General features: G+C 56.9%; 106 protein-coding genes and 1 tRNA gene (1 of these 107 running past the window's edge). 46 read left to right on the top strand and 61 right to left on the bottom strand.

Annotated features, from left to right (window positions below; all coding sequences use genetic code 11):
- Positions 1-37 precede the first annotated feature (37 nt).
- Positions 38-646 (bottom strand): TetR family transcriptional regulator C-terminal domain-containing protein, encoded by a 609-nt coding sequence (locus tag GS632_RS04355; protein WP_171174593.1) that lies wholly within the window; start codon positions 644-646, stop codon positions 38-40.
- 171 nt (positions 647-817) lie between these two features.
- On the opposite strand from GS632_RS04355, the gene GS632_RS04350 reads away from it, so the two are divergent.
- From GS632_RS04350 to GS632_RS04305, 10 genes are all read left to right on the top strand, one after another.
- Positions 818-2068 (top strand): Zn-dependent hydrolase, encoded by a 1251-nt coding sequence (locus GS632_RS04350; protein ID WP_171237423.1) that lies wholly within the window; start codon positions 818-820, stop codon positions 2066-2068.
- Positions 2069-2160: 92 nt separating this feature from the next.
- Positions 2161-3615 (top strand): dihydropyrimidinase, encoded by a 1455-nt coding sequence (gene hydA / locus GS632_RS04345; protein ID WP_171174589.1) that lies wholly within the window; start codon positions 2161-2163, stop codon positions 3613-3615.
- Between the two features lie 55 nt (positions 3616-3670).
- Complete coding sequence (locus tag GS632_RS04340; protein ID WP_171237424.1) at positions 3671-4468, top strand: ABC transporter ATP-binding protein; 798 nt, start codon at positions 3671-3673, stop codon at positions 4466-4468.
- Positions 4458-4901, top strand: a complete 444-nt coding sequence (locus tag GS632_RS04335; protein WP_171234082.1) for a GNAT family N-acetyltransferase — start codon at positions 4458-4460, stop codon at positions 4899-4901. Before GS632_RS04340 ends, GS632_RS04335 begins: the two co-directional genes overlap by 11 nt.
- Entirely contained in the window at positions 4898-5815 is a 918-nt protein-coding gene (locus tag GS632_RS04330; protein WP_171237425.1) for an ABC transporter permease, read from the top strand. The genes GS632_RS04335 and GS632_RS04330 overlap by 4 nt, the downstream gene beginning before the upstream one ends.
- Complete coding sequence (locus GS632_RS04325) at positions 5812-6657, top strand: ABC transporter permease (protein ID WP_171174581.1); 846 nt, start codon at positions 5812-5814, stop codon at positions 6655-6657. The genes GS632_RS04330 and GS632_RS04325 overlap by 4 nt, the downstream gene beginning before the upstream one ends.
- A gap of 63 nt (positions 6658-6720) precedes the next feature.
- Entirely contained in the window at positions 6721-7716 is a 996-nt protein-coding gene (locus tag GS632_RS04320) for an ABC transporter substrate-binding protein (protein WP_171237426.1), read from the top strand.
- Between the two features lie 158 nt (positions 7717-7874).
- Positions 7875-8588 carry an ABC transporter permease gene (locus tag GS632_RS04315; protein WP_171237427.1) on the top strand — a complete coding sequence of 238 codons (714 nt, stop codon included), beginning with the start codon at positions 7875-7877 and terminating at the stop codon, positions 8586-8588.
- Positions 8581-9315, top strand: a complete 735-nt coding sequence (locus tag GS632_RS04310) for an ATP-binding cassette domain-containing protein (protein ID WP_171237428.1) — start codon at positions 8581-8583, stop codon at positions 9313-9315. The genes GS632_RS04315 and GS632_RS04310 overlap by 8 nt, the downstream gene beginning before the upstream one ends.
- A gap of 21 nt (positions 9316-9336) precedes the next feature.
- Positions 9337-10152 carry a substrate-binding domain-containing protein gene (locus tag GS632_RS04305; protein WP_171237429.1) on the top strand — a complete coding sequence of 272 codons (816 nt, stop codon included), beginning with the start codon at positions 9337-9339 and terminating at the stop codon, positions 10150-10152.
- 64 nt (positions 10153-10216) lie between these two features.
- On the opposite strand, the gene GS632_RS04300 is transcribed toward GS632_RS04305, so the two are convergent.
- The 10 genes from GS632_RS04300 to GS632_RS04260 all read right to left on the bottom strand — a co-directional run bounded on the left by GS632_RS04300 (position 10217) and on the right by GS632_RS04260 (position 19413).
- Positions 10217-11089, bottom strand: coding sequence for a helix-turn-helix transcriptional regulator (locus tag GS632_RS04300; protein WP_171237430.1), 873 nt, complete (start codon positions 11087-11089; stop codon positions 10217-10219).
- Positions 11090-11215, bottom strand: a complete 126-nt coding sequence (locus tag GS632_RS22245) for a hypothetical protein (RefSeq protein ID WP_256368496.1) — start codon at positions 11213-11215, stop codon at positions 11090-11092. It lies immediately after the preceding gene.
- Positions 11216-11228: 13 nt separating this feature from the next.
- Positions 11229-12491 (bottom strand): c-type cytochrome, encoded by a 1263-nt coding sequence (locus tag GS632_RS04295; protein WP_171237431.1) that lies wholly within the window; start codon positions 12489-12491, stop codon positions 11229-11231.
- A complete protein-coding gene (locus GS632_RS04290) occupies positions 12492-13700 on the bottom strand; it encodes a formate dehydrogenase subunit gamma (RefSeq protein ID WP_171234089.1) in 1209 nt (402 codons plus the stop codon). It lies immediately after the preceding gene.
- Between the two features lie 74 nt (positions 13701-13774).
- Positions 13775-14371, bottom strand: coding sequence for a formate dehydrogenase FDH3 subunit beta (gene fdh3B / locus GS632_RS04285; protein ID WP_039530246.1), 597 nt, complete (start codon positions 14369-14371; stop codon positions 13775-13777).
- A 16-nt stretch (positions 14372-14387) separates the two neighbouring features.
- Positions 14388-17282: a formate dehydrogenase subunit alpha gene (locus tag GS632_RS04280; RefSeq protein WP_171237432.1), complete on the bottom strand. Its 2895-nt coding sequence runs from the start codon at positions 17280-17282 to the stop codon at positions 14388-14390.
- A 133-nt stretch (positions 17283-17415) separates the two neighbouring features.
- The gene (locus tag GS632_RS04275) at positions 17416-17604 is read right to left on the bottom strand and encodes a twin-arginine translocation signal domain-containing protein (RefSeq protein WP_171237433.1); all 189 of its coding nucleotides are present in this window, start codon (positions 17602-17604) and stop codon (positions 17416-17418) included.
- A 58-nt stretch (positions 17605-17662) separates the two neighbouring features.
- Positions 17663-18274, bottom strand: coding sequence for a molecular chaperone (locus tag GS632_RS04270; RefSeq protein WP_171237434.1), 612 nt, complete (start codon positions 18272-18274; stop codon positions 17663-17665).
- A 3-nt stretch (positions 18275-18277) separates the two neighbouring features.
- A complete protein-coding gene (locus tag GS632_RS04265) occupies positions 18278-18862 on the bottom strand; it encodes a DUF3306 domain-containing protein (protein ID WP_171234091.1) in 585 nt (194 codons plus the stop codon).
- The gene (locus GS632_RS04260; protein ID WP_171237435.1) at positions 18859-19413 is read right to left on the bottom strand and encodes a DUF3305 domain-containing protein; all 555 of its coding nucleotides are present in this window, start codon (positions 19411-19413) and stop codon (positions 18859-18861) included. The genes GS632_RS04265 and GS632_RS04260 overlap by 4 nt, the downstream gene beginning before the upstream one ends.
- Positions 19414-19676: 263 nt before the next feature.
- Between GS632_RS04260 and GS632_RS04255 the strand changes: the two genes are divergently transcribed.
- Entirely contained in the window at positions 19677-21629 is a 1953-nt protein-coding gene (locus GS632_RS04255) for a 4Fe-4S binding protein (RefSeq protein ID WP_171721367.1), read from the top strand.
- On the opposite strand, the gene GS632_RS04250 is transcribed toward GS632_RS04255, so the two are convergent.
- Positions 21623-22351, bottom strand: a complete 729-nt coding sequence (locus GS632_RS04250) for a hypothetical protein (protein WP_171237437.1) — start codon at positions 22349-22351, stop codon at positions 21623-21625. The two genes, GS632_RS04255 and GS632_RS04250, sit on opposite strands and share 7 nt — an antisense overlap.
- Between GS632_RS04250 and GS632_RS04245 the strand changes: the two genes are divergently transcribed.
- From GS632_RS04245 to GS632_RS04230, 4 genes are read left to right on the top strand one after another with little or no spacing between them, the layout of a single operon-like run.
- Entirely contained in the window at positions 22350-22487 is a 138-nt protein-coding gene (locus GS632_RS04245) for a hypothetical protein (RefSeq protein WP_171174551.1), read from the top strand. The genes GS632_RS04250 and GS632_RS04245 overlap by 2 nt on opposite strands.
- The gene (locus tag GS632_RS04240) at positions 22484-23545 is read left to right on the top strand and encodes an Mrp/NBP35 family ATP-binding protein (protein WP_171174549.1); all 1062 of its coding nucleotides are present in this window, start codon (positions 22484-22486) and stop codon (positions 23543-23545) included. The genes GS632_RS04245 and GS632_RS04240 overlap by 4 nt, the downstream gene beginning before the upstream one ends.
- Positions 23542-24240, top strand: coding sequence for a biotin/lipoate--protein ligase family protein (locus GS632_RS04235; protein ID WP_171174547.1), 699 nt, complete (start codon positions 23542-23544; stop codon positions 24238-24240). Before GS632_RS04240 ends, GS632_RS04235 begins: the two co-directional genes overlap by 4 nt.
- Complete coding sequence (locus GS632_RS04230) at positions 24237-24716, top strand: DUF6505 family protein (protein WP_171237438.1); 480 nt, start codon at positions 24237-24239, stop codon at positions 24714-24716. Before GS632_RS04235 ends, GS632_RS04230 begins: the two co-directional genes overlap by 4 nt.
- Here GS632_RS04230 and GS632_RS04225 read toward each other — a convergent pair.
- The 8 genes from GS632_RS04225 to acs all read right to left on the bottom strand — a co-directional run bounded on the left by GS632_RS04225 (position 24713) and on the right by acs (position 34111).
- On the bottom strand, positions 24713-25213 hold the full coding sequence (locus GS632_RS04225) for a flavin reductase family protein (protein WP_171237439.1): 501 nt from the start codon (positions 25211-25213) through the stop codon (positions 24713-24715). The genes GS632_RS04230 and GS632_RS04225 overlap by 4 nt on opposite strands.
- Before the next feature lie 88 nt (positions 25214-25301).
- Positions 25302-26714: an exonuclease domain-containing protein gene (locus tag GS632_RS04220; RefSeq protein WP_171237440.1), complete on the bottom strand. Its 1413-nt coding sequence runs from the start codon at positions 26712-26714 to the stop codon at positions 25302-25304.
- Positions 26715-26716: 2 nt separating this feature from the next.
- Positions 26717-27235, bottom strand: coding sequence for a hypothetical protein (locus tag GS632_RS04215; RefSeq protein ID WP_171234094.1), 519 nt, complete (start codon positions 27233-27235; stop codon positions 26717-26719).
- 24 nt (positions 27236-27259) lie between these two features.
- Positions 27260-29083, bottom strand: coding sequence for a putative nucleotidyltransferase substrate binding domain-containing protein (locus tag GS632_RS04210; protein ID WP_171237441.1), 1824 nt, complete (start codon positions 29081-29083; stop codon positions 27260-27262).
- A 108-nt stretch (positions 29084-29191) separates the two neighbouring features.
- Complete coding sequence (locus GS632_RS04205) at positions 29192-30976, bottom strand: sodium:solute symporter family protein (RefSeq protein ID WP_171174535.1); 1785 nt, start codon at positions 30974-30976, stop codon at positions 29192-29194.
- 15 nt (positions 30977-30991) lie between these two features.
- Entirely contained in the window at positions 30992-31276 is a 285-nt protein-coding gene (locus GS632_RS04200; RefSeq protein WP_171174533.1) for a DUF4212 domain-containing protein, read from the bottom strand.
- 179 nt (positions 31277-31455) lie between these two features.
- Positions 31456-32139, bottom strand: coding sequence for an adenylate kinase (locus GS632_RS04195; RefSeq protein ID WP_171174531.1), 684 nt, complete (start codon positions 32137-32139; stop codon positions 31456-31458).
- A gap of 7 nt (positions 32140-32146) precedes the next feature.
- Entirely contained in the window at positions 32147-34111 is a 1965-nt protein-coding gene (gene acs / locus GS632_RS04190) for an acetate--CoA ligase (protein WP_171721368.1), read from the bottom strand.
- Positions 34112-34516: 405 nt separating this feature from the next.
- Here acs and dctP point away from each other — a divergent pair, with 405 nt between their 5' ends.
- From dctP to GS632_RS04175, 3 genes are all read left to right on the top strand, one after another.
- Positions 34517-35533 (top strand): TRAP transporter substrate-binding protein DctP, encoded by a 1017-nt coding sequence (dctP, locus tag GS632_RS04185; RefSeq protein ID WP_171174527.1) that lies wholly within the window; start codon positions 34517-34519, stop codon positions 35531-35533.
- 62 nt (positions 35534-35595) lie between these two features.
- Complete coding sequence (locus GS632_RS04180; protein ID WP_171174525.1) at positions 35596-36225, top strand: TRAP transporter small permease; 630 nt, start codon at positions 35596-35598, stop codon at positions 36223-36225.
- A gap of 3 nt (positions 36226-36228) precedes the next feature.
- Positions 36229-37632: a TRAP transporter large permease gene (locus tag GS632_RS04175; protein ID WP_171174523.1), complete on the top strand. Its 1404-nt coding sequence runs from the start codon at positions 36229-36231 to the stop codon at positions 37630-37632.
- A 138-nt stretch (positions 37633-37770) separates the two neighbouring features.
- On the opposite strand, the gene GS632_RS04170 is transcribed toward GS632_RS04175, so the two are convergent.
- Complete coding sequence (locus GS632_RS04170) at positions 37771-38814, bottom strand: ornithine cyclodeaminase (RefSeq protein WP_171237442.1); 1044 nt, start codon at positions 38812-38814, stop codon at positions 37771-37773.
- Complete coding sequence (gene rocF, locus GS632_RS04165) at positions 38814-39734, bottom strand: arginase (protein ID WP_171237443.1); 921 nt, start codon at positions 39732-39734, stop codon at positions 38814-38816. Before rocF ends, GS632_RS04170 begins: the two co-directional genes overlap by 1 nt.
- A gap of 86 nt (positions 39735-39820) precedes the next feature.
- Between rocF and GS632_RS04160 the strand changes: the two genes are divergently transcribed.
- Together GS632_RS04160 and mprF are read left to right on the top strand one after the other, a co-directional pair.
- Positions 39821-40249 carry an Lrp/AsnC family transcriptional regulator gene (locus GS632_RS04160; protein ID WP_171174517.1) on the top strand — a complete coding sequence of 143 codons (429 nt, stop codon included), beginning with the start codon at positions 39821-39823 and terminating at the stop codon, positions 40247-40249.
- Positions 40250-40349: 100 nt separating this feature from the next.
- Positions 40350-42959: a bifunctional lysylphosphatidylglycerol flippase/synthetase MprF gene (mprF, locus tag GS632_RS04155; RefSeq protein WP_171721369.1), complete on the top strand. Its 2610-nt coding sequence runs from the start codon at positions 40350-40352 to the stop codon at positions 42957-42959.
- Positions 42960-42961: 2 nt separating this feature from the next.
- On the opposite strand, the gene GS632_RS04150 is transcribed toward mprF, so the two are convergent.
- The 6 genes from GS632_RS04150 to GS632_RS04125 all read right to left on the bottom strand — a co-directional run bounded on the left by GS632_RS04150 (position 42962) and on the right by GS632_RS04125 (position 47696).
- Positions 42962-44512, bottom strand: coding sequence for an efflux transporter outer membrane subunit (locus GS632_RS04150; RefSeq protein WP_171237445.1), 1551 nt, complete (start codon positions 44510-44512; stop codon positions 42962-42964).
- 11 nt (positions 44513-44523) lie between these two features.
- On the bottom strand, positions 44524-45669 hold the full coding sequence (locus GS632_RS04145; protein ID WP_171237446.1) for an HlyD family secretion protein: 1146 nt from the start codon (positions 45667-45669) through the stop codon (positions 44524-44526).
- A 21-nt stretch (positions 45670-45690) separates the two neighbouring features.
- A complete protein-coding gene (locus GS632_RS04140) occupies positions 45691-46053 on the bottom strand; it encodes a DUF3302 domain-containing protein (RefSeq protein ID WP_171237447.1) in 363 nt (120 codons plus the stop codon).
- A gap of 31 nt (positions 46054-46084) precedes the next feature.
- The gene (locus GS632_RS04135; RefSeq protein WP_171237448.1) at positions 46085-46660 is read right to left on the bottom strand and encodes a disulfide bond formation protein B; all 576 of its coding nucleotides are present in this window, start codon (positions 46658-46660) and stop codon (positions 46085-46087) included.
- 10 nt (positions 46661-46670) lie between these two features.
- Positions 46671-46826, bottom strand: coding sequence for a DUF5993 family protein (locus GS632_RS04130; RefSeq protein ID WP_171174506.1), 156 nt, complete (start codon positions 46824-46826; stop codon positions 46671-46673).
- A gap of 105 nt (positions 46827-46931) precedes the next feature.
- Entirely contained in the window at positions 46932-47696 is a 765-nt protein-coding gene (locus GS632_RS04125; RefSeq protein ID WP_171174504.1) for a DeoR/GlpR family DNA-binding transcription regulator, read from the bottom strand.
- Between the two features lie 179 nt (positions 47697-47875).
- Between GS632_RS04125 and glpD the strand changes: the two genes are divergently transcribed.
- Positions 47876-49453 (top strand): glycerol-3-phosphate dehydrogenase, encoded by a 1578-nt coding sequence (glpD, locus tag GS632_RS04120; protein ID WP_171237449.1) that lies wholly within the window; start codon positions 47876-47878, stop codon positions 49451-49453.
- Positions 49454-49649: 196 nt separating this feature from the next.
- The gene (locus tag GS632_RS04115; RefSeq protein WP_171237450.1) at positions 49650-50195 is read left to right on the top strand and encodes a DUF2087 domain-containing protein; all 546 of its coding nucleotides are present in this window, start codon (positions 49650-49652) and stop codon (positions 50193-50195) included.
- Positions 50196-50231: 36 nt separating this feature from the next.
- Here the strand turns inward: GS632_RS04115 and GS632_RS04110 are convergent, their stop codons facing one another.
- The 3 genes from GS632_RS04110 to metG all read right to left on the bottom strand — a co-directional run bounded on the left by GS632_RS04110 (position 50232) and on the right by metG (position 56523).
- Complete coding sequence (locus tag GS632_RS04110; RefSeq protein WP_171237451.1) at positions 50232-53369, bottom strand: efflux RND transporter permease subunit; 3138 nt, start codon at positions 53367-53369, stop codon at positions 50232-50234.
- 3 nt (positions 53370-53372) lie between these two features.
- Complete coding sequence (locus GS632_RS04105; RefSeq protein ID WP_171174496.1) at positions 53373-54530, bottom strand: efflux RND transporter periplasmic adaptor subunit; 1158 nt, start codon at positions 54528-54530, stop codon at positions 53373-53375.
- Between the two features lie 247 nt (positions 54531-54777).
- Positions 54778-56523 (bottom strand): methionine--tRNA ligase, encoded by a 1746-nt coding sequence (gene metG, locus GS632_RS04100; protein ID WP_171237452.1) that lies wholly within the window; start codon positions 56521-56523, stop codon positions 54778-54780.
- 255 nt (positions 56524-56778) lie between these two features.
- On the opposite strand from metG, the gene GS632_RS04095 reads away from it, so the two are divergent.
- Positions 56779-57495: an OB-fold-containig protein gene (locus tag GS632_RS04095; protein ID WP_171237453.1), complete on the top strand. Its 717-nt coding sequence runs from the start codon at positions 56779-56781 to the stop codon at positions 57493-57495.
- Positions 57496-57529: 34 nt separating this feature from the next.
- Positions 57530-59203 carry a flotillin family protein gene (locus GS632_RS04090; protein WP_171721370.1) on the top strand — a complete coding sequence of 558 codons (1674 nt, stop codon included), beginning with the start codon at positions 57530-57532 and terminating at the stop codon, positions 59201-59203.
- Positions 59204-59248: 45 nt separating this feature from the next.
- Here the strand turns inward: GS632_RS04090 and GS632_RS04085 are convergent, their stop codons facing one another.
- From GS632_RS04085 to GS632_RS04050, 8 genes are all read right to left on the bottom strand, one after another.
- The gene (locus tag GS632_RS04085) at positions 59249-60469 is read right to left on the bottom strand and encodes an MFS transporter (RefSeq protein ID WP_171237455.1); all 1221 of its coding nucleotides are present in this window, start codon (positions 60467-60469) and stop codon (positions 59249-59251) included.
- Positions 60470-60548: 79 nt separating this feature from the next.
- Complete coding sequence (locus GS632_RS04080) at positions 60549-61145, bottom strand: YceI family protein (RefSeq protein WP_171237456.1); 597 nt, start codon at positions 61143-61145, stop codon at positions 60549-60551.
- Positions 61142-62356: a CynX/NimT family MFS transporter gene (locus GS632_RS04075; RefSeq protein WP_171237457.1), complete on the bottom strand. Its 1215-nt coding sequence runs from the start codon at positions 62354-62356 to the stop codon at positions 61142-61144. The genes GS632_RS04080 and GS632_RS04075 overlap by 4 nt, the downstream gene beginning before the upstream one ends.
- A 62-nt stretch (positions 62357-62418) precedes the next feature.
- Entirely contained in the window at positions 62419-63039 is a 621-nt protein-coding gene (locus tag GS632_RS04070) for an ImuA family protein (RefSeq protein WP_171237458.1), read from the bottom strand.
- A 59-nt stretch (positions 63040-63098) separates the two neighbouring features.
- Positions 63099-63680: a TIGR02281 family clan AA aspartic protease gene (locus tag GS632_RS04065; protein WP_171234118.1), complete on the bottom strand. Its 582-nt coding sequence runs from the start codon at positions 63678-63680 to the stop codon at positions 63099-63101.
- Between the two features lie 42 nt (positions 63681-63722).
- On the bottom strand, positions 63723-64340 hold the full coding sequence (locus tag GS632_RS04060; protein WP_171174478.1) for a MarC family protein: 618 nt from the start codon (positions 64338-64340) through the stop codon (positions 63723-63725).
- Position 64341: 1 nt separating this feature from the next.
- Positions 64342-64731 carry an ACT domain-containing protein gene (locus tag GS632_RS04055; protein WP_171237459.1) on the bottom strand — a complete coding sequence of 130 codons (390 nt, stop codon included), beginning with the start codon at positions 64729-64731 and terminating at the stop codon, positions 64342-64344.
- Positions 64728-66578, bottom strand: coding sequence for an ABC-F family ATP-binding cassette domain-containing protein (locus tag GS632_RS04050; RefSeq protein ID WP_171237460.1), 1851 nt, complete (start codon positions 66576-66578; stop codon positions 64728-64730). The genes GS632_RS04055 and GS632_RS04050 overlap by 4 nt, the downstream gene beginning before the upstream one ends.
- A 107-nt stretch (positions 66579-66685) precedes the next feature.
- Between GS632_RS04050 and GS632_RS04045 the strand changes: the two genes are divergently transcribed.
- Positions 66686-67888 carry a multidrug effflux MFS transporter gene (locus GS632_RS04045; RefSeq protein ID WP_171237461.1) on the top strand — a complete coding sequence of 401 codons (1203 nt, stop codon included), beginning with the start codon at positions 66686-66688 and terminating at the stop codon, positions 67886-67888.
- Between the two features lie 115 nt (positions 67889-68003).
- Positions 68004-68426: a nucleoside-diphosphate kinase gene (gene ndk / locus GS632_RS04040; protein ID WP_155143779.1), complete on the top strand. Its 423-nt coding sequence runs from the start codon at positions 68004-68006 to the stop codon at positions 68424-68426.
- Positions 68427-68480: 54 nt separating this feature from the next.
- On the opposite strand, the gene GS632_RS04035 is transcribed toward ndk, so the two are convergent.
- On the bottom strand, positions 68481-68828 hold the full coding sequence (locus tag GS632_RS04035; protein ID WP_171174470.1) for a TfoX/Sxy family protein: 348 nt from the start codon (positions 68826-68828) through the stop codon (positions 68481-68483).
- 167 nt (positions 68829-68995) lie between these two features.
- Between GS632_RS04035 and GS632_RS04030 the strand changes: the two genes are divergently transcribed.
- Genes GS632_RS04030 through GS632_RS04020 form a run of 3 tightly spaced genes read left to right on the top strand, consistent with a single transcriptional unit; the run spans position 68996 to position 71739 of the window.
- Entirely contained in the window at positions 68996-70516 is a 1521-nt protein-coding gene (locus GS632_RS04030; RefSeq protein WP_171237462.1) for a CHAD domain-containing protein, read from the top strand.
- 3 nt (positions 70517-70519) lie between these two features.
- On the top strand, positions 70520-71275 hold the full coding sequence (locus GS632_RS04025) for a ParA family protein (protein WP_171174466.1): 756 nt from the start codon (positions 70520-70522) through the stop codon (positions 71273-71275).
- Positions 71272-71739 (top strand): CYTH domain-containing protein, encoded by a 468-nt coding sequence (locus GS632_RS04020; RefSeq protein ID WP_171174464.1) that lies wholly within the window; start codon positions 71272-71274, stop codon positions 71737-71739. The genes GS632_RS04025 and GS632_RS04020 overlap by 4 nt, the downstream gene beginning before the upstream one ends.
- On the opposite strand, the gene GS632_RS04015 is transcribed toward GS632_RS04020, so the two are convergent.
- The 5 genes from GS632_RS04015 to GS632_RS03995 all read right to left on the bottom strand — a co-directional run bounded on the left by GS632_RS04015 (position 71736) and on the right by GS632_RS03995 (position 79191).
- A complete protein-coding gene (locus GS632_RS04015; RefSeq protein WP_171237463.1) occupies positions 71736-73106 on the bottom strand; it encodes an ATP-binding protein in 1371 nt (456 codons plus the stop codon). The genes GS632_RS04020 and GS632_RS04015 overlap by 4 nt on opposite strands.
- Positions 73099-73779: a response regulator transcription factor gene (locus GS632_RS04010; protein WP_171237464.1), complete on the bottom strand. Its 681-nt coding sequence runs from the start codon at positions 73777-73779 to the stop codon at positions 73099-73101. The genes GS632_RS04015 and GS632_RS04010 overlap by 8 nt, the downstream gene beginning before the upstream one ends.
- A 178-nt stretch (positions 73780-73957) precedes the next feature.
- A complete protein-coding gene (locus GS632_RS04005; RefSeq protein WP_171619176.1) occupies positions 73958-75394 on the bottom strand; it encodes a Do family serine endopeptidase in 1437 nt (478 codons plus the stop codon).
- A 745-nt stretch (positions 75395-76139) separates the two neighbouring features.
- Positions 76140-76742, bottom strand: a complete 603-nt coding sequence (locus GS632_RS04000) for an NTP transferase domain-containing protein (protein ID WP_171237466.1) — start codon at positions 76740-76742, stop codon at positions 76140-76142.
- Positions 76743-76773: 31 nt separating this feature from the next.
- Positions 76774-79191, bottom strand: coding sequence for an FAD-dependent oxidoreductase (locus tag GS632_RS03995; protein WP_171721372.1), 2418 nt, complete (start codon positions 79189-79191; stop codon positions 76774-76776).
- Positions 79192-79383: 192 nt separating this feature from the next.
- On the opposite strand from GS632_RS03995, the gene GS632_RS03990 reads away from it, so the two are divergent.
- The gene (locus tag GS632_RS03990) at positions 79384-80952 is read left to right on the top strand and encodes an ABC transporter substrate-binding protein (protein ID WP_171237468.1); all 1569 of its coding nucleotides are present in this window, start codon (positions 79384-79386) and stop codon (positions 80950-80952) included.
- Between the two features lie 52 nt (positions 80953-81004).
- Here GS632_RS03990 and GS632_RS03985 read toward each other — a convergent pair whose 3' ends face one another.
- The 4 genes from GS632_RS03985 to GS632_RS03970 all read right to left on the bottom strand — a co-directional run bounded on the left by GS632_RS03985 (position 81005) and on the right by GS632_RS03970 (position 84993).
- Positions 81005-82312, bottom strand: a complete 1308-nt coding sequence (locus tag GS632_RS03985) for an HlyC/CorC family transporter (protein WP_171174450.1) — start codon at positions 82310-82312, stop codon at positions 81005-81007.
- 62 nt (positions 82313-82374) lie between these two features.
- Positions 82375-83331, bottom strand: coding sequence for a site-specific tyrosine recombinase XerD (locus tag GS632_RS03980; protein WP_171174448.1), 957 nt, complete (start codon positions 83329-83331; stop codon positions 82375-82377).
- A gap of 2 nt (positions 83332-83333) precedes the next feature.
- A complete protein-coding gene (locus GS632_RS03975; protein WP_171721373.1) occupies positions 83334-84854 on the bottom strand; it encodes a hypothetical protein in 1521 nt (506 codons plus the stop codon).
- On the bottom strand, positions 84844-84993 hold the full coding sequence (locus GS632_RS03970) for a hypothetical protein (RefSeq protein WP_171174444.1): 150 nt from the start codon (positions 84991-84993) through the stop codon (positions 84844-84846). Before GS632_RS03970 ends, GS632_RS03975 begins: the two co-directional genes overlap by 11 nt.
- A 79-nt stretch (positions 84994-85072) precedes the next feature.
- Here GS632_RS03970 and GS632_RS03965 point away from each other — a divergent pair, with 79 nt between their 5' ends.
- Together GS632_RS03965 and aroB are read left to right on the top strand one after the other, a co-directional pair.
- Positions 85073-85660: a shikimate kinase gene (locus GS632_RS03965; RefSeq protein WP_171174443.1), complete on the top strand. Its 588-nt coding sequence runs from the start codon at positions 85073-85075 to the stop codon at positions 85658-85660.
- Positions 85660-86772 (top strand): 3-dehydroquinate synthase, encoded by a 1113-nt coding sequence (gene aroB, locus GS632_RS03960; protein ID WP_171174441.1) that lies wholly within the window; start codon positions 85660-85662, stop codon positions 86770-86772. Before GS632_RS03965 ends, aroB begins: the two co-directional genes overlap by 1 nt.
- Before the next feature lie 9 nt (positions 86773-86781).
- Here aroB and GS632_RS03955 read toward each other — a convergent pair whose 3' ends face one another.
- Together GS632_RS03955 and ssb are read right to left on the bottom strand one after the other, a co-directional pair.
- The gene (locus tag GS632_RS03955; RefSeq protein ID WP_171237470.1) at positions 86782-87852 is read right to left on the bottom strand and encodes a site-2 protease family protein; all 1071 of its coding nucleotides are present in this window, start codon (positions 87850-87852) and stop codon (positions 86782-86784) included.
- 18 nt (positions 87853-87870) lie between these two features.
- Complete coding sequence (ssb, locus tag GS632_RS03950) at positions 87871-88359, bottom strand: single-stranded DNA-binding protein (protein ID WP_171237471.1); 489 nt, start codon at positions 88357-88359, stop codon at positions 87871-87873.
- A 203-nt stretch (positions 88360-88562) separates the two neighbouring features.
- Here ssb and GS632_RS03945 point away from each other — a divergent pair, with 203 nt between their 5' ends.
- The 3 genes from GS632_RS03945 to GS632_RS03935 all read left to right on the top strand — a co-directional run bounded on the left by GS632_RS03945 (position 88563) and on the right by GS632_RS03935 (position 91317).
- Complete coding sequence (locus GS632_RS03945) at positions 88563-89141, top strand: lytic transglycosylase domain-containing protein (RefSeq protein WP_171174435.1); 579 nt, start codon at positions 88563-88565, stop codon at positions 89139-89141.
- 97 nt (positions 89142-89238) lie between these two features.
- On the top strand, positions 89239-90201 hold the full coding sequence (locus GS632_RS03940) for a LuxR C-terminal-related transcriptional regulator (protein ID WP_171721374.1): 963 nt from the start codon (positions 89239-89241) through the stop codon (positions 90199-90201).
- A 129-nt stretch (positions 90202-90330) separates the two neighbouring features.
- Entirely contained in the window at positions 90331-91317 is a 987-nt protein-coding gene (locus tag GS632_RS03935) for an MBL fold metallo-hydrolase (RefSeq protein ID WP_171174424.1), read from the top strand.
- A 118-nt stretch (positions 91318-91435) separates the two neighbouring features.
- On the opposite strand, the gene GS632_RS03930 is transcribed toward GS632_RS03935, so the two are convergent.
- The 5 genes from GS632_RS03930 to miaA form a co-directional block, all read right to left on the bottom strand.
- Positions 91436-93523, bottom strand: coding sequence for an ABC transporter ATP-binding protein (locus GS632_RS03930; RefSeq protein WP_171174422.1), 2088 nt, complete (start codon positions 93521-93523; stop codon positions 91436-91438).
- A 91-nt stretch (positions 93524-93614) separates the two neighbouring features.
- Positions 93615-95078 (bottom strand): ABC transporter permease, encoded by a 1464-nt coding sequence (locus tag GS632_RS03925; protein ID WP_171174420.1) that lies wholly within the window; start codon positions 95076-95078, stop codon positions 93615-93617.
- Between the two features lie 13 nt (positions 95079-95091).
- A complete protein-coding gene (locus GS632_RS03920) occupies positions 95092-96138 on the bottom strand; it encodes an ABC transporter permease (RefSeq protein WP_171174417.1) in 1047 nt (348 codons plus the stop codon).
- Positions 96139-96273: 135 nt separating this feature from the next.
- Positions 96274-97944: an ABC transporter substrate-binding protein gene (locus GS632_RS03915; RefSeq protein WP_171174416.1), complete on the bottom strand. Its 1671-nt coding sequence runs from the start codon at positions 97942-97944 to the stop codon at positions 96274-96276.
- 342 nt (positions 97945-98286) lie between these two features.
- Positions 98287-99180 (bottom strand): tRNA (adenosine(37)-N6)-dimethylallyltransferase MiaA, encoded by an 894-nt coding sequence (gene miaA / locus GS632_RS03910; protein WP_171619160.1) that lies wholly within the window; start codon positions 99178-99180, stop codon positions 98287-98289.
- 97 nt (positions 99181-99277) lie between these two features.
- Between miaA and pyrH the strand changes: the two genes are divergently transcribed.
- The 11 genes from pyrH to GS632_RS03855 all read left to right on the top strand — a co-directional run bounded on the left by pyrH (position 99278) and on the right by GS632_RS03855 (position 111349).
- Entirely contained in the window at positions 99278-100030 is a 753-nt protein-coding gene (pyrH, locus tag GS632_RS03905; protein WP_171174412.1) for a UMP kinase, read from the top strand.
- A 251-nt stretch (positions 100031-100281) separates the two neighbouring features.
- Positions 100282-101508, top strand: coding sequence for an aminotransferase class V-fold PLP-dependent enzyme (locus GS632_RS03900; RefSeq protein ID WP_171237475.1), 1227 nt, complete (start codon positions 100282-100284; stop codon positions 101506-101508).
- A 47-nt stretch (positions 101509-101555) separates the two neighbouring features.
- Positions 101556-102980 (top strand): deoxyribodipyrimidine photo-lyase, encoded by a 1425-nt coding sequence (locus GS632_RS03895; protein WP_171721375.1) that lies wholly within the window; start codon positions 101556-101558, stop codon positions 102978-102980.
- A gap of 69 nt (positions 102981-103049) precedes the next feature.
- The gene (locus tag GS632_RS03890; RefSeq protein ID WP_171174405.1) at positions 103050-104258 is read left to right on the top strand and encodes a cyclopropane-fatty-acyl-phospholipid synthase family protein; all 1209 of its coding nucleotides are present in this window, start codon (positions 103050-103052) and stop codon (positions 104256-104258) included.
- A gap of 15 nt (positions 104259-104273) precedes the next feature.
- On the top strand, positions 104274-104714 hold the full coding sequence (locus tag GS632_RS03885; protein WP_171174403.1) for a TrgA family protein: 441 nt from the start codon (positions 104274-104276) through the stop codon (positions 104712-104714).
- Between the two features lie 27 nt (positions 104715-104741).
- On the top strand, positions 104742-105857 hold the full coding sequence (locus tag GS632_RS03880; RefSeq protein ID WP_171721376.1) for an NUDIX domain-containing protein: 1116 nt from the start codon (positions 104742-104744) through the stop codon (positions 105855-105857).
- Between the two features lie 68 nt (positions 105858-105925).
- A complete protein-coding gene (locus GS632_RS03875) occupies positions 105926-106960 on the top strand; it encodes a cysteine synthase A (protein ID WP_171174399.1) in 1035 nt (344 codons plus the stop codon).
- Positions 106960-109383: a DUF3772 domain-containing protein gene (locus tag GS632_RS03870; RefSeq protein WP_171721377.1), complete on the top strand. Its 2424-nt coding sequence runs from the start codon at positions 106960-106962 to the stop codon at positions 109381-109383. Before GS632_RS03875 ends, GS632_RS03870 begins: the two co-directional genes overlap by 1 nt.
- 145 nt (positions 109384-109528) lie before the next feature.
- Positions 109529-109618: transfer RNA gene (locus GS632_RS03865), tRNA-Ser, on the top strand.
- A gap of 307 nt (positions 109619-109925) precedes the next feature.
- Positions 109926-110294 (top strand): group 1 truncated hemoglobin, encoded by a 369-nt coding sequence (locus GS632_RS03860; protein WP_171174395.1) that lies wholly within the window; start codon positions 109926-109928, stop codon positions 110292-110294.
- The gene (locus GS632_RS03855; protein ID WP_171721378.1) at positions 110291-111349 is read left to right on the top strand and encodes an adenylate/guanylate cyclase domain-containing protein; all 1059 of its coding nucleotides are present in this window, start codon (positions 110291-110293) and stop codon (positions 111347-111349) included. The genes GS632_RS03860 and GS632_RS03855 overlap by 4 nt, the downstream gene beginning before the upstream one ends.
- 6 nt (positions 111350-111355) lie before the next feature.
- On the opposite strand, the gene GS632_RS03850 is transcribed toward GS632_RS03855, so the two are convergent.
- The 5 genes from GS632_RS03850 to GS632_RS03830 all read right to left on the bottom strand — a co-directional run.
- A complete protein-coding gene (locus GS632_RS03850) occupies positions 111356-111970 on the bottom strand; it encodes a TetR/AcrR family transcriptional regulator (RefSeq protein ID WP_171174391.1) in 615 nt (204 codons plus the stop codon).
- A gap of 104 nt (positions 111971-112074) precedes the next feature.
- The gene (gene ppk2 / locus GS632_RS03845; protein WP_171234147.1) at positions 112075-112944 is read right to left on the bottom strand and encodes a polyphosphate kinase 2; all 870 of its coding nucleotides are present in this window, start codon (positions 112942-112944) and stop codon (positions 112075-112077) included.
- Positions 112945-112993: 49 nt separating this feature from the next.
- Positions 112994-113947, bottom strand: coding sequence for an alpha/beta fold hydrolase (locus GS632_RS03840; RefSeq protein ID WP_171174387.1), 954 nt, complete (start codon positions 113945-113947; stop codon positions 112994-112996).
- Complete coding sequence (gene metA, locus GS632_RS03835; RefSeq protein WP_171237479.1) at positions 113937-114854, bottom strand: homoserine O-succinyltransferase; 918 nt, start codon at positions 114852-114854, stop codon at positions 113937-113939. Before metA ends, GS632_RS03840 begins: the two co-directional genes overlap by 11 nt.
- A gap of 36 nt (positions 114855-114890) precedes the next feature.
- Positions 114891-115343 carry the 3' portion of an ATPase gene (locus GS632_RS03830; RefSeq protein WP_171234150.1) on the bottom strand. The gene runs 420 nt beyond the window's last position, so 453 of the gene's 873 nt are visible here — the last part of the coding sequence; its start codon lies beyond the right edge, outside the window — the gene reads right to left on this strand; the stop codon is at positions 114891-114893.

Here is a 115343-nt window from a genome sequence, read left to right as displayed (position 1 = left end):
AAAGATCATTACGGGGCCGCTCTTGCGGCCCCTTTTTTCAAGGGGTCAAAAGCTTTCGATACAGCGTGTCCACAAAAGGGTCCGCCCCTTCAAACGGATCCTCTTCCCCCAAGATCGCACGCACCTGAACTTCGAAATCTGCGTAGTGCTGGGTCAGCGCCCAAATCGAAAACATCAGGTGATAGGGGTGCACCCGCGCGATTTTGCCCTGATCCATCCAGCGCGTCAGGATCACGGTTTTTTCGTCAACCAGTTCCTTGAGATCCTTGGACAAAGCCTCGTGGATACGCGGCGCGCCCTGCACCAGTTCATTGGCAAAAAGGCGGCTTTCGCGTGGTAACTCCTGACTCATTTGCAGCTTGCGCCGAATATAGGCCAGGATTTCTTCCATCGGATCGCCATCCTCGTCCAGATCGTGCAAAGGGGCCAGCCAGGTTTCCAGAAGACCCGATAGCAGTTCAGTATGGATCGCCTCTTTCGAAGGGAAATAGTACAGCAGGTTTGGTTTGCTCAGTCCGGCTTCGGCGGCAATCTGATCCACGGTCGATCCGCGAAACCCGTGGGCTGAAAACACGTTCAGGGCGGCCTCGAGGATCGCAGCACGGTTCTTTTTCTGAATGCGAGTCGGTGCGCGGTCTTTCGGCATGTTTTCGGCGTGTCTCTTTTTTCGACTATAGGCGCGGAATTCAGTGAAAATTCAAGCTGTGCCGCGCAATTTCTTGACTGATCTCGAACCCGTGATAGCGTGAGTTTGACCAGATGGTCAAATCAAGACACCAAAAGCGAGCCAAATCGCAAGCAAACAGGGAAGATGAACATGGCAGCTCCGGCGCAGAATCTCAGGATCAATGGCGACAGGTTGTGGGACAGCCTGATGGAGATGGCCAAGATTGGCCCCGGTGTTGCCGGTGGCAACAACCGCCAAACCCTGACGGATGAGGACGCAGAAGGCCGTGCTTTGTTCCAGAAATGGTGCGAGGAAGCTGGTTGCTCCATGGGCTTGGACCAGATGGGCAACATGTTCGCCCACCGTCAAGGGGCGGACCCTGACGCGTTGCCGGTCTATGTCGGTTCGCATCTGGATACGCAGCCGACCGGCGGGAAGTATGACGGTGTCTTGGGTGTTCTGGGGGGGCTCGAGATCATCAGGACCCTCAACGATCTTGGGATCAAAACAAAGCATCCAATCGTGGCGACCAACTGGACCAATGAAGAAGGCACGCGATATGCGCCCGCCATGCTGTCTTCGGGCGTGTTTGCAGGAATGCACACGCAGGATTGGGCGTATGATCGCGAGGATGCCGAGGGCAAAAAGTTTGGGGATGAACTGAACCGCATTGGCTGGCGCGGCGATGAGGAAGTCGGCGCGCGAAAAATGCATGCGTTTTTTGAGCTGCATATCGAACAGGGCCCGATATTGGAGGCCGAGGGCAAGGATATTGGCGTTGTCACGCACGGGCAAGGGCTGAGCTGGACCCAAATCACCGTGACCGGCAAGGATGCCCATACCGGGTCAACCCCGATGCCGATGCGTAAGAACGCGGGCCTTGCGATGGCGCGTATTCTCGAGAAAGTGGACGAGATCGCGTGGTCTCATGCGCCGCACGCAGTGGGAGCGGCTGGTCATATCGATGTCCATCCGAACTCACGTAACGTGATCCCGGGAAAGGCAGTGTTCACGGTCGATTTCCGCTCGCCCGAATTGGATGTGATCACGGACATGGAGAACCGTCTGCGGGTGGCGGCCGAAGACATTGTGGAAGACATGGGCTTGCAGATCGAATTCGAAAAAGTTGGTGGATTCGATCCGGTGAAATTCGATGATAGTTGTGTGTCCGCCGTACGCAACGCGGCCGAGCGGTTGGGATATTCGCATACGGATATCATCTCGGGTGCGGGGCATGACGCCTGTTGGATCAACCGCGTGGCCCCGACCGCGATGATCATGTGCCCATGCGTGGACGGGTTAAGCCATAACGAGGCTGAAGAGATCAGCAAGGAATGGGCTTCGGCTGGGGCGGATGTTCTGTTGCACGCCGTCGTCGAGACGGCTGAAATCGTGGAATAGGGGGCTCTGCCCCCGTCGCCCGATGGGCGACTCCCCCGAGGTATTTTTAGCCAGATGAAGCAAGCGGCGCAGACCGCATCAGGGAGTTTGAAATGAGCACTGTTATCAAGAACGGAACCGTCGTCACTGCGGATTTGTCGTACAAAGCGGACGTGCTGGTCGAAGGTGGTGTGATCACTGAAATCGGAATGGATCTGAAGGGCGACAAGGAGTTGGACGCCACCGGCTGTTATGTGATGCCGGGTGGGATCGATCCTCATACTCACTTGGAGATGCCCTTTATGGGTACGTACTCCAGCGACGATTTCGAAAGCGGCACGCGTGCGGCTTTGGCTGGTGGCACGACAATGGTGGTGGATTTTGCTCTGCCCAACCCCGGTGAAAGTCTGCTGGATGCGTTGAAACGCTGGGACAACAAATCGACGCGGGCGAATTGTGATTATTCGTTCCACATGGCGGTCACCTGGTGGGGCGAGCAGGTGTTCAACGACATCAAGACTGTGATTGAGACGCGGGGCATCAATACGTTCAAGCATTTCATGGCCTATAAAGGCGCGCTGATGGTGAATGATGATGAGCTGTTTGCGTCGTTCAAGCGTCTGGCCGAATTGGGTGGAACCGCAATGGTTCATGCCGAAAACGGCGACGTTGTGGCCGAGTTGAGCGCCAAGCTGTTGGCTGAGGGCAATACAGGACCTGAAGCGCACGCCTATTCCCGTCCGCCGCAGGTTGAGGGTGAGGCCACCAATCGGGCCATCATGATTGCTGATATGGCCGGGGTTCCGCTTTATGTGGTGCATACTTCTTGCGAAGAGGCACATGAGGCTATTCGGCGCGCCAAGATGCAGGGCAAGCGGGTGTGGGGCGAGCCACTGATCCAACATCTGACCCTGGATGAGAGCGAGTATTTCCACCACGATTGGGAGCACGCCGCGCGGCGGGTCATGAGCCCTCCGTTCCGTAACAAACAACATCAGGACAGCCTGTGGAACGGTTTGCAATCTGGAACGCTGAGCGTTGTTGCGACGGACCATTGTGCGTTTACGACTGAGCAAAAACGTTATGGCGTAGGGGATTTCACCAAGATTCCGAACGGGACCGGAGGGTTGGAAGACCGAATGCCCATGCTGTGGACCTATGGTGTGAATACGGGACGACTGACGCCGAACGAATTTGTCGCTGTTACATCAACAAACATCGCCAAGATATTGAATTGCTACCCTAAAAAGGGTGCGGTTCTGGTCGGCGCTGATGCTGATCTGGTGGTTTGGGATCCAAACAAGGCCAAGGTGATTTCGGCTGAGACGCAGCAATCATCGATCGACTACAACGTCTTTGAGGGTAAGGAAGTGCGCGGGTTGCCGCGGTTCACGCTGACCCGTGGTGCGGTAGCGGTGCATGATGGAGAGATCAGGACTCAGGAAGGTCACGGGAAGTTTGTGGCGCGTGACGCCAACACCCATGTCCATAAGGCTCTGAGCACCTGGAAAGAGCTGACGGCACCACGGCCCGTTGAGCGGACGGGTATACCGGCCACCGGTGTTTGATCTGTTTGGGCCGCTTTGCAGGCGGCCCTGACACCACTCTTTTCAAGGCAAAGTAATGAACACTGAAAGCACGACCCAGCCCGTCATCCAGGCAAGGCAGCTGGACCTGACGTTCCAGACCAACGATGGGCCAGTTCACGCGCTCAAGGACGTGAACCTGACAATCGACAAGGGTGACTTTGTCAGTTTTATCGGGCCGTCCGGATGCGGCAAAACCACGTTTCTACGCTGTATCGCGGCATTGGAAACACCTACGGGTGGCACGCTGACTGTAAATGACATGACCCCCGATGAGGCGCGTCGGAAACGGGCTTATGGGTATGTGTTTCAGGCGGCGGGTTTGTATCCGTGGCGTACCATTTCCAAGAACATCAAGTTGCCGCTTGAGATCATGGGATATTCCGCCGCCGAACAGGATGAGAGGGTGAATAAAGTCCTGGAACTCGTTGATCTTGCTGGCTTTGGGGGGAAGTTTCCCTGGCAACTATCCGGTGGGATGCAGCAACGCGCAAGCATCGCGCGGGCCTTGGCATTCGATGCCGACATCCTGCTGATGGACGAGCCGTTCGGCGCGTTGGATGAGATTGTGCGCGATCACCTGAATGAACAGCTTTTGGCGCTGTGGGCGCGGACCGAGAAGACAATTGGCTTCGTGACACACTCGATCCCCGAGGCGGTGTATCTTAGTACCAAGATTGTGGTCATGAGCCCAAGACCGGGGCGGATCACGGATGTAATCGATAGCCCTTTACCCAGAGAACGGCCATTGGACATTCGTGACACGCCGGAATTCATCGAGGTCGCGCATCGCGTGAGGGATGGGCTGCGGGCGGGGCATTCCTATGACGACTGAACTGAACGCAGATAAGATCAGACGCGCCGTGCCAAGTGACGTCAAGTCCTGCGCCAAGGTCGTTCACGACTGGGCGACGCAAACAGATTGGATGCCCGAGGAATTGCCGGTGGAAGAACTGGCGAACCTGATCCGGGATGCATTCGAAAGTCGTGAGATCTGGGTCGCCGGTGATCCGGTCGATTGCTATATGTCGGTTGATCCCGAGCAGCAGAAGATTGGCGCGCTGTATTGCAGCCGAACGGGGCAAGGCATCGGCAAGCGGTTCATCGATATCGCCAAAGAGGGAAGAGGGTTTCTTTGGCTGACGACCCACAGGCCCAACACCGCGGCGCAGCGCTTTTATCGCCGCGAAGGGTTTGAAGTGACCGCAGAGGAGCCTCCGGTACCGCCAGACACTGTGCCCGTCTATCGCATGGAGTGGCACGCATGAAGCAGGTCGTTGCCATACTCACAGTTGTCGCTGCAATCGCCCTGATTTGGTACGCGGCTTGTGTTCCGATGAATATCAAAGGTGTTCTGAGTGAGCTTGAGCGTGGCGGGGCCGAGGTTCAGCCGCCCACTGCAAGCGCGCGCCGCGACTTGGGCGAGTTTGGGCTGGTGGTAAACAACACGTTTGCGATCTCCGCCGCGTGGGAACAGAAAAAACCCCGTTTGCCTTCGCCCCATCAGGTCGTGATTGAATTGTGGGAAACGACTGTCGAGAAGAAAATCACCTCGAAACGATCGTTGATCTATCATGGTTGGGTGACGCTCAGCGCGACGATGCTTGGCTTTGTGATCGGCACGGGGTTGGGCATCTTGCTGGCTGTGGGGATCGTTCATAGCCGCGTGATGGATTTGTCTGTCATGCCATGGGCCATTGTGAGCCAGACGATCCCCATTATTGCACTGGCACCAATGATCATTGTTGTCCTGTATTCGGTTGGCGTTCAGGGGATAATCCCCAAGGCCATCATATCGGCTTACCTTAGCTTTTTCCCGGTTGTCGTTGGTATGGTCAAAGGGCTGCGCAGCCCCGATGCGATGCAACTGGACCTGTTGCAAACCTATAATGCCAGCCGGTCGCAAGGCTTTTGGAAACTGCGCTTGCCTGCGTCGATGCCTTACCTTTTCACGTCGTTGAAAATCGGTATCGCGGCGTCTTTGGTCGGCGCAATCGTGGGGGAACTGCCGACAGGGGCCGTCGCCGGGCTGGGTGCTCGTTTGCTGGCTGGCAGTTACTATGGCCAGACGGTGCAGATTTGGTCGGCCTTGTTCGCGGCCGCCATTCTGGCTGCCTGTCTGGTTGGATTGCTCGGATTGGTTGAGCGGATGGTCCTGAAGCGGATGGGGATGGCGCAATGATGTTGGTTATCTTTGCTCTGCTGCTGTGGGCTTTTGGCTGGTGGTTGAACAGCCGCCTGGCCAGTGGACCTCAGGCGGACAGTCGGATCGTACGCTTTCTGGCGCCGGTGATTTTCGGGTTGACCGTCGTAGGTGCGTGGGAGCTGTTGGTGCGCGGACTAGAGGTTCCGTTGGTCATCCTGCCAGCACCTTCCGCCATCGCGCTGCGCTTTGCCGGTAGCCTTGACATTCTGTGGGCGGATTTTGTTCAGACAATTCTGAAAGGTGCGCTCAGCGGATATGTCATCGGCTGTGGATCGGCATTTCTTATGGCCATTGCTGTGGATCGGTGGGACTTCCTGCGCCTCGGTCTTTTGCCTGTGGGGAATTTCGTAGCAGCTCTACCCATCGTTGGAACGGCGCCGATCCTGGTCATGTGGTTCGGGTTTGATTGGCATTCCAAAGCGGCGGTGGTCGTTGTGATGGTGTTCTTTCCGATGCTGGTCAACACCGTGGCCGGGTTGCGTGAAGCCACGGCGATGCAGCGCGATCTGATGGAGACTTATGCCGCAACCTATTGGCAGAGTTTTGTGAAACTGCGTTTGCCTGCGGCGATGCCTTTCATTTTCAATGGGTTGAAGATTTCAACAACTTTGGCTTTGATCGGAGCCATTGTGGCAGAGTTCTTTGGCTCGCCAATCGTGGGGATGGGCTTTCGGATTTCTACCAGCGTAGGCCAGCTGTCGCTTGATATGGTCTGGGCCGAGATCGTGGTGGCAGCGCTTGCCGGCACCGCCTTTTATGGCCTCGTCGCAGGCATCGAGAAGGTCGTGACGTTTTGGCATCCGTCACAACGTGGATAAGAAAAGGAATAATTCAACAGACCTCGAAAACGGGGCAACCAAAAGCAACTAGGAGATAAAAAGATGAACAAGCTACTTAGCGGGGCGGTTGCCGCCTTCAGTTTGGCAGCCAGTACGGCGCTTGCGGCGGACGAAGTGACGTTGCAGTTGAAATGGGTCGGGCAGGCGCAATTTGCTGGCTACTTTGTAGCAGAAGCGAAAGGTTTCTACGACGAAGAAGGGCTTGATGTCACAATCAAACCGGGCGGTCCGGACATCGCACCGGAACAGGTTATTGCTGGAGGTGGTGCCGACGTCATCACCACTTGGATGGCCGCTGGTTTGGCTGCGCGTGAACGCGGTGTTCCGCTGGTAAACATTGCACAGCCGTTCAAAACCGGAGGGCTTCAGGTCAACTGCCTGAAGTCCACCGGCGTTGAAACGCCCGAGGATTTCCCCGGCCGCACCATGGGTGTTTGGTTCTTTGGCAATGAGTATCCCTTCTATGCTTGGATGGCGTCCTTGGGCATCGAAACGGATGGCGCGGACGAGAACGGGGTTACTGTTCTAAAACAGGCGTTTTCCGCAGATCCCCTGATTCAGGGGCAGGCGGATTGCATCTCCACCATGACGTACAACGAGTACCGCCAGATCCTTCAGGCCGGTATCACGCCCGAAGAGCTGGTGACTTTCAACTATCTTCAGATGGGTTTTGGGATGCTCGAGGACGGCCTGTATGTCATGGAAGAGAACCTGAGTGATCCTGAATTTGTCGACAAGATGGAACGGTTCGTTCGTGCCTCGATGAAGGGCTGGAAATATGCAGCTGAAAATCAGGAAGAGGCCGCTGAAATCGTGCTGGAATTCGATGAGACCGGCGCGCAGGAGCTGGACCATCAGGTTTACATGATGGGTGAGGTCGCAAAACTGATTGAAGGATCAGACGGTGCGCTGGATCCGGCTGACTACGAGCAGACAGTGAAAACACTGCTCTCGGCCGTTTCTGCAGAGAACCCGGCAATTACCAAGCAGCCCGAAGGTGCCTGGACGCACCAGATCACGGATGCAGCCTTGAACTGATCCAAGTTGTCAATCCGAACAATTTCAACGCGGTCCCGATTGGGGCCGCGTTTCATATTTCCTATGCCGGATTTGTGTCTGTACTCATTCGAAAAACAGAGTAGTATTTACCTGTAAATAAACGCATTTCGTACGAAATACAGGCATCACGGTAGAAAATGCAAGGATTTGCACCAGAATTCAACTCTGCAATTTCTCTGATCCTGCATGGGGACTCAGAGCTTTGGGCGATTGTGCTGTTGTCTCTGAAGGTTTCACTGTTTGCCGTGCTGATTTCCGCGCTGATTGGGATGCCTGTGGGGGCTGCTTTGGCCGTTGCCGGGTTTCCTGGAAGACGCATTTTGATCGTGCTGATGAATGCACTGATGGGGTTCCCGCCCGTGGTCGTGGGCCTGCTGGTCTATCTGATGCTGTCCCGTTCAGGCCCTTTGGGTGTACTGCAACTTTTGTACACGCCAACTGCGATGATTATCGCGCAAGTGGTGCTGGTCACGCCAATCGTCGCGGCATTGACGCGGCAGGTGATCGAGATGCTGGCCGAGGAGTATTCGGAACAGTTGCGATCCCTCGGCGTGTCCAGGCTGGCTTCGGTTCCGGTTTTGTTGTGGGACGCAAGGCTGGCCTTGGTTACGGCCTTGCTGGCAGGCTTCGGACGCGCCATCGCCGAGGTTGGCGCGGTGATCATTGTCGGGGGCAACATCAACCACGTGACGCGCGTGATGACCACAACCATCGCGTTGGAAACTTCAAAAGGAAACCTCGCATTGGCGTTGGCATTGGGGGCGATCCTGATCGGGATTGCTGTGGCGGTGAACGCAATGGTCAGCGCCGTAAGCTTGAAGGCCGAGCAAGAGGGGTTGCGCCATGCGTGATGGCATCTGCAACTTGGTGAGCCGCCTTGAGGTCAAAGATCTTCGGATTCGCAGCAAAGGCCGTTCGTTGCTGGATGTGCCGTCGCTGGTTCTGGATGGTCCCGGACCAACCCTCATCCTTGGTCCGAACGGCGCAGGCAAAAGCCTGCTGTTGCGTTGTTTGCATGGTCTGATCGCACCGGATCGTGGGCGCGTCGTCCAGGACGGACTTCCGCTGAGCACGGCACAAAAGGCGCGCCAGGCTATGGTGTTCCAGCAACCGGTTTTGTTGCGTCGTTCGGTCTCTGCAAATCTGGACTTTGTTCTAAAGCGTCAGAGTATGGGGCGCACAGACAGAAAAAAACGCATCGCCGAATTGCTGGTCGAAGGGGGGCTGGACGGCAAGGCGCGACAGCCGGCTCGCTCACTTTCCGGGGGTGAGGCGCAGCGGCTGGCAATCCTGCGCGCCCTGGCGACTGAGCCCGAAACTCTGTTTCTGGATGAACCGACCAGTGCCCTGGACCCGAGCGCCACACAAATGATCGAGCGGATGATCCGGCGCGCCTCGGCACGTGGGGTGCGGATCGTTATGGTGACACATGACATCGGACAGGCGCGACGTTTGGCTGCGGATATTGTCATGATGCAGGGCGGTCAAGTGGTAGAACATGGGCCCGCGAAACAGGTATTGGATGCCCCCGAAAGCGAAGCATCGCGTCGCTATCTGGCGGGTGGGTTGGTTACTTAATAAGAAAAGACGGAGAACATGATGTTCCGGGCATTTATTCGGGCAGCAGCAGTTGCACTTGGCCTATCGGCAGGGGGGGTTTCAGCAGAAACGCCGTTCATTGTTGTTCAATCCACGACATCGACGCAGAATTCTGGACTGTTGGAACACATATTGCCGTGGTTCGAGGCTGAGTCTGGCATAGATGTGCGCGTTGTCGCGGTTGGAACAGGTCAGGCCATTCGCAATGCAGTCAACGGGGACGGGGACGTTCTGCTGGTCCACGCCAAACCAGCCGAAGAGAAATTTGTCGCGGACGGCTGGGGCGTTGAGCGAAAAGACCTGATGTATAACGATTTTGTTCTGGTCGGCCCAAAATCTGACCCGGCCGGTATTCGTGGAGGCACCGATATACTGGTTGCTCTGACGGCCATTGCAGAGGCCGAAGCCCCTTTTGCATCGCGTGGCGATGACAGTGGGACGCATAAGGCCGAGCTGGGCCATTGGTCGTCTGCCGGGCTTGATCCAAAGGGTGCTTCCGGCACGTGGTATCGTGAAACCGGATCGGGTATGGGCGCGACCCTGAACGTGGCCGGGGGCATGGACGCCTATACACTTACAGACCGGGCCACGTGGCTGTCTTTTGGCAACAGAGGCAATCTAGAGGTGTTGGTCGAAGGCGATCCGCGCCTGTTTAATCAATACGGTGTGATCCTTGTGAACCCGGAAAAGCACCAACTTGTGCGGGCGGCATCCGGTCAACGCTTTATCGACTGGTTGACGGGGCCGGACGGGCAGGAGGCGATCGCGTCCTTCAGGCTGGAGGGACAGCAGGTGTTTTTCCCCAATGCCCAATAAGTTGGCCTGCAGCCAACATCTGCGGGGCGAGTATTTCTGAAAAGATGAAGCGGTTGGCGGAGGATCAGCCGCTGGCACCATTGTGATGGATCGTACCGAGGCCCGAAAGGTCATAACCGCCGAATTCGCGGGCCCGTTGTGTGAAATGATCCGAGCGTAGCAGCGACATCAGTTTTTGCATCGGCGGATCGAAAAACGATCTGCGCCAGATCGCCAGGTCAAGCCTTTCGGAATGGGTGGGGACAAAGCCGAGGTTGTACAGCCCGGCCAAGGCACCCAGTCCAAAGCCTGCTTCGGCCTTTTGATCGTGCAGGGCAATGGCCAGCTCTTCCTCGGTGCGTGCGCGGCCGGGAAAAATGTTAAAATCGTCGTAAGTTAGGTCATGTGCTTCAAGTTGCGCATTGAACAAGTGCTGGCTGGCTGCACTGTCTTGCCGCAGGATGATGCGTCGCGATTTGAGGTCCTGGAACGATCTGATGTCCAATGCGCCCGGTGCCAGTAACAAACCGCGTTCTCGACGGGCGACTTCATAGAGGATCACCGGGGCTTCGCCCAATGAGTCGCGCAGGGATTTGGTATTGAACCCTCCGTCCTCGTGGATGTGCAGCACAGCGGCCTGCGCGCTGCGCTCGCTCAATCGTGTCAATCCGTCGAAAGAGCCATCATAATACGTTGCCAGCCCCGATCCGCTTTCGCGCAATGCCCAGTCCAGAAGGGGATCATGGCTGCCAGCAACGATCGGGGGCAGGGGCGGTTCCGCCACTTGAGGCCCAGACCGTGACGCGTTGAGCCAGGCGATGATCTCGGCCCGTGGGAACAAAAGCTTGCCCATGGCGCGCACACAAGGCACCTCGCCGGATGAGGCAAGGTCATAGGCTTTACGCTCGCCAATGCGCAAAAGATCGGCCAGTTCGCGGGTGGTCAGGTATTGAGACATTCAGTCCAGGCGCACCGCAGAACCAGATGTGCTGTCCGCGGCGCTGAACCCGATCTGGTCCAACGTCGTCGGGGCTGCAACTGTAATCACGACCATCGCGACAACCGCGGCTAAAAAGGCTTTCATAGTCTCCTCCGGTTCAGTTCTGGTCGTCCGTCGCACGGCGCAGAAAAGCGATCAGGTCGTCCCGGTCCTGCTGTTCTGTAATCCGTTGCATCGGCATCTTCGACCCCGGAATGTAATGATCCGGCCCCTTATCGAAAAGGGCATTTATTGTTTGTTCATTCCAAACAATATCAGAGTCTTGCAGCGTATCCGAGTACAAATATCCCGGCAGCGATCCGGCGGGTCGCCCAAAGATACCGTGCAGTGTTGGACCCGCCCGACGTTCGCTTTCGGGTGTCAGGCTGTGGCAGATCGAGCATTTGCGGGCGAATTGACGTTCGCCATTCTCCATTTCGTCGGGATCTTTCAGAAAACTGGGCTCGGTCGAAGCCATTTGCTGTTGATCCGACAGCGCACCCACGGGCCAGCTGTACATCGCCGCGTCTATGCCCCCTGCATGGATGTTCTGGCCATCATCAGAGAATGACAGCGCCCAGACCGGTCCGCGCAGCGTTGCGCGGAAATCCTGCGTGATGCGCCATTCGGTCGTGTCGATCATCATGATATAGCCTTCGCCGTCACCGACCGCCAAAAGGCTTCGGTCCGGGCTGAGCGCAAGGGCCAGGATCGGGCGGCGGTCCAGAGTGAAGTCGCGTTCTTCACCGGTTGTCAGATCGAGGATGCGCGTCACCCCGTCCACCGCGCCATAGGCGATCCAGTTTTCCTGCGCGTTGAAAATCAATTCGTTGATGCCAAATCCGTGCTCAACCAGCCGGTCCGTTTCTTCGCCGGTTGCGACATCCCACACGCGTAAGGACCCATCGACGCCAGCGGAAAAAAGCTTTGATCCATCCGGTGAAAAAGTGACCGCATTCACGCCACTGCCCGTGGGGCCGAACAGGGCGGGGGCAGTGCCATCGACGGGCCATAATCCGATTGTTCCGTCCCAACTGGCCGTTGCGACATGCGTTTTTGAGGCAGCTACAGAAACGATCTTGCCTTTGTGTTGGCCGACGATCTCTCCGCCCGGCCAGCGGCGGAGGGTAAAATCGTCTCCGGCGGAATAAATTGCTGTACCGTTGAAGACGACCGCGTTGACGGCTGCTTCGTGACCTTCCAGCCATTCGGGTGTCTGGTCCGACCATAGCCCGACAGAATTGTCGAAACTGGCTGTTGCGATCCGTCCATCAGGGGCCGTTGCGATACCCATGATCGGCCCGCCATGACCTTTGAGCGTGAAGAACTCCGCCCATGCGGGCAGGGGGATCAACGCACAGGCAAGGATCAGCCAGCGCATCTATTCGGCGGGTGAGGCCGCTGCCTTGCCAGCCTCTTTTTCCTGCACCTCTTCCAGCCACAACGAGTGGTGTTCCCGCGCCCATTGCTCTTCGACTTCACCAGTACCCATTGCATCAAACGCGCCCTCCATCCCGACCGAGCCGAGGTAGATATGCGCGATGATGATGGCGATGAAGACATAAGCGACCATCACGTGCCAGACTTGGGCGTATTGCATCTCTTCCTGAGGCGACATTTGCACGGGCAGGTTCAGACCAAGCGCCTGTGGAATGCCGGTGGCATTGGCAACCGAGAAGGTCTTGGCGAACATCGGCAATTCAAACGGAAACAGCAGCGACAGGCCGGACAGGCTGATCGAGACTCCCAGCAGTATGCAGGCCCAGAAGATGATTTTTTGACCTGCGTTGAATTTCTTGGCGGGTGGGTGGCTGTTTTTGCTGAATAAACCCCCACCGGCAGCCAGCCATTTCAGGTCTGTGCGGTTGGGGATGTTATGGGCAATCCAATTCACCGTGATGATGATCAGCCCCAGCATGAAGGCCCATGCCAGATTGTTGTGAAGCCATTTGCAGCCTTGCGCGATGGTTGCGAAACCTTCCTTGCCGAAGATCGGAATCAGGAAGTCGCGGCCATAGAGTGTCAGCAGGCCGGTGATCGCAAGCACGATGAATGATCCTGCAAACAGCCAATGCCCGAAACGTTCAAAACTGGTGAAGCGCAGAACGGTACGGCCGGTCTTTTCTCCGTCGATGCGAATCTTGCCTCGGATCAGGAAAAACAGAACGATGATGGCCAGCATTCCAGCGATGATGTAACCGCCATATTCGCGTAACGGCCCTGTGCGGAATTCCCACCACCACATGCCGCCGTCTTGGATCAGCACACTGTCGGCAGGTCCGCGCGAGGACACGGTGACGTCCGCCGAGCCAAAGCGCAGCGCGCGGTATACATCACTGTCGGACGATACGCCGCTGGGTCCAAACTGGCCCAGAAGGCCTTCGACATTGCCTTGGCCAGTGTTTTCCGAGCGATAGGTGTTATCTACTTTTTCGCCGCGTTGACGCGCGAGAATATCCTCAAGCGTGGTCGCACCACCGGTCGAGGCGCGCTCATTCGTGGTGGCTGGTTCCCCAGCTTCGTTTGTTTGCGCAACGGTGGCCTGTGCCAGCCCAATGGTGAACAGCAATGCGATGAGTAAGCGGAACATCTGAACCTCGGTCAAAATCCCTGATCAGGCGACCCACGGATGCGGGTCGCCTGTTTGGTTCATCAAAGACGGTCCTAGCCGTCTTTCTGGTCGTAGGCGGTGCCCCAACCCCATGCGCCGGACCCGAAGCCACGGGCGACAACACGCTCGCGGTAGATGGCCGACACAACGTCGCCGTCACCAGCGAGCAGGGCCTTGGTGGAACACATTTCGGCGCAGATGGGCAGTTTGCCCTCGGCGATCCGGTTGCGACCATATTTGGCGAACTCTGCGGTCGAGTGCGTTTCCTCGGGACCACCAGCGCAGAAGGTACATTTGTCCATCTTTCCACGCGATCCGAAGTTGCCCGCCTGCGGGTATTGCGGCGCGCCGAACGGGCACGCGTAGAAGCAATAACCACAACCAATGCACAGGTCCTTGGAGTGTAGGACGACCCCTTCTTCATTCTGATAGAAGCAGTCGACCGGGCACACCGCCATGCAGGGCGCATCCGAGCAATGCATACAGGCCACCGAAATCGAGCGTTCGCCCGGGTCACCGTCATTGATCGTTACCACCCTGCGGCGGTTCACGCCCCACGGCACCTCGTGTTCGTTCTTACACGCGGTGACGCAGGCATTGCACTCGATGCAGCGTTCGGCGTCGCAGAGAAACTTTGCTCTTGCTGCCATGTTCTCTTCTCCTCCCTTACGCTGACCAGATTTTGCAAAGAGTCGCTTTGGTCTCTTGCATCTGGGTCACGGAATCATAGCCATAGGTCTGGGCGGTGTTGGTACTTTCACCCAGCACATAGGGATCGGCACCTTTCGGGTATTTCTCCCTCAGGTCCTCGCCCTGGAAATGGCCGCCAAAGTGGAACGGCATGAAGGCCACGCCGGCACCGACCCTGTTGGTCAGCATCGCCATCACCTTGACCTTGCCGCCTTCAGGACCTTCGACCCAGACCTGTGATCCGTCGCGAATACCAAGGTTGTTGGCATCGCGTGGATTGATCTCGACGAACATGTCCTGCTGAAGCTCGGCCAGCCACGGGTTCGACCGTGTTTCATCCCCGCCGCCTTCATATTCGACCAGACGACCTGACGTTAGGATTATCGGGTAATCCTTTGAAAAGTCGTTCTTCTGAATCGAAGCATAAAGGGTGGGCAGGCGATATGCGTGCCGGTCCTCGTAGGTCGGATAGTCCTCCACCAGGTCGCGCCGGTTCGTATAAAGCGGCTCGCGATGCAGTGGGATCGGATCCGGGAAGGTCCAGACAACCGCGCGGGCTTTGGCGTTCCCGAAGGGCGCACAGCCATGCTCGATCGCGACCCTCTGGATACCGCCGGACAGGTCGGTTTTCCAGTTGGTCTCTGGTCCCGCAACGGCGTCGATGGCTGCGCGTTCCTCGGCCGTCAGATCGCCATCCCAACCAAGGTCCATCAGCATCTGCATCGTGAACTCGGGATATCCATCCTGAATTTCCGATCCAACGCTATAGACCCCTTCGGCCAACAGGTTGTCGCCATCCCGCTCCACGCCAAAGCGCGCACGGAAGGTCAGGCCACCTTCGGCCACCGGTTTGGACATGTCATAGAGGTTTGGTGTCCCCGTATGACCCATCTCCGGTGTTCCCCAGCAGGGCCAGGGCAGACCGTAATATTCGCCGTCGTTGGGCCCACCAATGGCTTGCAGCGTGGTTCTGTCGAACGTGTGCTGGTTGGCCATATGGCTTTTCAAACGTTCTGGCGATTGACCGGTATATCCGATGGTCCAGAGGCCCGCGTTGAACTCACGCGTGATGCTTTCAACATTGGGGGTTTCCGGATCGTCCATCTCGATATTGCGGAACAACCGATCCGCCCAGCCAAACTTGTTGGCGAACTTGGCCATAATGACCTCGTCCGGCAGGCTTTCGAACAGCGGTTCAACCACCTTGTCGCGCCATTGTAGCGACCGGTTCGATGCCGTGACCGAGCCACGGGTTTCGAACTGCGTACAGGCGGGCAACAGGTAGACGCCATCGGTGCGGTCATGCAGCACGGCCGAGACGGTGGGATACGGGTCGATCACGACCAGCATGTCCAGCTTCTCCATCGCCGTCTTCATTTCCGTCATGCGGGTCTGCGAGTTGGGCGCGTGGCCCCACAGAACCATGGCGCGGACATTGTTGTCCTGATCCATGTTGGCCGGGTCTTCCAGAACACCGTCGATCCAGCGGGAGACCGGGATGCCGCGCTCGTTCTGAAGCGGTTTATCCTTGCCTTCCTTGTCCTTGATCGTGGCGAACTGGCCCGCCAGCCATTCGGGATCTTCACCCCAGACACGAGCCCAATGACCCCATGCACCCTTGGACAGGCCGTAATAGCCAGGCAGGGTGTGGGACAGAACACCAAGGTCCGTTGCGCCCTGCACGTTGTCATGACCACGGAAGATGTTGGTGCCACCCCCCGAAGTGCCCATGTTGCCCAAAGCAAGCTGGAGCACGCAGTAAGCGCGGGTGTTGTTGTTGCCGTTGGTGTGCTGCGTACCACCCATACACCAGATGACTGTGCCGGGGCGGTTGTTGACCATGGTCCGGGCAACGCGCTTGAGCTGCGAGCCGGGCACGCCGGTTACACGCTCGGTCTCTTCCGGGTTCCAGTTGGCGACCTCGGTGCGGATCTGGTCCATTCCCCAGACACGGGTGCGGATGAACTCTTTGTCCTCCCAGCCGTTGTCGAAGATGTGCCACAGAATGCCCCAGATCAGAGCAACGTCTGTGCCGGGACGGAACCGCACATATTCATCCGCATGCGCCGCGGTGCGCGTAAAGCGCGGGTCGCAGACGATCAGCGGTGCGTTATTCTGCTCTTTCGCGCGCAGAACATGAAGCAGCGAGACGGGATGCGCCTCGGCCGGGTTGCCGCCGATGATGAAGATGGCCCGTGAGTTGTGGATGTCATTGTACGAATTGGTCATGGCGCCGTAGCCCCATGTATTCGCAACACCCGCAACAGTGGTCGAGTGGCAGATACGGGCCTGATGGTCCACGTTGTTCGTGCCCCAGTAGGCGGCGAACTTGCGGAACAGATAGGCCTGTTCGTTATTGTGCTTGGCCGAGCCCAACCAGTACACGCTGTCCGGCCCGGATTCCTGGCGGATGTTCATCATGCCGTCGCCGATCTCGTTGATCGCCTCTTCCCAGCTGATGCGCTTCCACTCGCCGCCTTCCTTTTTCATCGGATACTTGAGGCGGCGTTCGCCATGGGCGTGCTCGCGGACCGAGGCCCCTTTGGCGCAATGCGCACCCAGGTTGAACGGGCTGTCCCAGCCGGGTTCTTGCCCGACCCAGACACCGTTCTGAACTTCGGCGACGACCGTACAGCCGACCGAGCAGTGGGTGCATACGGATTTGATGTTTTCAACGGCGGTGTTTGCCGCTGTTTGGGCGCTGGCAGGCGTCACGGTTCCACCCGTGGCGCTGATCGCGGCAAGGCCGCCGATCGTCAGGCCCGAGCCACGCAGGAATGCGCGGCGATCGACGGTTTTCTCGCCGACCTGGGACAGGATACTTGTCCGCTGGGGGCGTCTCGCAACCCCGTTGGTCTTTTTCCTAAGCATTTCTTTCCTCCCTTGCTGGCCATGAGGATCACGGCTGGCTTGGTAACTGCGAAACCGACGTCAGGGCCAATCGCAACCGTCAGTCGGGTAAGTGACATCGTCCGGCTGGTGCGCCGGGCGCAGTCGAGGCGGCTTAGAAGCGCGCGCTTTCCAGATAGGCGCGGGTATGCGCTGTATCTTGCATGCGGGTCTCGTCCGTCGGCAGCTCGGCTGCTTCGGCTTGACCGCTCAGGCTGACGGCGGCAACGGCAGCAGGCGCTGCGGTTCCGGCCAGTTTGAGGAAGTCGCGGCGCGTTGCGCCTTCTTCCTTGGTCTTGCTCATGGGCTTCTCCTCTCCCATTTGCGATTTAGCGCCAATTCAGACGCTGGCGAGTGGCGGGTTATGCCGCCGTCATTCGGAAGGCCTCGCGTTCGATTTCCATGAACACCCGACCGGCGGTGCCGACCGAGGCATAGAGAACCGACGCTTCGGCGGCTTCCAAATCCGAATAGAAATGCGCGGCCCAAGGGCCGATATGTTTGTTCCAGAACGCTTTTTGATCTTCCAGTGTGGCCGGTGATCCGAAGCGACCCACGATCATCCCGGCCATCATTTCCATAAGCGAGGCGATATTGTCTTCTGGTTCAAACACATTTTGCGCACGGGTGATCCCGCGTACAGCCATGTCATTGCGCAATTGCGCCAGAGGTTTTTCGTTCAGGAACCCGGTCAGATAAAAACTGGCGTAAGGCAGCAGCTCACCACGTCCCAAACCGATGAACAGAGCGTTGAACTCACGCTCGGCAGCGGCGGGCTTGGTGACCTTGGCAACACGCGCCATAGCCTGAATGGCTTGGCCCAGATCAGTGTCGTCTCCGCTCAGCCCCGACATCTGGTCCAGAAGCAACTGATCAGGCGGGCCGGCCAAAAGCAAACCCAGAAAATTGTAAAAATCCGCGCGCAGCCGGTCTTCGGCTGAAATGTCTAAAGTCTGCGCGTTATTTGCGGTCATGGGTTATCCTTCGAATTCAAATCTCATGCGGCGCGGGGACGGGGGCAGTTCGGCCTCTTCCTGCGTGTAAGCTTCGGCCAGATCCACTTCAGGTGTTGGTGCGGCGGCTTCTGGTTCTTCCATGGCGACCGCGGGTTCGGACATTGGTTCATCCTCCGAGGGAGTTTCCTCTTCGGTGTCGTCTTCACTTGCCGCCAAGGCCTCGACATGGGCCAGCATCCCTTTGCCCACCTGGTAGGCGGTCTGAAGGTTTTCGATCACACAAGCTGCGTCGGTATAGTCTTCGCCGTAGTCAACCAGACCGTCCACGTTGGCCAGAACCGGATTCAGTCGCCACAACCGGCGCAAGGCCCGGCGACGCAACCGATCAGGCACCGCCTTGGCCATGAACCCCGTGACATCGTCGCCCGCCTGTAATTGATCCGGGTCAGGCAGGTTTAACTCGGCCAGTATGTCGGCGTCAGTCTTTTCTTCCAGTTCGGCGTGTTGTGCGGCTATGACCTGTTCTTCTGCCGCTATGACCTCAGCCTCGGCTTCTGCCTGTACGGCGGCCTTGCGACGGGACCAGAAATCGCGCGCCTGGGTCATTGCACAAGCCTCCGAGGTGCGCGGTAGACATCCGAGGCCTGTCTGATCCGTGGGTCGCCCTTGCCGTCCTCGACCAAATCCGTGCGTTTCTTGTCGCGGCGGCGCTTGATGAAAACTTCGTCTTTATGGTGTTTGAGCGCGAAATCCCGCACCCAGGCAATCAGCCCTTCGGTCATGGGGATCTTCTCGACGATCTCTTCACCTGTGTCGGCATAGTCCTGCCCCTCAAAAGGCGAGGCCGTGATAAGCACCGCGTTCAAAGGGACGTCCCCCTTCAATTCATCCCGCAACACCAGATAAAGCGAGGGTTGTCCGTCTGACAGGTTGACCATGTAGGCTTCTGTCTCATCCGCCCAAAGGGTCAGGGGCAGGGTGGCTGCATGGTATTCAACCGCATCGCCTTCGCGACGCAATTCCTGCCAATCGGCAGGACCAGCACCCGGCAAAACGGCTATGGCACGCCAACTCCATCGGGCCCAACGTGTGATCCCGGGTGTCTTGCGCACGATGACGCCAACTGGCATTTCGATCTGGCTTGCGGCCTTGGCCACTGGCTCCTCCCCGAAAGGCTCTCCCCTGCCTTTGCATGAACACTATGGTACACATTGTGTCTTTGTGCCAAGCCTGTGTCCTTAGACTTTGGTCGTATGTTTTGGTCGCAACTGCGTGAACGGAGCCGAAAACGCGTTTGTTTCCTTCGATTTTCTGCGCGAATGAGGGGTAAATAACTGCGCACGGCAGGGGGTTGAAGTTGCCGGGATGTGCGTACAGCCTAAGGTTCATGGGATGGGGAGAGCATCCCGCGGGAGGGAAAATGGGCACCAAACTACTGCTATGCGACTGCGCAGGAACTCAGGAATTGGATCCCGACAGGATCGAAAGCGCCTGTGGTGTCAGTTGCTCTAAGGTGCATACAGCGCTTTGCACGACCCAACTGCAATCTGCTGCCGAACTGATGCAAGACGGAGATACCGTGATCGCCTGCCTGCAAGAGCAGGACGTGTTCCAGTCCCTTGCCGAAGATTTGGATATCGACGTGCCTGGCTTCTTCGACCTACGCGACCGTGCGGGTTGGTCTGAACAGGGTACGGATGCAACGCCTAAGATGGCTGCACTGGCGGCTGAGGCGCTGTTGCCGCAGCCCGTCACACCCAGCGTCGATGTTATCAGCGAAGGAACCTGTTTCATCGTTGGCCCCGGCGCGGTGGGTTTTGATCTGGCTGAGAAGTTGGCGGGAACTTTGGCCGTGACTGTTCTGGCTACGGATCAGGCAGAGCCGACCTCGCGCGCTTTCGATGTGATACGCGGACGGGTGAAGTCCCTGTCCGGGGCGCTGGGTGGGTTTTCACTGCGTCTGGACGCCGTGCAGCAGGTCGTGCCGGGCGGGCGTGGTGCCTTTGCCTGGACCGAGCCCAGGAACGGAGCACAATCTGCCTGCGACATTATTCTGGACCTGACAGGCGGCGCGCCGTTCGTCCAGGCCCCCAACAAGCGCGAAGGGTATCTGAGGGCTGATCCAAAAGACGTGGTGGCCGTTGAACGCCTGGCTTTTGACGCCATGCAGCTTATTGGTACCTTTGAAAAGCCTTTGTACGTGAGATTGGAAGAATCCTTGTGTGCGCATTCACGGGCGGAACAGGTGGGTTGTACAAACTGTCTGGATATCTGCCCGACCGGGGCGATAACACCAGCGGGTGAGCATGTGAGCATCGACCCGATGGTATGTGCCGGATGCGGTGCGTGTGCCGCACTGTGTCCGTCGACGGCGATCACTTACGAGGATCCGACCGTTTCGGCGCTGTTGTCCCGGATGCACGTCCTGGCGCGCACCTATCGACGAGCAGGAGGGGCCGCGCCCCGGCTTTTGATTCATAATACGCATGGGGCAGAGATGATCCGGTTGGCTGCGCGCTTTGGTCGTGGTTTGCCTTCGGATGTTATCCCGCTGGAACTAAATGTTATATCCGGTTTTGGCCACGCCGAGATGCTTGCCGCTTTGGCGCATGGTTTTGCCCGTGTGGATGTATTGCTGGCACCCACAACCGAACGGGATTCGCTGGACCACGAGATTGCTCTGGCGCGCGCGATCGCGGGCGCTGATGGGATTGGACTGATTGATGAAGCTGATCCGGACGCCATGTCTGATCTGCTCTATGGTCAAGACGTGCCGCAACCTTTGGCCGAACCGGTTCTTCCATTGGGGAACCGTCGACAGATCACACGCTTGGCCGCGCAGGCGCTAAATCCGCAGGCAGACGCTCCATTGCCACTGCCCGATAACGCGCCTTATGGTGCGGTTGCGGTGAACACGGACAGTTGCACCCTGTGCCTCAGCTGTGTGTCGCTGTGTCCGTCAGGGGCTTTGATCGACAATCCGGACAAGCCGCAGCTGAACTTTCAGCAGGATGCCTGCCTGCAATGCGGAATGTGCAAGACGATCTGCCCCGAAGAGGCGATCACTTTGGTTCCACAGCTTGATCTGAGCGATGCGGCCCTTTCCCAGCAGGTACTCAACGAAGAAGAACCTTTCGCTTGTGTTGAATGCGGTGCGTTGTTTGGGGTGAAATCCACTGTGGAGCGGATCATGGAAAAGCTATCGGGCACACACCCCATGTTTGCCAGTTCGGATCAGGCGCGGATGATCCAGATGTGCGACAATTGCCGGGTTAAGGTGCAGTTTCAGCAGCAGGACAATCCCTTCCAGTCAAAGCCTAAACCACGGGTCGTTACGACTGACGATTATTATTCAGATAGAAAAGATCATTGAAGCTGCAGCGGAGCCCCCAAATCTGCGGCTTTCATCCGCGAGACAAACGCGAGGATTGCATCGAGATCGTCCAGAGTCATCTCAACAGGATGAATCGGAGAAGGGCGTTCGGGGTCAAATGGCGGCGTCAGCCCGTCGATCTGTGTAAACGCAGGATGGGGGTTGAGAGCAAAGAAAGCCTCGAACCGTTCGGACCAGTCCGGCATCGCGCGCAGGACGGCAAACGATGGGGTCGAGCCCAGCCCGTTCATTCGGTTTTTGGGTCCGATCACATGGCATCGTCCGCAATGGGTCATCGACAGTTCTTCGCCAAGCACGGTATTACCGTCAACGGTTTCCTCCGACTCAGTGACCGTCAGATCGAAGCTGGCGGTAAAGGGCGCGCCTTGTGCTGGCGCAAAACTTTCAACGGTGCGCTTTCCAATATCCGAACGCAGCCAATCGCGAAAGCGGGCCTGCCGCTTATTGTCTTCGATGGTCAGATGGTAGATCACATCATCGCGGGCAAAGACCGGATCGCCGGGCGGAGCGGGATTCAGGACCATAACACCTGTGTCATCCGCAATAACGCGAATCCCGGTCTTGAGAGAGAAGCGAGGAAGAATATGTTGCAACAGACCCGAGTCTTTCACCTCGGCCGGGGCCGCAAGGCCAATCGCCTCCTGAGACAAGGAGGGGGTGGCAGAGAACGTCAGGCTCAGGCACAAGAGGACAAAGCGCATGGCTCAGCCTAACGGGGCAGGGCGCGGTGCGTCAAATAAACTGAAAGAGACGGAGACACATGCAATGAGCGGCGACCAGAATTTGGTGACACGCACGCCCCTGTCACACGGGCATATCGAAGGGGGCAAGGCATGAGTGTTCGTGACGCGGTTCTGGCGAACCTGAAAAAGATCACTGACCCGGTGTCTGGTCAAGATATTGTCAGCGCAGGTATCGTGCGTGCGCTGAATGTCGAAGGTGATACCGTACGATTTGTGCTTGAGATTGATCCAAAGCACGCGGAAAAGATGGAGCCCGTGCGAGCGACGGCCGAGAAAGCCGCGCAGATGGTCGCCGGTGTGGCCAATGTATCGGCGATGATGACCGCGCATTCCGACAAGGCTCCGCCGGATCTGAAACCGAAACCCAAACCGTCGCAAACCGGGCCGCAGGCCGTTCCGGGTGTTGATCGGATCATTGCTGTTGCTTCGGGTAAGGGCGGTGTCGGTAAGTCCACTGTCTCTGCAAACCTTGCCTGTGCGCTGGCCGCTGAAGGACGGCGCGTCGGTCTGCTGGATGCGGATGTTTACGGTCCGTCGCAGCCCCGGATGCTGGGTGTGTCCGGTCGCCCGGCCAGCCCCGATGGCAAAACCATTCTGCCTTTGCGCAATCACGGCGTGACCATGATGTCCATGGGGTTGATGACCAACGAAGGTCAGGCTGTTGTCTGGCGTGGACCCATGTTGATGGGCGCATTGCAACAGATGATGGGGCAGGTGCAGTGGGGCGCGTTGGACGTTCTGATCGTCGACCTTCCACCGGGAACGGGCGATGTGCAGCTGACGCTGAGCCAGAAGTTCCAGGTGGACGGTGCCATCGTGGTCTCAACCCCGCAGGACGTGGCTTTGATCGACGCCCGCAAGGGGATCGATATGTTCAATCAGCTCAAAACCCCGATCGTGGGCATGATCGAAAACATGTCGACCCATATCTGCTCCAACTGCGGGCACGAAGAACATGTGTTTGGTCATGGCGGTGTTGCGTCCGAGGCGGAATCTCTGGGTGTACCGCTGCTGGGTGAAATCCCACTGCATCTGGACATCCGCGTGGCCGCTGACGGAGGCGCGCCCATCGTGGTCAGCAAGCCCGATAGTCCACAGGCCGAGTCGTTCCGCAAGATCGCACGCGACCTGATCTCAAACGGTTTCGCATGAGCCAGCCGGTCTTTCCCCCTTTGTTGACGGGTCACCCGGTTCAGGGTGGGGAAGACCCGTTTGACAGGGCGCAGGCAATGGCCGCGCTGGGATGCGACGCGGGAACGGTCGTTTACAACATTCAGGCCGACCGTCTGCGCGTTGCCATCGTCTTTGCGCCTGAGGTGCCGTTGCAGGATGCGATGGCAATGCTGCCACTGTGTGCCGTAGGGTTTCAGAACGCGCTGGGCGCTCTGGCCCCGCCAGAGGTTGCTGTGCATTTGGGCTGGGACGGATTGATCTGCGTGAATGGCGCAAAATGCGGGAAGTTTCGGGTGACCTCTTCGGATGTGTCCGCTGATCAGGAGCCGGACTGGTTGATCGTAGGTTGGGAACTGGCGCTGCTGCAAACCAGCGAGGCCCCGGGTGAAACACCAGATGTCACCGCGCTTTACGACGAGGGATGTGCAGACGTATCCGCCACACAATTGGTAGAAAGCTGGTCGCGTCATACTTTGACCTGGCTGAACCGCTGGCAGGAAGATGGTAACGCGCCGCTGCACGCTGAATGGATGGGTTTGCTGCGCGGTGTAGGAGATCCGCTGGATCATGGCGGTGTTTTTTTGGGTACGGATGAACGGTTTGGAATGTTGATCCGGGACGGATCCGAAACGCACCTGCGTCCCCTGACCGAAGTGTTGGAGAACGGAAGATGAAACTGGCCCGAGCAATTCACTTCGACGAAAGCGACATGAACGTGTTTCATTCTCCGGCGCGCACCGGGGAATGGTGTGTGTCTGGCGGGTTCGAGTTCTCGAATTGGAGCGATGCAGATCTTGAAGGCAAGGCGCGTCAGGCCTTTGCGAATGGCTGGCTGGGTCTTGAAACCTTTGGCCGCGTGACATTTGTGGCCGTGACGCAGATCGAACCGGCAGAGAAAGATCAGATCGCCCGCAATCTGGCCGACCATTTTGTGCAGTTCTATGGTGCGCCTTCAGTTGAGGCTGCGCTTGGCGTGGCGCAGGCGGAAGTCGATCATATGTCAGAGCTGTGCGAAGATCATGCGCCCAACACGCTGTTGACCGTGGCCAGAGAACTGTCTGAAACTGGCGTGCACGAAGCCTATCGTGTGATCACGCCGCAGGATGCGCAGCTTGAGGCTTTGGCAGTTCATGGATCCTTGGAAGACTAGATCAGATCGACAAATCCGCCGAACTGGCCGCGTTTGAAAATCAGGCCCTTTCCTGTGCGGTACATTACCTGCTCCACTTGTCCCACAATGATCAGATGATCACCGGCATCATAACGGGCGTGCAGACGGCAATCGAACCGCGCCAAACATTGGGTCAATTGCGGGCGACCGGTTTCATCCTCAGTCCAATCTGCATGTGAGAAGTCTGTGCCGTCACGCGCAAAGAGCAGCGCCTGCTCTTGCTGATCCTGTGCCATCACATGAATCGAATAATGTCCACAGCTGCTGAAAGCACCGAAACGGTACGATTCCTTGGCCAGACACCACAACACCAGCGGTGGGTCCAATGAGACCGAGGCAAAGGAATTCACGGTGATCGCGCGCGGTCCACCTTCGGTTTGCGTGGTAATCACAGTGACACCGGTGCCAAAACACCCCAGGGCCTCGCGAAAGGCCGGGCTTTGTTCCGGGGTGGGTATGAAAGTCTTTTCGGTCATTGCGCGCGTATTCCTTGGCCGCGCATCAGGTGCCACGCGAGGCTCGGATTGTCCATGCAAAGCTGACTGCTGCTTGCAATTTAAGCTGTCAGTTCAGGTCTTCCAGCAAGCGCCCGTGTTTTCGTGTTTCGATTATGACTTCACCGAAGGTCGTCATGCCGCGTGCCTGCAGAATCGGCAGCATCTTGACCAGCGCTTCGGCCGTGGCGACCGCATCGCCCAGCGCAGTGTGGCGCAGGGCCTCGGGGATCGTGATTTCCAGCCGTTCACACAGCGCGTCCAGCGTGTGTGTGTCGCTGGCTCCGAACAGCACGGCAGACAGCAGAACGGTGTCGAGGATCGGGTGATCCCATTCGACCTCCATCCGGTTGGCGTGACGGCGCAGGAACGCCATATCGAAAGGTGCGTTATGCGCGACGATCACGGCATCGCGCGCAAACTGGTGAAACACACGCCCTGCCTCGGCAATGTCGGGCGCGCCCTGAACCATGCGATCACTGACCTTGTGCACTTTGGTCGAAGCAGGTGGTATCGGAATGCCGGGATCCACCAGCATGTCCAAATGTTCACCCTGAACGATCTTGCCGTTGAGCACGCGCACCGCGCCGATCTGAACGATTTCATCTTTATGAGGAAGCAGTCCGGTGGTCTCGGTGTCGAAGACGACGAAACACAGATCCGACAAGGTGCGATTTTCAAACGCGTCATCCCCTGGCGTGTCGAGCAGCTCAAAATCGTAAACCAGAGGCCGCGCCTCATCAGGGGACATTTGGGCGGCACTGTCTTCGAAGACCAGCATGTAGCCGGGCGCGTCGCCCAAGGGCTTCATCCGCGCAGAATAGGTTTGCCGGCCATCTACGCTGTTCAGCGTGCAATACACGTCTTTGCCGGTTTTTCCCATTTTGGCATAGGCATCCGTCAGGCCTGTGGCCTCGATGTACTCGAAAAGCGACGCGTTCAGTCGAGGATGTGCAATCTGGGCCAGAACCTCGGCGGCCTGACCATCATACAGCACAATCTGATGCTTTGGGCTGGCCAGCAACATAGCGACCGGTATCTCGGTCAGCAGGGCGGTGAGACGTTGTTTCTCTGCTGCTAAGTACGCAGTTTCCGATGCTACGGCTTCGGCGGTTCGCATGGCGTTTGACGCGAGTTGTTCCGCCAGACCTGCCGCTGCGGGGGCCAGATCCCCCAGATAGCGCGCAGCCTGCATGTCCAGATCCGTACTGACCCCGGCATGCGCTCGGGCCCGTAATTGGGCCGACAGGCGTTCAATTGGCTTGGCAATATTGTCGTCAAACAGCAGCCAGACACCTGCGATCAAAGCCAGCAGCCCAAACGCGATTAGGATTTCTGCAAAAATGAAGTCACCCAAAAGGTCGGGATTTCCTGCGCGGGCATAGGAAATCCACAGCGCAACTGCGCTGATCGCAATCCCGCCGAATGCCAGCAAGCAGAAGAACAAAAAAATCCTGAGCCTAAGGCTCAAATTGGTGAGCATGATCAGACCCCGCAGGTGGTCTCGATGATTGGATCGTTGGCCTCGGCTGAAATCCAGTCCGCGTTAATCAACCGACCGTCATCAGCGAATTCAGCACCGTCTGCTAGATTGGCGCGGCTATTTTCAACACAGTTGACAGCTACCGGCACTTTTGAAACTGGAGCCCAGCGGCCAAAAAAGTATAGGTCGACAAGTCTTTGATCTGGAACATTTTCATTGCTGCGAACCGATATCGTGTCAATGGCGGCAAAACGATCGACGAAGGGCACCGCGTATGTCCAGGGGCGATAGAAAGCACGGCTTTCGACCTCTTGCACGATGGCCATTTCATCCGGCAGTTGATCGCGTGTGCGGTCATACCAGGAATACTCGCTGGCAATGGTCATGCCGATCATGCCCAGACCCGCCGCAACCGGAGTGGTCCATTTCGGCAAGCGCCCACCGGTCAGCTTGTTCAGCACAAGCACGACGCCCGCAAACGCGAAGCCCGCAAAGATAGTGCCGATCAATTCCAGAAACATGTGGTCTCTCCGTTCTAGGGGGTCTTAGCCCAGCATACCCTTGCCGTGGCCAACCGCCGATTGCATTGTTTTTACCACAACAAATGCATCGCGTAGATGACTTCGCTCAAAGTCCGAAAGATCGGACGGCGGCAGATAATTGTCGGGTTTTTCACCTGATTTAACCAGCCGAACCTGATGCTCCAGGCGGGTTTCAGCGATCAGGTCGTAAGCGTCCAGAAGATCCCGAGCCCCAGACGGGCTGAGGACACCGCTGGCCTCGGCCGCTTTCAGGCGGGCACGGGTGTTGGCTTCGGTCAGCTCGCCCTGCAACGTGTATATCCGGGCCAGATCTACGACGGGCACAACACCATTGTGCTTGAGGTCCAGCGTATTGCGGTGTTCGCCCGAGCGAATGGTGGCGAACCCGCGCAGCAGGCCAAGCGGGGGCGTGTGTTTCAGCGAGTTCGAAATCATATGCGCCACAAAGATCGAGTTCGCTCTGGCCGCTGCCAGTGTGTCGGCCTGAAGGTCGGCAAACAGCTCAAACGCGCCGCCGATAGGGCGCAGATCGAACATAACCGAGGCCAGCATCTGCGCCTCTGGGTTTGGCTTGGCGATCCATCCTTTGAAATAATCGCGCCAGACGCGCACCGGCTGACACCAGCGCGGATTGGTCGCCATCATGTCGCCGGGGCAGTAGAAGTACCCGCAAATGTCCAACCCGTCCGAGACGAATTTCGCCAGCTTGGTAAAATAGGCCATGTCTGCATCGGTCACATTGTCATCCAGCATCAGGCAATTGTCCTGATCCGATACACCGGTTTGTTCCTGCCGACCTTGCGATCCGCAAGCCAGCCACAGATACGGAACCGGGGGCGGGCCCAGTTCAATTTCGGCGAGCGCTAATAGGCGCCGCGTGGCTGTATCCGCGATATCGGTGATCAGTCGGGTGACAATTTCGTGCCGGTTCCCGCCGGCAACTAGCTGCACAAGAAGCTGCGGGATCTCTTCGGTCACGCGTGCCATTTCTTCGGCCGTGTCAGCCTGCGCAATGCGGCGCACCAGCTCGGCCGAGTTCACGGCCTGATAATGGGTCAGATCGGTCTGCGTCACGATCCCGACCAGCCGACCGCCTTCGGAAATCGGGATATGGCCAATGCCGCGCTCCATCATGATGTGCAGCACATCCGACCCGATATCGCTGGGCGACAGGGTCACAGGATTTGGTGTCATGATTTCAGAAATGTGCGTGGAGGCGGGCAGGCCGTCTGCAACGTATTTGCCCGAGATGTCCCGCAGGGTCGCAATGCCCTGCAAGCTTTCAGCGTCCGTGATGCAGAGCGACGAAATATGTTTGTCGCGCATGATCCGCGCGGCGTCCTGAACCGACGTGTCAGCGGGGCAGGTGGCCGGATTATGTGCCATCAGCACGTCGATCGAACTGGTGGCCAGGCTCTGCGGACCACTGCGGTCGCCTCGTGTGCGGTCAAAGAACTTCGCCACAACATCGTGGTTATCGATCAAACTCCGGACCAGATCAGGTGGCAGAACCATTAGAACTGACGGCGTATGCGTGCGGGCTTTGGTGGCGGCTTTGCCGTCTTTCAGCAGGCCCCTTTCGCCAAAGGAATTGCGCAGACCCAGATGAGAGACGATGGCACCGTTCTCATCGGTAATTTCGACCTGTCCTTCATAGATCACGAACACCCCGGGCAACTTGTGGCCCAGCTCATAGACCGAGGCGTCTTCCTCAACTTCCCAGACCTCGATCTGTTTGACGATCTGATCCAGGGCGTCGGAAGGCAACGCGTCATAGGGATGAACGGATTTCAGAAACCGGGCAATTTCGTCATGGGACAGGGGCATGTGTTGTCTCCGGTGTTCTGGTTAAAAAATCCCGCCCAGTGATGTGCTGGGCGGGAACAGTGGATCGAAAGACGCGGTCGAAGGCAAGAACCAACGACCGCATCAAGCTCATTTGTTCTGAGCTGCGCCCGCACCACGGGGAATGCGTACGCTTTCGACCAGATCCTTGATCTCCTGCGGAGTCTCTTTGGTCGCGCCTGCAACAACGTAGGCAACCGCAAAGTTGATCATCGCACCGATTGCGCCGAACGAGGTCGACTTGATCGGACCCAGCAGCGGGTCAGCATCGGTGAACGAGTTGGTACCCGGAATGAACAACCAGCCCTTGTGCAGGAAGATGTAGACCAGGGTCACAACCAGACCAGCCAGCATACCCGCAACCGCGCCGGTGTTGTTGATGCGGGTCGAGAAGATCCCCATCATCAGCGCCGGGAAGATCGAGGCTGCCGCCAGACCAAAGGCCAGGGCCACTGTTTGCGCCGCAAATCCGGGTGGGTTCAGACCCAGGTAGGTTGCGACAACGATGGCAACGGCCATTGCGATACGAGCAGCCAGCAATTCACCCTTTTCAGAGATTTGCGGGTTGATCGCACCTTTGACAAGGTCGTGGGACACCGCTGACGAGATCGCCAGCAACAGGCCCGCAGCGGTTGACAGAGCAGCCGCAAGACCACCGGCAGCGACCAGACCGATCACCCAACCCGGCAGGTTGGCGATTTCGGGGTTGGCCAGAACCAGGATGTCACGGTTGAACTTGGTCAGCTCGTTACCGACCCAGCCGTTTTCTTCCGCAATGGAAGCCATGGCTTCGGACTTGTCATTGTAGTACTGGATTTTGCCGTCACCGTTCTTGTCTTCCCAATCCAGAAGACCGGTTTTCTGCCAGGTTTTCATCCAGTCATAGCGCGGATCGGTGTCGATTTCCTCGACCGAGACAGCGCCACCTTCGATGCCACCATTGGGCCACATCATGTCGGTGATGTTCAGACGTGCCATTGCGCCAACCGCAGGGGCGGTCAGGTACAGCAGCGCGATGAAGACAAGAGTCCAGCCAGCCGACCAACGTGCGTCAGATACTTTCGGCACGGTGAAGAAGCGCATGATCACGTGCGGCAGACCGGCGGTACCGATCATCAGCGACAGCGTGAACAGAACCATGTTCAGCGTGTTCGAATGGTGGGCGGTGTACTCGTTGAAGCCCAGCTCGGTCACGATTGCATCCAGCTTGGTCAGCAGGGGCTCACCGCTTGCGGTGTCACCAAACAGACCCAGAGCAGGGATCGGCGTGCCGGTCAGCTGCAGCGAGATGAAGATCGCCGGGATGGTGTAGGCTGTGATCAGCACGCAGTACTGAGCAACCTGGGTGTATGTCACACCTTTCATCCCGCCAAACACCGCGTAGGCAAAGACCACACAAGCACCGATCAGCAGACCGGACGTGTTCGACACCTCAAGGAAGCGGCCAAAGGCCACGCCCACACCGGTCATCTGACCGATCACGTAGGTCACCGAGGCAACGATCAGACAGATCACCGCAACAACGCGTGCGGTCTGGCTGTAGAAACGGTCGCCGATGAATTCCGAGACGGTGTATTTGCCGAACTTACGCAGGTAAGGCGCAAGCAGCAGAGCCAGCAGCACGTAGCCACCGGTCCAACCCATCAGGAAGGTCGAGTTGTCATAGCCGGTAAAGGCAATCAGGCCTGCCATCGAGATGAACGAGGCCGCAGACATCCAGTCTGCCGCTGTCGCCATACCGTTGGTGACCGGGTGAACGCCGCGACCGGCGGCGTAGAACTCCGATGTGGAACCCGCGCGGGCCCAGATCGCGATGCCGATGTATAGCGCGAATGATGCGCCAACAAACAGCAGGTTGATGGTAAACTGATCCATAATCCCCGCTCTCCCTTATTCTTCGTCTACGCCGAATTCGGCGTCCAGCTTGTTCATGCGCCAGGCGTAGTTGAAGATCAGCACCAGAAAGACCAGGATCGATCCCTGCTGTGCGAACCAAAAGCCCAGATCGGTTCCGCCAACGGCGATCCCCGACAGCAATGGACGCAGCAGAATGCCGAATCCAAACGACACCAGCGCCCAGATTGCGAGGCTGATGTAAATGAGGCGCAGGTTGGCTTGCCAATAGCCCTTATCGGCTTCGGACGCCTGCGCGGAGTTTGTTGAATGATCCGCCATCGCGGGTTCCTCCTTCGCTTCCTCGTTGGGCGGCCCGTGCCCAATTCCTCCAGTGACGCGGACCGCTTCTCGATTGTACCAAACGCCCCGTGACGTCCGGCAAAACTTCTCTGTTCCGCCAAGGCGGTTCATTGAAGTATTCTTTTAAGGATCAAGGCCTTGCGGCCGATCTCCTCCCCTTACTTCATCGCGCCGCTGACGATTTCCTCCAGGTCGCGGGCGATGTCTTCAATCTTGCCCATGGCGTTGGTGCGTTGCAGCACGCCATGGCCTTTGTAATAGGTGATCAATGGCGCGGTCTGTGCGTGATAAGCTGCCAACCGCGACGCCACGGTTTCGGCATTATCATCCGCACGGCGCTTGAATTCAGTGTGACCACACTTGTCGCATGTGCCGTCTTCGACAGGCTTTTTGAACGTGTCGTGATAGCCTTCGCCACAGCCGGCGCAGGTGTAGCGACCCGAGATGCGGATCACCATTTCGGCGTCTTCGACCTCAAGGCTGATCGCAGCGTTGATCTTCTGATTGTTCGACGCAAGCAGTCCGTCCAGCGCTTCGGCCTGAACCGTAGTGCGGGGGAAGCCGTCCAGAATGACGCCCTTGGCGCAATCTGGCTGGGCCATACGGTCGCGTAGGATGGCGATGACGATGTCGTCACTGACCAGGTCGCCCGCTTCCATGACGGCTTTGGCGGCAAGACCTGCTTCTGTACCAGCCGCGACAGCCTCGCGCAGCAAGTCGCCTGTGCTGAGTTGAACCAGCCCGAATTTCTCTTCCAACATACGGGCCTGTGTGCCCTTCCCGGCGCCCGGAGGGCCGAGAAGGATCAGAACGGCGGGAGTGGTGATCGTGGCAGCGTCCATCACGTCCTCACTTATTCGCACGGTTTTCGATCAGATCTTCGACAACCGACGGGTCGGCCAGTGTCGACGTGTCACCCAGGCTGCCAAAGTCGTTCTCGGCAATCTTGCGCAGGATACGGCGCATGATTTTGCCCGAACGTGTTTTGGGCAGGCCAGGGGCCCACTGGATCACATCCGGCGAGGCAATCGGGCCGATTTCCGTGCGGACCCAGGTGCGCAGCTCTTTCAACAGCTCATCCGAAGGCTCGCGGTCATTCATCAAGGTGACGTAGCAATAGATGCCTTGCCCTTTGATTTCATGGGGATAGCCGACCACGGCAGCCTCAGCGACTGCGGCATGAGCGACCAGCGCGCTTTCGACCTCGGCCGTGCCCATGCGGTGACCGGACACGTTGATCACGTCATCGACGCGGCCGGTGATCCAATAGTCACCATCTTCGTCACGGCGGCAGCCGTCACCGGTGAAGTAGTAGCCTTTATAGTCCGAGAAATAGGTCTTCTCGAACCGCTCATGATCGCCCCAGACGGTGCGCATCTGACCGGGCCAGCTGTCTTTGATACACAGAACACCCTCGACGCCGTTGCCCTCGATCTCGACACCCGACTGAGGGTCCAGAACGACAGGCTGGATGCCAAAGAACGGCTTCATCGCGGAACCGGGCTTCATCGCATGTGCACCGGGCAGGGGGGTCATCAGGTGACCGCCGGTTTCCGTCTGCCACCAAGTGTCCACGATGGGGCATTTGCCCTTGCCAACGACGTCGTTGTACCAGTTCCAGGCTTCGGGGTTGATCGGCTCACCCACTGTGCCCAGCGTGCGCAGATCGCTCAGGTCGCATTTCTCGACAAACTCGTTGCCATGTCCCATCAGCGCACGGATCGCGGTTGGCGCGGTGTAGAACTGATTGACTTTGTGCTTTTCACAGACCTGCCAAAAGCGCGAAGCATCTGGGAAGGTCGGAACGCCTTCGAACATCAACGTGGTCGCGCCATTGGCCAGCGGGCCGTAGACGATATAGCTGTGGCCGGTGACCCAACCCACGTCCGCCGTGCACCAGTACACGTCGCCTTCGTGGTAATCGAAGGTGATCTCATGCGTCATCGAGGCATAAACCAGATAGCCGCCAGTGGTGTGCACAACGCCCTTGGGCTGTCCGGTTGAACCGGATGTATAAAGAATGAACAGCGGATCTTCGGCGTTCATCTCGGCGGGCGCGCAGTAGTCGTCCGCCTCAAGCGCCATTTCGTTGTAGTCAAAGTCGCGCCCGTCGATCCAGGTGGTCTGACCACCGGTGCGCTTGACCACCAGACATTTCACACTGTCTTTGCAGTGCAGCAAGGCCGCATCCGCGTTGGACTTCAGCGGTGTCTTGCGACCGCCACGTGGCGCTTCATCCGCTGTGATCACAACCTTGGCGTCGCAGCCATTGATCCGAGCTGCCAGCGCGTCGGGCGAAAAGCCAGCGAAAACAATCGAGTGAATGGCGCCGATCCGTGCGCAGGCTAGCATTGCATAAGCGGCCTCGGGGATCATCGGCAGGTAGATGACAACACGGTCGCCTTTGCGCACGCCCAGCGATTCCAGGATGTTGGCCATCCGGCAGGTACGGCGGTGCAGTTCGGCGTAGGAGATATGCTGCGCCGGATCATTTGGATCGTCCGGCTCCCAGATGATGGCTGTTTGGTCGCCACGTGTCTTTAGATGGCGGTCCAGGCAGTTGGCCGAAACGTTTAGCGTGCCATCAGCGTACCAGTTGATCTTGACCGAGCCGAAGTCGTAGTTGACGTCCTTTACCTGTGAGAAGGGCTTGATCCAATCGACGCGCTTGCCTTGCTCACCCCAAAACGTGTCGGGGTCAGAGATTGAGGCGGCGTACATGTCAGCGTATTTCGCAGCATCGACATGTGCACGAGCAACAGTGTCTGCGGATGGCGGATAGGTCTTGGCATCTGCCTGGGCAGCGGTGGTCATCTTTGAGGCTCCTCCCTCTGGACTGGATTACGTTGGGTCGTTTTTGCCCGATTGTTCAGCAAAGTCGATCCCGTTCCTCCCCGGTCAAAGTATTACCGGGTTCAGAAAATAAATAAATAAATTGCCGTAATCTTTGGATTTGTTTGTAAAGAAATTTCGGCGCGTTGCTTATTTTTGTAAAAAATTACGGTCTAAATTGAATAAATTACTATTTAACAGAGACATAAATGTAACGATTACTCCTGGTGGTTTCGCGCGTTTCTACGGTCGGCAAACTTGGCCAGGTGTTCCTTGTGGTCTCGGATCTAGGAACACATGCGACCCTGAGGGTTGGCACATCCGAATGTTGGCGCTAGCTTCGTTGCAAGCGCTTCGGGAAGAGGCGCACCAAAGGGAGACAAAATCATGAAAAATATGTTGAGCGGTGCTGCCGTCGCCGCCTTGAGCTTTGCGTTTGTCAGCGAGGCTGCCGCGACCGAGTGGAATGCATCCGTCTGGGGCAAGCGCCGCGCATTTACGGAACATGTCGAAAAGCTTTCCGAGCTTGTCAGCGAAAAGACAAATGGAGAGTTCACGATCAATGTCAGCTATGGTGGCCTGTCCAAGCCACGCGAAAACCTGGATGGTATCGAAATCGGGGCCTTTGAAATGGCTCAGTTTTGCGCTGGCTATCACCGCGACAAGAACCGGGCGATCACCGTTCTGGAACTGCCGTTCCTCGGTGTAAACAATCTTGAAGAAGAGGTTGCTGTAAGCCACGCTGTATATGATCACCCGGCGGTCAAAGATGAGATGGCGCAGTGGAATGCCCGTATCATCATGACCTCGCCCATGCCGCAGTATAATATCGTGGGTACGGGCGAACCCCGCGACCAATTGGCTAAGTTCGACGGAATGCGTGTCCGTGCAACGGGCGGTTTGGGCCAAGCGTTCGAGGCTGTGGGTGGTGTGCCAACTTCAGTCCCGGCAACCGAAGCTTATAATGCAATGGAATCGGGTGTTGTGGATACAGTGGCCTTCGCCCAGCATGCACACTTGTCTTTCGGCACGATCAACGAGGCTGATTGGTGGACGGCCAACCTGAACCCTGGCACGGTGAACTGTCCCGTGGTTGTGAATATCGACGCCTATGAAGCACTGCCTGCCGAGCATCGCGAAGCGCTGGACAGCTCAATTGACGAGGCGATTGATCACTACCTGGCGAACTATGGCGGTCTGCTCGAACAGTGGGACAGTGTCCTCGAAGAAAAGGGTGTGCAGAAGGTGATGATCGACGACGCCGTGATCGAGGAATTCCGCACCAAAGCCGCAGATCCGATCCGAGAGAAATGGATTGCAGACATGACGGAACAGGGGCTGCCGGCGCAAGACCTGTATGATCTGGTTCAAACCACTTTGAAGCAGCAGCGCGGCGGTAACTGATCTTTTAGACCGGGTGCCCCGTCGGGTGCCCGGTTCACTTTCAAGAACAAGGAACCACCGGAATGGCAGGACAGGCCACGGTGCTGGAAGACGGTAGCCGTCTAAGCCAGCTGGACCGGCATTTGTTAAAGCTTGAACGCTTTCTTGCATTGATCAGCGGCATAGCGGTTTTCGGATTGATGGTTCTGGCCGTCGTGTCGGTCAGCGGGCGCAACGCGTTCAACGCGCCGTTGCCCGGTTATGTCGACTGGATCGAACAGGCGATGCCACTGATTGCTTTCCTGGGCATCTCTTTTGTGCAGCGCGACGGCGGGCATATCCGCATGGATATCGTCATCTCGCGGCTTCACGGCCGGGCCTTGTGGCTGTTCGAGCTGATCTCGGTCCTTCTGATCTTGGTGTTGATGCTGGCACTTGTGTGGGGCAGTTGGTCCCATTTCGACCGGTCCTTCGACTTTGGTGCGCCGCTCTGGAGCAGAGACAGTTCCATCGACATCGGTATTCCCTTGTGGCCGGCCAAGCTGTTAGCGCCCGTGGCGTTTTCAGTGTTGTGCGCGCGGCTGGTGCTTCAGGTGTGGGGCTATGGGCGTGCATTTGTGCTGGGGCTCGAGACCCCTGTGGCGGTTCCGCTTCTTCAGGATGCTGCGGCCCAAGCGGCGGCTGAGGCCGAACAGTTCGAAGGGCAGGACTAGAACATGGACACGATTGATATTGGCCTATGGGTCACAGGCGGTCTGCTGGTTCTGGTCGTTGCCGGCATGCGAGTGGCTTTCGCAGCAGGGCTGGCGGGATTGGTTGGGCTGGTCTGGATATTCTGGGCCAAGTTTGGCTATGACCCGGACCGGTTGGGCAAAGCCTTGACGGTTGCGGTCAAGACCGCGGGGCAGGTTCCGCATTCTAAGGTTGCAGCTCATACGCTCAGCCTGATCCCGACCTTTATCCTGATTGGCTATCTGGCCTACTATGCGGGCCTGACGCGCGCATTATTCGAAGCCGCCAAACGCTGGGTGGCCTGGGTTCCGGGTGGGCTCGCCGTGTCCACAATTTTCGCCACCGCCGGTTTTGCTGCCGTATCCGGGGCATCGGTTGCCACATCTGCCGTCTTTGCTCGCATTGCTATCCCTGAGATGTTGAAGGTGGGGTATAACAAACGCTTTGCAGCGGGTGTTGTCGCTGCGGGTGGAACACTGGCCTCGCTTATCCCACCCTCGGCCATTCTGGTGATCTACGCCATCATCGTCGAGCAGGATGTCGGCAAGCTGCTGCTGGCCGGATTCATACCGGGTGCGTTCTCTGCAATCATCTATGGCCTGCTGATTGTCGGGATTGCAGTGATCTTCAAAACCGTCGGTCCACCTGTTACTGGCTTCACCTGGAAAGAGCGTTTTTCCGCTTTACCAGGCGCCATTCCGATTGTGGCCGTGATCCTGATCATCATTTGCTTTGTCTACAACCCGTTCGGAGACAAAGCCTGGGGCACCCCTACGGAAGGCGGCGCAATCGGGGCCTTCATTGTGTTCTGTTTCGCCCTGTTTCATGGAATGCGCTGGAAGGAATTCAAATCCGCGCTTTTGGAAACGGCCAAGCTGACGGCCATGATCTTCTCGATCATCTGGGGCGTTCTGATCTATGTGCGGTTTCTTGGCTTCGCAGACCTTCCTGGTGCGTTTTCCGACTGGATTACCGGGCTTGAGATGTCCCCGATGATGATCCTGATCTGCATCCTTCTGGCCTATGCGGTGCTGGGCATGTTCATGGATGCAATCGGGATGCTGTTGCTGACATTGCCCGTCGTCTATCCAGCGGTCATGGCGCTGAACGGAGGTGAAACTGTGAGCGCAGCCGACAGCGCCTTTGGCATGTCCGGCCCGATGTGCGCCATCTGGTTTGGTATTTTGGTGGTCAAGATGGCCGAGTTCTGCCTGATCACGCCGCCCATTGGGCTGAACTGCTTTGTCGTGGCCGGGGTGCGCCCGGACCTGAGCGTTCAGGATGTGTTTAAAGGCGTGACGCCGTTTTTCATCGCCGATGCGATGACCATCGCATTGCTTGTGGCATTCCCGGGGATTGTTCTCTACCTGCCGTCGCTTGCGGGTTAGCAGGGGAGCGAGGCTCTGCCTCGCGCTCCGAGGTATTTTTGGGCCAGATGAAGCAAGGGATCCGATCTTCATCTGGCCGAAAATACCTCGGGGGAGGCGCGCGCAGCGCGGCGGGGGCAGAGCCCCCATGACTGCGTTTTACCCGGCTCGCATCAGCATTCCGAACAGATCGCGCGGATCATCCGGATCGGCCAGCATGTCCAAAGGCTCAAAGAAACCTGTGCCTTCAATCGCTTGTTTCACATAGCGCAGGGCCGAGAAATCTTCGATCGCGAAACCTACGCTGTCGAACAACGTAATCTGGCGATCATCTACGCGCCCTTTGGCGGTACCGTTGATGACCTGCCACATCTCGGTCACCGGATGATCCTCGTCCAGCGCCTGAATTTCTCCTTCGATACGGGTCTGTTCCGGGTATTCAACGAAAATGTCCGAGCGGAGCAGGATATCGCGGTGCAGTTCTGTTTTGCCCGGACAGTCGCCACCGATGGCATTGATGTGAACACCGGGGCCAACCATGTTGTCGGTCAGGATGGTTGCGTATTTTTTGTCTGCCGTGCAGGTGGTGACGATCTGGGCACCTTCGATGGCCTCCTCTGGCGTCGTGCAGGGAACAACAGTCAAACCCTTGCCCCACAGGTTTTTCGAACATTTTGCGGTTGCGTTAGGGTCAGTGTCGTAGAGCCGGACTGTACTGATGCCGCACATTGCCTTAAATGCCAGACACTGGAATTCAGACTGCGCGCCGTTGCCGATCATTGCCATGGTGGTTGCGTTTGTCGGGGCAAGATAGCGCCCGACCAGTGCCGAGGTTGCCGCTGTGCGCAGTGCGGTCAGCAGCGTCATTTCGGTCAGCAGTGTTGGATAGCCGGTATAAACATCCGCCAACAGACCAAAGGCCGTGACCGTTTGCAAACCTTCTGAAGTATTTTTGGGATGGCCGTTCACGTATTTGAAGCCGTAGGCCTCACCATCCGAGGTTGGCATCAGCTCGATCACACCATGCGGTGAATGCGCCGGAATGCGTGGGGTTTTGTCGAAGCTCTCCCAACGTTTGAAATCGGCTTCGATCTGTGCGGCGATCTGCGTGATCATCTGCTCGACGCCGATGTGATGAACCAATCGCATCATGTTGTCGACGGATACAAACGGCACGAGGGCCTTGTCAGAAGGTTGGGTCATCAGAAACTCCGGGTGGGGCGGTCAAAGATGCGGCGGCCCATAAGTGAGGCGGCCAGATCGACCATCAGTTTGGCGGTGCGACCGCGTTCATCCAGAAACGGGTTCAATTCGACTAGGTCCAGCGAACTGACCAGCCCGCTCTCATGTAGTAGCTCCATCACCAGATGGGCTTCGCGTTCGGTCGCTCCGCCTGGAACCGTTGTACCTACGGCTGGAGCTATAGCGGGATCGAGGAAGTCGACATCCAGCGACACGTGCAGCAGAGCGTTTTCTGCGCGCACACGGTCCAGAAAGGCCATCAAAGGGGCCTTGATCCCGTGTTCGTCGATGCTGCGCATGTCGGCCAACATCGCGTGATTCTGCTCCAACGCCAGCCGCTCAGCCGGATCGACGGAGCGTAGGCCGATCATGCCGACGCGATCTGTTGGGACCACCGCAGGCAAATGCGGGAAAGCGTCAAAACCCGGTCTTCCAGTAAAATATGCCACGGGCGTTCCGTGCAGGTTGCCGCTGCCTGTGCTGTTCGGTGTGTGAAAGTCGCTATGCGCGTCCAACCACAACACAAACAAAGGCCGATCCACCTGATCTGCGTAGGCTGCCATACCCGCGACAGTGCCCATGGACAGTGCGTGATCACCGCCCATAAAGATGGGCACGCCCCGACCAGCGGCCGCTTGTGCAGCTTGGCTGAGAGCCCGAGTCCAGCCGACACATTCCGGCAGGGCAAAAAGATGCGGGTGTTCGGGCATGCCAGTTTCTTCGGGGGTCACGTCGCCCTGGTCCTGAACAGAATGGCCAAGATCGGTCAAAGCTTCTTGCAGCCCGGCCACACGATAGGCGTCCGGACCCATCCGGCATCCCTGACGACGTTTTCCAGCGTCCATTGGCGCGCCGATGAGAATTATTTTTTTCATGTCCATGTGTCCATTTAGGCTGGCAGAGTGTCTTGCGTGAAGGCAGCAAATTGCTCAAAATGGGTCGAGAAAATCCTTAATGGGAAAAAGATATGGACGATTTGGATAATAGACTGCTCAATGCGTTGCAACGTGATGCGCGTGCCAGTCTGTCCGAGCTTTCGGAAACGCTGGGTGTAACGCGCACCACGGTGCGCAGTCGGTTGCAGCGCCTGAAACAATCCGGAGAAATCGTCGGTTTCACTGTCCTGACTCGCAGGGATCTGGCGCAAAGCCCGGTACGCGGTTTGATGATGCTTGAGATTGAAGGGCGCGGGACAGAACGCGTCATGGCGCGGATAGCAGCCTTGCGGCAGGTGACAGCAATACATTCGACCAATGGCAGCTGGGATCTGATCGCAGAAATCAGTACCGAAACCTTGGCCGAGCTGGATGAGGTCCTGTTTCAAATCCGCCGCTTTGACGGTATCACGCGATCCGAGACGAATTTGCTGCTGTCCACGCGCAAGGGGCGGCTCTAGCACTTTGAGATGAAAACAATTTGTGTCAGAGTTTTAGGGCAGATGATGTCTGAATATTCAGCAGACTGTCTGGCGCGGCAAACAGGCAGGGACGTGCAGGATGACCACTTCGCAGAAATCTGACGAACCTCTGGCTGTGCATTGGGCGGAACGTATGACGGCGATGCTGGAAAAGCCTTGGCTGCGCATCGCAATACCCGTTGTGATCACCGCAATCGCCCTGACTGTTTTGCACGATCTGTCGGCGCATGTGAAATGGTCGGATGTGCAGACCGATATCGCTGGAACGTCATGGAAGCTGATGCTATTCGCGCTTTGCTGGACGGCGTTCAGCTTTCTTTCTCTGTCGCTCTATGATGTTTTTGCGGTGCAAAGCGTGGCAGAGGGCAAAGTGCCCTTGCCTGTGGCTGGAATGGCAGGGGCAAGTGGTTACGCCGTATCAAATTGCCTTGGCTTTTCCTACATCACCGGTACTGCGATCCGGTACCGGATTTATGCGTCGCTGGGGCTGGATCTGGGACGTGTGGCCGGAGTAATCGCGACCTCTTGGGTGGCGTTCTGGATGGGGCTGGTGTTGATACTGGGCCTGCTGTTGACCCTGCATCCTGACGGCATATCCAAGGTGGTGCCGGTCAGCCCGACGGTGGAAACAGCCATCGGGCTGTCGCTGCTGGGGGCATTGGTCGTCCTGTTTATTTGGCTGTCGCGCGGGGGCAGGCGGTTGTCCTTCGCAGGCGTTGGTTTCGATTTGCCGGGTGGAAAGCTTGCCAGCCTTCTGACGCTGGCCGCGATCGGCGATCTGTTTGGCGCGTCCATGGTGCTCTATGTTCTGATGCCGGACGATCTGGGGGTTGGCTATCCGTACTTCTTCACAATCTATATCGCGGCCATTGCTGTGGGCATCCTCAGCCACGCTCCGGGCGGGATTGGCGTGTTCGAGGCTACGCTGATCGCGGGGCTGGATGCATCGGGGCGGTCGGATGTTATTGCCGCGCTGCTGCTCTATCGTGTGGTTTACACGTTTGTCCCGTTTGTTGTTGCGAGCCTGTCAATTGCGGTAGCGTCGGCGCTGACGCAACGCCAAAGGATAAGTGGGGCCGCGACCTGGGTATACCGGGCCATCCGCCCCATGGTGCCCATTGTTGCCGCCGGAGTCGCAGCGGCGGCCGGGGTGATCCTGCTGGTGTCAGGGGCGCTGCCTGCCGGTTCACAGAACCTTGGTGTTTTGAAAGACGTTTTGCCGCTGTCCTTTGTCGAAGCCTCGCATCTGGTAGGAAGCGCCATCGGAGTTCTGCTTTTGCTGGTGTCACGCGGATTGTTCCGCAAGCTCTACCGCGCTTGGATAGTTGCGATGTTGCTGATGGTGGCAGGATTCTTTGCCTCGCTTGCCAAGGGCTTAGACATGCACGAAGCGGTGTCGATGTTGGGAACGATAGGCGTTTTGGCCTTGTTCCGTGGCGCGTTTTACCGGGTCAGTGGGGCATCAATTTTCCGCCTGAACATCCCATGGCTGATCAGTGTCGTGGTGCTGCTTGCCGTGATCTTCTGGATCGGGCTGTTCGCGTATTCCCATGTGGAATACCAAAACGCTTTGTGGTGGGAGTTTGCATGGAATGGCGACGCCTCTCGCTTTTTACGCTCGAGCCTCGTTGTTGCCGTGATCGTTGGCGTGGTCGCTGTGAACTCATTGTTTGGGCGTGAGATCCCGACACCGCAACGCACCGAAATTCCCGAGGTCGTCGAGCGTCTGGTGATGGAGAGTGATGATACTGAATCCCAGATCTCGTTGACCGGTGACAAGCAATTCCTGATCTCACCGGATGAAACGGCCTTCATCGCTTACGCCGATACCGGCAACGCGGTCATCTCAAAAGGCGAACCGGTGGGGGATGAGGCCGCTGGCCGCCAATTGATCTGGCAGCTTCGGGAAATGGCGGACCGTGAAGGAAAGCTGTGCGCGTTCTATAGTGTCTCGACCAAATACCTGCCGACCTTTTTGGATTTGGGCCTGTCGATCCTGAAAATTGGTGAGGTCGCGCGGGTGCCGCTGCAAGATTTCTCGCTGGACGGAAAGTCGCGCAAACGGTTCCGGCAGGCCAAGAACAGGGCCGAGCGGGAAGGCTATGTGTTCGAGATTATCCCAAAGGAAAACCTGGTACCTGTCTTGCCAGAATTGCGCGAGATTTCAGACCATTGGCTCAAGCAAAAGGCCGGCGCCGAAAAAGGATTTGCGCTTGGGGGCTTTGACGATCAGTACCTGTCTTATTTCGACCACGCGGTATTGCGCGATGGAAACACAGGCAAGATCAAGGCGTTCGCCAACCTATTCCAAGGCGGCAACAAATCCGAACTGTCGCTGGACCTGATGCGGTATGAGCCGGACAGCCCCAGCTTTGTGATGGATGCGCTGTTTGCCGAGATGATGGTTTGGGGTGCAGAGCAGGGTTTTCACTGGTTCTCGCTGGGGGCTGCGCCGTTTTCAGGCATAGAAAACCGGCAACATGCCTCGCTCTGGAACCGGATCGGAGGGTTCGTTTATGAGCACGGCGAACAGTTTTATCATTTCGAAGGCTTGCGCAGCTTCAAGCAGAAGTTCGACCCGGAATGGAGCCCGAATTATCTGGCCAGCCCCGGCGGGTTGGCCGCGCCGCGTATCCTTTATGAGGTCAATATCCTGATCTCAGGCGGGCTGCGCGGTCTGACAAAGTAGGTTCAGTTCAGGCTGGCACCGGTTGGGGTTTTCTGCAGCAGATCCCCCCAGTCGGTACGATAGGCCATTTCGGCCAAGACGGTCTCGGGCAGAAACTCCTGATTTTGACGGATCTGCCAACCGCCGCCTAAACCTTTGTAAACCGCGACCAGATTGCTGGACACTTGCTGACGCGCTTCGATTAGATTGGCTTGTGAGCGTAGCAGCGCGGTTTGCGTGTTCAGAATGCGCGAATAGCTGGCAATGCCGTCCGTGTACTGGCTGACTGCAATCTCAGCCGCCTTGCGCGAAGCGTCGACGCTTTGCTGATAGAACCCAACCTGTTTGCGTGCCTGCGCATAAGCGACCATTGCGCTTTCAACCTCGGAATACGCAGTCAGCACGGTGTTCTGGTAATTGGCGATCAGCGCCTGATAGGCGGCATCCTGCGCGCGGACATTGTTCTTGATGCGGCCATAGTTCAGCACGTTCCAGACCACACCAGCGCTGGCCAGACCGGTGGTGCTGTTGCCACTGAACAGGTCGCGCCCGCCCGAAGCCTGTAGGCCAATCGAGCCGGACAGCACGAATTGCGGATACAGATCCGCCATCGCGATGCCCACCTGCGCCGATTGCGTTGCTGCGGCCAGCTCCGCGGCCCGCACATCCGGGCGGCGGCGCAGCAGTTCGGCGGGTACACCCACAGCCACATTTGTCCGCGCGGACGGGATGCGGCCCGAGTTCCCCAACAAACTGGTCATCCGGGACGGCGTGACACCCAGCAGCACGGCCAGGGCATTCTTGGTTTGTTGCAGGTCACTTTCCAGCTCGGGCACCAAAGCTTTGGTGTTGTTGAGAAGGGCGGTAGACTCCTGCACGTCCAACTCGGTGGTGACACCGTTGTTGAAACGCAATTGGGTCAGGTCCGCAGAATCTTGCTGCAACTTGATGTTTTCGCGGGCGATTGCCAAAGATTCCTGTAACGCGCGGATATCGACGTACAAAGCAGCCACATCCCCGGTCAGTGTCACCAACGCGTCGTCGTAATTGGCCACCTGAAGTGCCAGATTAGACCGCGCGGCCTGCACCCCGCGCCGCTGTGCGCCCCAGACGTCCAGCTCCCACTGGGCATCGAAGCCGACTTGCGAGGTCGAGAATTCGGTATCCAGCGGAATGATGCGGTTGATATCGGCAATGGGTCCAAGATTGTCGCTGATCTGCCGTCGCTGCAACGACCCGCCAATGGCCTGGGATTGCGGGTAAAGCTCACCAAATGCGATGCCCAACTGTGCACGGGCCTGCAACACACGTGCACCCGCAACCTGAAGGGTCAGGTTTTGCGCATAAGCTTCTGCAATCAGCTTGTTGAGGGTGGGGTCATTGAACGTCTCCCACCATTTCACCACGGGTGCGCTGCGCGATGTCAGGCCGCTTTGGCCGGTGCTGGGGGCGTTCACCTCGATCCATTGCTTCACGACCGGAGAGTTCGGGCGCACGAAATCCGGCCCCACTGGTGCACAAGCCACCAGAGTAGCAGCGCAAAGGGCAGTTCCCAGAAACCGGCGGAGTGTCATAGCGCGCTTCCTCAGATATCCAGCGGTCGGATGAAGTTGGCGAAGGAATAGAGGCGGATGTTGATGCGCCTCAGGAACTCAAAGCTTTTGCCCATACCGGTATAGATCGCTACGGCCGCATGGCCACCAGCGGGGAAAGTGTGGCCTTCAGGCAAGTCGACCGTGATCTGTACGGCAATCCGACCGGGCAGTTTGGGCAGTTCAAAACCCGGCAGGCGGCCCGACGGGATGAGTTGCCCTTGCCGGGTGGCCCACCAGATCGCCTCGACCTTGCCCGTCAGGATTTCACCGGGATAGAGGTCCAGCGCTACTTCAACCTCTTGTCCTGGTTCGACAAATTTCAGGTTCTGTTGACGGAAGGTGGCAAGGATATAGGGGTTGTCTTCGGTCACGAAGCTCGCGATTGCGCCCAATCGGACGTCGCCGACAACCAGACCGGGACGTGCCTGCTGTGACACGATCATCCCGTTTTCAGGCGCATAGATGGTGGTGTTTTCCAGAAAGTACTCGGCCTCGGCCAATTGGGCCTGAGCCTGAAGAATACCCGTGTTCACGCCGTCAATCTGCGATTCCACAGCCAGTTGTGCCTTTTCCAGATTGGCCTGCGCTTGTTTGACGGCAGCCAGATCTTCGGTCACCTGCTCGTTCCAACGGTCCAGATCGTCTTGCCGCGCTCCGCCAGCGGGCACCAGGTTCTCATAGCGGGCTTGTTGGGTCTGCGCATAGGCTAGTTGCGCGTTTGCGCGTTCTACAGCTTCGGTCGACGCGACCACATCCTGTTCCAGGATTTTGGCATTCTGCTCGGCCGCGACCAGTTGGGCCTTTGCATTGTCCACCGCCAGAGAAAACACCGTGTCATCAAAGCGATAAAGCGGATCGCCTTTTGTGACTTGAGTGTTCGGCTCGACCAGTACCTCGGTCAATATTGTTGGCTGCGTCAGTTTGGGCACGATCTGTATGGTCGAACGCACCACGTGGCTGTCTGCCGAGAAGGGCTGAAAAAACCGAAGCGCCACCAGAAAGATCAGCAGCAGATGCGCGCCCACCCAGAACGAGACGATGCCCCAGGCAATATTGAATTTCAAAAGTTCCAGCTTGAAGAAGATGAGCCAGACAAAAATGATGTAAAAAAGCGTGATGCCGAGGGCAACGAACATAGGTATTTCTTTCCTTCGGCCTTAGCTTTTCTGCGTGTTGTCTGTGTCCAGACGATCCTGATACTCAGGTCTGACCTTGCCGCCCAGACGTTTGATTTCGTCGCGAATGGCGTCTTTCTCTTCATCCGGGCCCCGGCGAATGTCCACCGTAACGCCATCATGGAACGCCCACATAAAGGCGTGAACCCAAGGAACCACGGCCAAAAACCCCATCCATCCCATGATCTTGACGGCTTCGGCATGCGGATGATTGCGCTTGATCGCGATCCGTCCCGGAAGCCCCATGAGAAACAGAAACACACCCATCACCGCTGCAAGAAGCAGGATCAGCGCAACAAATGTCAGATAGTCGTAATAGCCTAACGGCTGCCCCAATAGTCCCATGCTCGTGCCTCCTCTTCGGGCGAAGGTTGTCTTATCCTCCGTTGTCCGCGTCCAGTTCGTCAATCAATTTGTAGCTTGTAGGCGGGTCAGCGCAGATGCCGGGGCCGCATTCCAGAAGGGTTGACCCGGCATTCAGCACAGCCAGCGCCAGCATGACGAAAAAGGCAGTTTTGGCCAGTTTGTTGCCTCCAAATTTCGGCTCTGCAGACGCGTCGTGGTCGTACTGACGCTCAAACAACAGCATGACTGCCGTGCCCAGCAAGACGAGGAAGAAGGCGATTGCTGCCCATGTGTAATAGTGAAGCCCCAGAACCGGTGATCCGTAATGGCCTGTTCCGGGTACGATATGCAGCAGGATCTGACGGATCGAAACCGAGACCCCATACAGCGCAGCGATCAGAACAATCGCATAATGGTGGGGTCTTGCGCCGTATAGCAGGTTCAGGCCAAGCCCAACCCCCACGGCCACAAAACCGACCCGCTGCAACAGGCAAAGCGGGCAGGGCAGTTCATAGAGCGCAAATTGGTAAACATATGCCAGAACCAGAACGAGGCTGACAGCAAGCATTCCGATCGCATTGAGGGTTCGGGACAGTTCAGGTGTCATAACGGTCCCTTTACAGTTGAATGGTCAATTGGCTGGTGGCGTGGAATTTCAACCAATAGATGCTGAGCGCCAACGTGGCGAAAAACAGCAAACCCCCGGTCTTCGTCAGGTTGAAATAGTTGAGCCCCATTGTGACGGTAAACAGCAGAAACAATAACGCAATCATGGCCCGGTCCTTCCTTCCCGTGCACATTGTAATTACAGTGAATAGTGTCAGGCCGATCGGCATCTGACAAGCTGCGCAATTCACCCAAACGTTGAAGCGTGAAAGCTACTGCGCGCAGAGAACGACCTCTGTTTGCCATTCCCGACAGTGTTGCGGCAGATCACCCGGCAGATGAACGTCTGTGTAAATCCTGTCGATTTCGGACATCGATGTGATCCGCGCAGGGGCTGAACGTTGAAACTTTGAATGATCTGCCACCAGAAAGGTACGCCGGGCTTGTGCGATGATCGTTTGGCTGACCTGAACCTCTTGGAAGTCGAAATCCAACAGATCTCCGTCTCGATCCAGTGCCGAGCATCCGATGACGGCCAGGTCAAACTTGAACTGCTGTATCGTCGAAACAGTCAGATTGCCGATCAGCCCGCCATCCGAACGTCGCAAGACGCCGCCCGCCACGACGATCTCGCAGTCGGGGTTTTCAATCAGGATGTTGGCGACGTTCATGTTGTTGGTCACGACCATCAGATTCTTATGGCTCAGCAATTGCCGTGCTACGGCCTCGGTTGAGGTGCCGATATTCATGAAGATTGAGGCACCATCCGGAATATCAGAGGCGCAGGTCTGCGCGATGCGGGTTTTGGCATCCGCATTCAGCGCGCGCCGGTCGTCATAACCGATATTGGACACGCCCGAGCGTAGAACCGCGCCGCCATGAACCCGGTCAAGTTTCCCGGCATCCGCAAGTTCCGTCAGGTCGCGCCGGATCGTCTGTACGGTGACGCCAAACCGCTCGGCCAACCCTTCGACCGTGACGCGCCCTTCAATGCTGGCGATGTCCAGAATGTCGGATTGGCGGAACGAAAGAGACATGGGGCAGATCCAAAGCAATGCGCTCTTTCGTTTTTGTTCTTTTCTAGGGAATTGGCAAGAAGGGCTGTGAAAATTTCATATCAGCGTTGCAAAAAGAAAATAAACGAACATAAACATTGACCATACGAATGGTATTCTGGCTAATACGCCTGATCAGGCCTTGCGAGGAATCAAGGGATATGCAGCCGACGGATAATCAGATCACAGACCTTTTCATCATTGGTGGCGGCATTAATGGCTGTGGCATCGCACGGGACGCTGCTGGGCGGGGCCTGTCCGTTATGCTTGCGGAAATGAACGATCTGGCGTCTGCTACGTCTTCTGCTTCGACTAAGCTGTTTCATGGCGGGCTGCGATATCTGGAGTTTTTTGAAATCCGGCTTGTTCGCGAGGCACTGATCGAACGTGAAACCCTGCTGCGGGCCATGCCTCATATCAGCTGGCCGATGCGCTTTGTATTGCCTTACCACGCGGATATGCGGTTCGATTCCGAGACACCGACATCGCGATTGCTTAGCACAGTTATGCCGTGGATGCGCGGGCGGCGTCCGGCTTGGCTGATCCGGTTGGGGTTGTTCCTCTACGATAATCTGGGCGGGCGCAAAATTCTGCCCGGAACCACGTCGCTGAACTTGCGCACGGCCGCAGAAGGAACCCCTCTACAGGATAGATTCGAAACGGCTTATGAGTATTCCGATTGTTGGATCGAGGATTCCCGCCTGGTGGTTCTGAATGCACGCGACGCTGAGGCGCGTGGTGCGCAGATCATGGTGCGGACCGAGGTGATTTCGGCCGAGCGGGTGGACGATCTGTGGAGGGTAACTGTTCGGGATCGTGACAGCGATCAGACCCGTGTAATTCAGGCCAAAATGCTGATCAACGCCGGTGGCCCGTGGGTCGGCGACATCATACAGACGAAGATCCGCGTGAACTCGCGCGAGGGCGTCAGGCTGGTACGTGGCAGCCATATCGTGACGCCCAGGCTGTACGATCACGACAAGTGCTATTTCTTTCAGGGTGAAGATGGCCGTATTATTTTTGCCATTCCTTATGAACAGGACTTCACCCTGATTGGCACAACCGATCAGGATCATCCGGATCCGTCCACCGCGCCGGTATGTACCGAGGCCGAGCAGGAGTATCTATGCGCCTTCGCTTCGAAATACTTCCAACGCGCCGTGACCCGCGACGATATTGTCTGGACCTATTCCGGCGTGCGCCCGCTGTATGACGATGGGGCCAGCAGCGCGACAGCAGCGACGCGCGACTACACGCTGAAAGTTGACGCTCAGGGTGGGGCACCGGTCCTGAACGTATTTGGCGGTAAGATCACCACCTATCGCAGGCTCGCAGAAAGCGCGTTGGAAAAGGTGGCTGAGTTCTTTCCGGACCTGCCCAAACCCTGGACTGCCGGAGTTGCCTTGCCCGGCGGCGACTTTCCGGTGGATGCCGTAGATGCCCTGAAAAGCAAACTTCTGGCGGAGTATCCTTTTCTGAACGCAGCATGGGCAGCTCGGTTGATCCGCGCCTATGGGACCGAGGCGCCCGCAGTTATTGCTGGCGCTAAACTAGCGTCTGACCTGGGTGAAGATTTTGGCGCAACCCTGACCGCGCAAGAGGTTACTTGGTTGATGGACAAGGAATATGCGCGCACCGCCGAAGACGTCGTCTGGCGACGCAACAAGCTGGGGCTTCGGCTTAACGACGAACAGATCGCGCGGATCGATGGTTGGATGGCCGAGCGCCGCGCCGCGTAACAGGGGCGCATGCCCCTTGGCGATCGACCGCTGTTATGCTAGCCATCGGGCACGGTCGGCAGACACCGAGGCGCCGCTGCTCTGTTTCAGAGCGCTAAACCTGCCTTTAGGATAGGATTGACATCGCAACACTCAGGGCGTTGCTTCGTCAGGTCAGCGGCCAACGAATGCGCAGAACGCCCGATATGGATGTGTGATGAGCAAGACACCAGTCCCTTTGCATGTGGATGATCTAACCCCGTTTGTTCGTACCCTGGCCATCCAGTTGGGAGGGGCCAGCCCTTCGCACTTAAAACTGATGAACATGGTGGCACGCGCAGCCGGTTATCAGAATGTGCAACATATGCGAGCCGACAGCGCCGCCAGTCGCCGATTACAGGCGCGCTCGGACCCACCACCACCCAATGCGCGAGCAGTGGAACGCGCACTGCGTTTGTTCGATTCAAACGGCAGGTTGCAGCTTTGGCCTTCGAAACGTTCGGTGCAAAACCTTGCACTCTGGGCTGTTTGGGCCGCTTTACCCTCAGGTGCATCCTTGCATGAGGCCGAGGTTAACGCGTGCCTCAACGCTGAACATTCCTTTTACGATCCGGCCACCTTGCGGCGCACGATGATTTCTTGCGGGCTGCTTACACGGCGCAGGGATGGATCAGAATATCGCAGAATCGAGCAGGAACCTCCAGCCGATGCGAAACAGGTGATCCACGAGGTTACCAGCCGTCGTCGCGCAAGATCACCCTAAGAAAAAACCCCGCCGTTGAGGCGGGGTTTTTGAGGATCAGGTGGCAGTCTCGGTCGGGCCGGGATCGTTTTTGCTGCCCTTCAGCCATTCCCTCATGCTTTGCATGAGGGCATACAGCACCGGAACCACGATCACACCAATCAGCGTCGCCGCCAACATGCCGCCGAACACCGCCACGCCAATCGCTTTCTGGCTTGCAGCACCGGCTCCGTTCGCCGCCAAGAGGGGCACAACACCCAAGAGGAAGGACAGGGCGGTCATCATCACGGCGCGGAACCGCTGATGCGCAGCCTCGGTTGCGGCCTCTTTGATTGACAGGCCATTGGCGCGTTGCTCCATTGCAAACTCAACGATCAGAATACCGTTTTTTGAGGCCAGCCCAACAAGCATAATCATGCCGATTTGCGTATAAAGGTTGATGTCACTGCCGACGATAGCGACAGCCGCGACCGCCCCAAATAGGGCCACGACCACAGATAGCAGGATCGAAACCGGCAATGTCCAACTTTCGTACTGCCCCACCAGGAACAGGTATCCGAACAGGATTGCGAGACCCAGGATAATGATCACCAGACTGCCTGAGGCCAGCTGTTGCTGCGCCGTACCGGTCCATTCGAACGTGTAACCAGGGGGCAGGGCGGTGGCCGATTCCTCAGTCATCACTGTGATAGCGTCACCACTGGAAAGGCCTGGTGCGGGCACTGCCGTCACTGTGGCCGAGCGAAACAGGTTATGTCGCTTCAACAGAACCGGCCCCAACACGTTTTCAACGTCAATCAGTGTGCCCAACGGAACCATATCGCCCTTTTGCGAGCGGACATAAAGGTTCGCAATATCATCGACATTGTCCCTATAGGTCCCATCAGCCTGTATCATGACGCGATAGACGCGTCCGAACAGGTTGAAGTCGTTGACATAATACGATCCAAGCTGTGCCTGCATCGTCTGGAATACCTCGGCGACGGACACATCCAGCGTTTTGGCTTTTTCACGATCCAGATCCACGAATAGCTGTGGAACGTTGGCCCTGAAGGTGGTGTAAGCCTGCCCAATCTCGGGCCGCTGGTTCGCAGCATAGACAAAGGACCCCACGGCTGAGGCCAGATCCTGAGGCGAGCCGCCGCCAGTTTGCTGTACCTCCATCTCGACACCAGCCGACATGCCCAAGCCTTGAATAGGCGGTGGGTTGAAGGCCACGATCGAGGCCGCGGATTCGGCATTGGAGATGGCAAGGACCTTGGCCAGGATCGCATCGGCGCTTAGGTCTTCCTCTTGCCGTTCGCTCCAGTTGTCGAGGTTCACGAAGATCGCAGCGCCATTGGTGATCGTGCCGTTCAGCAGCGAAAAGCCATTGACCAGAACCGTGCTGGCCACACCTGGGATTTCGCGCAATTGATCGTCAAGGCGTGCAGTCACGGCCTCGGTCCGTTCTAGCGTGGCGGCGTCGGGCAGTTGGACATCAACAAAGAGATAGCCGTTATCCTCAAGCGGAATGAACCCGGCTGAGGTGTTCGACATGATCGTCCCTGTACCCATGCCAAGTCCAACCACGATGGCCAGCGCAATGGCAGGAAAAACCAGCAGTTTGCGCACAATGGCGACATAGCCGTTGCGCATTGTGCCGATAAAACCTTCGAAGACAGCCAGCAGCCCCTTGGGCGGGCCCGAGCGCGCACGCAAAACCAGCCCACAGAGTGCAGGGGACAAAGTCAGGGCGTTGATGGACGAAATCACAACCGCGGTCGAAATAGTGACAGCAAACTGTGAATACAATCGTCCCGAAATGCCAGGCATGAAAGTTACCGGTACAAACACGGCCAGCAACACCAGTGTGGTTGCAATGACTGGACCGGTGATTTGGCCCATCGCTTTACGCGTTGCCTCGGCAGGGGGCAGACCTTCGTCTGCGATGATGCGCTCTACGTTCTCGACCACGACAATGGCGTCATCCACCACGATTCCAATGGCCAGAACCAGCGCAAACAGAGAGATCGTGTTCAACGACATGCCGAAGGCCAAAAGGAATGCAAAGGTCCCGATCAAAGACACCGGGATTGCGACGGCCGGGATAATCGTGGCGCGCCAACTGCCCAGGAACACAAACACAACCGAAATCACCAGAATAAAGGTCAGGATCAAGGTCGAGACCACGTCACTCAGCGATGCCTCGACAAAATCGGTGGTGTTGAAGGGCACGTCATATTCCACGTCCGTCGGGAAGGAGCGGGACAGGCGTTCCAGTTCTGCTTCCACGCGCTCGGACACGGCCAGCGCATTCGCGCCGGGTGCCTGATAGATACCGATCACAGTAGCTGGAACGGCCTGGAAATAGCCCGAGGCCGAATAGAACTGCGCGCCAAGTTCAGTTCGGGCGATGTCTTTCACGCGCACGATCGCGCCATCTTCACCTGTGCGGATTACGATATCGCTGAACTCTTCGGCGGATGTGAGGCGACCCTTGGACTTGATCGTGTATTGAAACGTCTGCCCTTCGGGCACCGGAGGGGCGCCGATCGAACCCGCCGATACTTCTATGTTCTGTTCGCGGATCGCATTGATCACGTCGCCCGGCGTGATGGACAGAGCGGCCATCTTGTCCGGGTCCATCCAGATCCGCATGGCGTATTCCAGGTTGGTCAGAACGTCCGCCTTACCAACGCCCTGCACACGCGCCAGCGCGTCTCGCAGATTGATCGAGGCGTAGTTGGACAGGAACACGCTGTCATAGGTGCCATCGGGCGACGTCAACGTGACCAGCATTAGCATGTTGGTCGATGATTTCTGTGTGACCACACCCGACGATGTCACTTCGGCTGGCAGCGAAGACATTGCCTGCGCCACCCGGTTTTGCACGTTGACCGATGCGATGTCGGGGTCGGTGCCGACCTCGAAGGTGACATCCAGCGAATAGGATCCGTTATCAGACGATCTGGACGTCATATAGATCATGTCGTCCACACCGTTGACCTGTGCCTCAATGGGCGCGGCGACAGTGTTTTCCACGGTTTCCGCATTTGCACCGGTGTAAGTGGTAGAGACGTTGACCACGGGCGGAGTGATATCCGGGAACTGCGCCACCGGAAGAACCAAATAGCCAATGCCGCCCATGATGGTCAGCACAAGCGAGATGACAAGCGCCAGCTTGGGCCGGCTAATGAACAGGGCTGAGAACATCAGTTATTCTCCTGGCTGTTCAGAGGCAACGACCGCGTCAACAGCCACGCCGGGGCGAACGCGTTGAAGGCCCTCAACAATCACACTTTCACCTTCGCGCAGGCCTTCTTTTACAATGATGGCCGTGCCAACAGCGTCGCCGGTGGTGATGTAGCGTTGCTCAACCATCTGCTTGTCGTTGACCACCAGAACGAACTCGCCGCGCTGATCACGCTGCAAGGCGGCCTGAGGCACCAGAACTTGCAAGGTTGGCTCCAGCGCTTCGATTTGTACGGTCACGAAGGCGCCGTCCAGGATCAGACGGGCGGCATTGTCGAATTGCGCCCGGACCCTGATTGCGCCTGTCAAAGGGTCGATGCGGTTATCGACAAAGACAATTTTTCCGGTTTCATCCAACTCGCTTCCATTTGGCAGGATCACGTGAACATTGGGGCTTTGCGGGCTTTCCGCCAAAGAGGCCGAGTTTTCGCCATAAGATTCCAGAACCGTCGTGAATACTTTTTCATTGAGGGAAAAATTCACGTAAATTGGTGTTTCGCTAACGATATTGACCAATGGAGGGTTGGTTGGACCGACCACGTCACCAACGCTGGTCGTGATGCTGCCGATACGTCCATCAAACGGCGCATGGATCTGCGTATAACTCAGGTCAAGCTCGGCTTGTTGGATCGCGGCATTCGCTGCCTTGACCTCTGCTTCTGCAACCAACTCGTTGGCGCGCGCGATGTCGCGTTCCGACTCTGGTGTGGCATCGCGTTTGTAAAGTTCTTCCTTGCGCGCAAGATCGACTTTGGCGAGTTCCAGATTGGCCTCGGCCCGGTTCAAATCGGCCTTGCGAGCTTCAAGCGTCGCTTCATACAGGTCGGGTTCGATGGTGAAGAGCAGGTCTCCCTCTTTGACTGTAGCGCCATCTTCGACTTCCCTGCTGTTGAGAAACCCGTTCACTCGGGCCACGATGTCGACCTTGTTGATTGCCTGAGCACGCCCGATGAACGAGGCTTCATCCGTGATTTCTTGGGTATAGGCTGCCGCAATTGAGACTTTGGGGGGTGCGCCTTCCTCTTGTGCGACAACCGGATACGCCAATCCGAGAGACAACAGCAGGGACGCTGTGGCCAGAGGCCTGCTGATCCGGTTGGATGAGAAACGTGTTGGGAACATGGCGAAAGCCTCGTGCGTGACAGAAACAAATGATGCCGGGCCCGCCGTATTGGAGGCCCGAGTCGGAAGAACTTCGCATCAGGATGACTTTTTTGACATGGTTTCTCAAGCGTGATGACGCCTGAACCTGTTGGCACTGGTGCGAAAAATTACTTCGCTTTGACCATGTTAGGTGTTCACTTTGATCATGCCCAAAAGCAAAACAGGGGCCACGCGGGCCCCCGAATACTGTCAGCATGCAACAAGATTAGTTGCGTGTGCCAGCGAATTTTTCCTGCCAGTCTTCACGCTGCTCATCCAAGATTTTGGCGAACAGTACATCGGGCACAGTAAACGCGCGACCCGCAGGCAGCGCGTCCAATGCGGCGGCCAAGTCATCGGGCCATCCCGTGTCCAGCGTGTTCATCGCGCTGAGCATTCGGGCCGAGGTATCGGGAATGAACGGCGCGCTGAGAACAGCATAAAGGCGGATCAGGTTCAGCCCCAGACGCACCTGAGCCGCAGCTTGTTCCGGATCTTCCTTGAAGGTTGACCATGGGGCAGCGGCCTGAAGATACTCATTGCCCGCAACCCAGATCGCCCGCAATTCCTGCGCGGATTTGCGAACCTCCATTGTTTCCATGTGGTCCTCATAGGCGCGGACGCGGCGGGTCAACTCGTCGATCAGAGCGTTTTCGCGTTCGCCAAATCTGCCGCCTTCCGGCACTGCTTCGCCAAACTTCGAGCGGCAGAACTTGGTGATGCGGCTGACAAAGTTACCCAAAACATCAGCAAGGTCCTTGTTCACCGATTGCTGGAAGTTTTCCCACGTAAACTCACTGTCGCTGCTTTCAGGCGCATGGCTCAGCAGCCACCAGCGCCAATAGTCGGCGGGCAGGATCTCAAGCGCCTGATCCATGAACACGCCGCGCCCCTGGCTGGTCGAGAACTGGCCACCATCATAGTTCAGGTAGTTGAAAGACTTGATGTAATCGACCAGCTTCCAGCGCTCGGATGATCCGGTGACTTCGTTATGCGCGTTTGTGCCCAATATAGTGGCCGGGAAAGACAAGGTGTGGAAGGGGACATTGTCCTTGCCCATGAACTGCACATAACGCACGTCTTCTGCGCCTTTGTCGGTGCGCCACCAGCGCTCCCAATCGGCATCGGTTCTACCGCTGGCATCCGCCCATTCCTTGGCACAGGCGATGTATTCGATGGGGGCGTCGAACCAGACATAGAAGACCTTGCCTTCCATGCCGGGCCAGTCCTGGTCACCCTTTTTGACCGGAACGCCCCAGTCCAGATCGCGGGTGATGCCACGATCTTGAAGACCGTCGCCATCATGCAGCCATTTCTTGGCAATTGATGTGGTCAGGACCGGCCAATCGGTCTTGCTGTCGATCCACGCATCCAGTTGATCCTTCATCGCCGACTGGCGCAGATACAGATGCTTGGTCTCGCGCACCTCAAGATCGGTCGAGCCACTTATCGCGCTGCGTGGCTCAATCAGGTCGGTCGGGTCCAACTGCTTGGTGCAGTTCTCGCACTGATCGCCGCGTGCGCGGTCGTACCCGCAATTGGGGCAGGTACCTTCGATGTAGCGGTCGGGCAGAAACCGACCATCCGCGTTGGAATAGACCTGTTTCTCGCTGACCTCACGGATCAGGCCGGCGTCGTCCAGCTTGCCTGCAAAATGCTGGGTCAGGCGCTTGTTCTGTTCACTGGACGAGCGGCCAAAGTGATCGAAGCTGAGGCCGAACCGGTTGGCGATATCGGCCTGAACCGCGTACATGTCAGCGCAGTATTCGGCCACGGGCTTACCGGCTTTGGCAGCCGCCAGTTCCGCGGGCGTGCCGTGTTCATCCGTGGCACACAGGAACATGACCTCATTCCCCCGGCCACGCTGGTAGCGTGCGTACAGGTCGGCTGGCAGTTGCGAGCCGATCAGGTTGCCGAGGTGCTTGATCCCGTTGATGTAAGGGATCGCCGAGGTGATGAGAATCCGAGCCATTTTGCGTGTCCACGTAACTGTCTGCGCGCTCGTCTACCTTATGTAACCCGCCAGCAAAAGGCCGGGTTTTGCGTGGATGTCCTGAAATGCCACGATCCAGTCAAAAAACGCTTTATCAATTGAGTAGCGATTGCAGTTAAACAGGTGTCTACACTACCCATAGGTTGAAAATAGAATCACGATCTCTTGTATTTTTATTATGACTACTCATATTGAGTGTATACAAAAGTATACAAAAACGAGGGCATATTCCTAATGTTCGACTTCCTGCTTGAGGGTGCATTCGTGCCCTTTACCATGGCGCTTGCGCTGCTGTTTGGCCTGCTGGCCCTGGAGCTGATTGCTCTGGTGCTGGGTGGAAGCCTGCTGGCAGGTGAGGGCGAGGTCGATCTGGATGCTGTGGATGTTCCGGATCTGGCTGTTGCAGACTTCGATCTCGACATAGATGCTGACATTGATCTGGGCGAATTCGAACTGGCCGAGATTGAGACGGACGTGCCTGATGCCGCCGCTGCCGGGCCGATGGCATGGTTGGGGATTGGCAAAGTGCCATTCATGATTTGGCTTGTGGTCCTGCTGGCGGGTTTTGGTCTGTCGGGCATCGGCCTGCAATTGGCGCTGCGTGATTTGTTGGGCTTTGATCTGCCAAGCTGGATGGCTGCGATCCCGGCAGCTGCATTCGGTCTGTGGTTTGCGCGCGGCTTTGGTACCGTGTTCGCCCGCCTGTTGCCGAAGACCGAGACTGAGGCGATGTCCGAAAGGATGCTGGCCCGCCGTCGCGGCGTGATCTCGCAAGGGACGGCGTCTCGCGGACGCGCGGCAGAGGTGAGGGTGATGGACCGGTTCGGAAACACCCATCACCTGCGCGCCGAGCCGCTGCAAGACAAAGACATCCTTGAGCAAGGCACTGACGTTCTGGTGCTGCGCGACAGACGGCGGGACCGGTTCGTTCTGGTCGGCTTGTCGGACTAACCAAATTATCAACTCTTAAATCGGAGGATTTTGCATGGAAGTTTCATTCCTGGCGATTACGGTCGTCACCATTCTGGCCGTCCTGCTATTCATCGGCTTTGTACTTGGCCGCCTTTATAAACGCGCGACCCGCGAAGTGAGCCTGGTGAAAACCGGGGCGGGCGGTAAAAAAGTTATCATGGACGGCGGTGTGGTCATCGTGCCGCTGTTGCACGAGGTCAGCCCCGTCAACATGAAGACCCTCCGCCTTGAAGTGCAACGCAGCGGCGAGGCTGCACTGATCACTCAGGACAGGATGCGCGTGGACGTGGGTGTCGAATTCTACGTCTCGGTCATGGCGACGGAAGAGGGAATCGCGCGCGCCGCGCAGACGCTGGGCTCACGCACGTTTGACGTCGAACAACTGCGCGAGATGATCGAAGGTAAACTGATCGACGGTTTGCGCGCCGTGGCCGCGCAGATGACCATGGACGGGCTGCACGAAAACCGCGCTGACTTTGTGCAAGAGGTGCAGAACGCAGTGTCCGAAGACCTGTTGAAGAACGGCCTGTCGCTGGAATCCGTGTCGCTGACTGCGCTTGACCAGACGCCGTTCGAAGCACTGGACGAGAATAACGCCTTTAACGCTGTGGGTATGCGCAAACTGGCCGAGGTGATTGCAGCCTCGAAAAAAGAGCGCGCGCAGATTGATGCGGATGCCGAGGTTGAAGTACGCCGGGCCGCGATGGAGGCCGAGCGTCAGAAACTGCTGATCGAGCAGGACGAGGCACAGGCGCGGATCGAGCAGACTCAGAAGGTTGAAACCCTGCGCGTGGCGCAAGAGGCCGAGATTGCGGCGCGGACCGAAGATTCGGTGCGCGAAACCGAACGTGCCCGGATCGCCCGTGAAGAAGCCATCCGCGGGGCCGAGATCGAGCGCGAGCGCAAGATCCGCGATGCTGAGATTGCGAAAGAACGTGAGATCGAAGTGGCCGAGCAGGAGCGTCAGATCATCATCGCGCAGAAATCCGAAGAGGAAAGCCGTGCGCGTGCATCTGCTGACCTTGCCCGGGCCGAGGCGACAAAGGCGACCGAGGCCGTCGTGACCGCCCGCGAAGTGGCCGAGGCTGAGCGCCAGAAGCAGATCGTATTGATCGAAGCCACGCGCGAAGCCGAACGTCAGGCGACCGCGATCCGTCTGGCCGCGCAGGCCGAGAAAGAAGCCGCCGCAGACCGTGCCGAAGCGCGTCGTGAAGAAGCACAGGCCGAAGCGGATGCGCTGAACATTCGTGCCGAGGCGAAGAAAAACGACATGCTGGCCGAAGCAGAAGGTAAGCGTGCGATTGTTGAAGCCGACAACGCTCTTTCTGCTGCGCAGATCCGCATGAAGGTCGATATGGCCAGGATTGAAACCATGCCGTCGATCATCTCGGAAATGGTGAAACCGGCCGAGAAGATCGACTCGATCAAAATCCATCAGGTTGGTGGGATCGGTGCCGGTGCTTCAGGCGGTGGCGCGGCCAACAGCGACAAGCCGGTGGTCAATCAAGCGCTGGATTCGATCATGGGCATGGCTGTGCAGATGCCCGCACTCAAGAAGCTGGGCGAGGAGCTGGGTCTGTCGATGGAAAACGGTGTCGGCGGAGTAGTGAACGGCGCGCTAGAGGCGACGCCGGAACCCGCAGAAGTGGTCGATGTTGTCGAGGAAGAAACGCTGCCGACTCAATAATATGCGAACAAACAACAAAAGGGCCGGGGATTTCCCGGCCCTTTATTATTCTTCCCGAGAGCGTTTCAGAAGGCGCCCGACGGTAAAGGATGTGCGCGGAGCGTAAACATAGTTCGTCCGCTCTTCTGGCGTTGGGCGAGAGCGCATCCGCGCAAGACCAAAGATGATCAATCCCAGATGTCCGACGGCCACAAATGCAAACAAAGCGCCGGGGCCGAACTGTTCGATCAGTGTCGAGGAAATATAGGGCGATGCAATAGCGCCCAAAGCGTACCAGAACATCAATGCAGCGGACAGCTCGACCCGTTCTTCACTGGTGGCAAAGTCATTCGCGTGGGCCGAAGACAGCGAAAAGATCGGAAAGGTCGTCAGACCAAAGAACCCGGCGGCCAGCATCACCCCAACCGTCCCAGCGCCGCTGGCGGCCATCGTGATCCCGCAGCTCAGTACAGCAGCGGCCGACAGCCAGATCAGAACCCAGCGTCGGTCATACTTGTCAGCCAGCCAGCCTAACGGGTATTGCGCCAGGGCTCCGCCCAAAACAAACGAAGCAAGGAAGAAAGCAATCTGGTCAATGCCCAGACCAACCTCTTGCCCGTAGACCGGGCCAACCATTCGGAAGGACGCAGAGCTGAGCGCTGAAACGATCACACCCGCGACGGCCAGAGGGGAACAGGCCCAAGCCAGCTTGGGCCGCAAGCGCTGTGTGTTGGGTGTTGGCGGCTGGTTCGCTCGGGTCAGCGTCAGCGGCAGCAGCGAGGCACAGCACAGGATCGCCAACAGGTTATAAGACACGTAAGATGCTGGCGGCAGAACCGCGATGATCATCTGTGCGCCAAGCGAGGCGCCCAGGTCAACAAGCCGGTAGGTGCCCATCGCCCGTCCGCGTGTTTCATTCGTGACCTTTGCGTTCAGCCAAGCCTCGATCACAGTGTAGCAGCCTGCGATACATGTTCCTGATGCGATCCTGAGGATGGCCCAGATATAGGGATCGTTGGTTAGGGTGTGGCCGATCAGCCCCATCGCGCCCAATGCAGTACAGACGGCGAAGGCGCGGGAATGTCCGACACTGCCCATCAGTCGTGGGGCCCACCAACACCCTACGAAAAAGCCGATAAAATGAGCCGATCCCAGCAGACCGATCTGTTCGGTCGTGAATTCCAGGGTGATGCCGGATATGGCGTCAAGCGGGCCAACCCCGCCTGTCGACAGTTGCAATAGAATGGCTGAAAGGAAAAGGGCGGCAAAGGAAATAATGGTACGCATAGTGATCTCAGATTGGCGTCATTGCCGCACAATGCGCGCACCTATTCGACTTTATCGAGTCGTTTTTGCGCTTTGTGGATCAACTTGCACGACTGATCTCGGCGTGGATGTTCAGACCGACATTGTCCCGAACAAGATCGGGATAACCCGACGCGCCAAAATCATGCCTGTTCAAGGCCCCCGTCAGACCGATAGACAGGTTTGTCAGGTCGTCAACCGTAGTGCCTGCCTTGCGATAGAGATTGGCGTTCAGCGTGATGGGGCGCGTTACACCGCGGACGGTCAAATCGCCGGTTATGCGGGCCCCGTCCGAGATACGCCCTTGCGCGCCAAGCTCAATTTTTGTTGAGACAAAACGGATCGTCGGGTGCTGTTTGGCGTCCAGTACGCTGGGGCTAAGCATGGGCATTCGGGCAAAGGGCAACCGAGTTCTGGCCTTGCTGACATCCAGCACTACGGTGACCTGGCTGTTTTGTAGTTGGCGCGTATCGACTTGGACGTTGGCGAAGCGTATCGGCATGGATCCCGTCTGCATCACGCCTGAAAGGTTGAAACTGAAGCCAACCCTGGTGTCCGTTGTCGACAGAACATAGGGGCTAAGTGCGGCAAGCGACGGTCGGGCGAAGGGCAGGGATGCAAGCCCGGCAAGGACAGTACGGCGGTTTACAAACGTCATGCCATGACCCTTTCCCGTCTGGGGCGGGATCGCTTGAGAAGCATCAGAACGATCGCGATGTTCAGGCCGTTCCAGAGAATACCGTTCACGAATGCCAGTTGGTAGCTTCCGGTGAGGTCGTAAATCCAGCCCGACATCCAGCCGCCAAGGGCCATGCCAAGAATGGTCATCATCAAAACAAATCCGACCCGCGCGCCTGCCTCTTGCGGAGGCATGTACTCGCGGACAACCAAGGCATAGCTGGGCACGATGCCGCCCTGGGCCAGCCCGAACATCAGGCTGATAAAATAAAGCGAGACCATCCCGTCATAGGGCAGGAACAAGAACAGCGCGATGCATTGCAGGACTGAGCCAATCAAAAGGGTCATGACCCCACCAAGGTGATCGGCCAGAAGGCCCGAGACCAAGCGGCTTACGACACCACCCAACAACATTAGTGACAGCATCTCGGCGCCCACCGCGGGGCCATATCCCAACCCGACGCAGTAAGAGACGATATGGACCTGCGGCATGGACATAGCTACGCAACAGCCAATGCCAGCCAAGCCAAGAATATATTGCAGTGTGCGAGGTGATACACCTGCACTGCGTGCGTTGATCTGGGCAGAGGCTTCGGCCGTACTGTGTGCCTCGACCGGGACCCGGCGGCGTAGGAGTAGGGACAGTGGGATAACGACGAGCAGTGTTAGAACGGCTAATGTCACATAGACCTGTTGCCATCCATCGCGCGCCAGAATGCCCGACAGCATGGTGGGCCAGATAGCTCCGGACAGGTAGTTTCCGCTGGCCACCAACGCAACGGCAATACCGCGTCGTTTCATGAACCAATGCGATATATCGGCGATCAGTGGGCCAAATCCAATTGACGTGCCTAACCCAAGCAGAAGATGCGCGGCAGACAGCAGCATGATATTTGGTGCCAGCGTTGCCAGCACATAGCTTAGGGCACTCAAGATGGCTGCGCCGATCAGGGCCATGGTTACACCCAGCCGGTCTACCAACTGACCCAACCACATATTGCCCAGGGCAAAACCGATCATCGTAAGCGTGTAGGGCATCGAAGCTTCTGCGCGACCAGCGCCGAATTCAACCTCGACTGCGGGCATGACCACGATCACCGCCCACATCCCCACATTCGCCACTGTTGCAATGGCGAGTGTGATCAGAAGGCGAAGCCAGGAATAGCGGCTGTCGTGGATCGGGTGGCTCATGCGGTGACGCTAGGGTGCGGTAGGTGTTTTGACCAGTCACATCTTGCGTGAGCTATTTGTGTTCACGTCACAGCGTCTTCTGTTTCGGTGCGCTTCAGGTGTAAACCGGCGCGGGCCGCAGTCATGGTGGCCTGCCATGTGACCGGGGGCAGGGCGCGGGCCCGGCGGCGGGTCAGGGTCCAGCACCGGGCTTCGCCCTGATGGGCGGCAGCCATGTGCCAGCGTGTCTCGACCCCTTGCGCGCCACCGTCACCGGGTGTCAGCAGCAGGCCAAGCGGAGCCCGCCCCATCGTGCCGCCCTGTTCGGCGGCCAGATGCATCCGGCGCACCGGTGTCAGAACCGGCGCGCCCGGCAGGTCGCCGATGATCAACGGGATCGCCCCGCTGCGCAGCGCCTCTTCCATGCACCACAACAGATCTTCGGCGCGGGTGGGGTGGACAAAGATGAACCGGGCCGGATCGGCAAAGGGCATCATCCCGTCCGGGTTCAGCTGGCCGGGCTCCCACGCGGGAGAGATCCACAGTACGGGCCCCTGCGCCTGGCCAGCCAGCCACATAGCAAAGCTGCGCCGGGCGGGGCCGCATGCCTCGTGCACGCGGCCCAGTTGCAGGGTGATCTGATTATGCAGGTTCAATCCCGGAGCAGCACGCGCGGGTTTGTGATCGAGAAGCTGGGCAGACATGCGTGCAGATTAGCATGTTCTTATTTTGTTCTCAATGATCGAATGCAGCCCTGAAGAGGTCAGCGTGACAGGATCATGCGCCCGTCTGCGAACTGGATGTTCGAAAACCGATGCAGGTAATCCATCCCCAGCAGGGATTTGTGCAGCTCACCCTCATTGACCCAGGCCGAAACGTTTTGATCGGTGATGGGGCCAACCGTCAGGGTTTCCAGCCGGATCGGAGCGGTGCGCACCTCGCCATTGGCAGTCAGGGCGCGCCCGAAATAATTCAGTTGATCAGGATCGATACCTGCACGTTCCGCATCCTGCGCGCTCAGAACAATCTGGCTGGCACCGGTGTCGACAAGAAAGTTGATCGGCTCACCATTCACCAAAACGGGTAGGTAATAATGGCCATCATAGGCGCGGGGCACCTCAATCGTCTCGCCCGAAACGGTCATCTGCGGGGCGGGGCCAACCGAGGACCGGATATCCTCCCACAGGCCGATGACGGCAATGACTCCGACAAAGATGAACACCCAGGCCATTACCTGCTGCAACGTCTTGTTCAGGGACTGGCGGTTTTGCGAGACGAACCAGAAAGCAACCGCCAGGCCAAGCACGACCAGATAGACCAGTTGTCCTATGTTGACGTCTTCCATTCGGGTATCCCCACTTCGGTCAGTACTACGGTATATGGGGGTTTATGCGGCAAAACCAAAGGCTTTGAGGCCATCCAGAATGAACTGTACCGAAAGCGCCGCCAGCAACATCCCCAACAGCCGGGTCAGAACGTTCAGCCCGGTCTTGCCCAGAACGCGCGCCACTGCGCCGGATGTCAGATACATCACGAATACCATCGCCAGAACGACCAGCATGACGCCAATAACAACGGCAAGACCCTGAATGCCGGGCTGCTGGCCCGCAAGCAGGATCATCGTTGCAATCGAGCCGGGGCCAGCGATCAGCGGAATGCCCAGTGGGAAGACTGATGGGTCCGGGTGCTCCTCTTCTTCGGCGCTGCTTTCACGGCGTTTGGTGCGGCGCTCAAACAGCATGTCGAGCGCGGTCAGGAACAGCAGAACGCCCCCCGCAACGCGAAACGCCTCCATCGAGATGCCGACAAATCCTAGAAGAGCTTCACCGAAAGCGGCAAACAAAGCCAGAATGAAGCCTGCCGTCAGGCACGCCCGGATCGCAATGGATCGGCGCGTGTGCCAATCCATCCCCTGAGTCAACGCCACAAAGATCGGTGTTTGTGCAGGCGGGTCCAGGACAACGAAGAGCGTTGTGAACGCAGTAATTAAGAATGCACTGTCCATTTTAGTTGCTGCTCCGTTGCAGTGCCTGCAGGATTTTCAGGGCGTCTTTCGACAGGTTTGATGGCACATAGACATGATCGTGGTGATACCCAGCGACCATGTTTGCGGGAATGCCAGCCTGAGCCAGCGCGTCGGATACGGCTGCGGTCAAACCGACACCTTCCAGCGAAGAGTGAACCTGCAATGTGATGCAACGCATTGCGACGGCATCCTGCGGCGCCTGTGCGGTTGGCACGATGAGAGACAACCCCTCAGCCTCGACACAGCTCGCACGCGTGCCTTCTGGCCAGGTTTCGTTTTCTGACCAGACAACAAAGGCAAACTCACCAGGCTGCAAAACAGGATGCATACCGGCAATCATAGCGTTGGTATCCTTGATCGGTGTTGTCATGCTGTTTCTGCCTGTTCCAGCCGTTCTGCCGCAGCAACCCATAGTGCTTCGGCCTTTTGCATCGCCTCGGTCACTTCCGCGAATTTGCGGTTCCAGGTTTCCAGATCGTTGATCCTGTCGTCTTCATACAAAGCCGGGTCCGACAGTTTGGCCGAAAGCTTGTCATGCATATCCGTCAGCTTCTCGATCCGATCCTCGCATTTGCGCAAATCGGCCCGTAAGGCCAGCATAGCCTCGCGCGAGGGGCGTTTGGACTTGCTGACTTGCGGCTTTTCTTTGACCGGTTTGTCCCGCGCCAACAACAAAGATCGGTACGCTTCAAGGTCGCCGTCGAAGGGTTTGACTGTCCCGTCCGAGACCAACCAAAGCCGGTCCGCGACAAGGCTTAGAAGGTGCATGTCGTGGCTGACTAACACGACTGCACCGGAATAGGCGGTCAGTGCTTCGACCAGAGCCTCGCGGCTTTCGATATCGAGGTGGTTGGTCGGTTCATCCAGGATCAGCATATGCGGCGCATCAATCGTGGCGATCAGCAGCGAAAGGCGTGCTTTTTGGCCACCGGACAGACGACCAACCTCGGTTTCGGCCTGATCCGCGTTCAGTCCAAATCCAGCCAGCCGAGAGCGCCACTTGCCCGGCGCTTCGTCAGGACGCAGACGGCGCAGGTGGTCCAATGGCGTTTCGTCCACATAAAGCTCATCCACTTGATGCTGTGCGAAATAGCCGATGCGCAGCTTGTTGGAACGGCTCATCTTGCCCGCCATCAGGGGCAGGCGGTCAGACAAAAGCTTGGACAAGGTTGATTTGCCCTGACCGTTCTTGCCCAACAGGGCAATCCGGTCATCCTGGTCAATCCGCAGGTTCAGGCGGCGCAGAACCTCAGTCTCGCCATAGCCTGTCGCACCGCCCTCGATCTGGATGATCGGCGGCGACAGTTCTTCGGGTTCGGGGAAGGAAAACGCGCGCAGGGCGGCCTCTTGCGGGGTCGAGACAAGTTGAATGCGCTCGATCATCTTCAGGCGGGATTGGGCCTGAACGGCCTTGGACGCCTTATAGCGGAAGCGATCTACAAAGCTTTGCAAATGCGCGATGCGTGCCTTCGCCTTGGCGTTCTCGGATTCCGCCTGCGCCAGACGTTCGGCGCGTCGTTCGGCGAACTTGTCATAAGGCACCGCGTAATAAGTCAGCTTGCGGTCCTCGAGATGCAGGATCGAGCCGACAGCACGGTTCAACAACCCTCGGTCGTGGCTGATGATGATCACCGTGTGCGGATATTTGGCCAAATAGCTTTCCAGCCACAGAGCACCTTCAAGGTCCAGATAGTTGGTCGGTTCGTCCAGCAACAGCAGATCGGGCTGCGAAAACAACACCGCCGCCAAAGCGACACGCATCCGCCAGCCGCCCGAGAAATCGGAACACGGGCGCAACTGGTCTTCGTCGTCAAAACCCAACCCCTTGAGGATTGAGGCTGCGCGCGCCTCGGCGGACCAAGCGTCGATATCGGCAAGGCGGGTCTGGATCTCGGCAATGCGGGCCGGGTCATCCGCCGTCTCAGCCTCGGCCATCAGGGTGCTGCGTTCTGTATCAGCGGCAAGAACCGTGTTGATCAACGAGACGCCAGACGAGGGCACCTCTTGCGCCACACCACCAATCCGAGCGCGTTTGGGGACCAAGATATTGCCGGACTCCAGCGCCAGTTCCCCCCGGATCAGGCGGAACAGAGTGGTCTTGCCGGTACCATTCCGGCCCACAAGGCCAACCTTGTGCCCGTCTGGTATGGTCGCGCTTGCGCCGTCAAATAAAGGGCGGCCTTCAACGGCATAGGTGATGTCTTCGATCCGTAGCATGGGCCGCTCTTAGCAGAGGCGTGATGCCGCCGCCAGCGGCTTGGCATGTTCAAGCCTCATTCAATGTGTTAGCGCTGTGTCGTTTGCTTTTCTGATCGGTTTTTCCAATGCGCGCGGCCCAAACGCCCCCTCATCTGATCACGCTGATCTTTGCCACTGCGTTGTCGGTGCTGTCGCTGAACTTGTTCCTGCCGTCGCTGGCCCACATGAGCGAAGATTTCGGCGTGGATTACGGCCTGATGAACCTGTCAGTTGCCGGGTATCTGGCGGTTTCAGCCGTGCTGCAACTGATCATGGGGCCGCTGTCTGATCGCTTCGGGCGCAGACCGATACTGTTGATGTGCATGACCTTCTTCGTCATCGCCTCAATCGGATGCACACTGGCCCAGTCGATCTGGGTGTTCCTGGGGTTCCGTCTTTTGCAGGCCGCAGTGGTGGCCGGGTCGGTTCTGTCCAGCGCATCAATCAGAGACCAGTATCCGCCGAACGAGGCGGCCAGCAAACTGGGTTATGTGACGATGGCCATGGCTTTGGCGCCGATGCTTGGGCCGATGCTGGGCGGCGGGCTGGATGTGCTTTTTGGTTGGCGCTCGGGGTTTGTGCTTTACACGTTGCTGGGTGCAGGGGTGCTGGTTCTGCTGTGGTTTGACATGGGCGAAACCAACACGAACCGTTCTTCTACCTTTACTGCCCAACTGCGCGAATATCCGGATCTGTTTCGCGCCCGCAGGTTTTGGGGTTACGCCTTGTGTGCGTCGTTTTCGATTGGTGGATTCTATAGCTTTATCACTGGCGCGCCTCTGGTCGCGGCTGCCTGGTTCGATCTAAGCCCGGCGATGTTGGGTCTTGGGATTGGCATCATAACCGGTGGGTACATGGTCGGGAACTTCGTCACCGGTCGGATAGCGGCGCGGACACGCCTGACCACGATGATCCTGATCGGCCGGGTTGTGGCTTCGACCGGGCCATTCCTTGGATTACTTCTGTTTCTCACTGGCCTGGGGTCAGTCTGGGTGTTCTTCGGATCGGCCATCTGCGTTGGATTCGGCAATGGCCTGACCAATGCAAATGCCACTGCAGGGATCATGTCCGTGCGCCCTAAGTTGGCGGGCAGCGCAGCCGGGCTGTCTGGGGCAATGATCGTGGCGCTTGGGGCTATCCTGACCTCGGTGACGGGTGCATTTGTCAGCCCTGAAAACGGGCCCTTTCTGGTTCTGGGCATGATGTGGGCGTGCAGCTTTGCCGGGTTGTTGGCCGTAGTTTATGTTCGTCGTCTGGATTGGATCGACCCGCTGCCTGACACATTCTGAACCCCAAAGCGGCGAACGGGCCATCATAACACTTTTCATAAGCCAAAGACCGTGATACGCGGCGCGCGATGGATTTCGGCGCGGGCCCCGCGCCACATTGTAAGGAGAGGCCGATATGGCACTGGAACGCACATTCTCGATCATCAAACCCGATGCAACCCGCCGCAACCTGACTGGCAAAATCAATGCCAAGTTCGAAGAGGCCGGCCTGCGCATCGTCGCGCAAAAGCGCATCCACATGACCAAAGAGCAAGCTGGCAAGTTCTACGAAGTGCACGCCGAGCGTCCGTTCTATGACGAACTGTGCGAGTTCATGTCGTCGGCTCCGGTCGTTGTTCAGGTTCTGGAAGGCGAAGGCGCCATTGCAAAGAACCGCGAAGTCATGGGCGCAACCAACCCCGCAGACGCAGCCGCTGGCACCATCCGCGCCGAGTTCGCGGAATCGGTTGGCGAAAACTCGGTCCACGGTTCGGACGCTCCGGAAACCGCAGCGGTTGAGATCGCGTACTTCTTCTCGGGCATCGAACTTGTTGGCTAAGCCAACGCTTCTGCCAAATCATTGGGCCGCTCCAACTGGGGCGGCCTTTTTTGTTCAGATTTGCTTTAGATCTTGTGGTGCAACGCGCACGCCAATGGCATCCAGATCGGCGATCATCTTATTTTCCGGCGCGGCACTGTTGCCTGACTTTATGGCGTCAAAGCGTTGACGCAGGGCCTTCTTTTCTTCACCCTTGCAATCGTTCCACGGACGGCCCTGCAAGCCCATCACCAGCACGTAGTAACCGATGAAGTGGGCCTTAGTGCCTGCTTTGAGCAGGCGGGCATAGGCTTCATCCGGCCCGAGATCACGCAATTCTTCAGCCGAGTGAATACCCGCACGGGCGCAGGCTTGTTCGAAAGCCGGGCCAAGGTTTCGGATCGATGAAACAGGGTCGCTCATTCGTTCGTTTTACGTTTATCCCTGACCCCTGTCACCCGGGGATTACGCATTGTCAAAGCGGAATGTCTTGAAGTTTTTCCAAGCTTGAGATTGCATAAGGCTATGCTATCGCGGAGGGTCGAGTGTCAGAACACAAAAAGACCAGAGGTGGATCAACCGCAAGGAGGATGCCCGGGGCGTCTGAAGACCTGTTTTTTCTGCCCTCTGTGATGGACACGTCCGCTGTTGAAGCCGCCTTGCCGGGGTTCTCTGTTGTTGTTGAACAGGACAGCGAGGCCAAACCTTTTTCATTGCTGGATTGCCATGATCAATCTTTGCGGGCCAAGGGTTGGATGCTGATCGAAATCGGTGATGCGTTGCAATTGCTGCAAAAGGAACAGCGCCCATTGTTCCAGAACTGCTCAGGCAAGGGGCGGTTCATTCAGGATCTGCCGAGCGGTGAAGTGCAGGCGGCGTTGCGTGATTTTCCAAAGCTCAGAGCCCTCATGCAGATTGGGGCCGGTAAGTTAGAAGAAAAAAACTTTGTTGTGCTGGATGAATTGCAAAAGACCCAGGTCAGAGGGGTGATCTGGTCAATGACTTCAACCTCGGGGCAGGCCACGCTTGTCCGGCTTCAGAGGTTGCGCGGGTACGAACGGACATATCAAAAGGTCAGTACAGCCTTTGCCGATCTGCCAGACTGCGCGAAGGATGTTGAAGCGCTGTATGCCGGGTTGTTTCCTGGCATGGAGACCTATCGCGCCAAGCCCGATATCCAATTGGGAAGAGCGGAACCGTCCATCGAAGTTGCAGCAGATATTATTCACACATATCTGATGGTTGCCCGGCAAAACGAAAGCGGTATGGTTGCCGATATTGATACAGAGTTTTTGCACGATTACCGTGTCTCGCTACGTAAGATCCGGTCTGTGATCAGCCTGTTCAAAGGCGTCTTTTCCGAAGATCAAACCGTCGAGCTTAAGCGGGTGTTTTCCGACCTCATGGCACCGACCGGGCGCATGCGTGATCTGGATGTGTATCTTTTGGAAAAAGATATGTATTTCAATCTCATACCAGAGCATCTTCATTTTGGTTTGCAAGCGATGTTCGACCGGTTCCAGTCAGAGCGCGGGCAAGAATTGTCGCGCTTGTCTCGCAGATTGCGCAGCAAAGCCTATGCCACCTCGATGAAGCATTTGATCGAAACGTTCGACGGCATCGGTCAACTGCAACCCGGGCCAAATGCGGATCGGGGCGCGTACGACTATGCCTGCGCGCTGATCTGGAAACGCTATCGCAAGGTATGCAAAATCGCACGCGGCATCACCGATGACACCCCGGACGAAACGGTTCATAACCTGCGCATCGACTGTAAGAAACTGCGCTATCTGATGGAATTCTTTGCACCTCTCTTTGACGCAAAGGGATTTAAATTGATCCTCAAGCCTTTGAAAAAGCTTCAGGATAATCTGGGTCTTTTTAATGACTATTCCGTCCAGCAAGAGGCTTTGCTGACCTTTGTCTCTCAGCAAAGCAACACGCAGGGCCGTGTGGACGCCCAGGTTGGCCTGGCCGTTGGTGGATTGATTGCCGTGCTGGATCAGCGCCAAAAATCCGAACGCAGCCGTGTGATCGCCAGTTTCCAACACTTTGACAGCCCCGAAACCCGAAATCTGTTCCGCAGTTTGTTTCACGACAAAGAGGAGTGAGGAATGAAGATCATTGCCTGTTACAGCAACAAGGGCGGTGTCGGCAAAACCGCGACCTCGGTGAACCTGGCTCATGCATATGCACAGGCAGGCAAGCAGGTTTTGCTGTGTGATCTAGACCCTCAGGGCGCGTCGGGTTTTTATTTTCGCGTGAAGCCGTCCAAAAAGTTGACGGACGCGCGGTTTTTCGAGGACGTGGAACGGTTTACCAAAGCGATCCGGGCCAGCGATTTCGAAGGATTGGACGTGTTGCCCGCAAATCTGACCTTCCGCGATTTCGATGTTTTCTTGTCCCGAATGCGCAACAAGCGCTCACGCTTGAAAAAGGCGCTGGTGTCCGCCGGCAGCGATTATGACGTGGTCCTTCTGGATTGTCCGCCGAACTTTTCCACCCTGTCTGAAAACATCTTCAAGGCGGCAGATGAAATCGTTGTTCCCGTCATCCCCACGACTCTGTCCGAGCGAACGTTTGATCAATTGGTACGCTTTTTCGACGAACACAAGCTGCGCAAGAAGAAGTTGCGTGCGTTCTTTTCGATGGTGCAGAAACGAAAGGTTTTACATCAGGAGACAATGGCCTCGATGCGCAAGCTATATCCTAAACGGTTTTTGCAAACGGCGGTTCCATTTGCTGCGGATATTGAAAAGATGGGTCAGCATCGAGCGCCCGTCAGCACCTATGCCGGGCGCAGTGCAGCCTGTGTGGCCTATCGGGCGCTGTTCGACGAACTGGAAAACGGAGTGGTTTCAACCCAATGAGCAAAGAAATCGAGCGCAAGTTTCTGGTGGCAGCCGCGCCGGACCTGAGCAACGCGCAGAAATCCGTTGTGCGACAGGGTTACTTGACCGCGCCTGACGACTCGACTGAGTTGCGGTTGAGGCAGAAGGACGATGCGTTTTTCCTGACACTGAAAGGCGGCGGTGGTCTGGTCCGTGTTGAGCGCGAGGCACAAATCACAGCGGAACAGTTTGAAACCTTCTGGCCCGAAACAGAAGGCCGCCGTGTCGAGAAAGAGCGTTACACCGGGCGTTTGCCGGATGGGCTCATGTTCGAGCTGGATATTTTTTCCGGTGATCTGGCGCCGTTACGCCTGGTTGAGGTCGAATTCGACTCGGAGGATGATGCCGAAGCTTTTGTACCACCTGATTGGTTCGGGGCGGATGTAACAGAAGACAAACGCTTTAAGAACAAGACGATGGCAACAAACGGTATCCCGATTTAGGGATTCTGCGCCAGATAGATCGTCGCCTTCAGCCCAGGATCACAATTTTGGGCTGCAAACCTTCCGCCATGCATATGCGAAATCGCTGCGACCAATGCGAGACCCAGCCCGGCGTTTCGCTCCGTACGCGCAGGGTCAAGCGTTACGAAAGGCAGTTGCAGGCGATCCAGTTCTTCAGGTGGGACGCCCGGGCCTTGGTCGCGCACGTGCAGACATGCAAAACCGTTTTCGGTATCCAGCGAAATCGTGATGGTCGACTCCGCAGGCGCATATCGCATCGCGTTTTCAAGCAGGTTGGACAGGGCCTGTGACAATAGAGGGCGGTGCCCTTCGATTGGGGGGGCTGAGCCAGTCACCTCGAGTGTTATGCCCTGATCGGCAGCCACCGGGTCGTAAAGTTCGACAACATCGCCGACGAGGTGCTGCAAGTCGATGGTTTCAAACTGTTCGCGCCCAAGCCCGGCTTCGGCGCGCGAAATCTCGGTCAGCTGTGCCAGCACGCGCAGCACGTGGTCAATTTCTGCCGTAGCGCGGGCGACATCGACTTCTCGGTCCAGATCGGTTTTTCCCGGCTCTGACAGGGCTTCGACACGCTGGCGCAGGCGCGAGAGCGGAGATCGCAGGTCATGCGCTATGGAATTCGACGTGGTGCGCAGGTTGCTGATTAATTCCTCAATCCGATCCAGCATGTTGTTCAAAGTGCGCGAGACCTGGTCGAATTCGTCGCCGGTTCCGCGCAGGGGCATTCTTTTGGATAGATCGCCTGATACGATGTTTTCTGCTGTGCTAGCTATGTCCGAGAGGCGTGCAAAGACCAGGCGTGTAAACAGCCAGCCGGTAATCACGCTCAGTACAAAGGCAATCCCCAGCGCCAGTGCAACGGATCGGAACAAGACGCGGTCAAACTGCTGACGCGTGGCGGCGTCGCGCCCAACCAGAAGACGCTCTCCGCCGGGCAGGCGGATCGATGCAGCAGACACCGGGACAAGCTGGTCATTGTCGGCGCGGCGAAGCTCCAGATCGACCCAACCACTGCCTGCTGCAACATTGACAGGCCAGGATTTCAGGTTGCCCACCAGCTTGACCCCAAGCCGGTCGGTCAACAGGTAAAGCGCGTCGCGTTCAGAGGCGCTTGGCAGGCGACGTTCGATTGCGGTGATCAGCCCAAGCAGACCTCGCCGTTCATATTCATCCGCCAACCCGGTCAGCTCGGCCGAGACGACCGAGCGTGTCTCGGCTTCAATGCTTCGGTTTGCGGTGACGTACACCACGGCCAGTACCGACGCAGTCAGAAAGGTGCTGAGAAACATGCTGGTCGCGACCAGCCGTGTTCTGGAATTGTTTAGGGAAAGCCGAAGGTTATCCATCGGACATCATGTAACCCGCGCCGCGAACGGTTTCAATCAGGGGGGCATCGCCGCCTTCATCCAACTGCCGCCGCAGCTTTGAGATATGGACGTCGACAACATTTGTGTTTGGATCGAAGTGATAATCCCAAACGCCTTCAAGCAGCATGGTGCGCGACACCACACGGTTCTTACGGCGCAGAAAATATTCGAGGATCTGGAACTCGCGCGGGGTGAGGGTGATCTCGTGCCCGGCGCGAGTAACCTTGCGGGTCAACAGATCCATCTCAAGGTCTTTGCAGGTGAGTGTCGGTGTTTCTTCGGATTCCTGAGGACGACGCAGCAGAGCCTCGATGCGGGCGTGCAACTCCTGAAAGGAAAACGGTTTGACCAGGTAATCGTCTGCGCCCGAGCGCAGGCCCTTGACCCGTTCATCCACCGCGCTCATGGCTGTCAGCATCAGGACGGGTGTTTTCAAACCGGCTGCCCGCAGTGACTTGATCAAGGACAGCCCATCCAAGCCCGGCAGCATCCGGTCCAGTACAATGGCGTCAAACCCGCCATCTGTGGCGTGATACAACCCTTCGCGCCCATCTGCGGCGGTTTCGACCACATAGCCTTCTTCGCCGAACCCTTTGGCGATGAAGTCCCTGGTGTCAGCGTCATCTTCCACGATCAACAGGCGGCGGCTCATGGTCTGGCTCCTTTCTATCGGGATTTAAACACAATATTCAGGTGATGCACATGGAATTCGGGGGATCTTGCCGGGTGCTGGGCACGCACCCGGCAAGCCCGGCAGACAGTGGACAATTCTGATCTGCCGGGTGAGGCGCGCCGAAAATCCCCATCAAGCGGCGCGCCCGGTTTCCTGATCAGGCGAGTTCGACTGCGACGAAGATCTGACTACCGCCGCGATTGATCAGCACCAGAGCCGGATCGGTCTTTTCGCTGTCCAGCGCCGCCTTCAAAGCATCGGGTGTGAACGTCTCTTGGTTACCCAGTTTGACGATCACGTCACCACGCTGCAGACCGGCCTTTGCGGCGGGGCTATCGGGTTTCAGATCCGTGACGACAACACCGTCGACAGTCTCGGGAATGCCCGTCTCGGCACGGACCGTTTCAGTCAGCGGGGCTACAGTGACACCCAGTGTCGTACCTGCAACCTCAGCCTCGACCGGTGTATCAGGTTGGGCAGACGCCGCCTGATGCTGACCGACTGTCAGAGTCAGCGTTTCCTGCTTACCATCACGCAAAACCGTCAGAGTGCTGTCCGTGCCAACTTTGGTCGTGCCGACGAGAATGGGCAGGTCACTGCTTGAGTCTACGGCTTCATCGTTGAACGTCAGGATCACATCGCCTTGCTTCAGAACACCATCCGCCGGGCTGTCGGAAACAACATCGGACACCAGCGCGCCAGAGGAGGCATCGATACCCAAAGCGGCAGCAAGTTGTGGGCTGACGTTTTGGATCGAAACGCCCAACCAGCCACGGCTGACCTGGCCATCGTCACGCAGGTCGGCTGCGATATGCTGGACGATATTCGAAGTCACGGCAAAGCCCAATCCAACGGATCCACCGCTGGGCGAATAAATGGCTGAATTCACGCCAATAACTTCGCCTTCCATATTGAACAGGGGGCCGCCCGAGTTGCCCTTGTTGATCGCAGCATCGGTTTGAATGAACTCTGCATAGGGGCCTTCAGAGATGTTGCGACCTTTTGCCGAGACGATGCCGGTGGTCACTGTGGAGCTGAGGCCAAAGGGATTGCCGATGGCCACGACGTCTTCGCCGACACGGATGACATCGCTGTCGCCCAGTTCAACGGCCTGAAGCGCGGTGTCCGGGTCGATTTTCAAAACGGCGATGTCGGTCAGCGGGTCGGTGCCGACCACCTCGGCTTCATAGCTGCGATCATCACTCAGCCGAACGGTAACGGTAGAGGCGTTGTCTACGACATGATGATTGGTGACGATATATCCCGCCTCATCCAGCACAAAGCCCGAGCCCAAGCCCTGTGCCGGACCGCGCTGGGGTGCATTGAAACCTTCGGGCGCACCAAATCGCTTGAAGAACTCGCCAAACGGGTGCCCGTCAAAGTCGAAGTTTTGCCCAGGCGCTGCGCTAGGTACATTGTCCTGCTCCGCGATGATGGTCACCACCGAAGGGGAAACGGTTTCAACCAGATCAGCCAGTGCCTCGTCCGCCACGGACGGAATGGCTGTTGTCGCCAACAGCGCGGCCCCTAGGGCGCTGATGCCCATCCAGTTGGAGGTTCGGGGAAGTAAAAGCGATGATTTGCGGATGCTCATTTCTGTCTCCTGTATGTGTCGCGCAGATTCGACTGCGCGTTAAAGCAAGAGATGCAGCACCAGGATTGGTCTTTCCTGAGGGATACGTGAAGAAATCTTAATTTCGCCACAAAGGCGATGTTCTGTGACGGTCGACGTCAGACTGGATTCGTCGAAATTGACGGGTCGGAGTCGTGCGAATCGGAGGATTGTTGCTGAAATCGACGTCAAACTCTCAAAACCGTTGAATTATTTTTGTTTTGTTGACAATGATTGGTCAGCAGGATGGGGAAAATAGCTGCTCCCTCAATGGTTGTGTGTTTGAAGGCTGCTGGTCGGCCTTGACACCAAAAATGTAACGTGTGCGAGGTGAAATCGCGAATAAGTTTGCGCATAATCTCGAATCGTTATCTTGTGCATAAATTTGAAATCGCCCTAGGGTTGATCGTCGTAAATGGCGTTGTTGCCCAAAAACCATTCAGAGTTGAGCCAAGTTAACCATTCCCTCCAATTTTACATTGTTTTGAACGATCAGATCAGTGAGGATGAACATGCCCAAGCGAGGGGGAGCCAAAAGCGCTAGGGGGCGCTGCTGGTTCACTCGATCACCGAGAGTTTTAGCGGCGTGTTAACGAGGGGGTCTTGTTTAGGTTTGGCGGCTATTTAGTCAGCGTGCTTTGACGGCGCACTGGCCGGACTTTTGGGATTGAGAAAAGTGGTAGTCCTGTTTTGGGCAACGGCCCGGTCTTAACAGACCGGGCCGAGTTTATTCCGGGGCACGGTTTTTTTTCCAAACGTCCCAGTCTTGGGGTGTATCCAAGTCCAGCAACGCATTTCGGTCGGGCAGGCGGTGCAGGTACACTTTTTGTGCATGTGCCTGGACCACCTTTTGCGCGCCTTCATCGCCCCGTAGGCCCGAGAGTTGATCAAAGAGCGATTGGTCAAAGACGACTGGATGGCCCGGCTTGCCATTTGCAGTGGCCCCACGCCAGATGAGGTTTTCCGGGTGGGCATCGCGTGCCTGTAAAACCGCGCGCAGATCGACCTGAGTCAGGTTAGGCAGATCTGCGAGCAATACCATGACAGCTTCTGCACCCGGCGGAACATGTCGCATCGCCGCCCGTAAGCTTGCATTCATTCCCTCTGCGGCTTCAGCGACCGGCACCGGAAGAACGTCCAAACCCTTTAGCGCCTCATATCGAGGATGCGGTTTTGGGGGCAGGGCGACTAATACGGGACCTACAGCTCGCGCCGTGCGTGCGGATCGCTTCAGCAGCGGGGTGTCGTCGATTGGTTGCATCAACTTGTCCACGCCGCCCATGCGGCTGGATTGACCGGCGGCCAGCAGTATGATGGGAACATTTGTCATGCAACCACCATGCCGCTGGTTAAACGCAGTGTCATCCCCTCATGCGTGCCCCGTCCGGATCGAACAAGGGCGTCGAGATCACCCGGGCCTTACGCATCTGCCCCAGGATTTCGATTTCGACCTCAAGCCCGTCTGACACACGCTCAGAAGGCAAGAACCCCATCGCAATGGATTTCTGCGCGAAGTGAGAAAAGCCACCCGACGTGCAGAAGCCAACCACCGAACCGTCCAGCCAGATCGGCTCATAGGCGTTGACGTCTGCATCTTGTGCATCGACTTCAAACGCAACCAATGTGCGGGCGCTTCCGTCCGCGCGGTCTGCCTCGGCGGCGGCGCGGCCGATAAAGTCGCTGTTCTTGCGGAAGGAGATGAAGCGGTCCAACCCGGTTTCCGCAGCGGTGTAATCAGGCGAGAACTCTCGCATCCACGAGCCAAAAAACTTGTCCAACCTCAGGCTCATCATCGCGCGCATCCCAAAGGGAACCATGCCATGTGTTTGCCCGGCTTCCCACAATGCCCACCAGAGTTGACGCTGGGCTATCGGATCGCAGTAAATCTCGTACCCGAGATCGCCGGTATAGCTGATACGTTGAACGATACAATCGGTCATGCCAACGGTCATACGGCGGACATCGAGGAACTGGAAATCACTCAGATCGTCACGCGTGCAGACGGCCAGCACCTGTGTTGCCTTGGGGCCTGCGATCTGAAACCCGTTCAAGCGGTCGCTGATGTTCTCGATGGATACGCCTTCCTGCACATTTTGTAAGAACCAGCGCATGTGGAACGCTTGGCTGCCGTATGAGGCCGTAAGTCGAAACTCGTTTTCGCTCAGACACGACACGGTGAAATCGCCGATCAATTTGCCTTTGGGCGAGAGCATCGGTGTCAGGGACAGGCGGCCGGGTTTTGGCATACGTCCAGCCATGATCCGGTCCAGCCAATCCCGCGCCGCTGGTCCGGTGATCCGGTATTTGCCAAAGTTGTGGACTTCGTTGATACCAACATTCTCGCGCACGGCACGCACTTCGCGACCTGTCGCATCGAACGCGTCGGACCGTCGGAACGATGGGGTCTCGAACCCCGGCTCCTCTCCTTGGGCAAAGTAGTTGGCGACTTCGAGCCCGTATTGCTGGCCCCAAACCGCGCCCAGATCACTGAAGATGTCGTACATCGGCGTTGTGCGGTTGGGACGCGCTGCGGGCAGTTCCTCGTTCGGGTAGGCGACGCTGAAGCGTTTCTGATAGTTCTCGATCACTTTGGGGCGGGTATAACCGGGGCTGATCCAGTCGCCGAACCGGGCCACGTCCATGGCAAACACGTCGCGTTCGGGCTCGCCTTCGATCATCCATTGCGCCAGCGTCAGGCCAACACCGCCGCCCTGGCTGAACCCGGCCATCACGCCACAAGCCGACCAGTAGTTGCGCATTCCGGGAACCGGCCCGACCAGGGGGTTTCCGTCGGGTGCGAAGGTGAACGGCCCGTGGATTACAGACTTCACACCAGCTTCGGCGAGAACTGGGAAACGTTTGTAGGCAAATTCGATGCTGTCGGTGATCTTGTCATAGTCATCAGGCAGCAGTTCATGGCCGAACTCCCAAGGTGTTCCATCGACGGCCCAGGGTTTACAGGGTTGCTCGTAAAACCCGATGCAAAGGCCGCGCCCTTCCTGCCGGAGATAGCTTTCGCCCGCCGGGTCCATCACATGGGGATGCTCGCCACCGGCGTCGATGATCGCCTCGATCTGAGGGATCGAGTCCGTGACAAGATATTGGTGTTCCATCGGGTGCAGAGGGAAGTAGATACCCGCCATCGCGCCCACCTCGCGCGCCCAGAGACCGCCTGCATTGACCACATGCTCCGTGTGAATCGTCCCCTTGTCGGTCACCACATCCCATGTGCCATCCGGGCGCTGGTTGGTTTCTCGCACCATGCAATGGGTTTCGATCGTGGCCCCACCCATCCGCGCCGCCTTGGCGTAGGCATGTGTGGTGCCCGAGGGGTCAAGATGCCCATCGAGAGGGTCGTAGAGCGCGCCGATGATGCCATCGGTATTGGTGATCGGGGCGATATTTTTGATCTCGTCCGGCCCGACGATTTCTGTTTCCAACCCCATGAAACGGTGCTTGGCGCGCTCGGCCAGCAGCATGTCAAAACGGTCCTGATTGTCGGCCAGGGTCACGCCGCCGACGTGGTGCAACCCGCAGAACATGCCTGTGATTTCTTCCAGCTCTTTATACAGTCGGATGGTATAGCCCTGCAGCGCGGCCATATTGGTGTCGCCGTTGAGGGTGTGAAACCCGCCCGCCGCGTGCCAGGTCGATCCGCTGGTTAACTCGGAGCGTTCCAGCAGCATGACATCCGACCAGCCCAGCTTGGTCAGGTGATACAGGACTGAACAACCGACGACACCGCCGCCAATGACCACCACGCGGGTTTGCAGTTTCATAAAGACCTCCGATTGATTTCCGCCAGTGTGCGCAGGGCGCTACTGAGCGCAATGCCAAACGCGACAAAACTTGTCGTGGAAGTCATTCGCAAGGCTGGATAAACGCACCCAAGGTCGGTCACGCGCCCGTTACAGAATCAATCTAAAGGCGCTGCGACTGCACCTTCGTGAGACTCTCAGTTAGGAAATGAAATGAGTAAATTCGAACTCAACCCCCAAGCGTTGAGCCGCCGTGAGTTCATGGCGAAATCTGCGGCCCTGGGCCTGAGCGCGGCTGTAGCCAGCACCATTTGGGCTGAATCCGGGCTGGCGGATACGCCCAAGAAAGGGGGGCACTTTGTTCTGGGTCTGAAAGGAGGAGAAAGCACCAACACTCTGGACCCGGCCCTGTCGACGTCGCACGTGACTGCGAAGGCTTTGCGCGCCTTTGGTAACACTTTGACGATTGTCACCGCAGATGGCGACATTGCCCCCAGCATTGCTGAAAGCTGGGAAGCGTCCGGGGATGGCAAGGTTTGGACTTTCCGCATTCGCAAGGGAGTAGAGTTCCACAATGGAAAGACCTTGACGCCAGAGGATGTTCAACAGACGTTGGCGCGTCACTCGAACGAGGATGCTCAATCCGGTGCGTTAGGGATCATGCGTGGGATCGAGGATATCCGGGTCGACGGTGACTATGTGGTCGTCACCTTAACCACCCCAAATGCGGACCTGCCGTATCTGATGTCGGATTACCACCTGGTCATGCAACCGGGTGGCGGCATGGACAATCCGGCCGAAGGCATTTCGACCGGGGCATACAAGGTCGTCGCGGACGAACCGGGCGTACGCTATGGGTTCGAAAAATTCGCCAACCACTGGGATGACAGCGTCGGCCATTATGACAGCCACGAGATTCTGGTTCTGAATGATGACACCGCTCGTTCGGCGGCTTTGCAGTCAGGTCAGGTTCACGCGATGAACATCGTCCCACCACGGACCGCGAAACTGTTCGGGCGCGCGCCTGGCATCAACATCAACGCCACATCGGGCCGCGGGCACTACATCTTTGTTATGCATTGCGACACCGCTCCGTTCGACAACAAAGACCTGCGTCTGGCGCTGAAATACGCGATCAATCGCGAACAGATGGTCGAGAATGTGCTGCGCGGCTACGGCTCGGCCGGGAACGATATACCGATCAATGAAGCCTATCCTTTGTTCGATGATACGATGGAACAGCGCGCTTTTGATCTGGCCAAGGCTTCCGAGCACTACAAAGCGTCGGGCCATGATGGCTCGCCCATCGTGTTGCATGTTTCGGATGCCGCCTTTGCGGGCGCCGTAGACGCCGCGCAACTGTTCCAACTGTCAGCGCAAGAGGCGGGCATCCCGCTGGAGATTCAGCGTGAGCCCGCAGATGGGTACTGGTCCGAAGTGTGGAACAACAAGCCGTTCTGCGCGTCCTATTGGGGTGGTCGCCCGGTGCAGGATCAGATGTGGTCGGTTGGTTATCTTTCCACTGCCGACTGGAACGATACGCGTTTCAAAAACGAACAGTTCGACGCGTTGCTCTTGAAGGCGCGTTCCGAGTTGGACGAGACCAAGCGCAAAGAGCTCTATGGTCAGATGGCCCGGATCGTCTGGGAAGAAGGTGGTCTGATCAACCCGATGTTCAACCAGTTCATCGATGGCTACTCGGATAAGGTGACCGGCTGGGGCGCGCACGCCAATGGCGACCTTATGGACGGCTATGTCGCCAGCCGTACCTGGTTCGCCTGAGGTAGAGATTGCGACCGGTGCCCTGATTTGGGGCACCGGTTTTCGCGACGCCTTACAGCGGGCGGACTTTCAAAGCGGTGATACGATTGCCTTCGCGATCGGTCACTTCGAAGCGGAACCCGTGGAACGAAAACACCTGACCCACGACGGGGATCATTTGTGCTTCGTGTATGACCAGCCCAGCAAGTGTATTGGCCTCTTCATCCGGCAGTGACCAGTCCAGCGCCCGGTTGGCATCACGGATGGTCATTGCGCCTTCGACAAGGTACTGCCCGTCTTCGGTGCGGGTGACAGGCACTTCTTCATCAATGTCAAATTCGTCTGCGATTTCGCCTACGATCTCTTCCAGAATGTCTTCCAGCGTGATCAGTCCGCGCAAAGATCCGTATTCGTCGACCACCAGTGCAAAATGGCTGTGCATCCGCAGGAATTCACGCATCTGGTCGTCCAGAGTGGTGGTTTCCGGCACGAAATAGGGGTCATTGGCAACTTTACCGATATCAAAGCTGGCCAGACGGTCAGTGCCGCCATCGCTGCCACCGGCTTGCGCATACATCGCTCGGAAAAGGTCTTTGGCATGCACAACACCCACAATGTTTTCCGGCTCATCCCGAAAGACGGGAAGGCGCGTATGCGGGCTTTCCAGACATTGCTTAAGGATCGCTTCGGGCGCGGCGTCGGCGTCAATCATCTCGATATTCGAGCGGTGCAACATGATCTCTTCCACCGCGCGGTCACCCAAATCCAGTGCGCCCAGAATACGGTCGCGGTCTTCCTTTTCTACCACGCCTTCGGAATGGCCCAGTTGCAGGGCGCCGGCAATTTCTTCACGAACAGCCAGAATGTTGCTGTCGGGGTCGATCTGCACCCCAAACAGGCGCAAGACACCGCGCACCAGCAATCGCACAGCGGCAACGATGGGCGAAAACACCGTCACAACCACGCTGATGATTGGTGCAACCGCAGAAGCAGCTTTTTCAGAATTGGTGATGGCGTAGGTCTTCGGCAGCACTTCGGCAAAGATCAAAACCAGCAATGTCATCACCAGTGTCGCCAAGGCCACGCCGCTTTCGCCGAACAAGCGTGTGAACAACGCCGTCGCCAGCGACGCCGCCAAAATGTTGACCAGGTTATTGCCCAGTAGAACCGATCCGATCAGACGTTCGTTGTCATCGGTGATCTCGAGCGCCTTTTTTGCCCCGCGTGATCCTTTGTCGGCCTGCGCCCTGAGTTTTCCGCGAGAAGAGGCCGTAAGCGCTGTTTCCGAGCCAGAAAAGAAGCCGGACAAGACGAGCAAAAGGAGGATAGCACCAGAGGTAAACCAGAAAGTGCTGTCGATCAGAGAAGGTGAGGGTTCCATAGGTCCTTGAGAGCTAGAGTTCTGCATCCGTTATGGGGATGCGACCCCGCCGGATCAAGGGCTTAGCCCTCGTCTTTCTTGGGGTCTTTGCTCAGCGGGTGATGCTGCAACACCAGTTCCGCCAGACGTTCGTCCAGAACATGGGTGTAAATCTCGGTTGTTGCGACGTCGGCGTGACCCAACAGGGTCTGGATCGAACGCAGATCAGCGCCATTTGCCAGAAGATGCGTGGCAAAGGCATGTCGCAACGTGTGCGGCGTAACCTTTTCGGGTGAAACACCACCGTGCACGGCCAGTTCCTTGACCAGCAGAAAGAACCTGTGTCGCGTCAGATGGCCCGATTTCCCGCGCGACGGGAACAAAAAGCGGGACCTTTGGCCACCTTTCTCAACGGTCTGCTCTTCGGCTTCATCCCGTTCGGTCAGCCAATCGGCCAATGCATTCCGCGCAGGTGGGGACAATGGCACCATGCGTTCCTTGCCACCTTTGCCCAGCACCAGCAGCATACGCGGATCGCCGCGCGCCGAGGAAACGGGCAGGGACACAAGTTCGGTCACGCGCATTCCCGTGGCGTAAAGCAGTTCCATCAGGCAAGTGTTACGCAACCGGTCCGACTGGGTGCGTCCGGTTTGGCGCGCTGCTTCAAGAAGGCGGTCCACCTCGGGCACACCCAAAGTTTTGGGAAGACGTTTCTGTCGCCCGGGACCTTTGATCTGAATGGCCGGGTTCACATCGTGCCAACCTTCCTCGAAGGCAAATCGATAGAGTTGTTTGATGGCCGAAAGACGTCGCGCTCGGGTGGAACGGGACAAGCCCTGCGCATCGCAGTCGATTAGGTAGGCTTCGATTTGGTCGCGGTCGGCCTGTTCAAACCCTGTGGCTCGGTGCTCCAGCCACGCGGCAAGATCTTTCAGATCACGCCCATAAGCCAGCAACGTGTTTGTCGCCGCGCCAAGTTCAGCCGCCTGCGCTTGCAGGAAGGTTGAGATCCATAGCTCGTTGGATGCTGGGCCGCCCATGGTCACCGCTCTTGCAGGATCAGCAGCGTCAGCGCGGCACGGCGGGCCGTGTCCTCAAGCCCCACCTTTCGGAAGGTTGCGATTGCTCCGGCCAGATCCACCAGATTGCCGCGCGCGCCATGGGCAAACAGTTGCATCGCTTCCAAAATGGCTTCGCCCAACTGACCGTTGGCTAACAACGCGTCGATGTCGCTGGGCACAGGTGCCAACCACTCGAATCCCTGCGCGACGGCATCTGCCAAGGGGGAAGGGGAAACAGCGCGTCCGGGATCGCCTTGCGCAAGTGCCGCAAGGAACAATGTGTCGGTCCCGTTGTTGGGCGTAGCAAGGGCTGCACGCTCATACATGTCGGACAACATGAGGATGCGCCAGCGCAGGTTTTCGGTGGCGGGCACCGGCAAAGTTACCTGCGACAAGCGCTCGGCAAAAAGGTCGGCAAAGGATACTTCAAGTCCCACGCTGCGCATCTGTTGCCAGACTGTAGGCAGAGTCTTTCCGATGGCGTCGGCATTGCCCGTATTCAGCGCGCTTTCAAATTGTTGGATGGCTGCGACACGATCCCAGACTGCGCCAGAAGCAGCGGGATCACGTTCGGTATACAGGCCCAAGAGCTGATTTGGGGTCAAAGCACCGATCCGCGTCAACCGTTCTGCGGCTTCGATCTGAGCCTTCCAGCCCGCGACGTCCCGCAGATCTGCATTGGCAAAAGCACGCGGCAAAGGGGCGGATGGCAGGCGTTCCCCGATGGCTTCGAACAGCCGGAAACTCAGCGGGTCCGGGTCTTCGGGCTGCGGCAAATAGGCTGCGCCCTCATAAAGCTCGGGGCTTAGAAACCGATCAAGAACAGCAAGGTCTTCGGGCGGCAGAAGTTCTAGTGCGTGCGCCGCTTCGAGTGTCAGCGCCGCAGACGCCCAATCCCCGCGACGTGCTTTGCAGAATATCTGCACCGCATAGTTCTGCGACAGATGAGGTTGGGCAATCAGGGCGGTGCAGCTGCGATCTTCGTCCCCGGTCAGCAGAGTTGCGTCAAACCAGCGTTGAAACCGCTCTTGGGTATCCGTCGGTCCTGCCAATTGCACAAGGGATTGTACAGGATCTGCTGCACCCAACTGCATCAGCCGATCCAGGCGGGCCAAAAGCAGCACCTCTTGCGCATCAGGCCCGGACGGGGCGCGGGATTCGGACAAGAGCAACGTGAACAGCAAGCGCTGCATGGCAGGATTGTCACGAACAGGGATTTTGGAGATCAACTCAGCCAGGCGAGCGTGGTCACTGCCTTTCCAAAGGTCGATCGGCAGTCCCGTAACGGTGGACGAAACAAGACCCAACGGCCGCGACAGAGCCTCAAGCGACGTCACCTCGATGTCCGGTAATGCGCCGTTTTGGGCGACCGGGGGCTCTAGCAGAACGGTTCCGGGAAGGTTTTCGGGCGGATTCGACAACCAATCGATGGCTGACAAAGGGTCCTGCGCCTGTGCCGATCCTGCCAGAAAGACGGCAAAAAGCGCCTGTTTAGTCGACATCCAGCACGACCGGTTCGCGGATTTCACTTTGGGGTGCTGAGAAATCCGCGCCAAAGAAAGGACCGACATAGGCATAAGCCACCAGCCCAATGAAACCCAGGCAAAGAACATATATCACGAATTTGATCAGACGGCCCATGGCCCCACGCTGCCTCAATTTTTGATTTTGGCCAAGTTATAACTGGCATTTTTCCTAAGATCACGTCATTCACAGAGAAATGAGCGAAATTAAGCATAACACGCACATCGCAGACGCACAGGGCAGGTTTGATCTGCACAAAACCGTGGTTTTGGTCGGGATGATGGGGGCAGGCAAGACTGCTGTGGGCCGCGCTTTGGCGGCGCGCTTGGGCGTTCCGTTTCTGGACAGCGACGCCGAGATCGAATCAGCGGCCAACATGACCATCCCGGAAATTTTCGAACGGGACGGAGAACCGTTTTTTCGGGCAAAGGAAGCGCAGGTTATCGGCCGCTTGCTGGAAGAGAAGAAGGGTGTCCTGTCCACTGGCGGCGGGGCATTTCTGCAACCGGGAAACCGGCGAACGATCAGCCAGCAGGGCGCCTCGGTATGGCTACGGGCTGACCTGAACGTGTTGTGGAACCGGGTGCGCCACAAGGACACGCGCCCGTTGCTTCGAACCGCAGATCCGTATGCGACATTAAAAGCCCTCTACGAGGCGCGCGTACCGGTTTACGCCGAGGCGGATTTGACGGTCGAGTCCGATGGCGAAACCTCGATCGAGAATATGGTGGACAGGGTTGTCGCAGCGTTGCTGGCGCGCCCCGATGTTTTGGAACAGAAGTAATGCATCAAACAGTACATGTGGATCTGGGCGACCGTTCGTATGATGTCGAGATCGGCCCGGATCTTCTGGCGCGGGCAGGAGAGTGGATTTCCCCACTATTGCCGCGCCCCAAAGTGGCCGTCCTGACCGATGAGAACGTGGCTGAGTTGCACTTGGACGCTCTGCGTGCGGGTCTCAACGCCGCCGGTGTCGAGATGACTGCCTTGGCCTTGCCTGCGGGCGAGGCCACCAAAAGCTGGCCACATTTTGAACGCGCGGTTGAATGGCTGCTGGCAGAGAAAGTCGAGCGCCGGGATGTGGTTGTGGCTTTGGGTGGTGGGGTCATTGGTGATCTTGCAGGTTTTGCTGCGGCTGTCCTGCGCCGCGGGGTCAGGTTTGTGCAGATCCCTACCTCGCTGCTGGCGCAAGTTGACAGCTCGGTTGGCGGCAAAACCGGGATCAATGCGCCTCAGGGAAAAAACCTGATTGGGGCGTTCCATCAACCATCGCTGGTTTTGGCCGATACCTCGGTCCTGGGAACCATGACCCAGAGGGATTTTCTGTCGGGCTATGGCGAGGTCGTGAAATACGGTCTGCTGGGTGACGCGGAATTCTTTGAATGGCTCGAGCAAAACGGCCCAAGCGTGTCCGCCGGAGACATGGCGGCACGCGTGCGGGCCGTCACCCGTTCAGTGCAGATGAAAGCCGATATCGTTGCACGGGATGAAACCGAACAGGGTGATCGTGCTTTGCTGAACTTGGGGCATACGTTCTGCCACGCGCTTGAGGCGGCAACAGGGTATTCCGACCGGTTGCTGCATGGCGAAGGCGTCGCCATCGGCTGTGCGCTTGCGTTTGAACTGTCCTCGCGTCTTGGCCTGTGTTCGCAGGAAGACCCAAGCCGGGTGCGGGCGCATCTACGCGCGATGGGGATGAAAACCGATCTTGCTGATATTCCTGGAGACCTTCCAAGTGCCAACGCGCTGGTGGAACTGATGGGGCAGGACAAGAAGGTTGTGGATGGGCAATTGCGCTTCATCCTCGCGCGCGGCCTCGGTCAGGCTTTTGTTACGTCTGATGTTCCGAAAGACGCCGTTCTCTCAGTCCTGTCAGACGCTTTGGCGGCGGCGTGAAACAGGGTCCTAGCGGCCCTGAATCACCATGAGTTCACCGATATTCTCACGCGTGATATAGCCCACCATGCGCCCGCCATGGGTGACAACAGCGATGGCCGGAGCGCCTTTGTGAAGATGCTCCAGCACCTCTTCTAGCCCAGTGGTCAGGGCGACTGAGGGAATATCGGCATCCATCACCGAAAGCGCAGAGGTTGATCGGGGCTGATCGCTGGCCAGAGCGGCGAACAGGCGATCCCGGGTTACGAAACCCAGCAGGCCACGATCATCCTCCAGGACAGGAAATTCGTGCTGTGTCGTATGAATGACGGCTTGCGCCGCCGTGCTGAGCGTGTCGCTGGGGGATAAGGCGTGAAACTCGGTGATCATCGCGTCCCGGGCCAAGACGCGGCGGGCGGCGGACCGCAATGCAACATCCTGGCTTTCTGCGTTGGCTGCGATGAAAACGAACACCGCAATCAGGACAAGGATGGGGTTTGCGGTGCTAAGACCAAGAAAGCCAAGGCCGATGGCGACGATCTGGCCGCCTATTGCGGCCAAACGCGTTGCTTTGACCCGGTCCATGCGCAAGCACAGCAGGGCCCTGAACACCCGCCCTCCGTCCATGGGAAAGGCGGGGATCATATTGAATGCGGCCAGCAGCAGGTTGATATAGGCCAACCTGTCCATCAACCCGGTACCGGGCGAGTCGATCTGCGCAAAGGTTTCAAATGGCGTCCCTGCGCCAAGGGCAACAAGTACGATCCAGATGACAATATTCACAGCAGGGCCCGCAAGCGCCACATAGACCTCTTGCATGGGTTTTTCCGGCATGCGTTCCAGCCGAGCCAGTCCACCGATTGGCAGCAGCGTTATGTCAGGAGTTTTGATACCATAGCGCCGGGCCATGAGGGCATGGCCAAATTCATGCGCAACCACACAGGCAAAAAGCGCCAGAACAAAAATAAGGTTGTCTATGGCGGCGGGCAGACCGCCCGCGGAATAGGCTGCAAAGCCGACCCATGCTAAAAGCAAAAGAAAAGTGACATGGACCCTCAGTTCGGAACCGAGCAACCGGCCGAGAGAGAAGGACCATGTCATGTCGTGTCTCCGTTTCGATTAGAACGGAATCTCGTCGTCGTCGATTCCACCTGATGCAGGCGCTGGTGAGCTGGACGGGCCACCGTAAGGGTCGCCGTAACCGCCACCAGCTTGGCCGCCGCCATAACCACCGACACTTCCGCCGCCACCTTCGCCACGGCTGTCCAGAAGGGTCAGTTCACCTCGATAGGGGCGCAGGACAACTTCGGTGGAATAACGATCCTGACCGGATTGATCCTGCCACTTGCGGGTTTCCAGCTGACCTTCGATGTAGACCTTGCTGCCCTTGCGCAAATATTGCTCGGCAATGCGGGCCAAAGGTTCTGAGAAGATGGCAACCGAATGCCATTCTGTACGTTCGCGACGCTCGCCTGTGTTGCGGTCTTTCCAGTTTTCCGAGGTGGCAATGCGCAGATTGCACACTTTGCCGCCGTTCTGAAACGACCGAACCTCGGGGTCGCGGCCAAGATTACCTACCAGAATGACCTTGTTGACTGAACCCGCCATGTAATTCCTCGTTCTGTTTCGCGTATATGCACCGAATCCGGCGCGGCTTGTTTCGTGAGACCCTATACGGCCTGCATCGTGGTTGAAACACAGTTGATACAACAGTGTTCAACAAGAGTCTTACTTTGATGTTTACCAAGCTTTCATTTTTGTCGGGAATACCTATACTCCGACTGGTTTCTGATCGAGCAGGATTGGCATTGATGCGTTCTTGGGTTGCTGGGTTTACTGTTGTCTGCCTTGTGCTGGCTGTTGCGCCCGTGCAGGCGCAAACGCTGTCCACCAAAAGCCGTAAGGATATTTTTCTGAAGCAATCCAAAGTTTTGGATTCACGCGCGGCCACTCAGTATCGGGATTCTGAGCGTCTCAAACCCAAAACGTCCCGCGCGCAGGTCAGCAAACGCTATACCGGAAAGTACCGGGGTCAGTATCTGGACCTGGCGAAGCAAGCTGCGAGGCTTCACAACATCCCCGAGGACTTGTTCCTGCGCCTTGTACAACAGGAAAGCGGATGGAATCCGCAGGCGAAATCTCACAAAGGCGCGCTGGGACTGGCGCAGCTGATGCCTCAGACCGCCGAGCTTTTGGGTGTAAATCCGCTCGATCCCAAACAAAACCTGGAAGGCGGGGCCAGATATCTGTCCTGGCAGTATCGCAAGTTCAAATCCTGGCCACTGGCTTTGGCTGCTTATAATGCGGGTCCCAAAGCGGTTGAAAAACATGGTGGTATTCCGCCGTATAAAGAAACGCAGAACTATGTGAAGGTCATCTGGGGCGGGTAAGCCCGGATGCTGCGACGCAGAGCGTCCAATTCTTGATTCCGTGCGGCTCGTCCAACTAACCTGAGAGGGTACCGCCCAGTAACTGGTGAGGCCCCTCATGCCTGTTGACCACCCGCAAATTCCCAAAGAAACACTGGCCAACTGGCAGCAACTGGTTGATCTGGTCGCCGAGTTGGCAGATGTGCCCGCGAGCCTGATCATGAAAACCGATGCGCCTGACCATGCGGTTCTGATCACCTCGGATCATCCCGAAAACCCCTATCCGGTCGGATTGACTTTCCAGCTGAATCCCAAACTCTATTGTCAGGGCGTTCTGCAGCGGGACGGAGAGCTGGTGGTCGAGGATGCCACCTGTGACCCGGTCTGGTCGGACAATGACGATCTGGAACACGGCATGACGTTTTACATCGGTCTGCCGCTGAAATGGCCCGATGGATCCGTGTTCGGAACAATCTGCGTTCTAGATCGCAAACAAAACCGCCGGGCATTGCTGTTCCGCGAAGGGCTGACGCAGTTTGCGCGCATGGTCGAGTCGGATTTGGCTTTGTTGCAAGAGGTTTATCTGCGCCGCGCGTTGGAAGAGAAACTGAATGAAACACTTGCGCAGCTTGAAACGCGGGTCTCGGATCGCACGCGTGAATTACAGGAAGCCAACACGGCGTTGCGCGTGTTGCTGTCTAGTCTTGAAGATGATCGCAAGAGCCGTGACATGGAGATTGTCGAACAGGTGCGTAGCCGGGTGCTGCCCTATCTGGGTAAGGTTCGAGCGCAGTTGGCAGGTGATGAGTCGCAGAGTGTTTACCTCGACCTGGTTGAGAATAACCTGAACGAGATCACGTCGTCGCTGTCCGACAAATTGACAGATGCGTTTGCGGCGATGACCCCGACCGAGATGGAAATTGCCCAGATGGTGATGTTTGGAAAGACTACCAAGGACATCGCAAAGGCGCTGTCGCGCGAGACTTCGACAATCGACTTTCACCGCAACAACATTCGCCGCAAATTAGGCCTTGATGGGCGCGACCAGAACCTGCGCAGCCATCTTCTCTCAATTTCGTGATGGTGGAATATGGGGATTGCCCCCATATTCCACCCCTAATTTTCCGGTCTGAGCCAACATTCTTTGGCTTGTTACCCTCTGTGATGGGGTGCGGGCAAATCGCACACGTCCAACAGAGAGGTACATTAAATGGATCGCAAAGATCTGAAACCGACCATCCTGAACGGGGACAAGGATCACCTGGCACCTGGGCTTTCACGTCGATCATTTTTTATGGCCGCAGGGGCTGCCGGCGTTGGTGCGACGGCTTCAGTACTGGGCGCAAAACCGGCTGAGGCGCAGTCTCAAGCCTGGTTGCAACCGGGAAACAATAACCACGTCATCGATCTGCAGGGATCGACCGGGCAGGCCAGCACCGGAACGGTAGGGATCGACTATTATGGTCATTGCGCCATCAAAATCACGTCACCCAACGGGGCGACCGTTCTGTTTGACCCGTGGCGCGATGATCCATCAGGGGCGTGGGGTTTGTGGTTCCGCAACGAGTTTCCTCAGATCCCGGTGGATATCACGTTGTCGACCCACGCGCATTTTGACCATGACGCCATCGAACGGCCAAGCTCGACCATGGTGCTGGACCGGATGGTTGGCAAATTTGAGTTCGCCGATCTCAAGATCACTGGTTTTGCAGACAAGCACGCCTGCGTTGCACCCGGGTGGTATGATTGGACCAATGCGCTGGCCGAGTTCGGGGCAGAAGCCTGTCCGCCGAACAATGTGGGTCACATGGATATGGTGGTCTATCTGGTGGAAACCGGTGGAATTCGCACGCTGATCTGGGGCGACAATCGTCACAACCCGCCGCAGGAGTTCTGGGATGCCATTGGACAGGTGGATGTTCTGACATTGCCGGTGGACGGATCGGAACATATTCTCAGCTTTGAGCAAGGCAATGATATCGTTTCTAAACTTAAGCCCAAGGTTATCATTCCCACCCATTACCTGAACGAAGTCACATCCTACACACTGACCACGTTGCAATCGGCTGACGATTGGGTGAAGGGGCAGCAAAGCTACAAAATGCTCGAAAGCGCCAGCTTGCAGCTAGAGGCCGGTGACGTTGCCGGAATGAACCAAGAGTTCATGCATTTCGGCAACAATGTCATGACAGGCTGAGGACAATCGGGGACACCACTCACGCATATTCCTAAGCGCCGCCTGTCTCCCCGCAAAACGTGGCGCTACCAGAAAGGGCCGGTCAATGACCGGCCCTTTCTAAGTCTTATTGGCAAGGTTACTCCGCGGCGACTTTGATCACCGGTTCCATCCGCGCCAGAATGTCTTCGGCCAGATGGCATTTCACCTGATGCCCATCTGCCAAGGTCTGCACCGGCGGAACATGTGACTCGCAACGCCCATCCGGCACTTCGGATTTCCAGCGGCATCGTGTCTGGAACGGGCAGCCCGGCGGCGGGTTCATGGCTGAGGGAATATCACCTTCAAGCACGATATGCTGCTTCTCGACCGAAGTATCGGCGATTGGAACAGCGCTCAAAAGAGCTTCGGTGTAGGGGTGATAGGGCGGGGCAAAAACCTGATCGGTCGTGCCCAATTCGACTACATGACCCAGATACATGACCATGACCCGGTCACTGAGATACCGCACGATGGACAGATCGTGGCTGATGAACAGCAAGGTGGTTTTATGCTCTCGTTGGATTTCCATCAGCAGGTCGGTCACAGCTGCCTGCACCGACACGTCCAGGGCCGAGACAGGCTCGTCCGCAACCACGATACGAGCATCACCCGCAAAGGCGCGCGCAATGCCCACGCGCTGTTTCTGACCACCGGACAACTGGCGCGGCATCCGATCCGCAAATGCACGCGGCAGCTTCACCAGATCCAGAAGCTCCAGCATCCGCTTCTTGCGCTCGGCCTCAGAGTTTCCAACCCCAAAAATCTCGAGCGCTCGAATGATCTGACGCCCGACGGTCATCGAGGGGTTCAATGTGTCAAACGGGTTCTGGAACACCATCTGAACTTCGCCAACCGTCTTGGCATCCCGTTCTTCGATGGGCACCTGTTCGATATTCCGATTGTCCAACAGGATTTGACCATCCGTGGCCGTTTCCAGCCCCATGAGCACCTTGGCAAAAGTAGATTTGCCGCAACCGGATTCACCCACGATGGCCAGCGTCTCGGATTCATGTGCTTCGAAACTGAGCGTTTCGTTGGCTTTCACAACTTTCGTCTCGCCGCCACCGAACAGAGCGTTTGCCGCAACCTCATAGTATTTCTTGAGGTTGTCCATTTTCAAAACAGTCCGCCCGATTTCGCCTTTCTCTTTCTGTTCGCCTACCGTGATCGGTGCGTTCCAGTCGATCTCTTGGAATTTCAGACAGCGCGTATGGTGCCGGTCATTTCCTGGCACAGCCTCCATCAGAATGTCTTTTGCGTCGCAGCGCCCCTCTTCGAAGTAGTCGCAACGCGGACCAAAGTTACACCCCGGAGGCCGCTCATGGGGTAGGGGGAAGTTGCCGGGGATGGCCACCAGCGGACGCGAATTCTTGTCGGCCCCCGGCAGCGGGATCGACCGGAACAACGCCTGTGTATAAGGATGCTGCATCTCGTCGAACACATCCTTGATCGAGCCACGTTCGACCGCTTCGCCCGAATACATCACACACAGCCGGTCGCAGGTTTCCAGAACCAGCCCGAGATTGTGCGAAATGAACAGCATAGAGGTGCCGTATTTCTTGCCCAGATCCTTGACCAGCTCAACAACGGCGGCTTCGACTGTCACGTCCAAAGCGGTTGTTGGCTCATCCAGGATCAGCAGCGCCGGTTTCGACATCAGCGCCATCGCAATCACAATGCGTTGCTGTTGACCGCCAGAAAGCTGATGCGGGAAAGAATTCAGCATTCGCTCCGGGTCAGGCAAGCGCACATCCGTCACCACTTCCAGTGCTCGTGAATATGCTTCTTCCGCACTGACGCCTTCGTGGATCATCGGGACTTCCATCAGCTGTTTGCCGATCTTCATCGCCGGGTTCAGCGATGCCATCGGCTCCTGATAGATCATCGCGATTTCGTTGCCGCGAACATCGCGCAACTCTTCCGCCGACATTTCTGAAAGATCCCTGCCTTTGAACTTGATCGTCCCTCCGACGATCCGACCGTTCTTGCCAAGATCCTGCATGACACCCAACGCCACGGTTGACTTACCGCACCCGGATTCACCGACCAATCCCACAGCCTCGCCGGGCTGCACACTGACTGAGAAATCCATCACGGCGGGAATTTCCCGCAGGCGGGTAAAGAATGAGATAGACAGCTTGTCGATCTCCAGGATCGGACCGTCATAATCCGCCATTTTGCTCATCTTGTTTACTCCTCACCAAATGCGGGGATCCCCTTCATCTGGCTAAAAATACCTCGGGGGTCCGGGGGCAGAGCCCCCGGCCTCGATCACATCAGTCCTTCAGGCTTTCTTCGCGCAGACCGTCAGCCAGCAGGTTCAGACCCAGAACCAGCGACAGCAGGGCAAAGGCAGGCGGAAGGGCAGGGTGCAGGTAGATCGACAGAAGCTTACGCCCCTCGTTGATCGTCGAACCCCAGTCCGGGCTTTCAGGTGGAAGGCCCAGTCCGAAGAAGCCCAAGGTTCCCAGCAGTATGGTTGTGTAACCGATACGCAGACAGAAATCGACGATCAGTGGACCACGAGCATTAGGCAGGATTTCCCACAGCATTATGTACCACGGTCCTTCGCCACGAGTTTGCGCCGCCGCGACGTAATCACGGGTTTTGATGTCCAGCGCCAGACCCCGCACGATACGGAACACCGTGGGCGAGTTCACAAAGACCACTGAAACGAACACCACCAGAATACCGCCCGGAATGTCGAACAGATCCAGATATGTCGGCAGGCCCCAGATGCGATAGTCATCCGTATTAATCACATACCCACCGGTCGAAATCAGCGATAGGTACAGCCAGACCGTGATCCCCAGCACCGCCACCAGAAGCGGCGTTCGGAATTTCGGACGTGTATAGAACCGAGAGTTCAGCAAAACCGCCAGGAACAGGATCGGGAATACAAACAGCACCGCAGCCATATAGTTCGGTACCCCAGTCGCGACGATCTCGGGCGTTACCAGAAGGTAGAACAGCAGGATCACTGGGAAGGCAAGGATCAGGTTGGCCAAGAACGACAGGAACGTGTCCAGACGACCGCCATAATATCCTGCGGGCAGACCCAGAGTGATGCCGACCATGAAGGCAAACATCGTGGCAAGCGGCGCGATTTGCACCACGATCCACGCGCCCTTTACCATGCGGCTGAAGACGTCGCGGGCCAGATTGTCACCGCCCAGCAGGTACCAGGCATATTGCCCGTCTTCCAGATTTGGCAGAGGCGTGCCAGGTACCTTGTTCTTCATGCCCGAAAGCTGCGTCAGCGGGTCATGCGTCACAATCATGTCCATTGCGCCGAAGATGCCGGTAAACACCCAGAACATCACAAGACCGAAACCGATCATGCCGATGGGGCTGTCATAGAGTTTGCCGTACAATCCAAGACGCCGTTTAAAGGCGATGGACGACGCGAACATGATGATCAGCGCTACCCAAACAGGCAGGAACTGTTGCGACATCGCGCCGATGATCCCTGCATTGGTCCCCATAAAAATGCCCAGCAGCAGATACGCAACCGACAATCCGACGCTGGCCAGAAAGCTGTAGTGTAGCGCCGTTTGGATGAGGCCTCTCAGCCCACCGCTTGAACTGACAGAGCCATCCGAGTTTACGGTGATCTGCTGTTCAGGCAAAAAGATGCTCGCGACGATCCAGACTATGATCGAAAGCGCCAGTGCGGCGAGTGCGAGCAACAGGATTGGATTCAGGAAGGCGATAGAGCCGGTCCAGGTAAGTGGTTCCATAATCTATCCCTCCTTAAGAAATGCGAATGCGCGGGTTAAGGTAGACATAGCCGATATCCGAAATCAGCTGAGTCAACAGAACCACAAAGACCGACACGACCGAGATCGCCAGCAGAAGCTGAATGTCGTTGTTGCCCGCCGCCTGAACCAGTGCCCAGCCAAAGCCCTTGTAGTTGAAAAGGGTCTCGACGATCACGACGCCATTCAGCAGCCACGGGAACTGCAGCATGATGACGGTGAAGGGCGCGATCAGCGCGTTGCGCAGCGCGTGTTTCATGACGATGTTGCTGAAGGACACCCCCTTGAGCCGCGCGGTTCGGATGTATTGCGCGGTCATCACCTCGGTCATCGAGGCGCGGGTCATGCGGGCGATATAGCCCATCCCGTAAAGTGAGATGGTCAGTACCGGCAGGAAGAAGTTCTCGAAAGTCGGGTTTTCCATCGCTGATGTCGCCGTGCCCTTGAACCATTTTAGTCCAACGGTCGACGAGGTGAAAATCGCGATGAAGATCACGCCCGACACGTATTCAGGCGTCGCGGTCGTGATGATAGAGAATGTCGACAGCGACCGGTCCAACGCGGATCCTTCGCGCATCCCAGCCAGAACTCCGACTAAAAGTGCAGACGGAACCATCAGGACCAAAACCCAGAACATGAGATAGCCGGTGTTGCCAAGACGGACGCCGACGATCTTTCCGACCTCATCCTTGAAGACAGTGGAATACCCCCAATCCCCTTGCAGGACGCCGCAATAGCGGGGCGTATCTTCTTCGGTCAAACCGGGACGCACACAGGTGCCCTGAAATGTGCCGTCTTCCAGTGTTTTGGTGAAGCCCGGCATCACGCCAAGCCACTGACCATACTTGATCAGCGTTGGCTGAAGGTAGCCACGATTCCCCAGCCATGTTTCGACCTGCTCGTCAGACATCCGCTGGTTGCCTTGCGTTTTGGCAAGCTTTTCAAGGTTCGGGTAGAGGTTGGTCAAAAAGAAGACCACGAAAGTCAGGCAGAGTGCTGTGAGTAGCATCACGCCAAACCGTCGGAGGATAAAAAGTCCCATGTTGGCCCCTGTTGTTCGGGTGTTCCGCAGATCAGTGGACCATTTTCTGGCCTCGGACATCCGACCCCGTGTCGGCAGGTCTGCGGCTGGAAAGGGGCGCCCAATCAGGCGCCCCTTGTGAGAAGCAGGCTGGCGTTAAGCGGCCCAGCCCCACTTGTAGTGATGATGTTCGAACGACACGTGCATGTCAGTACCGACCAGACCATCTTTCATATGGCGATAGAGCGCACGCCAATAGGGCTGGATGGTTACACCTTCTTCCTGGATCAAGGCCTCGCCCTTGGCGACGACTTCGCGGCGCTTGTCCGCATCTGCGATCGCCAGAGCTTCCGTCAGGATTGAGTCGAACTCGGCGTTGGACCAGCCAAATTCATTCCACGCTTCGCCTGTCCGATAGGCCAGTGCCCAGATTTGAACACCAAGCGGACGGTGGTTCCAGTTGGTCGAGCTGTAGGGGTACTTTGCCCAGTCGTTCCAGAAGGTGTTGCCCGGCAGAACGGTCCGCTTGACCTTGATCCCCGCGTCGCGCAGCTGCGCGGCCACGGCGTCGGTTGTGTTCCGGCGCCAGTCGTCGTCGATCGAGATCAGCTCATGTTCGAAATCGGCCATTCCGGCCTCTTCCATAAGGGCGCGTGCACCCTCAGGATCCACTTTCTGCGGTGGCAGTTCGTAATAATCTGGATGAATCGGGCCGACATGGTGGTTTTCGGCAGGCGTGCCGCGGCCACCAAAGCCCAATTCCAGGCAGACCGAATTGTCAACGGCCATTTGCAAAGCCTTACGCACGCGCTTGTCCGCGTAGACTTGCTTGCCATCAATTTCGGCCAGCTGGTTCGGCCGGATAACAATGGTGTTCATCGTGACCACTTCGGACTTCACATAGCCAAGTCCGTCCATCACGTCGATGAACTCGCCAACTGATTCATACAGCATGTCGACTTCGTCGGACTCCAGTGCCGCCAGCCACGCTGACGGGTCGGTTCCATAGTCGGTGTACACGATGCTGTCCAAAGCAGGGCGACCAAAGACCTCTTCTCCCCACCAGGTGTGATCTTCGTTGCGCGTCAGAACCGCTTTCACACCGACTTCCAGCTCACTCATCAGGTAGGGGCCCGTACCGACGTTGTTCAGCAGGTCAGTTTCGCTGAATGAGCTGTGTACGATCGCAGCCGGATAGTCAGCCATACCTGCGATCAGCGAGATATCAGAAGCAGGCAGGTTCAGCTTAACGGTGTTGGCGTCGACAACTTCGATCCCGCCTTCCACGGCCTGACCTGTATCTGCGTCAACCAGCGTAGCAAAACGACCAGCCATCGAGTTGGTTTCCGAACTCTTGTCACACCAACGTGCGATGTTGCGGGCCACGTCATCAGCGGTGAAATCATCGCCATTGTTCCACTTGACGCCCGAACGGACTTTCAGAGTGTAGACCGTTGCGTCTTCGTTGACTTCCCAGCCTTCCAGCAACATGCCGCGGAATGTCCCGTCCGAGTTGTACTCGACCAGATATTCCAGCGTCCCGCGTGAGACGTTCGCGATTTGCGACCAGTCATAAGTGCGCGGATCTTTCAGTGCGCGTACTTCTTGTTGAACGCGAATGGTTCCGCCTTCTTTCTTGGCGTCTTCGCCTTCGGCTTGAGCAGGAGCGGCAAGGCCGATCATGCCATATGCAGCGGCTGCGGTAACGCCCAGACCGGTGGCACGGGTCAGGAACTCACGGCGGCTCAGCTTGCCGTCACGGTATTCCTGTGCGTGCATCTCGGCCGCCCAGTGCACCTTGTCATTGGTGGTTACGTCATTCGTCATAGATGTCTCCCTGTGACATTAGATTTTGTTGATTGATTATGGTTCTACGCGACCCGGTTTTTACCGGTCGCCAGATTGAAGGGTTTTGATTTTTGGTTTCTGTGCATCCCCATGACGGTATTCGGCACCAGAATTCCGCCAACGTCAATGTTCGAATTCGTCATTAAACGTTCAAAAACGACATTCTCGCCAAGTTGAACACGTGGTCTGTCGTCATTAGACGGTAAAGATTCGAGCGCGGCCGTTGTTAAGGGTCACTTGTGGATTTGAAATAAAATCATTAAAAACAGTGTCTTGACGGCGCTTAAGGAGATCATCCGAGCAACGTTAATGTGCTTGGTATCATGGTGAGATTTCGACGTGATTCCATTCTTTCATGCGCGCCCGAAACCAGGTGCGCTGACGCTTAGCGAATTGCCGTGTCGCAATCGTTGCGCGTTCACGAGCCTGATCCAAGGTCATTGACCCGTTCAGGTAGGCCCTGAGCTCGGGTACGCCGATGGCTTTGCACGCGGGCAAGCTGGGGTCAAAACGATCCTGCATGGCGCGCACTTCCTCGATGGCACCTTGATCCAGCATCTGATCGAATCGACGCTCTATTCGCGCCAAAAGCCAAGCCTTATCAACGTCGAAGACAATTGGCACGGTGTCCCTTAGGTTCAAAACCGGTGGTGGCGTGTCGGCCTGCCAAGACAGCAGGCTTCGTCCGGTGGCGCGTTGGACTTCCCAGGCGCGTTGCACGCGAGCCCGGTTTTGTGTGTCCAGACCGGATCGCGTGTCGTTGTCTATTCCGTCGATTAGCTCTTGCAGCGGTATCTGGTCCGCCTCAGACCGGATCGCTTGGGGTGTGGCCGGGATCTGTGCCATGCCCTCGGTCAACGCGGTAAAGTACAAACCGGTGCCGCCCACGATGATTGGGCGCTTGTCCCCGGTCAGCAAAGGGATCACCTCGCGCAGCCAATGACCTGTTGAATAATCCTGATCATATGCGACATGACCATAAAGGCGATGCGGGGCTCGGGCCTCTTCTTCGGCGGATGGTCGGGCAGAGACAACGCGCCAGCAATCATAAACCTGGCTGGCATCCGCGTTAACGATCACACCGCCAAACCGTTCGGCAATCTCAAGCGCCAAAGCAGACTTTCCTGACGCCGTCGGGCCCGCAATCAGCACCGGTTTGTCGTCGGGGATGGCGGGTAAGTGTCGAAATAATTGCGCTGTTGATTGCTGGGCCATGTGCGGTTGCCTCGATCCTCACCAACCGCATTGAACCTGCGGAGCTTTTGCTTCATTTTGCGCCGGAAATTAACCCCGTGCCAGCCCGGAGCGCAATATGAGCCTTTCCCCTTCATCAGAAACCGCAGAAACCCCGAAAACCAAGTATAACAGAGTTATGCTGAAAATCTCGGGCGAAGCATTGATGGGGGATCAGGGATTCGGCTTGCACCCACCAACCGTTCAGCGCATCGCGCAAGAGGTGAAATCGGTTCACGATCTGGGCGTTGAGATCTGCATGGTCATCGGCGGCGGCAATATCTTCCGTGGCCTGAGCGGATCAGCTCAGGGCATGGAACGAACCACGGCAGATTATATGGGCATGTTGGCCACGGTTATGAACGCGCTGGGAATGCAGTCGGCACTGGAAGAAATCGGGGTGTTCACGCGTGTGATCTCGGCCATTCGCATGGATGAGGTGTGCGAGCCCTACATTCGTCGCCGCGCCGTGCGCCACCTTGAGAAAAAGCGGGTCTGTATTTTTGCAGCCGGAACCGGTAACCCGTATTTTACTACGGACACCGCCGCCACCCTGCGTGCCAATGAAATGGCGTGTGAGGCGATCTTTATGGGCAAGAACGGTGTTGATGGCGTATACGACAAAGACCCCAAAGAACATGCTGACGCGGTACGCTATGATACCGTCTCATACGATGATGTGCTGGCTAAGCGACTGCGTGTTATGGATGCCTCGGCGATTGCGCTGGCGCGGGACAACAACCTGCCCCTGATCGTTTTCGGCTTGGATGAGCCCGGTGGTTTCCGTGGCATTTTGGCGGGCGAGGGGACGTACACCAAAGTTCAGGGCTAAATCCCGTTCCAACGCGCGATGTAAACCTCGGGTTCTTTCCGGGGTTTTCTTTTTTTTGCAGCGACTTGACGGTTATGGAAGCGGCTGTCTAAGTACTACTGCTCTTTCTTATCAAAGAGCTGCCGTGTGGTGCGCCTTTCTTCGGCGTAACGATAGGCTGGGCTGGAAGACCTGCCATGATTTCTGAGGTGCCTGGAAACATGAGCGGGCATCTCATTGATCTGACTGCAAAAACTAAGGAGCAAAGAGGCATGAGCTCTCTTGATATCGATTTTGTTCGGGCGCAATTCCCAGCTTTTTCCGAACCCAGCTTGCAAGGTCAGGCTTTTTTTGAAAACGCCGGTGGGTCGTACACGTGTCAACCGGTGATTGACCGACTGACGCGGTTCTACACGCAACGCAAAGTTCAGCCTTATGCGCCTTACGAGGTCAGCCGTTTGGCAGGGGCCGAAATGGATGAAGCACGAGCGCGTATGGCCGCAATCCTGGGGGTCGACACCGATGAACTAAGTTTCGGCCCTTCGACCACGCAAAATACCTATGTTTTGGCGCAGGCGTTCCGGCAATGGATGAAGCCCGGCGAAGCCATCGTCGTGACCAATCAGGATCATGAGGCAAATTCTGGCCCTTGGCGTAGATTGGCCGATGAGGGGATCGAAATTCGCGAATGGCAGATTGACCCTGAAACCGGTTCGTTAAAGCCCGAAGACCTTGAAAATATGCTGGACGAAAGGGTGCGTCTGGTCTGTTTCCCGCATTGTTCAAACGTTGTAGGTGAGATCAATCCAGTGACGGAAATCACCGCAATTGCCCACGCGGCAGGCGCGTTTGTCTGCGTTGACGGCGTTTCGTACGCCCCGCATGGTTTTCCGAATGTTGGTGACCTTGGGCCAGATATCTACCTGTTTTCGACTTATAAAACCTATGGGCCGCATCAGGGCTGCATGGTCATCCGACGCACAATAGGAGAGTTGCTTCCCAATCAGGCGCATTATTTTAACGGTGACGTTTTGTATAAACGGTTCACCCCGGCCGGTCCGGATCACGCGCAGATCGCTGCCTGTGCGGGCATGGCGGATTATGTGGAATTGCTGAGTGCGCACCATGGCGGGCCGACCTCTGATGCCGCCGCACAAGGCGCTTTTGTACATGACCTGATGCGCGGTCAGGAAGTGTCCTTGCTGCAGCCGGTGCTGGACGCGGTCAAGGATCGCAACGCAGTGCGTTTGATCGGCACATCTGACGCCACTCGGCGCGCGCCAACAGTTGCGATGTCGTTAAATCGACCGGCTGAAACTGTTGCCGCAGAGTTGGCGCAACACGGCGTTATGGCAGGTGGCGGAGACTTCTATGCCGTGCGCCCGTTGCAAGCCATGGGGGTTGACCCGGCACAGGGCGTGCTTCGGGTCAGCTTTACGCATTACACATCGCAACAGGAAATTGATCAACTTTTAGAGGCGCTTGAACGCGTTTTGTGATCCATTATCCCTGAGCCTTCGTATACGAAGAAAACAGCAGGGCAAACATGGCACACGGGCAAACTCCGATCATTATTTGGTTCCGGCGGGATCTGCGCCTGTCGGACCATCCAGCCTTAACAGCAGCGGCTGAGAGTGGTCGCCCGGTTATTCCGGTCTTTGTTTGCGATGACCTTGTTGGACGCCTGGGTTCGGCACCAAAATGGCGTCTTGAGTTAGGATTGGGCGCGCTTGCCGAGGGATTGGCGCGACTGGACAGCCGTTTGATCCTGCGAAGCGGGGATGCGCTGGCTCAATTGCAAAACATAGTGGCAGAGACCGGCGCCACTTCGGTCTATTGGTCGCGTTCTTATGATCTGGCCTCGATTGAGCGTGACACAGAGATCAAGGCCGCGTTGACCGAGCAAGGTGTGACAGCCAAGTCCTTTGCCGGGCATTTGCTGTTTGAGCCTTGGACAGTCGCAACCAAGGCCGGTCAGCCCTTTCGCGTTTACACCCCCATGTGGCGCGCGGTTCAGGGCCGGGACGTTCCTGCGCCCGCTGCGAAGGTGACGCGTTTGCAATCACCTGACACCTGGCCTGCAACTGAGGATCTGAACGCGTGGCAGATGGGGCGTGCAATGAACCGGGGCGCAGCCGTTGTGCGACCTTTAGTTCAACCTGGCGAGCAGGCCGCCCGCGATCATCTGGACGAGTTTCTGGACCGCGTTTCAAAGTATTCCAGCCAGCGTGACCGGCTGGATCAGGACGGAACATCGAACTTATCTGAATACCTGTCGCTGGGCGAGCTTGGCCCGCGCACGGTTTGGCACCGGGTCCACCAAGCTGCTTTGATGGGGGTTTCGGGCACCGAGGCTTTCTTGCGTCAGTTGGTGTGGCGTGAGTTTGCCTATCACCTTATGTACCACACGCCGCATCTGCTAAGCGACAATTGGAAGCCAGAATGGGATAGTTTTCCGTGGAACACGGACCCCGAACATCCGGACGTTATTGCATGGACACAGGCCAGAACCGGTATCCCTGTGGTCGATGCTGGTTTGCGCCAGATGTATGTGACAGGCCGGATGCACAACCGGGCGCGGATGATCGTGGCCAGCTATTTGACCAAGCATCTGATGACACACTGGAAAATCGGGATGCAGTGGTTTGAGGAGTGCCTGATCGATTGGGATCCGGCCTGCAACGCGATGGGATGGCAATGGGTGGCGGGTTCTGGCCCTGATGCCGCGCCGTTTTTCCGGATTTTCAACCCTCAGACGCAGGCTGAGAAATTTGACCCGGACGGCGCTTATCTGAGGCGCTGGATTGCCGAAGGCCATAGAAAACCCAGCGCAACGGCCCGTTCCTATTTTAAAGCGGTCCCCCGGTCCTGGAACCTGCACGAGGACGCAGACTACCCAGCGCCAGTTGTTGCTTTGGCAGAGGGTCGAAGCCGCGCGCTTGGCGCTTATGAAAGCCGAAAAACCCACTAAGGAATTGAAAACTTGCCAGAAACAAAATCGCGGCCTAGCTTAATATCGACACCGCAAAGGGGAGAGCGGATGATCCTGACGACGACTGAAGGGCAAAAAGACTTGCCCAGATATTTTGCTCAAGTTTTCAAGATGCTGACCAAAATGGAATACGGGCGGCTTGATATCGTTTTACCCGATGGTCGCACATTCCGCGCCGAAGGAGCCAAGCCGGGGCCGGTTGCTGAGGTCCACGTTCATGACGGCGATATCTTTGCGCGCCTGGTACGAGAGGGCGAGTTGGGCTTTTCCGATGCCTATCTGGATGGCCACTGGAGCACGCCCGACCTGCGCTCGTTCATGGACCTTGTGCATCTGGGATCCGAGACCGTGTATGACGGGTTTACCGGCAAATTCCTAGTGCAAGCCTATGAGCGGCTTCGGTTCTGGTTGCACCGTAACAACCGGACGCAGGCGAAAAAGAACATCTCGTACCACTACGATCTGGGCAATGATTTCTACAGCCTTTGGCTGGATGAAACCATGACCTATTCCAGTGCGATTTTCGAGACCGGGCAGGAGAGTTTAGAAAAGGCACAGACCGCCAAATATGCAAGCCTTGTGGATGAGATGGGCGTCAAACCCGGCGATCATATTCTGGAAATCGGCTGCGGCTGGGGTGGGTTTGCGGAATATGCGGCCAAAGAGCGTGGTCTGCGTGTGACCTGTCTGACCATCAGCCAGGAACAGTTTAAATTCGCCAAGGAACGTATTGACAACGCAGGATTAAATGGTCAGGTGGAGTTCAAGTTGCAAGACTATCGCGACGAAAAGGGCTTGTATGACGGTATTGCTTCAATCGAGATGTTCGAGGCAGTGGGTCAAAAGTACTGGCCGGTCTATTTCGAAACTGTTCGTGACCGGCTGAAGCCTGGCGCACAAGCGACATTGCAGATCATCACCGTGGGCGATCATCGCTGGGACTATTACAAGAACGGTGTTGATTTCATTCAGAAATATATCTTCCCGGGGGGTATGTTACCGTCCCCCTCGATCCTGCGGCAGCAGATCGACCAAGCCGGATTGAGCGTGGTTAAATCCAAAGAGTTTGGCAAAAGCTATGACCTGACACTGCGCCGCTGGTACGAGACGTTCAATTCCAAGTGGGACCAGATCGCTGAAATGGGTTTTGATGAGCGTTTTCGCCGCATGTGGAATTATTATTTGACCGCATGTGGCGCGGCCTTTGACACAAGCAATTGTGATGTGACACAGATCACCATAGCAAAACCAAGTTAACGAACGGACCGTCATATGCCCACTGCCTCGCGTCTTGTTGCCGCTGTTTGCCTTGTCGTGCTGGCCTTCATCGTCTCAGGGATGATCATCGACAATGGTGAAGAAGGTAAGGACTATGGGTACTTTACCTATGTAAACATGGCGCTTGGCGCGGCCTGTGGCTGGACAATCATGGGCAAGCGCGCCGGACGAGGATGGACGGCGGGCATCAACAACGGCCTGACAGGTGTGGCGTCGTTGGTATTTTGGGCCTTGTTCGTACAGGGCTGCTACGAGATGTTCCGCCTTGCCATGCGCAATAGATATGGCGGTCCGTTTGAGGCGGTCATGGCCATTTTCCAGATTGGTATCGAGTATGGCAAGTTGCTGATGGTCCCTGAAATTTTGATCGCATTTGCCGTTGGAGCAGTTGTCGCTGGTCTGGCCACTGAACAGGCCCATCGCCAATGGCGCTGATGCGAAGTGCCACCTGAGAGATTGAATTTGTCTGATTTGTTTTTCTACGGAACGCTTCGACATTTACCGTTGCTTGAACGCGTTCTGGGACGTCCGCTACAAGATATTTCCGTTCAATCGGCGGTTCTGCCTGATCACACTGTTAACGCAGTGAAAGGGCAGGATTTCCCGATGATCCTGCCTTTGTCTGGCGACAGCGCGCATGGCGTGTTTGTTCAGGATTTGTCGTCTGAGGATCTGGCCAGGTTGGCATTTTATGAAGGAGCGTTCGGCTACGACCTGACCCCTGTGACAGTTGATCTGCACGACGGAAACAAGCGTGAGGCAAAGGTCTTTTTTCCCGCACCCGGTAGTTGGGAACCGGATGGACAATGGTCTTTGCAGGGATGGGCAGACAGGCTGGGTGACATCACGGCTTTGGCCGCTGAAGAAGAGATGGCGTATTTTGGCAGGATCGAGCCTGAGGTGATGGCAGGTAACATTCGCGCCATTCAAACCCGGGCTTGGGCCAAAATTCTTGCGGACAAACGGCGCACAGGCGACCCAAGAGATACAAATAAGGATGTCATCGTGCATCGTCACGATCGCGCCTATGTCAACTATTTCGGGATGGAGGAAGTCGACCTTCAACACCGCCAGCATGATGGTTCAATGGGGCCTGTGCTGCATCGGGGCAGCTTGATGCAAGGTAGTGCCGTGTCCGTTCTGCCCTACGACCCGGCGCGGGATACGGTGCTTGTGGTCGAACAATTCAGGCCACCCGCTTTTTTGATTAACGACCCCGAACCGTGGCTTTGGGAGGCCGTGGCAGGGATGATAGACCCGGGCGAAGAACCCGAACAGGCCGCGCATCGTGAAGCAATGGAGGAAGCCGGTGTAAAATTCGATCGGTTGGAATACGCGGGTGGGGCCTATTCCTCAAGCGGGTCATCCACCGGCTTCATGTATCTGTATGTCGGATTGGGAGATTTGACCCATACGACAAACACCGGCGGTCTCGATACCGAAGGCGAAGACATTCGCAGTCAGATCCTGCCTTTCGACGCGTTCATCGACATGGCAGACCGTCATGTTTTCAAGGACGTACAATTGGTTGCTCTGGCTTACTGGCTGGCCCGTCATCGCGACAGGCTGCGTGTATGACTATCACGCTTGTGGTCACGGCGGCGCGGCTGTAAATCTTCTTCGATACCAAACGACAAGAGGGCGCCATGCGCATTGCACGAGACCTTGCCGACGCAGTCGGGAAAACACCGCTGATCCGGTTAAAGCGCATCAGTGAAGAAACCGGTTGCGAAATCCTGGGGAAGGCCGAGTTCATGAACCCTGGCCAGTCCGTCAAGGACCGTGCGGCGCTGTATATTATCCGGGATGCGATTGCGCGGGGCGAATTGAAACCCGGCGGAACAATTGTCGAAGGGACAGCAGGCAACACGGGGATCGGCCTGGCCCTGGTCGGAGCTTCGATGGGGTTCAAGACAGTGATTGTCATCCCTGAAACCCAGTCCGAAGAAAAGAAAGACATGCTGCGTCTGGCAGGCGCTCAGCTTGTGCAGGTTCCTGCCGCGCCTTACCGCAACCCCAACAATTTCGTGCATTACTCGCGCCGTTTGGCCGAGAAGTTGGCCAAGACCGAACCCAATGGCGCGATTTGGGCCAACCAATTTGACAATGTGGCCAACCGTCAGGCGCATGTGGAAACAACAGGCCCTGAAATTTGGGAACAGACGGACGGCAAGGTCGATGGTTTTGTCTGTGCCGTAGGATCTGGTGGAACGTTGGCCGGCGTGGCCGAGGCGCTGCAGCCCAAGGGTGTTAAGATCGGTCTGGTCGATCCGATGGGGGCAGGGCTTTATTCCTATTATACCACCGGCGAAATCGCGATGGAGGGGGGCTCGATTGCCGAAGGCATCGGTCAGGTTCGCATCACAAAGAACCTGGAAGGGTTTAAACCGGACTTCGCATACCAGATGAGCGACAACGAAGCGCTGCCGTATATCTTTAACCTGCTGCGCGAAGAAGGTCTGGTCATGGGGGGCTCGACCGCGATCAACATGGCCGGTGCGGTACGTCTGGCCAAAGAATTGGGGCCGGGCCATACCATCGTTACTATTCTCTGTGACTATGGCACACGCTATCAGTCCAAACTGTTTAACCCGGAATTCCTGCGTGAAAAAGAATTGCCTGTGCCGGATTGGATGACAGAGGCCCCCCGTAGTATTCCCGGCGTATTCGAGGACGTGTGATGCTGGCACAGGTCCGCCTGTTTCTGGTCCTGATATTTTTGTGCCTTGTTGGGTTCACAAGCAGCGCGAATGCGCAGTTGACCGATCGGCAAAGCGAGTACTACCAGGGGTGGCTAAGAACGGCGGACCGAGCTGAATCCGTGATCGAAGCGAACCGCGCTTCGGACGCGGCGTTAGAGAATTTACGTTCCGAAATAAACAATTACAGGGACGACTTCAATCGCGCTCGCGGGGCAAATACTGACCGTATCAACACGTTGCAAAGTCAAATCAAGGCTTTGGGTCCAAAACCCGAAGGGGACGCGCCCGAGCCTGAAGACATAGCTCAGCTTCGGGCCCATCTTGAAGAACGGCTAAACAGCCTGCGTGTGCCGCGTATCATATCTGAAGAGGCTTACAGCCGTGCAAATGGGCTGATCAGCGAAATAGACCAAATCCTGCGCACACGGCAAAAAAAAGAATTCTTTGAGCAGGGCCCATCGCCGATAAACCCGTCACACTGGGGCCCAGCATGGGTGGATATCAAAGAAGCAATCCAGAGCCTGACAAATGAAACGGTAACCAATCTGCGATCAGACGTCGTACGTGAACAGATTCGTGATCGCGGACTGGCGATCTTTGTATTGTTGGTCATTGCGGCTGTGCTGCTCATCTTTGGTAAACGTTGGTCTGAACGGGGTGGGGATTACCTGAGGTCCCTGGGTGGTGCCGGTACGGGTGTATGGTCTTTTGCCATATCCCTTTTTCGCATTTTGCTGCCTTGGGTTGGGGTGTTGGCCGTGGTCGTAGCAATCAGCCTCACCGGCGTGACCGGGTTGAGGGGAAGCTTGCTTCTGGAAAACGTCCCTTATTGGGCAGCGATCATTTTGTTTTATGACTGGATTGGTCGTCAAGCGTATGTGATCGGGGCGTCACAAGGGTTCAAAAGGTTGTCTGCCGCGCGAATTTCCGAACTTCGCGTGTATATCGATCTACTCGCTGTGCTGTTGGTTCTGCACGGAATGGCGCTTTTGTTTGAACGTATTGAAAACGTTTCCGACGCGACCCGTGCCGTCGTAAGTTTTCCGATTATCGTCGCAACAGCGTTGTTGCTTTTGCGAATACGCCAGATTCGATCAACAGACAGCTCAGATCAATCTGCTGCAACCGGCTCTGCGGGTTTCAGTCAAGTCGTAGAGTTCTTGCGTCGGGCGTTGTTCCTCTTGGGCATCAGTTCTCCTGTCCTTGCGATCTTCGGGTATACCAATGCCTCTGAAGCCATCGTGTTTCCCGCTGTAAAAACACTCGTGCTGATCGGCGCGCTGGTCATCCTGCAAAGATTTATCAGCCAAGTTTATGGATGGATCACGGGGCAAGGAGACGCGGCGCGGGATTCGCTGTTTTCGGTACTGGTTGGATTTGCACTGGCCATCATCGCGTTGCCTATTCTGGCGATATACTGGGGCGCGCGTAAAACTGATCTGCTGGAAGCATGGTCGCGGTTGCTGCTTGGATTTGACATTGGTGGCGTCACAATCTCTCCCACCAATTTCCTGACCTTTGTTGCTGTTTTTGCGATCGGCTACACCCTGACGCGACTGTTGCAAAGCGGCTTGCGCAATTCGCTTCTTCCGAAAACCAAAATCGACCCCGGTGGTCAGAACGCAATTGTATCCGGGTCTGGTTATGTCGGGATCACGATAGCCGCGCTGATCGCAATCATGGTGGCAGGCTTTGATTTGTCATCGCTGGCCATTGTTGCGGGTGCACTGTCTGTTGGGATCGGCTTTGGCCTGCAAACGATCGTGTCCAATTTTGTGTCGGGCATCATTCTTCTGGTCGAGCGCCCGATCTCGAAGGGGGACTGGATCGATGTGAACGGGATGATGGGTTATGTCCGTGACATCTCGGTTCGGTCGACCACGATTGAAACCTTTGACCGAACCGATGTTATCGTTCCGAACTCGGATTTGATCAGCGGCGTGGTGACCAACTATACACGTGGCAACACGATCGGACGCGTCATCGTTCCTGTGGGCGTAGCGTATGGCACTGATACGCGACAGGTTGAAACCATTCTGGGCGAGGTTGCTAATAACCACCCGATGGTTTTGGCCAACCCTGCACCCAGCGTTGTTTTCCAAGGGTTTGGTGCGGATTCCCTGGATTTCGAGATCCGCGCAATCTTGCGTGATGTGAACTGGGTATTGTCCGTGAAATCGGACATGAACCATGAAATCAACCGCAGATTCGCAGAAGCCGGGATTGAGATTCCCTTTGCTCAGCGAGATGTTTGGTTGCGCAATCCTGAAGCTCTCCAACCTGCTGAAAATGAAAAGCAGGGGCCTGTTAAGCCTGAGCCAAGCACGCCAAACACTCCATCGAACAGGCCCGTGGATATGACAGAGGCTGATTTGGATCCCGATACCGGGGATGAGGTGTGATTGCGTAACTGCTGCCTCTGAACGGGCAGGTATTTGCGTTGTGAAAGCCGCGTGAGAACTGAATAACTTATTTGTTCCGTTCCCGATTTTTCGCCACATTGGGGCCTTGCAAATCTAACCGCATTGGTCCAAATAACGCCGACACGGAGAGGTGGCCGAGTGGTCGAAGGCGCACGCCTGGAAAGTGTGTAGGCGGGAAACCGTCTCCAGGGTTCGAATCCCTGTCTCTCCGCCATAACCTTCCTAAAATTGACGGCAGTAGGCGAACTGGTGCTGGTCGAGTTGTTTCACTGTTGGCAAACTTCGAAACTTTCGTGATGAACGAACGGGTGGGAGCGGTCATTAAATCTCGGCGCTTGCGTTTGCTAAATCTGCTGCATTGATCCCTTGAAGTTGTTCACCCGCTGAAACCTGTGGCGGTTCTGGTTTGTATTCCCCAAAAGTTCTCCGTCGGCCGGATCGGGTAGATCATAAACGTTAACAAAAATATCAAATTGATATAGACTTGTGGTGTTATTGATCAGTAACGCGCGGGTATTCGTGTGGCACAGACACTTTATGAAAAGTATGGCGGCTTCAAAACAATCAGCCGCGTAGTAATGACCTTCTATGAGATGGCATTGGATTCTGACGAAATCGGCCATTACTTCGAAGACATCGATATGCCCCGTCTGATCGACCATCAGACGAAGTTTGTGTCTTCGTTAATCGGCGGTCCTGCATCCTTCAACGACGACAGAATTGAAGCTGTTCATCGGCATCTGAACATCTCGCACGATGAATTCGACGTCATGGCGGAACTGTTCGGCGATGCGCTGAGCGTTCATGGCATGTCGGACAATGACATCAAAACAGCGCTGGCTGCAATTGAGGGCAAACGGTCCATCATCGTCGTCCGGACAGCGGCATGAGCATACTGGCAATCAATGAGCAACTGTTGCGTGCCATTGGTGTTGGTGTCGCCGTGGTTCGTGCCTCGGATCTGGAGTTTGTGTTTCACAACGGACCTTTCGCGGAATGGTTTGGGGTACCAGAAGAAGGCAATATGCTTACAGACATTCTGCCGGACCTCGACTCCAAAGAGCTGGAGGATGTCAAACAATCTGGCCTTAGGTATTCCGTCGAACTTCAGATCAAACCAAAACGCCGAACGTTGATCTTTGCGGTGGCAGTGTCTCTGGCCAATGGTCTTTCTGAACAGGTGCTGATTGTCGAATGTCAAAACATCACGCGCATTCGCGAGTTGGAAAGCATGATCGACAGCTATTCCACTATGGTCGAGCGCAATACCCGAGAACTTGAGCGCGAAAAGGAGAGGGTGGAGCGTCTGTTGCTGAACCTGATGCCAAAAGCTGTGTATGAAGAATTTAAGACCTTTGGTGTCGTGACACCGCAGCTGTACCAGCAGGTATCGGTGGTCATGCTGGATTTTGTCGGGTTCACCGATTTTGCTGCCAAAACGGATCCGACCGTGACCCTTAGTGAGCTGAACGATATTTTCACAGCCTTTGACCGCATCGTCGAGCAATTCGGGTGCGAGCGGATAAAGACAATTGGTGACGCTTATCTGGCGGTGTCCGGCATGCCTGACCCAACCCCGGATCACGCCACGGCCGTTGCACATTGTGCCGTACGTTTTCTGCGTTATCTGGAGCGCCGGAACGAAAGCCACCCGCATAAATGGCAGGCCAGGATCGGTTTGGGGATGGGGGCTGCGGTCGGATCGGTCGTCGGTATTCAAAAATATGTCTATGACGTTTTTGGTCCGGCTGTGAATATTGCTTCCCGCTTGCAAGTATTTGCCAACCCGATGAATATCGTGGCCCCGGAAGAGATGAAATATGCGCTGATCGACGAATTTCAGGTTTCTGACCTTGGGTGTGTCGACATCAAGGGTATCGGCGAGATGGACCTGATCAATGTGACCTCAGGTCTGAGCATGCCACAGGGCAACAGGTTGCTCTGACCTGTTTCAGTCGTCCTGCGGAATGAGGCCAAGACCGCGCAGGTAAATGCCAATTCCACTTTCCAACAATTCTTCGGGTGGGAAAGGTGAAGTCGCGCCCGTGTTGCGCGCGAACAGTTCAACAACACCGTGGCTCATCGCCCAGATATGAGCGCTGAACATTGATGCAGGTGGGCGTTTTTCTGGCGGAATATGTTGAGACAGGTCCGCCGCTGCTTTTTCCAAAACCGATTTGGCGCGATTGGCCGCCAGCGAGAGCTCGGTCGTCCGGTTTAAGGAAATCCCACTCTCGAACATGGCGATGTAATGGCCGGGGTTCTTGCGGGCAAAGGCCAGATAGGCGCGTCCGGTTGCCTCGAATGCCGCCAGCGCTGACGGTTGCCCCTTGTCATAGGCATATTGCATGAGGTCAGCGAACATCTCGAACCCTTGCCGCGCGGCCTCGGCAATCAGGTCCTCGCGCCCCTGAAAATGGCGATATACAGCTGCGGGCGTCACTCCGGCGGTTTTTGCGGCTTCGGACAGAGTGAAACCGGTCGGGCCTTTTACTTCGATCAGGGACAAGGCGGCCTCGACCAAAGCCTGTTTCAGGTTCCCGTGGTGATAACCGCGTTTCGTCATCCAGCCCTCAGTTGTTTTGATTCAGTGTTAAAAAGCAAAGAGATAGCGCATACATGTGCGACCGTCCAACCTTTGCCACCATATGGACGCGATGAAACGAGGGTTTATGCATCCCAAATATCCGGGCCACCGCAAATCTTTGGATCAATCCTTCCGATGCTCTTTTTGTCTTTCTCATCATAGTCCAACGCGTGCAGCACGGTGCGAATGGCAGCGAGACGTGCGCGTTTTTTGTCGTCTGAACGCACAATCGTCCAAGGGCATACATCGGTGTGCGATCTGGTCAGCGTTTCCGAGATCGACTGTGTATACTCATCCCACTTGTTCAGGCCCGCCACATCAATCGGGCTAAGCTTCCACTGTTTGAGCGGGTCTGTTTCACGTGCCAAAAAACGGTTCAGCTGCTCAGCGCGCCCGACATTGAGCCAGAACTTGAAAAGTTGAATGCCGTCATTCACCAGACCCATTTCCAGCGGCAAAACCTGACGGAAAAACCGCTCACGTTCCTCCTGTGTACAAAACCCGAAAACATTCTCGACGACACCCCGGTTGTACCAGCTTCGGTCAAAGAACACGATTTCGCCCGCAGCAGGCAGGTGAGAGATATAACGCTGAAAATACCATTGGCTGCGTTCCGCGTCTGAAGGTTTGGCAAGTGCTACGTTGCGCGCGCCGCGCGGGTTCAGGTTTTCACGGAACCGTTTGATGGTGCCACCTTTGCCGGCGGCGTCACGACCTTCAAAGATGATCGCCACCCGCTGGTCGGTTTCTTTCACCCAGGACTGCATCTTGACCAGCTCAATCTGGAGAAGATCCATCTGATCGTCATAGTCCTTGGTCTTCATTTTCTCGCGATAGGGGTAAGAGACGTTCAGAATATCCCCTTTTCCTGATTTTTTGATTTCTTCCCGCACCGCTTTGGGAGCGTCTTTTTGATAATATCTTTCGATTGAACCTTTTTCGGACCGGGCCATATGTCACCTCGCGATAAAATCCATATCTTACTATGGATTAGAGCCCTGACTAACGCAAACCTGCGCGCTGTGCCGCACGATCTATTGCGGCTGCAACTTCCGGGGCGGCGACCACCTGTGGCATATGTCCGATCCCGGGCAACTCGATAAGTTCGGCCCCGGGGATCTGGTCGATCAGGCGTTCTGAATGCCATTCAAGACCAACCGTATCGTCAGCGGTTCCGTGGATGATTTCCGTCGGTACGGAAATCTCGCTATATCTTGGCTGTAGGCGTGTGATCTCATCCAACAGATTGGCGCGCTGTTTGGCGTTTGCGTGCATCGAACCCTGCCGGATCGTTAGCCCGGGACCGAAGTGTTCGGCATATCCCTTGGGCGCTGATTGCGGTGCAAACACTTTGTCCAGCGCTTGGGTGACATACCAGTCGGGTATGAACGAGCTGATCAGGGGCAGGGCCAGCGCATTGCCTGCGGTGGTTGAGGCCAGCCGGTTGAACCCATCCAAAGGTGTTTCCCACGGGATAGCAGCGGGGGCGATCAGAACAAGGGCCGAGATGTTATCAGGACGCGTCACAGCCCAGGCAAGCGAGACCGACCCGCCATAGCTTTGGCCTGCAACGATGGGTTTATCCGCCCCAAGCTGAGCCGCTGCACGTTGCAGAATATCTGCTTGTTCGATGATAGTTTCACCGTTGGGGTTAAAGCTTTCAGAATAACCCAGACCAGGACGATCAAACACGATGACACGGAAGTTCTGCGCCAGAATGGGGGCCAGCGCGAAGGTCATGTCACGTGTGTTCCCGCTGGATCCGTGGATCAGAACGACATCCGGGCCTTCTCCCATGACAACGGCATGAACGGCGATGCCGTCGACATCCAGGAAATGACCTTCTGGCGGAAAGGCTGCCTCGGCCATCGCCTCATTCCTGGCGCTGCGCCAAGCGGTCAAAACGGCCAGGCCTAAAACGATAAGACCAATGGATATCAAAGCTTTACTTGCCAATTTCACTCATATCAAAAGGTGTGGACTGATAGATCTCGTTGATCCAGTTGCCATACAGCAGATGCGCATGGCTGCGCCATCGGTTCTGTGGCGTCTTAGAAGGGTCATCATCCGGGTAGTAGTTGACCGGCACGTTGATTGGCGTGCCATTGGCAACGTCCCGGTCATATTCCTGTTTCAACGTATCGCTGTCATATTCGAAATGGTTGAAGATATAGAGTGCACGGTGCTCGGGATCTTCGACCAGACAAGGGCCCACGTCATCGCTACCCAGAAGAGTATTCAGACCAGAGGCGCGATCAATTTCATCTTGTTTCATTTCCGTCCAGCGGCTGACCGGGATCACACAATCATCCGAGAACCCACGCAAGAACGGCGAGGCCGGGTTCAGGTTCCGGTGGCGGAAACAACCAAAGGCCTTGGCATCCAGCATGTGTTTACGCACGCCGTGGAAATGGTTGATCATCGCCATACCGCCCCAGCAGACACCAAAGGTGGAATGAACATTCGTTTGCGTCCATTCGAAGACCTTGCTGATCTCTTCCCAATAGGTGACGTCGCCAAATTCCAGATGCTCGATCGGCGCACCCGTAATGATCAGACCGTCAAACTTCTGGTCTTTGACCTCCTGAAAGGGGTGGTAAAACTCCGACATGTGTTCTGCCGCAGTGTTCCTGGTACGATGTTCCGTCATGCGGATCAGGGACAGGTCGATCTGCAAGGGCGTCGCACCAATCAGGCGGGCGAACTGGTTTTCCGTCTGGATTTTCTTGGGCATCAGATTCAACAACCCGATGCGCAAAGGTCGAATGTCCTGACGCATGGCCTGATCTTCATCCATGACCATGACGCCTTCTTTCGTCAGGACGTCAAAAGCAGGAAGATCAGATGGGATTTTGATGGGCATGTGTCAGACTTCGAAGAGAATAAGGAAAACTGCTAGTTAGGCGTTCTTGGGCTCGGTCTCAAGGGTGCGCTCGATCAACTCATCGAAATCAGCCGCATCGCGGATCTTACCAATGTCATCTGCGGCAATCGTCACGCCCCAGTTTTTGGCCATCGCCTCATAGCGAGGCTGTCGGTGCGCCAGAGCCTGTGCATAGGTCCAGCGGACAAAATCATCGGGGTTTACATCGGATTCTGCGCACCCTTTTTGATCCAGATACTCGGCCCATGTGCGGGTCAGAAAGTCGGCTTGATAAGACATGGGTTTGGGTGCTTTATCGAACCGGCGTACCAATTCGGTTGTGTGTCCTTCATCACCCTTCAGCCAGATCATAAGAGTGTGACGGGACAGCTCTGACAAGATCTGATCCTTGGGGTCTTCGGGGTCGACCCATTCGCAGATCGAACCGCCCGTATCACAAATAAAATGCGGGTATTCATACAAACGTTC

Origin of the sequence: Ruegeria sp. HKCCD7296, from assembly GCF_013110775.1 — a bacterium.
Classification (GTDB): Bacteria; Pseudomonadota; Alphaproteobacteria; order Rhodobacterales; family Rhodobacteraceae; genus Ruegeria.
Note: the sequence above shows the minus strand (reverse complement) of the source record. Positions and strands in the feature narration are given on the sequence as shown.

Excerpts from the sequence above, each read along its gene's own strand:
- GS632_RS04325 (WP_171174581.1), top strand. The coding sequence starts at position 5,812 with ATGATGTTGGTTATCTTTGCTCTGCTGCTGTGGGCTTTTGGCTGGTGG.
- GS632_RS04175 (WP_171174523.1), top strand. The coding sequence starts at position 36,229 with ATGGACACGATTGATATTGGCCTATGGGTCACAGGCGGTCTGCTGGTT.
- GS632_RS03930 (WP_171174422.1), bottom strand. The coding sequence starts at position 93,523 with ATGAGCAAAATGGCGGATTATGACGGTCCGATCCTGGAGATCGACAAG.
- metG (WP_171237452.1), bottom strand. The coding sequence starts at position 56,523 with ATGGCTCGGATTCTCATCACCTCGGCGATCCCTTACATCAACGGGATC.
- GS632_RS04310 (WP_171237428.1), top strand. The coding sequence starts at position 8,581 with ATGCGTGATGGCATCTGCAACTTGGTGAGCCGCCTTGAGGTCAAAGAT.
- GS632_RS04315 (WP_171237427.1), top strand. The coding sequence starts at position 7,875 with ATGCAAGGATTTGCACCAGAATTCAACTCTGCAATTTCTCTGATCCTG.
- GS632_RS03870 (WP_171721377.1), top strand. The coding sequence starts at position 106,960 with ATGCTGGCACAGGTCCGCCTGTTTCTGGTCCTGATATTTTTGTGCCTT.
- metA (WP_171237479.1), bottom strand. The coding sequence starts at position 114,854 with ATGCCCATCAAAATCCCATCTGATCTTCCTGCTTTTGACGTCCTGACG.
- GS632_RS04050 (WP_171237460.1), bottom strand. The coding sequence starts at position 66,578 with ATGCTACGGATCGAAGACATCACCTATGCCGTTGAAGGCCGCCCTTTA.
- fdh3B (WP_039530246.1), bottom strand. The coding sequence starts at position 14,371 with ATGGCAGCAAGAGCAAAGTTTCTCTGCGACGCCGAACGCTGCATCGAG.
- GS632_RS04160 (WP_171174517.1), top strand. The coding sequence starts at position 39,821 with ATGGACGATTTGGATAATAGACTGCTCAATGCGTTGCAACGTGATGCG.
- GS632_RS04135 (WP_171237448.1), bottom strand. The coding sequence starts at position 46,660 with ATGACACCTGAACTGTCCCGAACCCTCAATGCGATCGGAATGCTTGCT.
- GS632_RS04265 (WP_171234091.1), bottom strand. The coding sequence starts at position 18,862 with ATGACCCAGGCGCGCGATTTCTGGTCCCGTCGCAAGGCCGCCGTACAG.
- GS632_RS03925 (WP_171174420.1), bottom strand. The coding sequence starts at position 95,078 with ATGGAACCACTTACCTGGACCGGCTCTATCGCCTTCCTGAATCCAATC.
- glpD (WP_171237449.1), top strand. The coding sequence starts at position 47,876 with ATGCAGCCGACGGATAATCAGATCACAGACCTTTTCATCATTGGTGGC.
- acs (WP_171721368.1), bottom strand. The coding sequence starts at position 34,111 with ATGACCACCGCTGCCCAGGCAGATGCCAAGACCTATCCGCCATCCGCA.
- GS632_RS03850 (WP_171174391.1), bottom strand. The coding sequence starts at position 111,970 with ATGACGAAACGCGGTTATCACCACGGGAACCTGAAACAGGCTTTGGTC.
- GS632_RS04170 (WP_171237442.1), bottom strand. The coding sequence starts at position 38,814 with ATGACCCAACCTTCTGACAAGGCCCTCGTGCCGTTTGTATCCGTCGAC.
- GS632_RS04305 (WP_171237429.1), top strand. The coding sequence starts at position 9,337 with ATGTTCCGGGCATTTATTCGGGCAGCAGCAGTTGCACTTGGCCTATCG.
- GS632_RS04335 (WP_171234082.1), top strand. The coding sequence starts at position 4,458 with ATGACGACTGAACTGAACGCAGATAAGATCAGACGCGCCGTGCCAAGT.
- GS632_RS04145 (WP_171237446.1), bottom strand. The coding sequence starts at position 45,669 with ATGTTCGTTGCCCTCGGCATCACGCTTTTTTACATCATTTTTGTCTGG.
- GS632_RS04080 (WP_171237456.1), bottom strand. The coding sequence starts at position 61,145 with ATGACGTTTGTAAACCGCCGTACTGTCCTTGCCGGGCTTGCATCCCTG.
- miaA (WP_171619160.1), bottom strand. The coding sequence starts at position 99,180 with ATGGCCCAGCAATCAACAGCGCAATTATTTCGACACTTACCCGCCATC.
- GS632_RS03920 (WP_171174417.1), bottom strand. The coding sequence starts at position 96,138 with ATGGGACTTTTTATCCTCCGACGGTTTGGCGTGATGCTACTCACAGCA.
- GS632_RS04035 (WP_171174470.1), bottom strand. The coding sequence starts at position 68,828 with ATGAGCGACCCTGTTTCATCGATCCGAAACCTTGGCCCGGCTTTCGAA.
- GS632_RS04115 (WP_171237450.1), top strand. The coding sequence starts at position 49,650 with ATGAGCAAGACACCAGTCCCTTTGCATGTGGATGATCTAACCCCGTTT.
- GS632_RS04070 (WP_171237458.1), bottom strand. The coding sequence starts at position 63,039 with ATGTCTGCCCAGCTTCTCGATCACAAACCCGCGCGTGCTGCTCCGGGA.
- GS632_RS04205 (WP_171174535.1), bottom strand. The coding sequence starts at position 30,976 with ATGGATCAGTTTACCATCAACCTGCTGTTTGTTGGCGCATCATTCGCG.
- GS632_RS04275 (WP_171237433.1), bottom strand. The coding sequence starts at position 17,604 with ATGAGCAAGACCAAGGAAGAAGGCGCAACGCGCCGCGACTTCCTCAAA.
- GS632_RS04245 (WP_171174551.1), top strand. The coding sequence starts at position 22,350 with ATGGCTCAGCCTAACGGGGCAGGGCGCGGTGCGTCAAATAAACTGAAA.
- GS632_RS04180 (WP_171174525.1), top strand. The coding sequence starts at position 35,596 with ATGGCAGGACAGGCCACGGTGCTGGAAGACGGTAGCCGTCTAAGCCAG.
- GS632_RS04210 (WP_171237441.1), bottom strand. The coding sequence starts at position 29,083 with ATGCCCCTGTCCCATGACGAAATTGCCCGGTTTCTGAAATCCGTTCAT.
- rocF (WP_171237443.1), bottom strand. The coding sequence starts at position 39,734 with ATGGACATGAAAAAAATAATTCTCATCGGCGCGCCAATGGACGCTGGA.
- GS632_RS04215 (WP_171234094.1), bottom strand. The coding sequence starts at position 27,235 with ATGTTTCTGGAATTGATCGGCACTATCTTTGCGGGCTTCGCGTTTGCG.
- GS632_RS04270 (WP_171237434.1), bottom strand. The coding sequence starts at position 18,274 with ATGACCGCAAATAACGCGCAGACTTTAGACATTTCAGCCGAAGACCGG.
- GS632_RS04020 (WP_171174464.1), top strand. The coding sequence starts at position 71,272 with ATGAGCAAAGAAATCGAGCGCAAGTTTCTGGTGGCAGCCGCGCCGGAC.
- GS632_RS04225 (WP_171237439.1), bottom strand. The coding sequence starts at position 25,213 with ATGACCGAAAAGACTTTCATACCCACCCCGGAACAAAGCCCGGCCTTT.
- GS632_RS03875 (WP_171174399.1), top strand. The coding sequence starts at position 105,926 with ATGCGCATTGCACGAGACCTTGCCGACGCAGTCGGGAAAACACCGCTG.
- GS632_RS04140 (WP_171237447.1), bottom strand. The coding sequence starts at position 46,053 with ATGGGACTATTGGGGCAGCCGTTAGGCTATTACGACTATCTGACATTT.
- GS632_RS04250 (WP_171237437.1), bottom strand. The coding sequence starts at position 22,351 with ATGCGCTTTGTCCTCTTGTGCCTGAGCCTGACGTTCTCTGCCACCCCC.
- GS632_RS04235 (WP_171174547.1), top strand. The coding sequence starts at position 23,542 with ATGAGCCAGCCGGTCTTTCCCCCTTTGTTGACGGGTCACCCGGTTCAG.
- GS632_RS04110 (WP_171237451.1), bottom strand. The coding sequence starts at position 53,369 with ATGTTCTCAGCCCTGTTCATTAGCCGGCCCAAGCTGGCGCTTGTCATC.
- GS632_RS04195 (WP_171174531.1), bottom strand. The coding sequence starts at position 32,139 with ATGGACGCTGCCACGATCACCACTCCCGCCGTTCTGATCCTTCTCGGC.
- GS632_RS03955 (WP_171237470.1), bottom strand. The coding sequence starts at position 87,852 with ATGACATGGTCCTTCTCTCTCGGCCGGTTGCTCGGTTCCGAACTGAGG.
- GS632_RS04025 (WP_171174466.1), top strand. The coding sequence starts at position 70,520 with ATGAAGATCATTGCCTGTTACAGCAACAAGGGCGGTGTCGGCAAAACC.
- GS632_RS04030 (WP_171237462.1), top strand. The coding sequence starts at position 68,996 with ATGCCCGGGGCGTCTGAAGACCTGTTTTTTCTGCCCTCTGTGATGGAC.
- GS632_RS04090 (WP_171721370.1), top strand. The coding sequence starts at position 57,530 with ATGGAAGTTTCATTCCTGGCGATTACGGTCGTCACCATTCTGGCCGTC.
- GS632_RS03965 (WP_171174443.1), top strand. The coding sequence starts at position 85,073 with ATGAGCGAAATTAAGCATAACACGCACATCGCAGACGCACAGGGCAGG.
- GS632_RS04255 (WP_171721367.1), top strand. The coding sequence starts at position 19,677 with ATGGGCACCAAACTACTGCTATGCGACTGCGCAGGAACTCAGGAATTG.
- GS632_RS04355 (WP_171174593.1), bottom strand. The coding sequence starts at position 646 with ATGCCGAAAGACCGCGCACCGACTCGCATTCAGAAAAAGAACCGTGCT.
- GS632_RS03975 (WP_171721373.1), bottom strand. The coding sequence starts at position 84,854 with ATGTCGACTAAACAGGCGCTTTTTGCCGTCTTTCTGGCAGGATCGGCA.
- GS632_RS03940 (WP_171721374.1), top strand. The coding sequence starts at position 89,239 with ATGCCTGTTGACCACCCGCAAATTCCCAAAGAAACACTGGCCAACTGG.
- GS632_RS03855 (WP_171721378.1), top strand. The coding sequence starts at position 110,291 with ATGAGCATACTGGCAATCAATGAGCAACTGTTGCGTGCCATTGGTGTT.
- GS632_RS03985 (WP_171174450.1), bottom strand. The coding sequence starts at position 82,312 with ATGGAACCCTCACCTTCTCTGATCGACAGCACTTTCTGGTTTACCTCT.
- GS632_RS04330 (WP_171237425.1), top strand. The coding sequence starts at position 4,898 with ATGAAGCAGGTCGTTGCCATACTCACAGTTGTCGCTGCAATCGCCCTG.
- GS632_RS03935 (WP_171174424.1), top strand. The coding sequence starts at position 90,331 with ATGGATCGCAAAGATCTGAAACCGACCATCCTGAACGGGGACAAGGAT.
- GS632_RS04150 (WP_171237445.1), bottom strand. The coding sequence starts at position 44,512 with ATGACACTCCGCCGGTTTCTGGGAACTGCCCTTTGCGCTGCTACTCTG.
- hydA (WP_171174589.1), top strand. The coding sequence starts at position 2,161 with ATGAGCACTGTTATCAAGAACGGAACCGTCGTCACTGCGGATTTGTCG.
- GS632_RS04130 (WP_171174506.1), bottom strand. The coding sequence starts at position 46,826 with ATGATTGCGTTATTGTTTCTGCTGTTTACCGTCACAATGGGGCTCAAC.
- GS632_RS04290 (WP_171234089.1), bottom strand. The coding sequence starts at position 13,700 with ATGTTCCGCTTACTCATCGCATTGCTGTTCACCATTGGGCTGGCACAG.
- GS632_RS04200 (WP_171174533.1), bottom strand. The coding sequence starts at position 31,276 with ATGGCGGATCATTCAACAAACTCCGCGCAGGCGTCCGAAGCCGATAAG.
- aroB (WP_171174441.1), top strand. The coding sequence starts at position 85,660 with ATGCATCAAACAGTACATGTGGATCTGGGCGACCGTTCGTATGATGTC.
- GS632_RS04230 (WP_171237438.1), top strand. The coding sequence starts at position 24,237 with ATGAAACTGGCCCGAGCAATTCACTTCGACGAAAGCGACATGAACGTG.
- GS632_RS03885 (WP_171174403.1), top strand. The coding sequence starts at position 104,274 with ATGCCCACTGCCTCGCGTCTTGTTGCCGCTGTTTGCCTTGTCGTGCTG.
- GS632_RS04125 (WP_171174504.1), bottom strand. The coding sequence starts at position 47,696 with ATGTCTCTTTCGTTCCGCCAATCCGACATTCTGGACATCGCCAGCATT.
- GS632_RS04105 (WP_171174496.1), bottom strand. The coding sequence starts at position 54,530 with ATGTTCCCAACACGTTTCTCATCCAACCGGATCAGCAGGCCTCTGGCC.
- GS632_RS04055 (WP_171237459.1), bottom strand. The coding sequence starts at position 64,731 with ATGACAACACCGATCAAGGATACCAACGCTATGATTGCCGGTATGCAT.
- GS632_RS04000 (WP_171237466.1), bottom strand. The coding sequence starts at position 76,742 with ATGACAAATGTTCCCATCATACTGCTGGCCGCCGGTCAATCCAGCCGC.
- GS632_RS03990 (WP_171237468.1), top strand. The coding sequence starts at position 79,384 with ATGAGTAAATTCGAACTCAACCCCCAAGCGTTGAGCCGCCGTGAGTTC.
- GS632_RS04340 (WP_171237424.1), top strand. The coding sequence starts at position 3,671 with ATGAACACTGAAAGCACGACCCAGCCCGTCATCCAGGCAAGGCAGCTG.
- ndk (WP_155143779.1), top strand. The coding sequence starts at position 68,004 with ATGGCACTGGAACGCACATTCTCGATCATCAAACCCGATGCAACCCGC.
- GS632_RS22245 (WP_256368496.1), bottom strand. The coding sequence starts at position 11,215 with ATGAAAGCCTTTTTAGCCGCGGTTGTCGCGATGGTCGTGATTACAGTT.
- GS632_RS04350 (WP_171237423.1), top strand. The coding sequence starts at position 818 with ATGGCAGCTCCGGCGCAGAATCTCAGGATCAATGGCGACAGGTTGTGG.
- ppk2 (WP_171234147.1), bottom strand. The coding sequence starts at position 112,944 with ATGGCCCGGTCCGAAAAAGGTTCAATCGAAAGATATTATCAAAAAGAC.
- GS632_RS04320 (WP_171237426.1), top strand. The coding sequence starts at position 6,721 with ATGAACAAGCTACTTAGCGGGGCGGTTGCCGCCTTCAGTTTGGCAGCC.
- GS632_RS04060 (WP_171174478.1), bottom strand. The coding sequence starts at position 64,340 with ATGGACAGTGCATTCTTAATTACTGCGTTCACAACGCTCTTCGTTGTC.
- GS632_RS04085 (WP_171237455.1), bottom strand. The coding sequence starts at position 60,469 with ATGCGTACCATTATTTCCTTTGCCGCCCTTTTCCTTTCAGCCATTCTA.
- GS632_RS04095 (WP_171237453.1), top strand. The coding sequence starts at position 56,779 with ATGTTCGACTTCCTGCTTGAGGGTGCATTCGTGCCCTTTACCATGGCG.
- GS632_RS04005 (WP_171619176.1), bottom strand. The coding sequence starts at position 75,394 with ATGAGCATCCGCAAATCATCGCTTTTACTTCCCCGAACCTCCAACTGG.
- GS632_RS04015 (WP_171237463.1), bottom strand. The coding sequence starts at position 73,106 with ATGGATAACCTTCGGCTTTCCCTAAACAATTCCAGAACACGGCTGGTC.
- GS632_RS03890 (WP_171174405.1), top strand. The coding sequence starts at position 103,050 with ATGATCCTGACGACGACTGAAGGGCAAAAAGACTTGCCCAGATATTTT.
- GS632_RS04220 (WP_171237440.1), bottom strand. The coding sequence starts at position 26,714 with ATGCTCACCAATTTGAGCCTTAGGCTCAGGATTTTTTTGTTCTTCTGC.
- GS632_RS03915 (WP_171174416.1), bottom strand. The coding sequence starts at position 97,944 with ATGACGAATGACGTAACCACCAATGACAAGGTGCACTGGGCGGCCGAG.
- pyrH (WP_171174412.1), top strand. The coding sequence starts at position 99,278 with ATGAGCCTTTCCCCTTCATCAGAAACCGCAGAAACCCCGAAAACCAAG.
- GS632_RS04045 (WP_171237461.1), top strand. The coding sequence starts at position 66,686 with ATGCGCGCGGCCCAAACGCCCCCTCATCTGATCACGCTGATCTTTGCC.
- GS632_RS04300 (WP_171237430.1), bottom strand. The coding sequence starts at position 11,089 with ATGTCTCAATACCTGACCACCCGCGAACTGGCCGATCTTTTGCGCATT.
- ssb (WP_171237471.1), bottom strand. The coding sequence starts at position 88,359 with ATGGCGGGTTCAGTCAACAAGGTCATTCTGGTAGGTAATCTTGGCCGC.
- GS632_RS03980 (WP_171174448.1), bottom strand. The coding sequence starts at position 83,331 with ATGGGCGGCCCAGCATCCAACGAGCTATGGATCTCAACCTTCCTGCAA.
- GS632_RS04295 (WP_171237431.1), bottom strand. The coding sequence starts at position 12,491 with ATGCGCTGGCTGATCCTTGCCTGTGCGTTGATCCCCCTGCCCGCATGG.
- GS632_RS03995 (WP_171721372.1), bottom strand. The coding sequence starts at position 79,191 with ATGAAACTGCAAACCCGCGTGGTGGTCATTGGCGGCGGTGTCGTCGGT.
- GS632_RS03945 (WP_171174435.1), top strand. The coding sequence starts at position 88,563 with ATGCGTTCTTGGGTTGCTGGGTTTACTGTTGTCTGCCTTGTGCTGGCT.
- mprF (WP_171721369.1), top strand. The coding sequence starts at position 40,350 with ATGACCACTTCGCAGAAATCTGACGAACCTCTGGCTGTGCATTGGGCG.
- GS632_RS03970 (WP_171174444.1), bottom strand. The coding sequence starts at position 84,993 with ATGGGCCGTCTGATCAAATTCGTGATATATGTTCTTTGCCTGGGTTTC.
- GS632_RS04010 (WP_171237464.1), bottom strand. The coding sequence starts at position 73,779 with ATGAGCCGCCGCCTGTTGATCGTGGAAGATGACGCTGACACCAGGGAC.
- GS632_RS04280 (WP_171237432.1), bottom strand. The coding sequence starts at position 17,282 with ATGCTTAGGAAAAAGACCAACGGGGTTGCGAGACGCCCCCAGCGGACA.
- dctP (WP_171174527.1), top strand. The coding sequence starts at position 34,517 with ATGAAAAATATGTTGAGCGGTGCTGCCGTCGCCGCCTTGAGCTTTGCG.
- GS632_RS03900 (WP_171237475.1), top strand. The coding sequence starts at position 100,282 with ATGAGCTCTCTTGATATCGATTTTGTTCGGGCGCAATTCCCAGCTTTT.
- GS632_RS04065 (WP_171234118.1), bottom strand. The coding sequence starts at position 63,680 with ATGGAAGACGTCAACATAGGACAACTGGTCTATCTGGTCGTGCTTGGC.
- GS632_RS04075 (WP_171237457.1), bottom strand. The coding sequence starts at position 62,356 with ATGAGCCACCCGATCCACGACAGCCGCTATTCCTGGCTTCGCCTTCTG.
- GS632_RS04240 (WP_171174549.1), top strand. The coding sequence starts at position 22,484 with ATGAGTGTTCGTGACGCGGTTCTGGCGAACCTGAAAAAGATCACTGAC.
- GS632_RS03895 (WP_171721375.1), top strand. The coding sequence starts at position 101,556 with ATGGCACACGGGCAAACTCCGATCATTATTTGGTTCCGGCGGGATCTG.